Source organism: Mobilicoccus caccae (assembly GCF_030161635.1).
Lineage (GTDB): Bacteria > Actinomycetota > Actinomycetes > Actinomycetales > Dermatophilaceae > Mobilicoccus > Mobilicoccus caccae.
On sequence record NZ_BSUO01000001.1, the window covers coordinates 3,254,230 to 3,369,069 of the forward strand.

Genomic DNA, 114,840 nt, shown 5'->3' on the forward strand with positions numbered 1-114,840 from the left:
GTGGCAAAGTGAGTTCCCAGACATCGCCCTTCACCGCGGCGTACTCATGCAAGGCAGCATCCGCATCAAGGTCGGTCAGGTACTCACACCAGTCGACATCATCCGGCCCGACTTGGCCGGGCCGGTGCACCACGCCGACGTCAGGGCCGGCATGCGGGGGCACGGTGTCATGCCAGAACGTCGGATCCACACGTTGCAAAGGCACGCCGGATGTGACCACATGTCCACTCACGAGAGGGTGAGTGGCGTCCACCACGATGACGGCACCCGGGCGGACATCCTCGGTTCCGCTGATCGGACTGACATCGGCGCCCTCGACGAGAAACGCGCGACTGGCCTCGTGCTCGTCGCCGCTCAGGAGACGCTCCACCAGAGCGCGCCCCTCCCTCACGCTCGCCGGGAAGACCTCTAGCGGCACCACCGGAGTAACCGAGAGAAGCGACTGCGCCACCTCGTCGGCGAGGCCGTGCAACGCGCGGGGAACGACGAAGACGGGATCAGCTTCCGAACGCAGGTCGTCGCGTAGCCACAACGACAACTCGGGATCGACGAACGCCGCATCGCTCGTCATGGCCAACTTCTCGGAATCGCCACGTTCCAGACGTTCGTAGACGGGCCGGGCCCGGCGCGCATCGGGCGGCGGATCCGCCACGACCGCATACGGCGCCAGTCCCTCGGGGGTCTGTTCACGCCCGAGTAGCCATCGGCGCGCCGATTCCAGCTCCTCGTGGTGATAGGGCGGGCAGTCTCGAGCGATGTCGTGCTCCCGCCCCGGACCCATCACATGTATCGGCGCAGTCGAACGGCGACCCAAGCGGTTGATCCGCCCCGCACGTTGCGCGATAGCGCTGCCCGAGGCCAGCTCAGTCACCAGTCCGGCGAGGTCGATATCCACCCCGACCTCGACCGTCTGCGTCGCAACCAGCACATCGACCGACGTGTCCCCCTCGGTGCTGAAGAGTCCTGGACGCTCTTTTCGCAGTTTGAGCAGGTCGTAGGGCCGCATACGCCCAACCCACACCTCGACCCGCAGACCGCGGCGCCGCAAGCCATCGGCAACGTGGACGGCGGTGTCGACCCGGTTGACGAAGCATCCGACAGTGGAGGCAGAGCCCTCGGTGAAATCGCAGTGATTCCGTACCGTCTGCGTCTCCTTGACAAGCGCCTCGATATGCGCGGCGGACGGACGTCCGACGGCCGGCCAAGATGGCGACTCGACGTAGCGAACAGGCTTGGGGGTGGTCAAGCGCGCCTCGAGGACCGGGTCCACGTCGAGATCCGAAGGCTCGACCCGCACCACGGTCTCCGGTGCGATGTCGGCGTCGACAGGTGGGGTCGCGCTCAACTCCACCACTTGCAGACGGGGCACACCGATCACCGATGCGTACGGCGCCTCCAACTGCCGCACCCGGCGAGCGGTCAACGCGATCTGCCGGTTGAGGTGTGTCTCGTCCAAGGCCATCACCGCGTCGTAGGCCAGCAGACCGGCCTCGCGCGGGCGGGCAAACCGGCCCGAGCCGTAACCACGGAAGAGGACCCGACTCCCCCACATGTCCGGGGTCGCCGAGATCACCGAGCAGACCTCGGGATCGTCGACCCAGCCACGACGCGGAGGGATACCGCCGCGCAGCTCGACAACGGCGAGAGGAGGTGCATCCGGGCGAGGTGACAATGTCCTCAACCTCTCCCGCACCCTCCACAGGAGTGAACCCGCGGGCGCCTCGACCAGGGCAGCAGCGATGTCCTCCGCGCGCTGATGAAGTGAGTCCACAAGACCCCGCCGATTGACGACGGTCACCAACCTGCGCGGGACTCGCAGCCCCGAGCCGGCGCTCATCGCGTTCAGGAACACGTGATGAGTCGCCAACGCACCCTTGCCGGCACCGGTCGGCGCCGCCACCAGGTCCGGCCACTCCCCGGTCTCATGCACGGCGTCCAGCAGCCGCGTCTGCCAGGCGAACGGCCGAGCTCCGCCATGCACGGAGGCGAAGAAGGCGGGGAAGTCGTCCCAATTCAAAGGCTCCATGAGTGACCGCCCATCCACTCGTCGACCACATCGGTCGGAACGTCGAATGGACGCAGTAGGCCGCCGCCCAGGTGCCTGCTCTGTCCGATCGCCGAGAGCGCCGCTTCCGCCACCAGCGACCCTGTCGACAGGGTCGCCCTATACGGTTGCGCGACGACACCCCGCGGCAACTTGTGCACGTAGCGATCGACATCGACGCGTACCGGTGTGGCATCGAGCACTCGCACGCCGCGCTCCAGAACTGCGTCACGCAGCGCCGTGTACCCCTCTCGCCCCTTGCGAGGTTCGACACCCAGGAGGTCGCGGTGGACGAACCCCAGGGAGAGCGCTGCCGAGTCGGCGAGCGACCAACCCCTACCGTGGCGATCGCGTTGAGGGCGAGTCTCGGGCACCACGGCGGGTGAAGTGCGCCAGAGCCGTGATGTCCCCGGGGGAGGGGCAGGCCAGAACGCCGTCGCGTCGACGACGCGGCCCGGCAGCAGGCGCAACTCCCCGAGGGTCCCCGCATAGACGCGCCGAAGACTGCTCAGTGCGGCAGCGATCATCTGCTTCTCGTCTGCCGTCACGTTCGGAGGGATCAATACGGCGAGACAGGCTCGAGGATCGTCGGGGAAGCCGACCGCATGACCTCGACGCCCAGGGGGTGGATCGCCACGCGGTTCACGTGACGCTCTCGAACGCGAGCGGGGTATCGCCCCGTCACCACTGGAGAGGCTGTGTATGCCAGCGCCGGCTGAGCGACCAGCGCTCGGTGAGTCGCCACAGACCAGCGGACACGATCACGACCTGCGAACTCCGGCGACTCCCCGTCCCTGGTCACCACGGGTATCAAGAACACCTCTGACCACGGCGCCGGCGGCGGCGACATGCGGACCCGCGCGTACGCGAGTTCCTCGGAGCGCTCCACCGGCACCCGAGCGCTCGTCGGAAGCTGGGACCACGAGAACGCGTCATGCCCCACACCAGGACGCTTCGAGGGGTACCGGGCCTCGTAGGCCACCTCCAGCGCGGCAAAGCGGCCCGTGACGGGAGCCCGCACCACTCTGCCGTCCAGGGGCACCAGAGGACTGGCCTCGGGTTCACAACGGTGGGTGGACCGCAGAGTCCCGATCTCCAGGACCACCGGAGACTCGGCCTCTCCCAGGTAGGCGACGTCACCGATCAACGACGCGAGTGTGTCCTTCACCGCTGGGGGCGGGTCGTCGTCCCACATCCATCCGATCGGACCCGCCAGAGCTGAAGCGCCCACCGCCCGCTGCGTCTTACGGTCAGAGGCCTGCCCCTTACGCCCGTCGAAAACGCCCTCCGCACGGTAGGCCGTGACCGGAGCCGTCGACATCTGGGTCCATGGGAGGTGCAGGGCCGACGGCGGGTGCGCCTCCAGCCATTCGAGAGCGACTCGCGAGGCTGCAGAGGGTCGCAGGTCCCCATCTCGCTCCTCCGCCAAAGAGCCGGTCCCAGCCGCATGGGTCAGCGCATCGAACAGGCGCGTGATGTCGGGGAGGGCCTCACTTCGACCGTCCCGATGCCCCTGATACGTCCCCAGTGGAAACCGGGCCGTGATGCCGAAGGAGGACATGTCATTCCTGCTCGTCGGTATCCGCCAAGGCGCCACCCATGATGCTCGGGTTGCCGGTCACCTCGAAGACCTGCCCACTCCAATCCACCCCGAACTGCTCCGCCGCGGCCAGCGAATCAGCCAGGAGGGCGTCGGCCGTCGGGATGTCCAGCGGTGCCAGCGACAATGTCGACCCGTATCGCTGGTCGAGGAGGACCGTGGAGGGTGCCACCTCGATGAGGTCGCAGTTTGCCCGCAGGTGCAGTTCAGCATCCGCTCGGGCCATGCCGTTCAGTGCCAGGGCAGCGAGGAGGGCGCGGCAGGCGGCGTTGCCTTCTGCTGACGAATCGAATCGGAGCTGGCGCAAGGTCGCGAACGACAACACGTGCGATCGGATGATCCGGCGACAAGAGACGAGGCCGAGGGTCTCCAGGCTCGGAGGAATCGCACCCAGGCCGAGTGGAGAGCCCGAGAGCCTTTCCCCCTTCTTCGCCTTCTTGATGTTCTTCTCGATCTCTTCGACCAACCTAGGGCTGAGCTCATCCTTTTGAGCATCGAGGAGGGTCTGCAGGTCCCCCGGCTCGAGTTTGACGCTCGGCGTCAGGTCGTCCTTGCGCGCGCCACCTCGCTTGGGCTCCGGCGCATGCGGGTCCTGGTCGGCGAGGACGCCGATGATCTCGCCACGGATCGTGCTGGGGAACCGCACCTGGTGACTGCGGCGCGTCGAGTCCCACACCCCGAACACCACCGACGTCGGGCTCGTGGAGAGCAAAGCGCGGGCATTCGCCGGCGTGCAGTCCCGCAACGCCCGGTAGGCGGAGGTCTGGGTCACCGGCACCCCGCCGACCGAACCGGCGCGAACGTGTCCATCGAACACACGATGAGGGAGTTCCAGGTCGGTGATGCTCTGATCACCGTAGGTCACACGGACGTGTGGCAGCCGAGCGAGCGTCTCGTGCCCCTCCTCGACTGCGACTCGGAGCGGGACCTCCATCCGGTTGAGCGTGGAAGCCTTGCCGTCGACGATCACGACCCGCTGGGCTTGACCGTCGATGTACCTCGACTCGTAGGCGTATGCCCCCTGTTTGCCGATCGAGTATCTGGCCGGAGCGATCGCGGCGTGCTCGCCTGCGGCCGGAGCCAGCTCGGTGACCGAGGTCAGCACACTGGCGCCCCCGGCATGCATGCCTGCAGCAGAGTCGAGTGATCGAGCTGGACCGTCATCATGGGCTCCCTTGCCTCGCAGACCGATTCAGTCCAGGCTTCACCCCACGAGCGACCTTGTCAAGAGTCCGATATCAAGCACTACACTTCAGTACCCGCCTTCGTTGAGGGTGAAGAGTAGTCAGAATCCGGCTTGAGTTGCAGCGACAACGCCTGACGGCGTTCCTTCGGGGTGTGGGCGCACACAGCGCCCACACCTACCCCACGGAGAGCCGACCGGTCAGGCGGTCGCGGCAGCGATCCCCTGCCAGTCGAGGTCGTCGGGCGCCGTGGCGAGAACGCTGGCGAGCAGGCCGAGGCGTGCGGCCTTGACGTCCTCCTCCTTGGCCATGACGAGGATGTCCTCGAAGAACTGCGCGATCGGCTTGACCAGGGAGGCGCCGTCCTTCGCGAACGCCGGCAGACCGGTGGGCACCGGCATCGCCTCGACGGCCTCGCGCAGCGACACCTCGGCGGGCTCGGTGAGCAGGGCCGCGTCGTAGGTCGCGGGAGTGCCCGCCGGAACGAGGCGGCGGATGCGCACGATCTGCTCGACGAGCTCGTGGAACCCGGCGTCGGAGCTCAGCGCCTCGAGGCCCTTGGCGTGGGCGTCGGCGACTCCCGGACGACCGGCCGCCGGCAGCACGGCGGTGACGACATCGGCGGGGCGCCCCTCGTCGCGCAGCAGTTGGGCGTACCGGCCGAGGGTGAACTCCTCTGCGGCGTCGAGGGATTCCGGCGGACACACGATGCCCTGCTCGGCCAGGCGAGCGGCGGCGGCCTCGAGCCCGTCACGCACCGTGAGGGCCGACAACTCGCCCCGCTCGCGCAGGATGCGGATGACGCCGAGCGCGGCGCGACGCAACCCGAACGGGTCGGAGGAACCGCTCGGCTTGGCGCCGAGCCCGAACATCGCCGCCAACAGGTCGAACCGGTCACCCAGGGCCAGCAGTGCGCCGGGCACCGAGGCCGGCACGGCGTCGGCGCTGGTGTGCGGCTGCTCCATCTCGAACAAGGCGTCGGCCACGTCGACCGGCTCGCCCTTGCGCAGGGCGTACTCGCGGGCGACGAACCCGGCCAGGCTGCTCATCTCGACGACGAGCTGGGTGGACAGGTCGAACTTGGCGAGCTGCCCCGCACGGGTGAGCGTCATCTGCTGCGCCTCGTCCAGACCGACCGTCGACCCCAAGGAGGCGGCGACATCGGCGATGCGCCGGGCCCGCTGCCCGACCGACCCCAGCCGGTTCTCGAAGGTCAGCTTGTCCAGCCCGGGCACGAACTCATCGACGCTCGCGGCCTGCAGGTCGGCGTTCCAGAAGAACAGCGCGTCCTCGTACCGAGCGCGCAGCACCGACTCGTTGCCGGCGCGCACGACGCCGTCGTCGCAGAGCCCGTTGGCCATCGTGACGAACGCGTTCATGAGCGCGCCGTCGGCGTCGAGCACCGGCAGGTAGCGCTGGTGCTTGGCCATGACCGAGGTGAGGATGCGGTCGGGCAGCTCGAGGTAACGCTCGTCGAAGTGACCGAGGACGCCCTGGGGATCCTCCACGAGGTTCGTGATCTCGTCGATGAGGGCCGCCTGCGCCTCGACGTCGATGCGGCCACCGGCGCCGGCGGCCAGGGCGGTCGCCTGGGCGACGACGTCCTCGCGGCGGGCAGCGGTGTTCCACTCGATGCCGCCGCGGGAGATCGCGGAGACGAGGTCGTCCGCCGAGGTCACCTGGAGGAACCCGAGCGGCACCCCGTCGGACCGGGTGCCGCTGCGGCCGTCGTCGCCTCGGGTCGCGGCGGTGGTGCGCTGGAGGTAGGTCGTGCGCCCGGCGCGCACCCCGGAGATCTGCGCCGGCACGAGGGTGTCGCCCCAGAACGCGACGAGCCAGCGGACGGCGCGCGAGAAGCTCAGCTGCGGGTCGTTCCACCGCATGTTCTTCTCGGCGCGCAGGCCGGCGACGGTCTGCTCGACGAGCCCCGTCAGCACGCGTACCGCGTCGCGGCCGGGTGCGTCGATCTGCACGCAGGCGTGCTCGTTGCCCCCCACCTCGGCCTTGACGATCTGGTCGAGGTCGACGCCCTGACCACGCATGAAGCCCTGCAGCGGCTTGGTGGGGTTGCCGTCGGCGTCGAAGGCCGCCTGCCACTTCGGACCCTTGCGGAGCTGGGTCGCGTCGGGTTCACGCGCGGCGACGTCCTCGACGACCGCGACGACACGGCGCGGCGTGCCGTCGACGGTGATCCGGCCGTGCTCGAGCCGCGTGGCGCCGAGCCCGCTGGTCAGGGCCTCGCGAACGGCCTCCACGGTCTGCGGGAGCACGTGCGGCGGCAGCTCCTCGACCCCGATCTCGAGGGCGAAGGTCTGCGGCGGGGCGGCGTCCGAGGCGAGGTCGGCGAGCGCGGCCCCGGCGAGCGCGGCCGCGCCCTGCGGGTCGACCTCAGGCTCCTGTGACTCCTCCGCCGACTCCTTCTTGAGCAGGGGGAAGCCGAGCTCCTCGCGGCGCTCGACCCAGAGCGCCGCGGTGTCGCGCATGAGGCGACGCATCGTCGCGAAGGCCTGCGCGCGCTCGGTGGTGCTGATCGCGCCGCGGGCGTCGAGGACGTTGAACGCGTGGCTGGACTTGAGGACGTACTGGTGCGCCGGCACCGGCAGGCGGGCCTCGACCATGCGCGTGGCCTCGGCGACGTAGCTCTCGTAGAGCCGCTGGTTGGTCTCGACGGACGCGTCGTCGAGGTAGTAGCGGCTCATCTCGTACTCCTGCTGGCCGAAGGCCTCGCCGTACGTGATGATCTCGCCGTCGGGCTTGCGCGAGTAGGCGATGTCCTTGAAGTGGGTCACCCCCTGCTGCGCCATGAGGATGCGCTCCATGCCGTAGGTGAGCTCGACGGGGATCGGGTCGAGATCCTGGCCACCCACCTGCTGGAAGTACGTGAACTGGGTGATCTCCATGCCGTCGAGCCAGACCTCCCAGCCCAGCCCCCACGCACCGATGGCGGGCTGCTGCCAGTTGTCCTCGACGAACCGCACGTCGTGGGCGTCCAGGTCGATGCCGAGCGCCTCGAGGCTGCCGAGGTACAGCTCCTGCGGGTCACCGGGTTCGGGTTTGAGGATCACCTGGAACTGGGTGTGCGTCTGCAGACGGTTGGGGTTCTCGCCGTAGCGGGAGTCATCCGGACGCACCGACGGCTCGACGTAGGCGACGTCCCACGGCTCCGGACCCAGCACACGCAGGACCGTCGCCGGGTTCATGGTTCCGGCTCCGACCTCGGTGTTGAACGGCTGCCACGTCAGGCAACCGCGCGAGGTCCAGTAGTCGGAGAGGATGCGGAGGGCGTCTTGCATGGTCAGCACCAGGCCAGGCTACTCGGGCGAGGTCCGCGCGGAGGTCAGGCGTCACCGGCCACCACCCGGCCTCCCGCCCGACCGCTGTGATCAGGTCTCCAGGCCGCGGACGAAGTCCTCGATGCGTTTGAGGGTGCGGGTGAGGGACTTGAGGGTGGCGCGGACCGAGCCCGGGATCTCCAGGGAGGAGTCGGCGTCGTCGACCTCGTGCACCTGCAGGCGCGTCGTCCTCGCGAAGCCCCCGTCCCACTCCACGTCGCCGGTTCCGCCGACGAGCAGGCCGGGTTCGAGGGTGGCGGCCAGGGCCGCCTTGATGCGGTCGTCGCGCAGCAGTGGACGGATCCACAGGGCCGGCAGGTGCCGGTCGACGACGGCCGGCGCGGCGGCCGAACCGAGGGAGAACCCCACGGCCAGATGCACTCCGGCCTCGACGGCGTCGAGCTCCCGCGCGGCGTGCGCCTCCGCCTCGTCCACGGAGGGGGAATCGCTCGACCACCGCACCAGCCGCACCGTCCACCCGTTCTCGATGAGCGTGCCGATCGTCAGGTGCAGGATCGGCCGCTCGACCGACATCACCGCGTCGGGCAGGACCGTCGCGACCCGTTGCGGGTCCCCCTCATGCAGCAGCATGTGCCCACCCTATTCACGCCCGAGGTGCGGAACGCCTGTGACGCACCGAGACTGGTGACCGAGCGGCGCTGCCCGACGCGCCGCCCTCGACGAGCGAAGGAGCTGCGACATGGCCGGCAGGAACGACGACGACACGGTGGGTCAGGTCTCCGAGACGAGCGCGATGACGCCCGAGGGCGACGCCGGGGCTCCGGGTACCGAGGACGCCACCCCGCCCGCGGCGGACACCCAGCACGCCCCGCACGAGGGCCCCAAGGACTACACCAAGCACCCTGACGCAGCCGACGACGGGGACGACCGCGCGCGCTGACCGGTCGCCGCGGTCAGAAAACCGCGTCTGATCAGGGAACAAAGGCCCATTGACCCCGGGGCTGCGTGGGAGGATCGTCGTATTCACCTGCGCAGCACAAGGAGTCGACATGCTCGGTGGCGGTATCCCCTTCCTCGCTCCACTCGTGGCGCTCCCGGCGCTCGTCGTCGTGATCGTGACCGTGCTCCCACGACGCCGGAGGAACGCCGCCGACGAGCGACGCCACCCGGTCCTCACCGGGGTGCGGCTGGCCTCCACCGTGGTGACCCTCGTGGGAATCCTCCTGGGCCTCATCGCCTCCATCGTGCTGGCGGTCTCCGAGCCCGCCTGGAACGGGCTGGGACGCGGCGTGATCCTCGCGCCGCTGCTCTTCGGGGCGGTCGTGCTGGCCGTCATCGTGGCCGGCAACATCGTGGTGCGGTGGCTCGTCTCGCGGCGGGCCGAGCGCCCCGTCGCCGCCGGATCCAGGCGCCGTCCGGGGTTCGGCGCCCTGATCCCCCGCACTCTCGCAGCGGTCGTCGCGGGCCTGACGCTCACGACCTTCGTCATGGTGGCCATCGCCTGGATGACCGGTGCGGACGACGATCGCGGCCGCCCCGGACGCAGCTTCACCACCCTCTCCCCCGACCAGATGCACGGCACCAGCAGCGGCCCGTGGCCCGGTGAGTTCTACGGCATCTTCGCGATCCTGGGCATGGTCGTGCTCCTCGCGGTGCTGGCCTTCGCGCTGCTGGTCGTCCGGTTCCGCGCCCCCGCCGGCAGCGATCTGGAGTCGCCGCAGGTCGACGCCATGGGTCGTCGTCGTGAGGCGGAGGCGCTGTTCGGCGCGACGGGTCTCTCGATCGCGATGCTGGTCTTCGGCATCGCCGGATCGATGGCCGCGATCCTGCTGCGCGTCCGCCCGGACGCCCGGATCTCCGGGTACGAACTCGGCCTCGGCTACGACCTCGCAGGCGCCGCAGCCCTGTTCGTCGCGTTCGTGGCCGTCGGGGTCGGCGTGTGGTGTGCTGTCTCGATGTTCCTGCCCACCCCGGCACCCGCCGGCGCCGTCGGCGACGACCGTCGCCGTGAGGCGCCCGAGGAGCTGGAAGCCGGCGTATGAGCGTCGCGGTCAGCATCGATCCGGACGACTCGACGCCGCCGTACGAGCAACTGCGTCGGCAGCTCGCGGCCCACATCACCTCCGGAGCCCTCGAGCCGGGCACCCGCCTCTCCCCCGTGCGGCAGCTCGCGGCAGCACTCGACCTCGCCAACGGCACCGTGGCCCGCGCCTACCGCGAACTCGAATCGGCCGGACTCGTCCACACCCGCCGTGGCGGGGGCACGACGGTGCTGGAACAGAGCGACGCCGCCACCGAAGCCGCACGGCGTGACCGGCTGGCGACCATCGCCACCAGGTTCGTCGCCGAGTCCCGCGGGCTGAGGCTGGGTGACGACGCGGCACTCGCCGCCATCCGACGCGCTCTGGGCGAGGACACGCCCTCCGCCTGAGAGCGTTTTCCTGCGCCGCGCATCGTGCGGGATCATGGATCGCATGTCTGCATTCGGTGGCCTCGGATCGTTCACGCGTCGCGCCAAGGAGCCCGGTCCCGGCTCCGTGGATCGTCGACCGCGTCGCGACGGTGTCCCCGTCGACCGGCTGCCCGCGATCCTGCCCGAGGTCAAGCGTGGTCGGCGTCGCCGCATCACGGTCATCGGTGAAGAGGTCCTGCACACCCCTACCCGGCTGGTCGAGGAGTTCGGCACGACGGAGCTGCGCGAGCTCGTCAACGACATGTTCGCCACCAACGCCGTCGCGAGCGGCGCCGGGCTCGCCGCCACACAGATCGGCGTCGACCTGCGCGTGTTCGTCTACGACTGCCACGACGCCTACGACGTGCGACACGTCGGGCACATCGTCAACCCCGTCGTCGAGTCGCTGCCCGACGACGTCGCCGGCCGCCAGACCGGCTGGGAGGGCTGCCTGTCGGTCCCCGGCGGAGGGTATGAACTCTCCCGCGCCAACTACGCCGTGGTGCGCGGCGTCGACCAGCGGGGCAACCCGCTGCGGATCGAGGGGACCGGCCTGTTGGCGCGGTGCCTCCTGCACGAGACCGACCACCTCGACGGCATGCTCTACGTCGACCGGCTCAGCGAGAAGGGACGCAAGGTCGCCCTCGCCGAGATGGAGGAGCACAAGCAGGAGATCTGGGACGAATGGGACGAGCGGGCTCGCGAACTCGGAAAGTGAGGCCCGAGCCGCCGAGGTCGGACACGCGGCGAAACCCCTGAACGGCCGCCCACCCGGTCAGGGCGGGCGTTAGCCTCGCAGCGTGAGCGCACCCACCTTCCCGACGTACTCCGCCGAGCATCTGCACACCGTGACGATGCGGATCTGGCAGGGCCTCGGAGGCCCGCCCGAGGAGGCCCGGCTGCTCGCCGACCACCTCGTCGCCGCGAACCTCGCCGGCCACGACAGCCACGGCGTCGGCCTGCTGCAGGACTACGCCACCGGCGTGCGCGAGGGAGGCATCGCCCTGGGGCGCCGCCCCGAGATCGTCGCCGACACCGGCGTCGTCGTCACCTTCGACGCCGGATCAGGGCTGGGTCAGGTGGCCGCGCACGACGCGATGGCCGTGGGCATCGAGCGGGCCCGACAGCACGGCGCCGCCGTCGTGGCATTGCGCCGCAGCCACCACGTCGGTCGCATCGGCCACTGGGCCGAGCAGTGCGCCGCAGCGGGATTCTCCTCACTGCACCTGGTCAGCGTTCCCGGTGACCGCCTCGTCGCCCCCTTCGGCGGCACCGACGCCCGGTTCGGCACCAACCCCTTCTGCGCCGCGTTCCCCAGGCCGGGCGCCGACCCGATCCTCGCCGACTTCGCCACGAGCCGGCTCGCTCTGGGCAAGATGCGCGTCGCGCACAACTCCGGGGTGCAGGCGCCGGCCGGCACGCTGCTCGACGCACAGGGTCGCCCGACGACCGACCCCGGCGCGATGTTCGAGGACCCGCGCGGCGCACTGCTGACCACGGGCGAGCACAAGGGCTCGGCGATGGCCGTCCTGTTCGAGTTGTTCGCCGGGGCGATGGCCGGCGGCGGCATCACCGACCAGGAGTCCTCGACCTCGACGCTCGGCATCATGAACGCGATGTTCTCGCTGGTCGTCGACCCGGCCGCGTTCGGGACGACCGACGCGCAGGAGCAGGCCGAGGTGTTCCTGCGGTGGGTCACCGACTCCCCGCCCGCCGAGGGTGTCGAGCAGGTGCTGCTGCCCGGCGAGCCCGAACGCCGCAGCCGCGAGCGCCGCACCGCCGAGGGCATCCCGATCGATCCGAACACCTGGCAGCAGATCCTCGACGCCGGGGCGTCGGCCGGCCTCGACCCCGCCGACCTCGTGCCCTGAGACGCCTCAGGAGGCGAAGACCCCCAGCACCGGGTTCCACTCGGTGATCTCGGCGCCGGCGATGAAGTCGACCTTCTTGAACGGGTCGTCGGCGAGCGTCTCCTCGACCTGCGCGGCGGACTCGGCCTCGAAGATGAGGACCGCCGCGGGCGGAGTGACGTCGACGAGCGGGCCGGAGGCGCGCAGCATCCCCGTCTCGACCAGGGAGCCGAGGAAGCGCCGGTGATCGGGGCGCACCGAGTCCAGATCGGCGTCGGCGCGGTAGGTGTAGTTGACGACGTAGAAGGCCATGCCTGCACGGTACGACGCCCGGTCTGGGCCTGGGCGTGAGATGGCGACTCAGCCCTGGAGGTTCTTCTCGAAGAACGTCAGAACCTTCGGCCAACTGTCCTGCCGCGCAGCCTGATTGCCTTCGATCGTGCCGCCGAGGTCGGCCAGGTGCTGGTAGTGCTCGCTCGCGGGATCGGCGGGTGGGCCCTGGGCGAAGTGGCCGGCGTCCGGGTAGGCGAGCACCTGCACCGGCGGGCCGTCGTGGATCTCGGCCCGCGTCTGCACCTTGCGCGCCATCTCACACGAGGGCCACAACGTGTCGTTCTCGCCGCAGACGAGCAGCATCGGCGCCTCCGACGTCTCGACCGGGATGGTCGCCGCGGCCTCGGCATCAGGTTGCGTGGACAGCGAGGTGCGGTAGAGCTCGACGGTCTCCTGCTGCGAACCCGACTGGGCGTAGGGCACGTACGGCACGGGGTGACCGCCGAGACTCCACGTGGACCCGATGTTCACCATCCGCCAGATCTCGGCCAGGTCGATCCCCGCCCACACGACGTGCGAGGGCACGTTGGCGACGACGGCCTTGACGTCCGGCGAGCGCGTAGCCACCAGCAGCGCCGCCTCGGCCCCCTTGGACCCGCCGAGGATCCCGATCCGGTCCGGATCCACACGCTCCTGACGTCCGAGCCACGCGAGCGCCGTGTCGAACGTCTCCAGCGGCAGTTCCTCCATGCGCGGCACCTGGCCGGGCGCACCCCAGTACGACAGGGCCAGCGTCGAATAGCCCTCCGCGGCCAGCGCTCGGGCCATCCCGTCGGATCTCCGCGACAGGCCACCCTCGGAGCCGCCGAGAACGAGGATCGCCGGCGCGCGTCCCGACCCCGGCGCGGGGTAGAAGTTGCCGATCAGCCCGTCCTCGGTGACCCGCTGACCGCCGGCGGCCGGCTCCACGACCTCGATCTCCGGCGCCCACGGCTTCCAGATCGCCAGCACGACCGCGACGATCAGCAGCACGCCCAGCAGGCCTGCGCAGCCGATGCCGCACCCCTTGACCACCCGACGTCCTGCCACGGCACTCCCCGCCTTCGTTGCGTGTCCTGTCCACAGTAGGACGCCCGCCGCGGGGAGACGGCGATACGGGGGAGGTGTCCCGGCCGTCCGCTCGCCTGTGGCCTCGGGCGAACCGCGCCGGCGAGCGCCGCTCAGGCGCGCTTGCTCAACGTCCCCAGCTTCTCGACCACCTGATCACCACTCCAGTCCGACACGGCCAGGCTCCGCCGCAGCGTCATCAACGGACGCTCGCGGTCCAGCGGCTTCTCCTCCAACTGGAACGCCGTGGTGAACCCGGCCTTCTCCAGGTGCGGCAGGGCGGCCGGGTTCCAGGCGCCGTACGGAAAGGCGAAGGTCTCGACCGGCTGACCGGAGTGGTCCTGCAACGTCTTTCGCGCGTCGACGAACTGGGTGCGGAAGTCCTTGGCGGTGTACTTGCGCACGTCGTGGTGGTCGTAGGTGTGGCAGCCGATGGTGATGCCCGCGTCGGCCATCTCCTTGATCTGCGCCTTCGTCGTCCATCCGGAGTTGCCGATGACGACCGACATGATGAACCAGGTGCCCGTCATCCCCCGCTCGACGAGAGCCGGCAGAGCCCGCGAGACCTGGTTGTCCTTGCCGTCGTCGAACGACAGGATCACGGGCCGCTCCGGCAGCGCCGCCCCGGTCGTGAGGTGCGCCTGGTACTGATCCGGGCTGATCGTCGTGTACCCGGCCCCCTTGATCGCGTCGAGTTGCCGCCCGAACGCGGCGGGTTCGACGACGAGCAGCTGCTTGGTGTAGGACGTGTCGCCGCCTTCGTACGGGCGCACCTGGTGATAGCAGAGGACGGGGACGACGGCCCGCGCGGCGATGTCGGCCGGACTCGCCGGTGCCGCAGGGGTCGTCGTGCTCGTCGGACTCGTCGCGGGACTCGTGGCGGAGCCGGGTGGCGCCGCGGACGGGGCCTGCGACCCGTCGGGTGCGGCCTGTCCCCCGTTCTCCTGACCGCAGCCGGCCACCAGTCCGACCGCTCCCACCATCGCCGCACCGAGGATCCCTCGGCGTGAGATGGGCAGCTCGGACATCCCCATGCGGACTCGTCCTACGTCGTGAACACGGCGTCACGAACCTCTCGTGACGGACAGCTCGGCGCGGACGCCTCGTCGCGCTCACGTCGTCACGGACTCCCCCGATCGGGGCCCCCACCTGCTTACCGCTGCAGGTACCCCCGGCGCCACCAGGCTTCGTCCTCGCCTTGGTCAGGATTTCCCAAGGGATACGTCGCGATCAGCTCGTGCGGGACGGGCCCGCTGCCCAGGTGGGAGGCCACGAGGTCGACGCCCTCGGCCTGCCAGGGCGGGCCGTCGTACAGGTCGAGGACGCCCAGAAGGTGTCGCAGGTCACGGGGCCTCGGAGATCGGGCGATCGTGACATGCGGGACGAATGCCCCGCCCTCGACGCGGGTGCCGGCAGCGACGGCGGCATGTCGCGCTCCGACGCCGAGGCGTTCGAGCTCCGCCCGGTCCTCCTCGGACGTCGCCACGTCGGCCCACAGGACCCGCGCCGCGAGTGCTCCGCCGAAGACGCCGCCGCCGCGCAGACGCAGGGTCAGAGGGCGACGCCGGGCGCAGGCGTTCTCGAGGCGCTCACACAGGTCGTCGAGATCGACGTCGTCGACGTCCGGCAGAAAGGCGAGTGTGATGTGCCACCGGTCGGGATCGCTCCACCGCAGCGCCGGCTCGGCCACGCGGCGGGGGTCGAGAAAGTGGTCCAGGTCCTCCCGCGCCCGCTCGGGCACCGGCAGACTCACGAAGTACCTCACAGCCCGCTCACCCCTCACCCGCTCATTCCCACCTCGAACAGCACCTCCGGTCCGACACAGCACCGCATGCGCGGCTGTTTCGCCCTCACCTACTGTCCCAGGAGAGAGTGCGGTGAGCGCTCATGTGGCGGGTGCGCGCCGATCTCCGCGGCACCGAACGGGATTCGCCGGCGCCTGACGCTCAGGCAGCATTCAGCTTTCGCTACCCCTGCGGTCACGTCGATGTCACCCGGACCTCGGCAGGATGACCAGGCCACGGGGACCACGGCCCTCGGCGCGCTCGAGACGACGGTCATGCACCCGACTCTCCCCGTGCACCGGCATCGCCCTGGTCCACCCCCTTTCACGAGTGGAGACGTCTACATGCCCTCACGCCCTCTGCGCGCCGTCGTCGCGCCCGCCCTCGTCACCGTCGTCGGTGCCGCAAGCGCCCTGTCGACCGTGATCAGCCCCGCCACCCCCACCGCAGCCGCCCCGGCGAGCGCCCCGACGGCCACCTCCGCCGCAGCGGACCTCTACGTCGGTGAGGTCGAGGTCGTCCGCGGCCCGGCCGGCACCAAGGCCGCCGCCGCGAAGAAGACCGTGACCGGGCGGGTCTTCGACGACCAGAACAAGAACTCCCGCTACGACGGCCGGGAGAAGGGCGTCGCGGGTGTCGTCGTCTCCAACGGACGCGACGTGACCACGACCGGCAAGGACGGCGTCTACACGCTGCCGGTGTACGACAACATGACGATCACCGCCTCCCAGCCCGCGGGCTACCAGGTGCCGGTCGACGAGCACAACATCGCCCAGTTCTCCTACAACCACCTGCCCGCCGGAACCCCCGGCAAGCTCCGCTTCGGTGGCATCGCCCCCACCGGCCCGGTGCCCTCGGCGGTCAACTTCCCGATGGTGAAGTCGAAGGCGTCGGCGGCCACCAAGCAGAGCTGCATCACCGCCGGTGACCTGCAGACCTACTCCGGTCGCGAGATCGCCTACGCCACCCTCGGCGGGCTCAAGGACATGTCCGACCGCGGCAAGCTCGACGCCTGCGGTGTCCTCTTCCTCGGCGACGTCGCCGGCGACGACCTCGGTCTCTACCCGCAGATGAAGCAGGCGATGAAGCTGATCGACGGCCCCATCCGCTTCCTGCCGGGCAACCACGACCTCGACTTCGACGCGACCGACCCCGACCACAGCCACGACACGTTCCGCGCGCAGATGGGCCCGGAGTACTTCTCCTACAACGTGGGTGACACCCACGTCATCGCCCTCAACGACGTGAAGTACCCCTGCGACACCAAGGTCGACAACGTCGGCGGCCGCCTGGGCAAGCAGTGCACCGACCCGAAGAACCCGCAGTACAACGGGCGCCTGGACGACAACCAGCTCACGTGGCTCAAGGCGGACATCGCGGCCACCCCCAAGGACAAGCTCATCGTCATCGCGAGCCACATCCCGTTCCTCACCTACGCCGACATGACCTCCCCGGTCCACCAGCTCGACCAGGTCAAGGAGGTCTACTCCTGGCTCGAGGGCCGCAAGGTCGTGCACACCTCGGGGCACACGCACTCCATCGAGAACCTCAAGAAGGGCGACTCCTACGGGCCGTGGAAGAAGGTCATGGGCGTCGACGCACTGCCGTTCCCGCACATCGTCGCGGGCGCGATCTCGGGCGACTGGTACTCCGGCGACCTCAACGAGGAGGGCGTCCCGATGGCATTCCAGCGTGACGGCGGCCGCCCCGGCCTGCTCACGCTCGACATCGACGGCACCGAGTTCAAGGAGCGCTTCACGGTCCGCGGCGCGAAGGAGGGCGAGAAGCAGATGAACGTCGGCCTCAACACGCCGACCTACCGCAACTGGTTCACCACCCTGGACACCTGGCGCGCCAAGAACCCGAACAACGAGAAGGGCGCCGTGCCCCCGCTGAACTACAACGACCTCGGCGACCCGAACATGGTCACCGTCGACGAGCTCGGCAAGGGCGCGTGGATCACGACGAACTTCTTCATGGGCGCCACGGACTCCACCGTCGAGGTCACCGTCAACGGCAAGACCCACAAGGCCACCCGCACGCAGGCCGCCAAGGGTGAGGACACCCTCAGCGGCGCGGAGTACTCCGACCCGGTCGCCGCGATCCGGCAGCTCTCGGTCGGCCGCACCGCCCAACAGTCCCACTCCGGCGACGAGCAGGCCCAGGGTTACCGCCTCTACCGCGGCAGCCAGTACGGCCCCGGCGCCGCCCGCCCGGGCAACAACCTCGCCGACCGCATGCACCACCTGTGGAAGCTCGACCTGCCCAAGGACCTCTCCGAGGGCGTGCACCGCGCGCAGGTGAAGGCGACCGACTCCTACGGTCGCACCTTCACCCAGTCCTACGCGTTCACGGTGGTCAAGGAGCGTCCGCAGATGGAGTTCCGCAAGCAGCTCTTCCCGACCCCGCAGAACTGACGACCGACGGAGGCACCTCGCCTCCAGGGGTGAGTCCAAAGGTGAGAGGCCGCGTCCGGCATGTCCGGGCGCGGCCTCTCGCGTCCCGCTGCAGCAGTCGGGCGACAGCGACCCTTGCACAGCCTGTAGTAGACGTACTACATTCAGTTCCATGAAGACGATAGGTGAACCGGTGATCGAGCTCGCCGGGCTCGAGGTGTCGTACGGGAGCAACCACGTGCTGCGCGGCATCGATCTGCGGATCGGGCACGGCGAGGTGGTCGCCCTCCTCGGCCCCAACGGCGCGGGCAAGACCACGACGATCGAGATCCTCGAGGGATTTCGGGGGCCGTCGGCCGGCACCGTGCAGGTGCTCGGCGAGAACCCCCTCACCGCCGATGAGGCCTGGCGCGCCCGCGTCGGCGTCGTCCTGCAGTCCTGACGCGACCACCCCAAGTGGCGGGTCCGGGAGTTCCTCGCCCACCTCGGCGAGTTCTACCGCCCCTACTCCACGGACGACCGGCCGCGCCCCTGGGACATCGACGATCTCCTCGCGCGCGTCGGCCTCACCGATCTCGCGCACCGCCAGATCGTCAAGCTCTCCGGAGGTCAGCGGCGACGCCTCGACGTGGCGGTGGGCATCGTGGGTCGCCCGGAGGTCCTCTTCCTCGACGAGCCCACGGCCGGCTTCGACCCGGCCGCGCGGCGCGACTTCCACGACCTCATCCATTCCCTCTCCGACTCCGACGTGACGATCCTGCTCACCACGCACGACCTGGCGGAGGCCGAGAAGTTGTCCGACAGAGTCGTCGTCCTCGCCGGTGGGGTGATCGTCGCCGACGACTCCCCCGACGCCCTGCGGCTCGCGGTGTCCCGTACCTCCGAGGTGCGCTACCGCCGCGACGGCGTGATGGAGGTCCATGCGTGCAGCGACCCGGCCGATCACCTGCGCGGCGTCCTGACGGCCCCGGGCGGACCGGTCACCGACCTGGAGGTCCGCCGCGCCACCCTCGAGGACGCCTACCTCGACCTCGTCCTGCGGGTCGAGAACGGCGATCCCCCGCCACGCGACCTCGCCCTCGCTCCCGGGCGCCCCGGCCCCGCCCACCCTCCGACCGACACCAGTGAGGTGGCGTGATGAACCCCGTGATCGCCGGCGCCCTGCGCCAGGTCCGCATCGAGACCCGTATCCAACTGCTGTCGCTGACGGGACTCAGTTGGCTCCTCTGGCCCGCCATCGGCCTGGGCGTGCTCTTCTTCCTGCGCGACACCTCCGTCATGCAGACCTCGGTGAGCCTCGCGCAGCTCGGCACCCCGGGCGTCATCGCCATGTACATCGTCACCGGCGGGCTGCTGGGGATCGCCGGCGCCCTGAGCGCCGAACGCGAGGACGGGACGCTCCTGCGGGCCAAGGCCGTGCCGGGCGGGATCGCCGCGCACCTGCTCGGCAACGTCGTCACCTACGGCCTGGTGGCGTTGCTGCCGGTCTCCGTGATCCTCGTCGGCGCCGCCCTGACGGTGGACGGCGTCCTGCCCACCACCGCCGACCGGTGGCTCCTGCTCTTCGGGGTGAGCCTCCTCGCCCTCGTCTCGACGATGCCGGCCGGAGCCGTGATCGGTGCCGTCGTGCGCGGCCCGCTGGCGATGGGCATCATCGGCATGCTCATCACGGCCAGCCTGGCGATCAGCGGCATCTTCTACCCACTCGCGGCGCTCCCGACGTGGCTGCAGTGGGTGGGACAGGCGCTGCCCACGTACTGGGTGGGGGTCGGCCTGCGCGCCGCGATCCTGCCGGCCGAGGCCTCGGTGCTGGAACTGCACGGCTCCTGGCAGTTGGGCACCATGCTCGTCATGCTCCTCACCTGGGCGGTCGTCGGCGCGATCGCTGCTCCGATCGCGTTGCGGCGCATGGCTCGGCGCCAGTCCGGGTCCGCGGTGAGCGCCGCCCGCGAGCGCGTCCTGACCAAGGGATACTGAGGCCCATGTCCGAGGAGGCACAGGGCCGGGAACAGGTCCACAACCGGATCGCGATGCTGCGCGCCGAACGCGGCGTCTCCCGGCGTCGGTTGGCCGAGGCGCTCGGCGTGCATTACCAGACGATCGGCTACCTCGAACGGGGCGAGTACTCGCCGAGCCTGTTCGTCGCGCTCCGCATCGCGGAGTACTTCGACGTGCCGGTCGAGGTCGTCTTCTCCCTCACGGAGTTCCCCCGCCTGGGCGCCGGCGAACGCTCGGCCTGACCCGCAGCCTTCCGTCTACCGTACGCCCCACCGTACGATCGAGGCATGTCGATCTCCGTCACGGATTCCCTCGCGCACCTGGAGGCGGCCGTGGCGAACGGGCGCCTGGGTCGCGCGTGCGAGGAGTACGGCGTGGAACTGGTGACCCTGTTCGGCAGCGCCCACCACGGCACCGATCCGCACGACGTCGACATGGCCGTCGGGTTCCGACACGGCATCGAGCGAGACCTCCTCGGCGTAGTCGGGGCACTCGCCGAGTTCGTCCCCGGCGACCACCTCGACGTGATGGACCTGGATCGCGCCGGGCCCGTGGCTCGCGTCGAAGCACTCGTCGCCGCCCGCGTTCTGTACGAGGCGGACGCCGAAGTGTTCAACCGCCGCGAGATGCAGGCCCTCGGGGAGTACCTCGACACCGCCTACCTCCGCGAGAGCCTGATCCGGGAGCTGGCCCGATGAGAACTCCCGACGTCGGTGTCGTGTCGACGCGCCTCGCGGTCATGCATGACCTTCTCGGATACCTCGCCGGGCTCGAGGCGCTCGGCGGTGATGAACTACGTGCCGATCTCGGATTGCGGCTGGCCGTGGAGCGAGCCCTGTGTCAGCTCGTCGATCAGGCGGTCGACATCAACGCGCACATCGCTGCCCGAGTCATCGGACGGGCACCGACCACCCAGCGCGAATCCTTCGACCTCGCCGCTCGGGCGGGATACCTGAGCACGGACCTGGCCTCGGCACTGACACCGTCGATCGGGCTCCGGAACGTCCTCGTCCACGACTACGTCTCCGCCGATCTCGACCTCGTCGCCGCGGCCGTCCCACTCGCGCTGCGGGAGTACCGCGCCTTCGTCACCGCGATGGCCCGAGCGTTCGCGCCTCCGCCGGACTGACGGGTTCCGTCGCCCCCGGAGCTCCCCCGTCGGTATCCACCTCGGTGAACACTCCCGGGTGAGCACGGGGAATCCGGCGGATCGACGTGATGTTGACTCCGGCGCCCGGTCCCACGAGCCCGGACCCCCGCGGCGGGTCGCCGGTCCACTCTCACACCTGCCGACGCAGGCGGGTCCACCGATCGGAGTCACATGGGTGCCGAAGTGCTGGCCTGGTCGTTCACGTCCGGATGGGCGAGCGGGATCAACGCCTACGCCGTCGTCCTCGTCATGGGACTGATGGATCGGTTCTGGCAGATCGGGGAGATCCCCGAGGTCCTGGCCCGACCGGACGTCCTCATCGTCGCCGGCGTGTTGTTCCTGCTCGAGTCGGTGGCCGACAAGATCCCGTATCTCGACTCGGCCTGGGACGCGATCCATCTCGGTGTGCGGCCTGTCGTCGGCGCGGCTCTCGGCTACCTCATCGGTCACGAGCAGTCGACGTCACTCGCGGCGGCGCTCGCCGCGACCGGCGGCGTCACCGCACTGCTGGCCCACCTGACGAAGTCGGGAGTACGAGCGGGGGTCAACCTCTCCCCCGAACCGGTCAGCAACACCGTCGTCAGCGGCGCGGAGGACGTCACCGTCGTCGCCGTGCTCGGCCTGGCGGCGGCCTTCCCGCTGGTCGCCGCCGGGATCGCCGGCCTGCTGCTGCTGGCGGGCATCATCGTCGGTCTCATGGTCATGCGCGCCGCCGCCCGGCTCCGCCGTCGTCACGCCCCGGGGCGGGTGCGCGTGGAGCAGGAGAGATCCGGGTAGTGGTCCCGACATGACCGACTTCACCGCACACCTGGGCATCCAGGCCGCCTCCCCCGACGACACCGACCGACCGGGACGGGACGCCGGCAAGGCCCTCACCGTCACCGGCGAGCACCTCAACCGCAACGGCACCCTCCACGGCGGCGTCATGGCCACGATGCTCGACACCGTGATGGGCGACGCCGTCCGCAGCGCCCTCGAGGAGGGGCAGGACACGGCGACCGTCTCGATGACCGTCACCTACCTCGGGCCGGCGAAAGAGGGGGACGAGTTGCGTGCCAGCGCGGAGATCCGCAAGCGCGGGTCCTCCCTGGTCCTCACCGAGGCCGACCTCGTCAGGCCCGAGGACGACACGGCGATCGCGCATGCCGTGGGCACCTTCACGGTCCTCTCCTCGGACTGAACCGGAGCCCCCGACCGGGCGCCGCCGGGGAACGAACCCGGGCCTTCAGGCGTTGGAACGGGCGAGATGAACGTGTATCCCCCGCCCATCGCCGCCCGAGGAGGCTCGATGACATCCACCCACACCGGCCGCCCGGTCCTCATCGACGCCGCGCCCCGCAAGTCCCTGGTGCTCTCCCTCGTCCTGACCTTCTTCCTCGGTCCGTTCGGGATGTTCTACACGACGATCTTCGGCGCCCTGGTCATGCTGGCCGTGAGCGTTCCGCTGCTCATCCTCACCCTAGGCGCGGCCTGGGCCGGCATCGTTCCGGCCTGCATGATCTGGGGCGCGTGGTCCGGCCACCGCCACAACGAACGCCAGCGGCGCATCTACGCCGCCCGAGGTGGCTGGTGATGACCCCACCGTCCACGTACGCCTCACCGATCCCGCCGCTGGCCGAGCCCGCCCGCACGGCGCGCACGGGCGGGTACGACCGCTTCGGCAACCCGCAGGACACGGTGCACGACCTGCAGGCCGCACCTGTGGTCGCGGCGCGGCCGATGCCGTATCCCCGAAGGATCGCCCGACCCCGGTCGGTGCTGCTCGCCGTGTTTCTGGCGGCGCTGCTGGGCCCGATCGGGTTGCTGTACTCCAGCCGGGTGGGGGCGCTCGTGACCTCCACGTTCTTCCTGCTCATCGCGCTTCCCGTCGTGCCGTTCTGGCCGGAGTGGGTCTTCGTCGCCGCCGTTCCCGTGTACGTCCTCAGCGTCATGTGGGCGTTCTTCGCGACACTCGGCCGCAACGCCACCATCGCCTTCCAGCACCGCTGGACGGTCCACTCCGTGACCCGGCCCACGGGTCGTCGGTGACCCGCGGCCCACGCACCACCCCACGCCTGGCTTCCGGCAGGCACCGCGGGCGTTCATCGCTCCGCGGATCCCGACCGACGACCAGGAGCGTGTCGACATGTCGGTGACCGTCATCATCCTGTGCGGAGGCACCTCGGCACGCATGGGCGGGGTGGACAAGACCGCGATGGACCTCGACGGCCGGAGCGTGCTGGACCGCATCGTGGTCGACCTGCCTGACGACTGGCCCATCGTGTGCGTCGGTGAGCCCCGCCCCCTCTCGCGCGACGTGACCTGGACGCGGGAGGACCCGCCGCTCGGCGGACCCGTCGCAGGCCTGGCCGCCGGACTCGCCGCAGGGCCCGACTCCGACGTGATCGTCACCCTGGCGGGTGACCAACCCTTCGCCGGACCCACGGCGGTGGCCTGCGCGGAGTCGCTGCGCGGCGCCCAGCTCGGCCCCGACATCGACGGTGTCGCCGCACGTCAGGACGACGGGCACCCTCAAGCGCTCCTGGCCGCCTACCGGCGGGAGCCGTTCGCGCGCGCCGTGTCGGCCGCGGACCCGGGCAGCGGCGTCTACCGCACGCTCTCCCGTCTCGAGGTCCTCACCCTCGACTCCGACACCCGCGCGACGCTCGACGTCGACACCCCCGCCGACCTCGACGACGCCCGGTCGACGATCCGCGACGCCGACGCCTCCGGGTGAGGCGCCCGACGACGACCGCGCCGATCAGCACGACGCCGATCGGCCCTACACGGCGTCACCGGCGATGTTGATGTGCCAGGAGATGCCGAAGCGGTCGGTGAGGAGGCCGTACACGTCTCCCCACATCTGCTTCTCCAGGGGCATGACCACCTCGCCGGCTTCGGTGAGGCGCATCCAGTAGCCCTCCATCGCCGACGCGTCGTCGCCGGAGATGGAGATCTGGATGTTGTTGCCCGGCACGAGATCCGGGCCCATCCCCGGGAGTTGGTCGCTGGCGTAGAGGTGGAAACCGCTCGGGGTCTCCAGGGCGGCGTGCATGACACCGTCCTCCTCCATCCCGGCATCCTTGAAGGTCATCACCTGCACCGTGCCCCCGAGGACGTCGGCGTAGAACTCCATGGCCTCACCCGCGTTTCCGGGGAAGGACAGATAGGGATTGAGCTGCATCGTCATGGCGTGTTCCTCATCGTGGATCCCGACGTCGACCCGTGTGATCGGCCGACACCGCCGAGGCTAGCTGTTGCTGGCCAGGAGGTTGTTGACGGCGGTGCTGCCTCGTACCCAGTGGTGATCTTCAGGTTGACTCTGCCCTTGGGGGAAGGCGTGTGCTCTTGTGTAGCCCATCGGACAGTCCGGTGGGCGACCGAAAGGATCACGATGACTGATTTCGTTGTGGAAGAGCGCCCTGAACGTCCCTGGGTCGGAGTGTCGATCACCGGGGAACTCGCCCACTGGGGTCGGGTGAACGCGCATGTGCCGCAGATTTACGCTGCTCTGGCAGCAGCCGGAGGGATCCCTCTCGGTGGGCCGGTCTACCAGTACCACCGTATGAAGACCGCCGCCGATCCGATGGATATCACCGTCTCGGTTCCGGTGGCCGTGTGCATCGAGCTCGGTGAGGGCTACGAGACTGGCGTCCTTCCCGCCGGCCGGTATCTCGTGGCACGACCGGAAGGGGGCCCGGATGTTCTGGATCGCGTGCACGGGGAGATGTGGCAGTGGGCGAGTGTGCAGGGACTCGATCTGGCAATCGAGGAGCGAGCCGACGGCATCCACTGGCAGGCGCGTACCGAGCAGTTCCTCACGGACCCTGAGACCGAGCCCGACCGCAGCAAATGGGCGGTCGAGGTCGCATACTTACTCTCGTGAGCGGGAACGCCAGGCTATCGATCGGGGAATTCAGCCGCCTCACCTGGCTGTCACCAAAGGCACTACGCCTTTACGAGCGGAAGGGTCTGCTGCTGCCGGATCTCGTCGACGAGTACACGGGCTACCGCTACTATCGGCGATCCCAGGCCGAGCGGGCACGCATGATCGCGCTGCTGCGCCGCGTCGGGATGCCGCTGGAGCGGGTCAGTGCTGTGCTCGACGCTGAGGAGGGCCGCCGACGCGATCTGATCGAGGCGTATCGCGTGGAGACCACGCGCGCGCACGAACGCGCCGTCGCCCTGCTTGATGGCCTGGCGGACGGTCCCCGCGAGGACCCGGCCGAGTGCGCGCCGAAAGTGCAGAGCCGCGTGGCGAAGCCGTGGGCGTTTGTTTCGCGCACGCTCCGCACGACCGCGGCCGACCTGCCGTCTCATATCGAACGAACCGCCTCCGCCCTGGCACAACGCGCCGGAACCGACATCGACCGGGGCGCACCGCTCGTGGTCGTGTACCACGGCGAGGTGAGTTGGGAGTCGGACGGACCGATCGAGATCCGTGTACCCGTTCGGGACGATGATGCGGCTGACGGCAGAGAACCTGAGGGCAACGAGTTCTTCGTCGACGTTCCGTTCGGCGAGGTCCAGTTCCCCACGATCTTGCGTTCCTTTGACGCGGTGCGCGAAGCTGCCGCGAGCGGCGGTTACCGCCCGTCGGGATCACCGCGCGAGATCTATCTCGATGGCGACCCGTTTCGATGCCAAGTCGCACATCGCTACGTCGCGTCCACGCTTGCAGGTGGTGGGAGCTCGTGACGACGCACCATCGCAACGCGCCCCTCACTCTGGAGGGAAGGAAACGGCTCGTCGAACGATGTCACACCCGCCCGATCGCGCATGTGGCCGCCGACATGGGCATCTCGCGTGCCACAGCATCGAAGTGGGTCAATCGCCACAAGCAGCACGGCGAACTCGGATTGATCGATCGCTCAGACTCCAGCACGACAACCGACTGCAACGCCGGGCCAGCTCGTAAAGCGGATTGCGACGATGCGACGCGAGAACAAGTGGCCCGCCTCACGGATCGCCTTCGAGCTCCACAAGGACAAGACACCTGTCGTCCGCCGCACGATCACACGGCTGCTCGCCCAGCTCGGGCTGAACCACCGGAAGTTCATCGACCCGAACGGCGAGAACAACCGGGAGCCGCAGAAGATCAACGCCGAACGGCCCGGACATATGGTGCACATCGACGTGAAGAAAGCCGGCCGCATTCCCGAAGGCGGCGGTTGGCGAGTGCACGGCAAGGGCAGCGCCGAGGACAAAGCGGTGGCACGAACGAAAACTCGGGGCGCAAAGACCGGCTATGTGTTCCTCCACTCCGCGATCGACGGCTACTCCCGACTCGCCTACACCGAAGCTCTGCCTGACGAGAAGGCCGTGACCGCCATCGCGTTCCTAGACCGGGCGAGAACATGGTTCGCCGCTCACGGCATCACCCAGATCGAGCGCATCGTCACCGACAACGGATCCTGCTACCGCGCACATGCCTTCGCTGACGCGATTGGTGGGAGCCGACATCAGCGGATCACGCCCTACACGCCGCGCCACAATGGGAAGGTCGAGCGGTACAACCGCATTCTCGCCGAAGAGTTTCTCTATGCTCGCATCTGGCACTCAGAAGCCGAACGGGTCGACGCCCTCGAGGCCTGGAATCTGTGCAACAACTACCACCGGCCGCACAGCGCGCACAGCGGACAGCCTCCGGCATCGGCGACACCGTCACGCGTCAACAACGTCCTGGCCTCCTACAGCTAGCCACCACCACCGACAAGGGGGTGCCACTCGGCCGACTCGGCGGGCGGGCCAGCGCCTAGGGTTGAGCGCATGAAGGCTGTGACCATCCCCGAACCCGGAGACATCGACGCCCTCGTCCTCGCCGACGTGGACGACCCCACCCCCGGCCCCGGCGAGGTACTCCTCGACGTGGCGGCCGCCGGCGTCAACCGCGCCGACCTCATGCAGCGCATGGGCCACTACCCGCCTCCGCCCGGGGCGTCCGAGTACCCCGGTCTCGAGGTGAGCGGCACGATCGCCGCCCTCGGTGACGACGTCGAGGGGTTCGAGGTCGGTCAGGAGGTGTGCGCGCTCCTCTCCGGCGGCGGTTACGCCGAGAAGGTCGCGGTGCCCGCGGGTCAGCTCCTGCCGGTGCCCTCGGGGGTGTCCCTCCTCGACGCGGCGGCGCTGGCCGAGGTCGTCTCCACCGTCTGGTCCAACGTGTTCATGACGGCCAACCTGCAGCCGGGCCAGACCCTGCTCGCCCACGGCGGCGGCAGCGGCATCGGCACCATGGCGATCCAGCTCGCCAAGCAGATCGGCGCGCGCGTGGCCGTCACGGCAGGTTCGACCGAGAAGCTGGACTTCTGCCGCGAGCTCGGTGCCGACATCCTCATCAACTACCGCGAGCAGGACTTCGTGGAGGAGCTGAAGGAGGCCACCGACGGCCACGGTGCCGACGTCATCCTCGACAACATCGGCGCCAAGTACCTCGGTCGCAACGTCGACGCCCTCGCCACGAGCGGCCGACTCGTCGTCATCGGGATGCAGGGCGGCCGCAAGGGCGAGCTCGACCTCGGCAAGCTGCTCGCCAAGCGCGGCGCGGTCATCGCGACCTCGTTGCGCGCCCGGCCCGCGGAGGAGAAGGCGACGATCGTCGCGTCGGTCCGTGAGCACGTGTGGCCGCTCATCGAGAAGGGTGCCGTCCGCCCGATCATCCACACCACGCTCCCCCTCGACCAGGTGCGCGAGGCCCACCGCATCCTCGAGGAGTCCTCACACATCGGCAAGGTGCTCCTCACCATCTGAGCCCACACCTTCAGGCGACACGGCGATCCGCCCGGCGGGCTACCCCCGCGCGGGCGGTTCGTAGTGGTGCCGGAAGGTCCACGACGTCAGCGCGGTGGCGACCATGGCGATGAGGACCCCGAGAAAGATGTGCAGGCCGATGAGGTCCATCTCGCCGAGCGCGTACTGCGCCACCGAGAGCGCCGCCAGCAGCAGCGCGAGCACCGTGGACACCGTGCCCGCGAACCGGCGCAGAACGACGTAGAGCACCGCCGTCACCACCAGGACGGCGACGGTGACCCCCGCGCCGACCTCGTGGAACGCCCGGTACTTCCCCTCACCGCCGAGGAACGCCGCCGCCCACCCGGCCTGCGCGATGCAGGCCGAGAGGGCGAGCGTGGCGAGCGTCCGCAGGGCGATGAGCGCCGGGTGCGGCAGCCTCACCGGCAGGCGCCGTCCTCGATCGCGGCGAGCCGGACCGCCTCGGCCACCGCCGGGGCGACGCGAGGATCGAACGCCGTGGGCACGATGAACTGCTGGTGCAGGTCCTCCCCGACGACGTCGGCGATCGCCCGGGCCGCGGCCAGCTTCATGTTCTCGGTGATCTTGGTGGCCTTGGCGTCGAGCGCCCCGCGGAAGATGCCGGGGAAGGCCAGCACGTTGTTGATCTGGTTGGGGAAGTCGCTGCGGCCGGTGGCGATGACCGCCGCGATGTCCTTGATGAGTTCGGGGCGGATCTCGGGGTCGGGGTTGGCCATCGCGAAGACGATCGGGTCCGACGCCATGCTCTGGACGTCCTCGACGGTGAGCAGGTCGGGCCCGGCGAGTCCGAGGAACACGTCGGCGCCGGCGATGACCTCGGTGATCGTGCCTGCCAGCAGCTCCGGGTTGGTGTTCTCGGCGAACCAGCGCTTGCTGGAGTTGAGGTCCTCGCGGCCGGTGTGCACCGCGCCGTGGCGGTCGACGCCGATGAGGTTCTTGACGCCCGCGTTGAGGAGCATCTTGGAAACCGCGACACCCGCAGCGCCCACACCCGCCACGACGACCCGCAGGTCGCCGTACCCCTTGCCGACGATCTTCAGCGCGTTCTCGAGTCCGGCGACCGTGACGATGGCCGTGCCGTGCTGGTCGTCGTGGAACACCGGGATGTCGAGGGCCGCGGACAGGCGCTCCTCGATCTCGAACGCGCGGGGGCCGAGATGTCCTCGAGGTTGACGCCGCCGAACGTCGGGGCCAGGGCAGTGACGATCTCGACGATCTTGTCGGGGTCCTTGGTGTCGAGGCAGATCGGAAACGCGTCGACCCCACCGAACTGCTTGAACAGTTGCGCCTTGCCCTCCATGACGGGCATCGCCGCGTGGGGTCCGATGTCGCCGAGGCCGAGCACCGCAGTGCCGTCGGACACCACGGCGACGGTGTTCTTGCGGATCGTGTAGTCGAAGGACAGCGCCGGGTCCTTCGCGATCGTCGTGCACACCCGCGCCACACCGGGCGAGTAGGCCATCGCGAGCTTGTTCATCGAGTCGACCTCGACCCGCGAGACCACCTCGATCTTGCCGCCCTCGTGCAGGGCGTGCGTGCGGTCCTCCCACTCGAGGATCTCGCAGTCGTCCAGCGCCTCGACCGCCCGCCGGATCTCCTCCTGGTGCTCGACGCTCGAGCAGTAGACGATCACGTCCTCCTCGAGGTAGGCGGTGCGCACGGTGAACCCCTCGAGCGCGTTGATGTTCCCGCCGGCCTCGCCGATGGCGACGGCGAGGTTTCCGAGGGAGCCGGGACGGTCGGCGAGGCGGACACGGATGCGGACGGAGTAGGCGGGACTCGTCATCTTGGGCGACATGAGCCCGAGATTAACCGTGGACCGTGGGTGTTCGCAGGCGTGACTCAGGGACGTACGTCACGTCCGGATGACGGACCTGTGTCCCGATACGTGATACACACCGGTGCCGAGCCCTCCGCCGGGCGCGATCATGGCGGACGGAGACCGAGTGCGGGCGCGCCGACGCCCACGTCACCCCGATCACCGACGACGAACCCACGCGAACGACTGGAGGGCCCTCATGCCGACGCTTCGATCCGCCACCAGCACCTCGGGCCGCACCATGGCCGGAGCGCGGGCGCTCTGGCGAGCGACGGGCATGACCGACTCCGACTTCGGCAAACCCATCATCGCCGTCGCCAACAGCTTCACGCAGTTCGTCCCCGGTCACGTGCACCTGCGCGACGTCGGCCGGATCGTCGCCGAACAGATCGAGGCCTCCGGCGGAGTCGCCAAGGAGTTCAACACGATCGCCGTCGACGACGGGATCGCGATGGGCCACGACGGGATGCTCTACTCCCTGCCCAGCCGCGACCTCATCGCCGACTCCGTGGAGTACATGGTCAACGCGCACACCGCCGACGCGCTCGTGTGCATCAGCAACTGCGACAAGATCACCCCCGGCATGCTCATGGCCGCGCTGCGCCTGGACATCCCCACGGTGTTCGTCTCCGGCGGGCCGATGGAGGCCGGCAAGATCACGGCCCCGAGCGGCTCGCGCTCCCTCGACCTCGTCGACGCGATGGTCGCCGGCGCCGACGACTCGGTCAGCGACGAGGAGGTCTCCCGGCTCGAGGCCTCCGCCTGCCCGACGTGCGGCTCGTGTTCGGGCATGTTCACGGCGAATTCGATGAACTGCCTGACCGAGGCCCTCGGGCTGTCGCTGCCGGGCAACGGCTCGCTGCTCGCCACGCACTCCGACCGCCGCCGGCTGTTCGAGCGCGCCGGGGAGCGCATCGTCGACCTGGCCAAGGCCTACTACGAGAACGACGACGTCTCCGCCACGCCCCGCGGCATCGCGACGACGACGGCGTTCCAGAACGCCATGGCCCTCGACATCGCGATGGGCGGCTCCTCGAACACCGTGCTGCACCTGCTGGCCGCCGCGCAGGAGGCCGAGGTCGACTTCACGATGGCCGACATCGACCGCCTCTCGCGGCACGTGCCGCACCTGTGCAAGGTCGCCCCTTCCACGCCCGACTACCACATGGAGGACGTGCACCGCGCCGGCGGCGTGCTCGGCATCATGGCCGAACTCCTGCGCGGCGGGCTGCTCGACGGCGACACCCCCACGGTCAGCGGCATGACCCTCGGAGAGGTCATCCAGGCCCACGACCTCACCGAGCACGGCAGCGCCGACGAGGCCGTGCGGACCATGTACAGCGCCGCACCCGGCGGTGTGCGCACGACCGTGCCGTTCTCGCAGTCGGCGCGCTGGAAGGACCTCGACGTCGACCGTGAGAACGGGTGCATCCGCACGGTGGAGAAGGCGTTCTCGGCCGACGGCGGCATCGCCGTGCTGTACGGCAACATCGCCGAGGCCGGATGCATCGTCAAGACGGCGGGGGTCGACGAGTCCATCCTCACCTTCACCGGCGAGGCGATCGTGTTCGAGAGCCAGGACGACGCTGTGCAGGGCATCCTCGGCGGCGACGTCCGCGAGGGACACGTCGTGATCATCCGGTACGAGGGGCCCAAGGGCGGGCCCGGCATGCAGGAGATGCTGTACCCGACGACGTTCCTCAAGTCCAAGAAGCTCGGCAAGGCGTGCGCGCTGCTCACCGACGGGCGGTTCTCCGGCGGCACGAGCGGCCTGTCGATCGGGCACGCCTCCCCGAGGCCGCCTCGGGCGGCACGATCGGGCTGGTCGAGAACGGCGACCGCATCGAGATCGACATCCCGGGCCGGAGCATCCACCTCGCGGTCGACGACGCCGAACTGGCGCACCGGCGGGAGGCCGAAGAGGCCCGCGGGGCTGCGGCCTGGACGCCGCACACCGACCGCCCCCGCCGCGTCACCACGGCCCTCAAGGCCTACGCCCTGCTGGCCACCAGCGCCGACAAGGGCGCAGTCAGGGACGTCTCCAAACTCTGACCTCGACCCGCCTCCACGGGTGGGCCGTCCCGCCTCCACCACCTCGAACCGCCTCCGCTCGGAGGCGGTTCGAGTGGCTTCACAGAAGGCGTCGATCAGCTCACGTACTTGGCGAACTCCGTGATCGCGAGCACGACGAAAGCGAGCGCCACCAGGCCCATGAGGATGTTGGAGATCGGCCCGTTGCGCCACTCGCGGGGCACCCGGTCGGTGTTGAGGATCCAGAGCAGGGTGATCGCGAGGAAGGGCATGAAGAACGCGCCGAGGACGCCGTAGAGGAGGATGAGTTCACCCGGCTTCTCGCCGAACATCACGAGCATCGGGGGGAACGTCAGCCAGAGGATGTAGCCCTTGTAGAACTTTCCCCGGCGAGGCGGTCGGGGTGGTCGGCGGGGCGACGGAACAGGGTCCCGGCGAAGTCGGCGAACATCATCGACACGCCGTTCCACACGCCGACGAGCGAACTCATCGCCGCGGCCCAGAACCCGACGAGGAACAGCTTGCCGGCCCACTCGCCGTAGCGGTCGGCGAGCACACCGGAAAGGTCGACCAGCCCCTTGTCATCCGTGCTCACGGCCAGGCCGGCGGAGTAGAGCAGCTCGGCGCCGACGATGAGGGTGGCCAGCACGAAGATGCCGGTGACGACGTAGGCGGTCGTGTTGTCCAGGCGCATGACCCGCATGTGACCGGGGGTGTTCCAGCCCTTCTCACGCAACCAGTAGCCGTACGCGGCCAAGGTGATCGTGCCGCCGACACCCCCCGAGAGCGCGAGGACGTTGATCAGGCCACCCTCGGGGATCCGCGGGACGAGACCGACGATGAGCTCCGGGATGTTCGGGACGGCCAGGAGGGCGGCTCCGACCATGGTGACGAACATGATGCCCACCAGCGCGGCGCACACCTTCTCGAAGATGGAATAGCGCCCCCACCACACGAACGCGAGGCCGATGAGTCCGGAGAGGATGCCCCACCAGGTGACGCTGATCTGCGGGAAGAGGGAGTGCAGCGGCAGGCCGGTGCCGGCCATGGCGGCAGCGCCGTACACGAACCCCCAGATGACGATGTACGGCCCGAAGTACAGGTAGGGCCACCAACCGAGGCTGGACCAGCCCTGGAAGATCGTCTTGCCCGTGGCGAGGCTGAATCGCCCCGCCCCCTCGACGAGGACGATCTTCATGATGCAGCCGACGACGACGCACCACAGCAGGGCGTAGCCGAACTTGCTACCGGCGATGAGGGTGGCGACCAGGTCGGCCGCGCCGACACCCGTCGCTGCGACGACGAGACCGGGGCCGATGATCTTCCACCCACCCCGCTGCTCCGGGACGGTGGTGTCGGCAGACGCTGAAGTCATGCGGCAGTGAACCACACCACGCCTTCGACCGACGGCGTTCGTGGGAACACACGCCGCGCCGACGATGCCGGACCCGCAAGAACAACACGGACGACATCGACCGGCTCACCTCGAACAGCGCGGGCCTCCGACCTGCATGGACTCCGACACCGCCGATGCCGATGTTGTCGGTGTTGTTCTTCACTCGACGACCCCGACCCCGACCCCGAGAACTGAGACAGCACCCCAGGTCGAGACAGCCGCGCGTGCGCTGCTGTCTCAGACCTGGGGTGCTGTCTCAGGTGGGACTGTCAGCGGAAGTCGCTGCCCTCCTCGCTGCTCGCGGCGCGGCCGGCCTCGAGGCGGGCGACCGGGACACGGAACGGGGAGCACGAGACGTAGTCCAGGCCCAGGGAGTGGAAGAAGTGCACCGAGGCGGGGTCGCCACCGTGCTCACCACACACGCCGAGGTGCATGTCGGGACGGGTCTCACGACCCGCCTTGGCCGCGATCTCGACCATGGCGCCGACGCCGGCGATGTCGAGGGTCTCGAACGGCGACACCCCGAAGATGCCCTTGTCGATGTACCGGGAGAAGAACGCGCCCTCGACGTCGTCGCGGCTGAAGCCCCACGTGGTCTGGGTGAGGTCGTTGGTGCCGAAGGAGAAGAACTCCGCGGACTCCGCGATCTGCTTGGCCGTGACCACCGCGCGCGGCAGCTCGATCATCGTGCCGATCGGGACGTCGGTGAGGTCGACACCGGTCTCGTCGCTGACCGCCACGGCCACCTCCTTGATGGCCTCCTTCATGATCTCCAGCTCCTGCACGGCGGCCACGAGCGGGATCATGATCTCCGGCCGCGGGTCGCCACCGGCCTTCTTGCGCTCGGCGGCCGCCTCGAGGATCGCCTTGGCCTGCATCTCGAACAGACCGGGGATCACGAGCCCGAGGCGGACGCCGCGCAGACCCAGCATCGGGTTCTGCTCCGACATACGCTCGACCGCGGCCATGATCTTCTTCTGGTCCGCGTCCATCGTCGTGCCCCGCTCCTTGAGCACGGCGGCCTGAGCGGCGAGCTCGATGTGCGAGGGCAGGAACTCGTGCAGCGGCGGGTCGAGCAGACGCACGGTGACGGGCAGGCCGTCCATCGCCTCGAAGATCTCGACGAAGTCACCCTTCTGCATCGGGGCCAGCCCGTCGAGTGCGGCGTGCTTCTCCTCCTCGGTCTCGGCGAGGATGAGCTTCTCCACGAGCGGACGACGGTCGCCGAGGAACATGTGCTCCGTGCGGCACAGGCCGATGCCCTCGGCGCCGAAGAGGCGGGCACGCGTGGCGTCCTCACCGGTGTCGGCGTTGGCGCGCACCTTGAGCGCACGCTGCCGGTCGGCCACGCTCATGATGCGGTGCACCGCGCGGACCAACTCGTCGTCGGCGATCTCGGCCTCCGACAGCTTGCCCTCGAAGTACTTGACGACCGGCGGGTCGACGACGGGCACCTCGCCCTTGAACACCTCGCCGGTGGTGCCGTTGATCGACACGACGTCGCCGGCCTTCATGACCGTTCCGTCCTTCAACGTCATCGTCTCGGCGCCCACGTCGATGCCGAGTTCCTCGGCGCCGCAGACACAGGTCTTGCCCATGCCGCGGGCGACGACCGCGGCGTGGGAGGTCTTGCCGCCGCGGCTGGTGAGGATGCCCTGGGCGGCGATCATGCCGACGAGGTCGTCGGGGTTGGTCTCGCGGCGGGCGAGGATCACCTTGCGCCCCTCGGCGGCCAGCTCGGCGGCCTTGGGCGAGCTGAAGCACAGCTCACCGACCGCGGCACCCGGCGAGGCGTTCATGCCGCTGCCGATCAGCTCCTTCTCGGCGGACTCGTCGAACCGCGGGAACATCAGCTGCACGAGCTGGTCGCCGTTGACGCGCTGCAGCGCCTCCTCCTCGGAGATGAGGCCCTCGTCGACGAGCTGGCAGGCGACGGTGAACGCCGCACCGGCCGTGCGCTTGCCCACCCGGGTCTGCAGCATCCACAGCTTCTTGTCCTGCACGGTGAACTCGATGTCGCACAGGTCGCGGTAGTGCTTCTCGAGCGTGCTCATGATCTCCATGAGCTCGTCGTAGGCCGGCTTGTCGATGTCCTCGAGGTCGCTGAGGGGGACGGTGTTGCGGATGCCGGCCACGACGTCCTCACCCTGCGCGTTCTGCAGGTAGTCGCCGTAGATGCCCTGGCTGCCGCTGGCCGGGTCGCGCGTGAAGGCGACGCCGGTGCCCGAGGTCTCGCCCAGGTTGCCGAACACCATCGTGCACACGTTGACCGCGGTCCCGAGGTCGGCGGGGATGCGCTCCTGGCGCCGGTAGAGCACCGCACGCTCGGAGTTCCACGAGCGGAACACGGCGCGCACGGCCTCGAGCAGCTGCTCCTTGGGGTCCTGCGGGAACGGCTTACCCGTCTCGTCGGCGATGATCGCCTTGAACCGCTCGGCGATCTTCTCGAAGTCGGCCGCGTCGAGGTCGAGGTCGTTCGTGGTGCCCTTGGCGTCCTTGGCCTCGTCGAGTACGTCCTCGAACTTCTCGCCCTCGATGTCGAGCACCGTCTTGCCGAACATCTGCAGCAGACGCCGGTAGGAGTCGTAGGCGAAGCGGGGGTTGTCCGCGACCTTGGCCAGCCCCTTGACGCTCTCGTCGTTGAGGCCGATGTTGAGGACCGTCTCCATCATGCCGGGCATGGAGAACTTGGCACCCGAGCGCACGGAGACGAGCAGCGGGTTGTCGGGGTCGCCGAGCTTCTTGCCGATCTCGCTCTCGATACGGGCGATGTGCTCGTCGATCTGCTCCGCCATCTCGGCCGGTTCGCTGCCCTGCTTCAGGTACTCCTTGCAGGCCTCGGTGGTGATGGTGAAGCTGGGCGGGACGGGCAGGCCCATGTTGTGCATCTCGGCCAGGTTCGCCCCCTTGCCGCCGAGCAGATCCTTCTGATCCCGGTCACCTTCCGAGAGGGCGTAGACGAACTTGGTCATGGGCTCAGGGCCTCCCCGCTTCTTTACGGACGTCGATGTCGCGACCACCGTAGTCCGTGACGGGCCGCCTCACCGGGCCTTTTGTCACGGAATCGATCGGCGTCACACTTTCGCCGAATCGCCCTCACCGGCCTCGACGGAGGTGCATGACGACGGAACGTGACGACGACGCATGACATTCGTCATGCCCCCGCACCACAGGTCTCAGACGCATCGATGACCGGAGGCACCGGCGTCACGGCCGGAGTGCCGTGAGAGTGGAGACATGGACACGACGAAGCGTCAGTCACAGCCCGAGCAGCCGACGTGGCGCGACCTGGCCCCCTGGGAGGGCACGCCGAGCCGCGGGGACAAGCTGCTGCTCGCGATGATCTTCATCGTTCCCGCCTTCTACCTGCTGACCTACCCGGTGCGTCCCTTCCTCGTCGCCGAGCAGCCGGTGCTGCTGCAGCTGCTGGTGGGGTCGAAGGCCGCCACCGGCGCGGCGGCGGCGTACGCCGGGATCGGGCAGCTGCCGCTGTGGCTCGTCGTCGTCGCGGGCATCGTCGGCATGGCGAAGTTCGACTGGCTGTTCTGGCTGGCCGGCCGCAAGTGGGGCCTGCGGATGGTGGAGCTGATGACCGGCGGCCCGAGTGGCCGACGCAAGTGGGCCGACCGCCTGCAGAACCTGCCCGGCTGGCTCATGCCGGTCCTCGTCGTCGCGAGCCGGTTGCCCGGCATGCCCGGTCCGATCATCTGGATCATCGCCGGCATGAACGGCATGCGCCTGACGGTGTTCCTCGTGGCGGACCTGCTCGCCTCCGCGCTCGTGACCGCCGCGGTGGTCGCCGCCGGGTACAGCGCCGGTGAGCACGGGGTCGCCCTGATACAGGTCATCGACTCCTACGCCCTGTGGATCAGCCTCGGCCTGGTGTTCGCCATCGTCGGATGGCAGAGCTGGAAGCAGTCGACGCAGGCGAAGAAGGACCAGCAGGACCAGAGCACGAAGAACGCGCAGGACTCGACGGATTCCGAGACCTCCGGCACGTGATCGCCCACGCGCCGAACCCCGTACGCGCCGAGACCGCCGGAAATAACCGGCGGTCTCGGCGTTTCACCTCAGTGTCGGGAGGGTGCCAGGGTCGCGGTGAGCGCGGCGACGTACATGCCGGGGTCGCGCGCGCCGGTGAGTTCGCGCGCGGAGTGCATCGAGAGCATCGGGGAGCCGACGTCGACGGTGGTCGCGCCGGTCAGAGCCGCGGACATCGGGCCGATCGTCGAGCCGCACGGCATGTCACCGCGGCTGCGGAACACCTGCATCGGCACTCCCGCCTGCTCGCACGCGAGCGCGAAGGCCGCCGATCCGGGTGCCTCCGAGGCGTAGCGGCCCTTGGTGTTGACCTTGAGCACCGGCCCGCCGTTGATCGCGATGCGGTGGCCGGGTTCGTGCTTCTCGACGTAGTTGGGGTGCGTGGCGTGAGCCATGTCCGCCGAGATCACGAGGGTGTCGGCGAGTGCGCGGTGGTAGTCCTGCCGGTCTCCACCGCGCGTGGCCACGACGCGCTCGAGCACCGAGGGCAAGAACGTCGAGTCACCGCCGCTGGAGGTCGTCGAGCCGATCTCCTCGTGGTCGAACAGCACCAGCAGGGGGATGTGGGTCGGATCGGCGTCCTCGACCGCGGCCAGGAGGGCCGTGGTGCCGGCGAAGGCCGTCCCGAGGTTGTCCAGACGCGGCGCGGCGAGCAGATCCGACTCGCGTCCCAGCGGTCCTGACGGCGTCAGGTCGTGGGTCATGACGTCCCAGGCGAGGACGTCGCGCTCCGCGGTCCCGAGCAGACCCGCGAGGTAGGCGGCGAACGAGGGCGCCGCACCGGTGGCTCCCCAGATCGGGGTGAGGTGGGTCTGGGGATTCAGCGCGAGGCCCGAGTTGGCGTCACGGTCGAGGTGGATGGCGAGCTGCGGCACGCGCAGCACGGCCTCGTCGACGCGCACCAACCGCTCCGCCACGCCACCGGGAGAATCCGTGTCGCGCACGGCGACCCGTCCCGAGATCCCGAGGTCTCGGTCGAGCCAGGAGTTGAGCAGCGGACCGCCGTACACCTCGACGACGAGCTGGTCCCAGCCGTGCGAGGCGCGATCGGGCAGCGGTGAGATGCGCAGGTTCGGCGAGTCGGTGTGACCGCCGACGACCCGGAACGGCGTCGCAGGGTCGGCGACGGCATGTTCGGTCGACCACGCGGCCACCGACCCTCCCCGGCGGACCACGTAGCGGCCAGGCTCACCCGGCCACGCGTCGCGCTCCTCGATCGGGTTGAACCCGGCGGCCACCAACCGCCGCGTGACCTCGGCGACCGCGTGGTACGGCGAGGGCGAGGCGTCGATGAACGTGCACAGATCTCGGGCGTGAGCGTCGATGTCGGCAGCCATCCCTCCACCATAGGAGCGCCCGCCGGCGCTGGAGCCCCGATCCGGCTACGCCCGGCTGCTCCCGCCGTGGACGTCCCCACCGGGAACGTCCCCACCGGGACGGGCCCGGTCGCCCGCGCGCTCCGGCCACACCCCGTCCACGATGCCCTTGGGGCGTTCGGGGAGTTCGTCCAGGGAATACACGGCGTCGGGGGCGTCCTTGCCGAACCGTTCGAGGTGGCGCAACGCGTTGAAGGCGTGCTTGCCCAGCAGCAGGATCGCGATGAGGTTGATGATCGCCATGAGCGACATGGCGAGGTCCGCGAGGTCCCACACGAATCCGAGCTTGGCCACGGCACCGATGCCGACGGCCGCGACCACCAGCAGGCGGATGGCGTACTCACCGATGCGCTTGCCGCCGAGGAAGTCCATGTTCACCTCTGCGTAGGTCGAATTGCCGAGGACCGAGCTGAACGCGAACACGAAGATGAGGACGGACATCACCGGCAGGGTCCACTCCCCGAGTTCGGAGGCGAGGGCGGTCTGGGTGAGCGACGCACCGGCCTCCTCTCGGGTCGTCACGCCGGGGGTGTACACCGCGGGCCCGGCCAGCAGGATCATCACGGCGGTGGCGGTGCAGACGACGATGGTGTCGACGAACACGCCCGCCGACTGCAGCAGACCCTGGTGGGCCGGGTGGCTGACCGTGGCGGTGGCCGCGGCGTTCGGCGCCGAACCCATGCCCGCCTCGTTGCTGAACATGCCGCGCTTCACGCCGTTCATGAGGGCCGCGATCATGCCGCCGGCCGTCCCGGCGAGGGCCTGGTCGAGGCCGAAGGCGCCGCGGAAGATGTCGGCGAGGACGCCGGGGACCTCGGGGGCGCGGACGACGATGACGGTGACGGCCAGCAGGACGTAGATCACCGCCATGATCGGCGCCAGGTACTCGGTGACCCGGGCGACCGAGCGGATGCCGCCCAGCACGATGACGGCGGTGAGGACGACGAGGACTGCGGCGGTCCACCCGGTCGGGATGCCGTGGGTGGACAGCACGTCGGCGATGGTGTTGGCCTGCACCATGTTGAACGCAAGGCCGAAGGCGAAGATGAGGAAGATGGCGAACGCGATACCCATCGGCCGCGAGCCGAGTCCCCGCTGCATGTAGAACGCCGGGCCGCCACGGAACGACTTGTCCTCGTGCGGCTGCTTGTAGATCTGCGCCAGGGTGGCCTCGACGAACGCCGTGCCCATGCCGAGCAGCGCCATGATCCACATCCAGAAGATGGCACCCGGCCCGCCCAGGGCCAGCGCGATCGCGACGCCGGCGATGTTGCCGGTGCCGACACGGCTGGCCAGGCTGATGCAGAACGCCTGGAAGGAGCTGATGCCCTCGCCGTGGCCCGAACGCGAGCCGCGGATGATCTTGAGCATGAGTCCCGCGGTGCGGAACTGCTGGCCGCGCCCCATGACGAGGAAGACGACACCCGCGATCGCCAGCAGAGGCACCAGGCCGAGTTCGGTGACCCATCCACCGATCTTCAGCACGAGGTCGTGCAGTTGAGTCATCTCAGTCCTCCTGGGTGTGCGGCCGGCCAATGAGGGAGGGGCGTGGCCCTCGATCCGGCCAGAGAACTGTAAGCGCTGATCCGGCATGTTTGCGGACATCCCGCGTGCGGTACTCGGCACACGCTCGGGGGTGGCGGGCCGCCCGGGGACGGCCCCGGAGCCTCCGACGCATCCGGCTCTGCGCATGAAACGGGCGGCGGCGGGGTATCGCGCCTCCATGAAGCACACGGCCGTCTCGGGTGCACCGCGGCGTACGAGCGACCCGCGCGGTCGCACCGTACGCCCGCTGTGGGTGCTGCACGGCGGCCCTCAGGCCGATCCCCTGCGGCGCCTGCTCAACCACGACGCCCAGGCGCCCTACATCGCGGTGAGCACCCGATCGGTCGACCGGATGACCTCGGACGATGTGGTCCCGATGATGCGGCTGGTCAACCAGGCCGACGCCTTCATCACCGAACGCCTTCCTTCGGGATACCGCGGACTGCCCGTGGGCGTCGACGACCTCCTCCCCCACCTGCGGCCAGGCATCCCGGTCTTCACGTTTCCGCGCATCGACTACTCCGGGTTGCATCCCTACCAGGTCGGACGCGACCCGCTCGCCGGTCTGGCCGACCCGCCTCTCGTGCCGTACCACGACCTCCGGTCGGTCGCCGTCGCGGCGGGCACCGGACCCTCGAGCAGGCCTGGAACGTCCTGCCCTCCGCCCGGTTCGTCCGCGAGTTCGCCGCCTGGCAACTGCTGCGTCTGCGCCGGGTGGAGGCACGCACCGACGTCGGTGTCGCGGGCGCGGTGCGCGCCGCCGGCATGGGGGCCGTACACACCGTCGACCGGCCCGGAGACGCTCTCCTCGTCGAGATCGCCAAGGGCATCCAGAGCTGCCTCCGTGTCGAACCCACCGCCGACGACCACGGGATCGGACTCCTCGGGCAGTGCCGCGGCCCCGTCGAGCCCAACATCGCCGAGGCACTGGGCCTGCCCGTTCCCGAGACCGACGCCTGGTCGATGTACGGGCGCCAGTTGACCAGCACCGACATCCACGTCGCCCAGGTCGAGTGGTATCGGCAGCATCCCGACGTGCTCAAGGCGATCATGGCGGCCCACGCCTCCCGGATGGATCTGCTCGGGTTGCTCTGAGGTGCCCTGAGTTGCAGTCGGTCGCCCGGATCCGGTCCAGGCGCCGGCTCACTCGTAAAGCACGTAATCCGGGGTCGGCGTGAGGGCCATCACCTGGTCAGGGGTCATGAGCTTCCAGCCGGGGTTGGCCGTGTCCTCCTGGTAGAAGAGCTTGAACCCGGGGTGCACGTGCGCCGGTTTGACGCCCATGAGGGTCTTCCAGGTCCCCTCCTTGAGCTCCTGGTCACCGATGCCGTCGACGCTGAGGATCTGCACGACGCCCTTGCGGTCCTTGAGGTCCTCGTGGTTGCGGACCCAGTTGACCCGGATCATGTGGTAGAGCATGACCTTCTCGGGCAGGTCGTTGTCGGCCACGAGTTTCTGGAGGTAGTCCCCGACCTGGTTGAGCTCCTTGGCGTCGGTGCTGCCGAAGGTCCGCATCGGCTCCTGGTTGGGGCCCATGCGCCATTCGGGGTCCATGGCGATGCCGACGTCGGGCTCCTTGAGGTACTTCTCGTACCGCTTGACCTCGGAGAGGAAGTCCGAGCGCCCCGGTTGGATCGCGAGCAGCAGGATGCCGTCGACCTTGCGGACCGCCGCGAGGTGCTCCTCGACCTTCTCGTCGGAGGACACGGTGCGGCACTTCGGCGCGTTCTTGCAGGGGTGGACCATCGTCGCGATGTACTCCAGCACCGGCATGATCTTGCGGCCGTCCTTGGCGTACGGCTTGCCGCGCTCGGCGATCTCCTTCATGCGGTCGTCGATGTCGCCGACGCCGGCGCGCCCGAGGCCCGGGCCGCTGCCGGCGATGCCGGAGTAGCCGACGAGACGGTAGGCGGGGAAGATCTCGCGCCCGCCCATCGGGAGTTCCTTGGGGGTGGGGGTCGGAGTCGGTGTCTGCGTCGGTTCGGCCGCCGCGCCCTGCTGTGGGTTCTGCGTGGCCGACGGCTCCGGCGGGATGCCGCCCGCGCATCCGGCCAGGGTCACCGCGGCGGCGAGGGGGACGAGGGCAACACGGATCCGACGCACGAGGGGCCTTTCACGCTTCGACGACCACGCCGGCTCCGGCGCTCTCACACATGGTAGGAGCGGATCGCCGCAACGCGCGTCAGGACCTGCCGACGGCGCACCCCAACCCGCCTCGCGCAGAACGCGTCTCCCACGAAGCCGAATCCGGCGTGCCGGCGCGGGGGCCGCCTGCCCGCTCGGACGCGCGCCGTCACCTCGCTCGTCGCCTAGAAACCGGACGTTTCCGTGCTAACGGGATTACGATGTTCAGGTGTCCAGGGAGCACACCGAGGGATTCGGTCCGCGGCCGGCCGGTCCACGTCAGGACCCGGCCACTCAGATGTCCAGGGCGAGGGCGGCGGTCCTCGAGCAACTGGGCCGTCACCCCGTGCCCACCACCGTCGGAGTGCTCGCCGCGGAGTGCGGTCAACACACCAACACCGTGCGGGAACACCTCGACGCGCTGTCCTCGGCGGGGCTGGTGGTGCGCACCACCGGACCGGCCAAGGGCCGAGGTCGCCCCGCGATCCGGTACGCCGCCGTCCCTCCCGAGGCAGTACGACCCCAGATGCGGCAGTACGTCAACCTCGTCGGCGCCCTGTCGGAGCAGATCGGCCGGGCGGTGCCCGACCCACGCGCCTTCGCGGTCGAGGCGGGTCGGCTCGTGCAGGAACAGGACGACACCCCCGAGGTCCCGGGCATCAACGCCGCCGATTCCTCGCTCAAGCTCCTCACCGACCTGGGCTTCGATCCGCACGTGGACGATCCCGCCGTCGAGGGTGACGCGCCGCACGGCGACGAGACGGGAGTGGGCGAACCCGAGGGCGAGTCCGCGCCCGACGTGGAGCTACCGCAGGCCCCCGACACCCACGCCGTCGACCACGACGAGCACGGCCGCCCGATCCTCAAGGTGCGACTGAGGGAGTGCCCGCTGCTCGAAGCGGCGCGGCGCAACCCCGACGTCGTGTGCTCGGTGCATCTGGGCGCGATCCTCGCCGCCTACGAGTCCCGCGGTGAGCCGACCGAAGGCATCGACGTCGTTCCCTTCGCCGAGCCCGGCGCCTGCCTCGCCTACCTCCCGGTGTCGGGTCAGCACCCCGACACCGCCACCGATCCCGGAGCCCCGACCGCCGATTCGTGAGACGGCGGGTGGTCGGTGATCGCCCCATCCCACGCCACCCGACAACCGCACTCACACACCTCGACGACGCCTCGTCCGGGCAACTTGTCTCGTGATGGGGTGCGTCGTGGTCGAGCGACCCGGAACGGTCTCCCCTACACCGCAGGACTCAGGTCCTCCACCAGGTCAGCGCGTCACCTGATATTTTTACCCAGTAAGTCCGTGTTTATCTCTCAGGGTTGTCAGGGGTCCCCGTGTCACAGTCCGTCCGTCCACCGCGCGCCTGGGCCTGGCGCCACGCCCCGACCTTCGCCTGGCTCGCCATCTCGTTGGTCTTCACGGTCATCCACCCGTTCGTCGAGCGCGGCACCTGGCTGATCGTCCACGGCCTGCTGCTCGGCGCCCTCGGTCACGCGATCCTCGTCTGGTCGACCCACTTCACCCAGGCGCTGCTCAAGACGCCGGAACACCTCGATCCGCGCGCCCGTCAGACCGAGCGACTCATCGCCTACCACCTCGGCGTGGCCCTCGTCCTCACGGGCGTGGGCATCGGCCTGCCCGTCCTGACCGTCCCCGGAGCCGTGCTCGTCGGCGGCGCCGTGGCCTGGCACCTCATCGCCCTCATCACGCGGTTGCGCAAGGCCCTGCCCGGCCGCTTCACCGGCTCGGTCCACTACTACGTCGTCGCCGCCGCGATGCTGCCGATCGGGGCGACGTTCGGGGCCCTCCTCGCGCTCACGCCCGCCGGCCCCGCGCACAACCGCCTGCTGGCGGCCCACATGGCGCTCAACGTGCTCGGCTGGATCGGGCTCACGCTCACCGGCACCCTCGTGACGTTCTGGCCCACCCTGCTGCGCGCCCGGATGCACGAGCGCGCCCAGCGTCGCGCGAACCGCGCTCTGCCCGTGCTGGTCTCGGGAATCGTGCTCGTGACCGCCGGAGCACTGCTGGGACGACACGAGCCCGTCATCGCCGGTCTGGCCGTCTACCTGCTCGGACTCACCTGGTGGGGTAGCGCGCTGGCGGCTCCGTGGCGCGCCCGCCCGCCGCGGGAGTTCGCCCCGTGGTCGGTCGCCGCCGCTCTGATGTGGCTCGTGGGTGGGCTGATCTGGCTCACCGCGTCGGTCTCGACGGAGGGCGGTCGCGCGTCGTTGGCGGCCGGCTACAACCCGTTGCTGTCGATCCTCGTCGCCGGGGTCGCGGCGCAGGTCCTCATCGGCGCCCTCTCCTTCCTGCTGCCGGCGATCGGCGGTGGCGGCCCGGCCGTCGTCCGCGCGGCCGCCGCTCCCCTCGAGCGGTTCGCCACGACGCGGATCGTGCTGCTCAACGTCGGCCTCTTCCTCTGCCTGTTGCCGCTGCCGAGCGTCGCGCGCGTCGTCGTGTCGCTCATCGCCTGGGTAGCGTGGACCGCGTTCCTGCCCCTGGCCTGGCTCAGCCGGCGCGAGGCGGCACGCGTGCGCGCGCTGCCCGTGGCCGAGCGGAGCCCCGCTGCGAAGAGCACCGAAACGCCCGAGGCGGCGGTGGGTACGGCCCACCGCCCCGGGTGGTCGGCGCCGCAGTTCGCCGGGAGTCTCGCCGCGCTCGCCCTCGCGATCGCGACGGTCCTCGCGGCGGGTCAGGTCTCACCGGTCGCCTCCCCTTCCGCGAACGGTAGCGCCGCCACCGCCACCGCCTCGGGTGAAACGACGCGTGTCACCGTCGAGATGACCGCCGACATGCGGTTCGTCCCCGACTCCGTGGAGGTCCCGGCCGGCAACACGCTGGTCATCGAGCTGGTCAACACCGACACCACCACCCAGCATGACCTCGTGCTCGACACCGGCACCCGCAGCGAGCGGGTCGCTCCGGGCGGACGTTCGACGTTCGAGGCCGGCGTCATCACCGGCGACGTCACGGGGTGGTGCGACCTCATCGGGCACCGCCAGGCCGGGATGACGTTCGCCATCAAGACCACCGGTGGTGCCTCGAGCACGAACCCGGAGGGCACGGTCGGCGCGACGCAGGCCGAACCGGCTCCGGGTGGTCACGCCGGGCACTCGGCCGCGGCGTCCGCCGGACCCACCGGCGCCGCCGCCGACCTCGACTTCGCCCGCAAGCCCGCCGCCGACTTCACGGCCCGCGACGCGGCGTTGCCGCCCCTGCCGAAGAGCAACGGACCCACCACCCACACGCTGACCATGCGGATGCAGGAGGTCGAACTCGAGGTCGCCCCCGGTGTCAGGCAGACCATGTGGACCTTCAACGGCACGGCCCCCGGCCCCACGCTGCACGGCCGGATCGGCGACGTCTTCGAGATCACGCTGATCAACGAGGGCACGATGGGCCACTCCGTCGACTTCCACGCCGGCGACGTCGCCCCCGACGCGCCGATGCGCACGATCCCGCCGGGTGAGTCCCTCGTGTACCGGTTCACCGCCAAGCGGGCGGGAATCTGGATGTACCACTGCGGAACCGCGCCGATGACCGCGCACATCGCCGCCGGGATGGCGGGCGCGGTCGTCATCGAACCCGAGGACCTGCCGGCCGTCGACCGTTCCTACGTCCTCACGCAGGCCGAGCTGTACCTGGGCGCCCAGGGCGGCGCGGTCGACACCGACAAGCTGGCCGCCGAGAAGCCGGACGCGGTCGCGTTCAACGGGTACGCCAACCAGTACGTGCACCGCCCGCTGCCGGCGAAGGTCGGCGAGACGGTCCGGTTCTGGGTGCTCGACATCGGCCCCAACCGCGCGACCTCGTTCCACGTCGTCGGCGGGCAGTTCGACACCGTCTGGCACGAGGGCGCCTACCTGCTGCGCGACGGCAAGGGCGCACTGAGCGACAGCAGCACCAACGGCAGTCAGGCCCTCGGGCTGCAGGCCGCCCAGGGCGGATTCGTCGAGATGACCCCCGTCGAGGCGGGCCACTACGCCTTCGTCTCCCACGCGATGATCGACGCCGAACGCGGCGCGAAGGGCATCCTGCAGGTCACCGACTGAGGATCGAACTCGGTCGCCCTCGCGAGGGTCGGTGAGCGTCGCTAGGCGGAGGCTCTCCGGGCCTCGAGGGCGGCCAGGACGAGGTCGAGGCCGAAGACGAACTCCTCCGGCGGGCCTTGACCGGCAGCGATGAGCGCCGCGGCGGATTCGTTGAGGTAGGGAAACTCCTCGGGCGGAAGCTGGGGCAGGAACACGTCCTCGGCCATGGCCGCGAGTTCCTCGGCGGTGTCGAACGGCAGCCCGGCCTCCTGAAGGGCGAAACCGTAGACATAGCTGTCTAGCACCCAGTTGGCGTGCGTCGCCATCAGGACCGGGAAGCCGGCCTTGCGCAGGCACGCCAGGACCGCTTCGTGGTGGCGGAGGTTGGCCGGCCCCGGCGACGTCCGCGACTCCATCAGGCCCAGCGCCCAGGGGTGTCGCGCGAGAACCTGGCGCGCCGAGACCGCCCGCTGTCGCATCGCCGACTGCCAGTCGGTGTCATCGGGCGGGAGCTCGATCTCCTCGAACACGACGTCGATCATGGCGTCCAGCAGCTCGTCCTTGTTCGCCACGTAGTGGTAGAGCGACATCGCCCCCGCGCCGAGCTCGCCGGCCAGCCGGCGCATGCTCAGCCCGTCGACCCCCTCACGGTCGGCGAGCCGGATCGCCTCGGCCACCACCCGCTCCTTGCTCAGCCCCGCGTCCGACGCGGTCTGGCGTGGGTTGCTCACAGGCACCGTCCTCCTTGCTCACGCGAACGTGGTTGACACTCGTACGGCGTACGGCCATAGTACGACGTACGACCGCAATCGTACGCCGTACGAGCCAGCGAGTCCGTCGAGGACGTGAGGAGGCTTCCTGTGGAAGCCGAACAGCGATCGAATCCCGGAGCACGCCTGGTGCCGGGGGCGAGTCCCGCCCGGTCGGCGACGATGCGGGCCGCCGTCCATCAGCGCTACGGCCCGCCGTCCGTGCTGGAGTCGTCCCGGATCGGGATACCGCAGCCGGGGCCCGGGGACGTGCTCGTCCAGGTGGGCGCGGCGGCGGTCCACATCGGCGACTACTTCGTCCTCACCGGTGAGCCGTACGTACTGCGCCTGGCCTTCGGGCTCCGCCGGCCACGCCACGGCATCCCCGGCCGCGACCTCGCCGGCGTGGTCGCGGCGGTCGGCAAGGACGTCACCACATGCCGCCCCGGCGACGAGGTGTTCGGCTGGAGCACGACCGGAACGCTCACGGAGTACGCCTGCGTCCCGGCCGACCACCTCGTACCGGTGCCGGCCGACCTGTCGGTCGTGAGCGCGGCCGCGGTGGCCACGTCGGGCCTGACGGCGTTGCAGGCCCTGCGCGATATCGCCGGCGTCCGACCGGGTCAGAGCGTGCTGATCACGGGCGCGTCGGGCGGCGTGGGCTCCTTCGCCGTCCAGATCGCCACGGCGTTCGGCGCCGAGGTGACGGGGGTGTGCAGCACGCGCAACGTCGACCTGGTCCGCTCCCTCGGTGCCGACCACGTCGTCGACTACACGCAGACCGACTTCACCTGCAGCGACACGCGCTACGACGTCATCCTCGACAACGTCGAGGCCCGGCCCTTGGCGGCGACCCGCCGAGCGCTGACGCCCACCGGCACCCTCATCCCCAACAGCGGGCGCGGTGGCCGCGTGCTCGGCCCCCTCGGTCGGATCGTCACGGCACGAGTGCTGTCGGTGTTCACCCGTCAGCGGCTGAAGCCCCTCCTGTCGGTCGAGAAACGCCAGGACCTGCTCACGTTGGCCGACCTGATCGCGACCGGGCAGGTCACACCGCTCATCGACCGCACCTATCCCCTCGACGAAGCCGCCGACGCCCTCCGCTACGTCGGGGCCGGACACACCCGAGGAAAAGTCGTCGTCACCCTCTGACGACGGCACCGACCAGAACGACCCGGGCCGTGCCTGTGTACGCCCGGACCTCCCGCCATTCGACCGGAGGGACAGCCACTCTCGAAAGAAGACCGATGCCCAGCCGACCGACCACCCCGAACCTGCTCGACGACCCGCCGATCCCCGTGCAGGCCAAGCTCGCCGCCGCATGGACCAGCTTCTTGTTCCTGTACGTCTACGTGGACATCCTCGCCTTCTACAAGCCCGGCACCGTCAGCGACATCCTCGTCGGCGTCGTCTGGGAGTTCGACATCACCCAGACCTGGGCGCTCACCGCGCTGACCCTCCTGGCGATCCCCATCGTCATGGTCATGCTGTCGATGGCGCTGCCCGCCCGGGCCAACCGCATCACGAACCTCGTCGTGGCCTCGATCCAGGTCCCCTTCGCGGCCTTCAACGCGGTGGGCCAGGTGGGCGAGTCCTGGATGTACTTCTACGTCATCGGCGTCGCGCTCGAACTGATCATTCTCGCCTTCATCCTGCGGACCGCGTGGACCTGGCCCCGCACCGCACCGTCGGCGACCATGCCGACCAGCCGGGCGGCCGATCGCGCCCAGCAGCGAGCATGAACACCCACGGACAGTCCCCGATCGGAGGGACAGCCACACTCGACAGAACACCGCTCACCCCCACCGGGAACGGATCGTCGGCGCGACGGCGATCACGCTGGCAGCGTCCTTGCTGATCCAGAACGCGGTGGTGATCTGGGTCGGAGCACCCGCCTTCGGGGACCCGATCGATGACGTCCTCGCCTTCCATGCCGAGCACCGGGTCGCGGTCTCGATCGCGGTCGGCCTCGAGACCCTCAACCTGCCACTGCTGCTCGGGTTCGTCACCGGCCTCCACGGACTGGTCGGGCGTCGTGGGGGTGCGGGCGCGGACTCCTCACGCCTCGCGGTGGCCGCGGCCGCGACTCTCTCGGCGGCCTACGCGCTCTACGCCGTCCTGTGGATCGGAGTCGTGCTGTCCGCCGCCGACCTCACCGAGCCGAGCCCGGCGTTCGAGCTCACCTGGCAGCTGCATGCAGCGGCGTTCGCGCTGACGTTGCCGGCGCTCGGCGCCACCTTCATCGGCGCTGCGCTGGCGGCGAGTGCGAGCGCGCTGACGCCCCCGTGGCAGCGTCTGCTCGGCCTGGTCGGCGGCGGCCTGCTGATCGCCGCCGGAGCAGCCGCCGTCGCCATCGCGGACGGTTCGCCGCTCCTGTTCGTGGGGATGCCCGGCGTCGCCGCCTGGCTCGTGTGGCTGTTCGCGATCGGCGTCCGGCTGGTGCGCGCTCGCACGGGCGACCGCCTCGAGAACGCCTCGACCTGACCGCCGCGGGTCAGGCGGGCTGTGCACTGCCCGGTCTGCCCTGCCCGCACCTAGACTCGCCCGCATGGGCACTTCCTCCACTCCCGACATCAAGCCCCGCTCCCGGCAGGTCACCGACGGGCTCGAAGCGACGGCCGCCCGCGGCATGCTGCGGGCGGTCGGCCTCGGGGACGAGGACTTCGCCAAACCCCAGATCGGCGTCGCGAGCTCGTGGAACGAGATCACCCCCTGCAACCTCTCGCTCGACCGCCTCGCCAAGAAGGCGAAGGAGGGCGTGCACGCCGCCGGCGGCTACCCGCTGGAGTTCGGCACGATCTCCGTCTCCGACGGCATCTCCATGGGTCATGAGGGGATGCACTACTCGCTCGTCAGCCGCGACGTCATCGCCGACTCCGTCGAGACCGTCATGATGGCCGAACGCCTCGACGGATCGGTGCTGCTCGCCGGTTGCGACAAGTCCGAGCCCGGCATGCTCATGGCCGCCGCGCGCCTGAACCTGGCCAGCGTCTACGTCTACGCGGGCTCGATCATGCCCGGCCGTGCCCGCCTGTCCACCGGTGAGGACCGCGAGGTGACGATCATCGACGCCTACGAGGCCGTCGGTGCCTGCGCCAGCGGACTCATGTCCCGCGACGACGTCACCGCCATCGAGAAGGCGATCTGCCCGGGTGAGGGCGCGTGCGGCGGTTTCTACACCGCGAACACCATGGCGTCCGTCGCCGAGGCCATGGGCATGTCGCTGCCGGGGTCCGCCGCGCCGCCCGCCGTCGACCGCCGGCGCGACGCCGCCGCGTTCGCCGCCGGTGAGGCCGTGGTCGAACTCCTGCGCCAGGGCATCACCGCGCGGGACATCATGACCAGGGAGGCGTTCGAGAACGCGATCGCCGTGGTCATGGCGTTCGGCGGCTCCACCAACGCGGTGCTCCACCTGCTGGCGATGGCTCACGAGGCCGACGTCGACCTCGAACTCGCCGACTTCGAGCGGTTGAGCCGCACGGTGCCGCACCTCGCGGACGTCAAGCCCTTCGGCCGTTACGTGATGACCGACATCGACCGGGTGGGCGGCGTGCCCGTCGTCATGAAGGAGCTCGACGAGGCGGGCCTGCTGCACCGCGACTGCATGACCGTCACCGGCCGCACCGTCGCCGAGAACCTCGAGGCGCTCGGCCCCCGCGACCCGGACGGCGCGGTAATCCACCCCATCTCCACCCCGATCTCCCCGCGCGGCGGCATCACGATCCTGCACGGCTCGCTGGCCCCCGAGGGGTCGGTGGTGAAGTCGGCCGGCTTCGAGTCCGACGTGTTCGAGGGCACCGCCCGCGTGTTCGAGCGCGAACGCGGCGCGCTGGACGCCCTCGAGGACGGCACGATCACCGACGGCGACGTGGTGGTCATCCGCTACGAGGGGCCCAAGGGCGGCCCCGGCATGCGGGAGATGCTCGCGATCACCGGCGCCATCAAGGGGGCGGGTCTCGGCAAGACGGTCCTGCTGCTCACGGACGGCCGGTTCTCCGGCGGCACCACGGGCCTGTGCGTGGGGCACGTGGCCCCCGAGGCCTCCGACGGCGGCCCCATCGCCCTCGTCCGCGACGGCGACCGCATCCGCCTCGACGTCGCCTCCGGCACCCTCGACCTGCTGGTCGACGGTGAGGAACTCTCGGAGCGGCGCGCGCAGTGGACGCCGATCGCGCCGCGGTTCACCACGGGCGTGCTGGGCAAGTACCAGAAGCTCGTCCAGTCCGCCTCGCGCGGAGCGATCCTGGAGTAGATCACGGCCTTGCCCGGCGCCGCCCGCAGGTGACAGAGTCGGTGAATGCAGGAGAGCACGATCACCGTGACCAGCCGAGACGGCATCGATCTTCACGTGTATCGGTGGGCGCCCGAGGGCGAACCCCGCGCCGTCGTCCAGATCCAGCACGGGCTGGCCGAACACGCTGCCCGTTACCGCCGTTTCGCCGAGGCGCTGACGGCAGCCGGCTACCTGGTCTACGCACCGGACGCGCGTGGTTCGGGCCTGACCGCTGCCGGTGACTACGGCGCCTGGGGCGCCGACGGCTGGGCGGGGTGGGTCGACGATGTCGACGCACTGCATCGACGTCTTCGCGAGGACGATCCCGGCCTGGACGTCGCACTGTTCGGGCACTCGATGGGCTCGTTCGCCTCGCAGCAGTACCTGCTCGATCACGCCGACGACGTGCAGGCCGTGATCCTGTCGGGTACCGGTGATCCGGAGGTCATCGCCGCCATGCTCGGCTCCGACGCCCCGGCCGACCTCAGCGTCTTCAACGCGCCCTTCGAGCACCGCACCGGATTCGAGTGGCTCTCCCGCGACGAGGCCGAGGTCGACGCCTACGTGGCCGACCCGATGTGCGGATGGGCCGCGCCGTCACCGGCCGGGATGGGCTCACTCGCGCGTGCCGCCGGCACCGAGGCGCTCGCCGCGATCCGGCCGGATCTCCCCGTGCTGTTGATCTCCGGACACGACGACCCGGTCGGCGGTGAGAAGGGCGACGGCGTGGAGACGGTCGCGAAGCGCTACTCCGACGCCGGGCTTCGCGATGTCGAGGTGCACCTCTACCCCGGGGCGCGGCACGAGGTGCTCAACGAGACGAACCGCGACGAGGTCACCGCCGACGTCCTGGCCTTCCTCGACCGGACCGTGGGGGCAGGCCGCCCGGCGTGAGCACGAGAGACCGACACTCACGACCGGTGAGCCGAGGCGGCTGAGACGGGTCGGCTCTCAGTCGCGGGTCACAAGGGGGACGAAGCGGTAGAAGCCGTGCTCGGTGCGGGTCGGCGGGCCGCCGTCCGCCGGGCGCTCGACGCGGATCATCCGGCCGTCGACGGGCACGACCATGACTCCGCCGGGGGCGAGCTGGTCGACGAGGTAAAGGGGCAGGGTCGTCGCCATCGCCGAGACGAGGATCCGGTCGTAGGGAGCCTCCGCGGCGCGTCCCACCTCGTCGGCGTCGGCAACCTCCAACCGGGCCCAGGACTGCTGCGACGCCTCGACATTGGCCGCGCCCCACCTGGCCAGATCGGGCACGATCTCCAGGCCCAGCACCGACCCGGTGGACCCGACCAGGTGCGCGAGCAGCGCCGTCGTCCACCCGGACCCGGCCCCGACGTCGAGGACCTTCGCGCCGGTGGGCACCGCCAGCAGCTCGAGCATGTTCGACACGGTCGTGGGCTGGGAGTTCGTCTGCCCGTCCCACAACGGCAGCGGCGCGTCCCTTCCGGCGTTGCCACGTTGCTCCTCGGTCAGGAACCCCTCGCGACGCACGGCCTTCATGGCGTCGGCGACGCGTCGAGAGCTGTCCGGTGTGCTGCTCGCAGAGCTCATGGTCCAAGCCTAGGAGGCGGCGGCCGCTCGCACCCGTCGACGGATTCGGCCGCCCCCACCGGCCCCCGGTAGCCTCGGGTAGGTGCCCGAGCCGACCCCGCAGCCCAGCCCCTCGACCCCGCGAACCGACGACGCCGACGCCCGGACCGCCGAGCAGCGCCGTCCCGCGCCCGAGTTCTCCACCTCGCCGCGGTCGATCCCGGCCCAGCTCGCGCGTGGGTTCGCGATGGGGTCCGCCGACGTCGTCCCCGGCGTGTCCGGCGGCACGGTGGCCCTGGTCCTCGGCATCTACCGGCACCTCATCGCCGCCCTGGGACGCTGCGTCGACGTGGCGACCACCGCGCTGAGGTTCGACGGCAAGGGTATCGTCGGGGCTCTCAAGAACGTCCCCTGGATCTGGATCGTCAGCCTCATCGGCGGCATCCTGCTGGCCGTCTTCCTGCTGGCCGCCCCGCTGGAGCGGGCACTGGCCACCTACCCCGAGCAGATGGCCGGCCTCTTCACCGGTTTCATCGTCGGGGCGTGCCTGCTGTGCTGGAGACAACTGCAGCGTTCCGACGTGCGCCACATCGCCCTCGCCGCGGTCTGGGCGGTGGCGTTCTTCTTCCTCCTCGGCATCTCCCCCGCAGCACAGACCGGTGGCCAGGCGCCCGAGCTGTGGGTCTACTTCGTCACCGGCGCGATCGCCATCTGCGCGATGATCCTGCCCGGGATCAGCGGCTCGTTCCTGCTCGTCCTCATGGGCGTGTACGCCCACGTGATCGGCGCCGTGAGTCAGCGGGACTTCCTCGTCCTCGGGGTGTTCGCGCTCGGTTGCGTCGTCGGCCTCTCGCTGGCGGCCAAGGGCCTGTCGTGGCTGCTCACCCACCACCATGACGCCGTCGTGGCGTCGATGATCGGCCTCATGATCGGCTCGATCCGCATCCTGTGGCCGTGGCCGCACGGCCTGGAGAGCACCGAGATGGCTCTGCCCGCCGCCGACACCTGGCTCATGCCCACCCTGCTCGCCGTGCTCGGCCTCGTCCTCGTCCTCGGGATCGACGCGGTGGCCCGCCGCGTCGGCGACGACCACTGAGCCACCCGGGCGATCGCGCCGCCCGCGCTCGTCAGGGCCGAGCGGGGTCGTCGAACGTCGGGGTGTGCGAGATGAGGGTGCGCGTGTACTCCTCCTGGGGCGCGTCCAACACCTGCGCGGTGAGCCCCTGCTCGACGACCCGGCCGCCGCTCAGCACGAGGATGCGGTCGGCGATGGTGCGCACGAGCGGCAGGTCGTGGGTGACGAACACCATCGAGATCCCGCGCACGTGCTTGATCCCCAGCAGCAGGTCGACGATGGACGCCTGGATCGACACGTCCAGCGCCGAGGTGATCTCGTCGCAGACCAGCACCGCGGGCTCGGCGGCGAGGGCCCGCGCGATCGCGACCCGTTGACGCTCGCCACCCGACAGGCGGTTGGCGCGTAGCCCCAGCACCCGTGACCCGAGTTGCACGTCGTCCAGCAGCGTCGCCGCCCGGTCGCGGGCGTCCTTGCGCGAGGAGGCGATTCCGAAGATCCGTAGTGGCCGGGTGAGGATCTGCTCGATGGTGCGGCGCGGGTTCAACGACTGGTAGGGGTTCTGAAAGACGTACTGCACCTGACGTCGCTGTTCGGTCGTGCGTCGCCGTGACGACGTCGCCAGGGCCGCGCCCTCGAACTCGACGACGCCGCTCCACTGGTCGTGCAGTCCGCCGATGCAGCGGGAGATCGTCGTCTTGCCCGAGCCCGATTCGCCCACCAGCGCGACGATCTCGCGCTGGGCGAGGTCGAACGTCACCCCGTGCACCACGGTCGACCGGCCGTAGGAGACGTCGAGGTCGTGCACCGAGAGCACCACGTCGCGCCGGGCCTGGGGATCGGTGTCGGCGAGGATGCGGTCGCTCGCGTCCCACGGCGGCAGCTCCGCCAGGCGGATGCACCGGGCGGCGTGGTCCGCCGACACGTCGACGAGTTGCGGGTCGGTCGTGGCGCATTCGGCCACCGCGAACTCGCACCGATCGTGGAACCGGCAGCCGCTCGGCCGGTGTCCCGGCGGCGGCGTCGCGCCGGGGATGCCGGTCAGCTTGAACGGCTGGTGCAGCAGCGGGATCGCCCCGAGCAGCGCGCGGGTGTACGGGTGCGCGGGTTCGGCGAAGATCCTTGCGGTCGGCCCGATCTCGACGACGAGCCCCGCGTACAGCACCGCCACCCGGTCGGAGATCTGCGAGACCACCGCGAGGTCGTGCGTCACGTACAGGGCGGCGACGTCGTACCGCTCACACAGGTTGGCGAGTGTGCTCAGCACCATCCCCTGCGTGGTCACGTCGAGTCCGGTGGTGGGTTCGTCGAGGACGAGCACCTTGGGCCGCGGCAGGAACACCATGGCGAGCGCGACCCGCTGCACCTGGCCGCCGGAGAGCTGGTGGGGGTAGCGCCGCAGGAACTCGTCGTCGTTCGGCAGCCCCACCTCCGGCAGGATCGCCCGGATCGCCGCGTCCCGCTCGCCCGCCGGGCCGACGTCGTGCAGGTCGAGCAGCTCGCGCAACTGGGCGCCGATGCGATGGGAGGGGTTGAGCGCCGAACTCGGGTCCTGCGGCACGTAGGCCACGTCGACCCCGCGGATGCGGCGGATCTCGTCGTCGCTCATCGAACGAAGGTCGTGGCCGGCCACCGTGATCGTGCCGTCGTCGATCCGGGCGCCGCGTCGGGCGTACCCGAGCAGGGCGGTGCCGGCCGTCGTCTTGCCCGAACCGGATTCGCCGACGAGGCCCACGATCTCCCCGGGTGAGATGGCGAGGTCGAACCCCTCGACGACGTCGGTGGCGGTGCCGGTGAGCCGGACCCGCAGCCCGGCGACCGTGCAGACCGGGCCCTCCACGGGCTGCTCTGCGGGGCGGTCGGTGACGGTCATGAGGTCCCCCTGGCGGCGCGCGCACCGAAGCCGTCGGCGATGAGGTTGGTGCCGATGGTCAGCAGGGCGATGAGCAGCACCGGGGCGATGACACCCCACGGCTGCACGAGGAGGGCGAGACGGTTCTCACTCGTCATCTGACCCCAGTCGGCGGCACCGGGATCGGTGGCGAACCCGAGGAACCCGATGCCGGCCACCATGCCGATCGAGTACGTGAACCGTAGACCCGTCTCGGCCAGCAGCGGGACGACGAGGTTGGGCCCGAGCTCGGAGACGACGATGCGCCACCGCGATTCGCCCATGGCCTCGGCCGAGGCGATGAAGTCCTGAGCCACGTACGTGGAGGCGACGCCGCGTGCCACCCGCGCGACGCGTGGCGCGTGGGCCAGCGCCACGAGCAGCACGATCATCCACCACGTCGGTTCGTCGACGGCGCTGAGCACGGCGAGCGCGAGGAGGATCTGCGGGAACGCGAGCAGCACGTCGCCCAACCGCATGACGACCTCGTCCAGCCACCCTCCGGCGTAGGCCGCGACGACCCCCGCGGCCACTCCGACGCCGACGCCGAGCAGCGTCGCGAGCACCGACATGAGCAGCACGGAGCTCCCACCGTGCAGGACCCGCGAGAGCACGTCCTGCCCGAGGTGGTCGGTGCCGAGGAACGAGCCCTGGGTCGAGAACGGGTCGCCGACGATGTCGTACTCCCCGTAGGGCGCCATGAACGGTCCGAGCACCGCGAGCCCGACGACGAGCAGCGTGATGACGGTGCCGATGAGGATCTTGGGGTCACGCGCCATCGAGGCGATCCCCGAGCCGCGGCGGGAGCGAGGTGTCGGTGTGCCGCTCATCGCCGCGGCGCCGTCGACGCCGGAGGTGCTGTTCTCGCTCATCACACCATCCCCGTCCGTGCCCGCGGCGTCGACAGGATCGACAGGACGTCGGCGACGAGATTCACCAGGACGTAGGCGCCCGCGATGATCATCGTCAGCGCCTGGACCACGGGGAAGTCGGAGTTGCGCACGGCGTCCACGAGCATCGCCCCGATCCCCGGGTAGTTGAAGAGGTACTCCACGAGCACGACGCCGCCGACCAGCCACCCGAGCTGCAACGCCGTCACCTGGATCGCCGGCACCACCGTGTTCGGCAGGGCGTGCCGCATGAGCACCCGCGTCTCCGGCACGCCCTTGAGCCGGGCGAGTTCGACGTAGTCCGAGTCCAGCGCCTCGACGAGCGTCGAGCGCAGGATGCGCGTGAGGTAGGGGACGATCGCGACGACGAGCGTGGCCACGGGCAGGATCATCGACGCCGGCACGTGCCAGGGCCGCGCGCCGATGGGCAGCGCGGTCACCGCCGGCAGCAGGTGCAGGACCGTCGTGGAGAACAGGGCCACGAGCAGGATCCCGGAGACGAACTCCGGCACCCCGGCGAGTCCGAGCGTGATCACCTGGATCGCGTCGTCGAGGCGGGTGCCGCGGAACCGGGCGCACAGCAGCGCCAGACCGAGGGCGACGGGGATCATCACGAGCGCAACGAGCGCCACGAGGAAGAGGCTGTTGACCACGCGGTCGCCGATGAGTTCGGAGACGGGGATGCCGGCGGCCACCGACGACCCGAGGTCACCTCGGAGCAGACCGCCGAGCCAGGACAGGTAGCGCTCGGGCAGGGAGCGGTCGAGCTCGAGTTCGGCGCGGATCGCCGCGACCCGCTCCGGGCTGACCTCGAAGTCGCGGCCGAGGATGGCGCGGACGGGATCGCCGAGGGCCGAGGTCGCGAGGAACACGATGACCGACACGAGCCAGAGGGTGAGCACGGCCAACCCCACACGGCGCGCGATCCACCGCGCCCAGGCGCGCTGCGGTGACCGCCGCGACTCGGAGGCTCCCTGCGTGGGGGTCGGCGTCGCGGTGCTCATGACGTCCCCGCCGGGCGGAAGAGGTTGAATCGGTAGGAGCTGACAGGCTGTTCGACAGCGGGCTGGACCTCGGCGAGCGAGGTGCTGTACGCGTCGACCTGGTTCTGGAAGGCCCAGATGAGGAACCCGCCCTCCTCGTACTCGATGCGCTGCGCGTCCTGAACCAGTCGGCGGCGGCGCTCCTCGTCGGTCTCCCGGAACGCCGAGCGGATCAGCTCGGTGAACCGCGGATGGTCGAAGTGGGTCTCGTTGTACGGCGAGCCCTTCAGCGAGGACTGCGCGACCTGTGGCAGGTAGAGGCGGGTGTTCCAGAAGTCCTGCGCGAACACCCACGAGAGGTACTGGTCGCCGTAGAAGACGCTGGAGTCGACCTGGTTGAGCCGCACCGACACTCCGGCGCGTCGGGCCTGTTGGGCGAACAGGCTCGCGGCCTCGACGGCGCCGGCGCCCACACCGGCGGAGGTGACGAGTTCGACCTGCAGGTCCGCGTGTCCGGCCTGGCGGAGTAGCGCCCGGGCCTGGTCGATGTCCTGGTGCCGTTGCGGGAGTTCGTTGCCGATGTAGTCGGGGTCGAACGGGGCGTAGAGGTCGTTGCCGAGGCGTCCGTACCCGCTGTAGGCCTGGTCGATCATCTGCTGCCGGTCGGCGATGAGGCGGATGGCCTGCCGGACGCGCACGTCGGAGAACGGCGCCGCGTCGACGCGCATGGTGAAGGGGACCCAGCCACCCGTCTCGGAGACCAGCGCCCTCGCCCCCTGCGCGCCGATGGCGTCGACGAGGTAGGCGGGCAGGTTGTCGATGGACTGCACCTGGCCGGCGAGAAGGGCGTTGACCTTGGCCGCGTCGTCGGTGAAGTTGGCGATGACCAGCTCGTCGAAGGAGGCGGGCACGTCCCAGTAGTCGGCGTATCGGCGGAAGCTGCTGCGTTGTCCCGGAACGAACTGCCCGTAGGAGAACGGGCCGGTGCCGATCGGGTTCTCCGGGTCGAAGTCGGCCGGGACCATGCCGGTGGAATAGCCCGCGAGCATCCGATCGAGGATGACGTAGGGCTCTGTGAGGTGCACGCGGTAGGTGCGGGCATCGAGCACCCGGCTGCTCTGCAGGTCGGCGATCGGGGCGATGTCGGACATGAACGGCGAGGGGTTCTCGGGGTTCAGCATCCGGGCGAGGCTGGCCTCGACGTCGCGCGAGGTGACGGGACGGCCGTCGTGGAAGGTGACGCCGGGTCGCAGCCGGATGGTCCACTGGGTGGCGTCGGCGTTGGGCGTGATCTCCTCGGCCAGCGCGGGTTCGATGCGGTAGTCGGGGGTGAAGCGGTACAGCGATTCGTAGAGCTGCCGCACCCGGGCGATGTCGGGGATCGTCACCGGAAAGTGCGGATCGAGGGAGTCCTTGAGCCCGCCACCGGTCGCGCCGTGGACGAGCTGGGAGGTGACGGCGTCGGAAGAGGGTGCGGTGCAGGCCGCAAGACCCGGCATCGCGACCCCGGCCAGCGCGAGCGCACCGAACCGCATGAAGCTACGGCGACCCAGCTCGGACTCGCGCGACATGGCATCTCTCCTCACCGGATGCCCCGACCCTAGCCCGATCCCCGCGCCCCGACCCTCCGAGCACCCGCCGGATCACCGCGGCACCCGCTCGCCGAGACGTGGCGTTCCACGTGTTCGAGAACTATCTCGGGCTCGAGTGTCGATCCGCGTCGGCGCCGTTCGAGGTAGGGGTGACGCTGCCGTTCCGGGCGGCCCTCGAAGCTGGGAGAGACACCATGTCGACCACAACGACCCACGTCATGCCGGGCACATCGATCACGTCGTCCGATCCGCAAGGGTGGGGCGCTAGCCTTCCGGCATGCCTGCCCCGGAGGGATTCGCGTACGTCGTGCGTGGTGCGGACGTCGTCATCAGCCACCACGGCCGGCCGGTGACGACCCTGCGGGGGCGTCGCGCGGCGGCCTTCCTCGACGACGTCGAGCGGGAGGACCCTCAAGAGCTCATGGCCAGGCTGACCGGCAACTATCGCCGGGGCAACGAACGTCAGGCGCGGAACCACCCGCGCAACCGCGGACGCTGACCGCCACCACACGTGGCATCGCACCTGTTCGAGCGGGTCGGTTCACGGTTCGTAGATCACGGTGGCGCGGCCGGCCAGCTGGTCCTGGAGCCGTTTCGTCAGCCCGCGTCCGCGTGCCTGCCACTCCTGATGCGCGGTCTCGTCGACGATCGAGTACCGGCTCACGGCGACGCCGAGCAGGTCCTCCCACTCCTGGCGCCACGTCCGCAGGTCGATGCGGAGGCCGTTCGAGATGGGCAGGTGACCGGTGTCGACCATGGCCCCCTCCTCGTTCCAGACGGGGTCGGCCATGTAGTCGGGGAACACCCGGAGCACCGGCAGCGTCGAATCGCGATCCTGCATCGATCCAGTATGTCGGGCGACGGCCGACGCGTGCGGTGCGCTTTCTGCTACAGGTGTCTCAGACTCCGATGACCGGGACCACGGACTCGAGACCCGCGAAGTCGTCCGGGTTCCGCGTGTACAACGTCGCGCCGTGCGCGTGGGCGGTGGCCGCGATCAGGAGATCCATGGTGCGTCGTCGAGGTTGCCGTCCGGTGGCGACCACCGCGGAGGCGAGTCGGCCGTAGCTCGCGGCGACGGCGTCGTCGATCGGCAGGGCGTCGAAGCGGCGCTGCAGCACGCTGAGACGCCGCAGACGTTCGGCGCGCGTGGCGTCGTCCTTCGCGACCAGGACGCCGAAGTGCAACTCGGCCAGGCTCGCGGCGCTGATCGCCACGATGCCGGGCACAGGGGTGACGGCGGGTCCGATCAGCACGCTGGTGTCGAGGATCGCCCGCTCGACGGGCGGCTCGGTCACGGCCGCCCCCACGGGTCACGCAGCTCGTCGTCGACCAGATCACGATCCTGCGCCCACGCAGAGTCCGCAGGCCCCCGGAACAGCTCCTCCAGGTCGGACCAACGGCCCCACTGGGACGGCCTGGCCGGCACGAGGCGCGCGCTCGCTCGCCCGGCCACCGTGACGACGAACTCTTCGCCCATCTCGACCCGGCGCACGAGCTCGGAGGCGTCCTGCCGAAGCTCTCTCAGTCCTACGGTCCTGCTCATGAACCCCACCATACGGCCCGCGTAGCACAAGTGCTATACCCCGTCCCGGGATCATCGTCGGACGAGTCGGGGGTGACCTCGCGTATCCCCCGACGCCCCCCATGAACGCCGAGACCGCCGCCTATAGGCGGCGGTCTCGGCGTTCGTGGGGGTGAGTTCGTGAATTTCGGCTCAGCGTCGGGAGGCGCTGTGCGAGCCGGCCGCGTGGTCGGCGGCGGACCGCTTGAGTTCGCTGCGCTCCCAGCCCCGGCGGGACTCACTCGCACCGAGGCGTGAGCCCAGACGCGAGCGGTACACGACGTAGGGGCGCCACATGTAGCTCAGCGGCGCGCTGAACACGTGCACCAGGCGGGTGAACGGCCACAGCGCGAACAGGAGGAACACGAGCAGCGTGTGCATCTGGAACGTCAGCGGCGCCGCCGTCATGTGGTCGGGGTTGGGGCTCAGGTAGAACAACTCCCGGAACCAGATCGAGACGCCCTCGCGGTAGTCGTAGTGCGACACGACGTTGCCCAGCACCGTGTTGGCCAGACCCGTGAGGATCGCCGCGGCGAGGAAGACGTACATGATCTTGTCGTTGGCGGTCGTCGCCGAGAACACGGCCGGGGTCATGCGGCGGCGGTAGATCAGGATGATCATGCCGACGATGGTGCAGAACCCTGCGATGGCGCCCAGCGCCACCGCCATGACGTGGTACATCTCCTGGGTGATGCCGACGGCCTCGGTCCACCGCTTGGGGATGACCAGGCCCATCACGTGCCCGGCGAGCACCACGAGGATGCCGAAGTGGAAGAGCGGGCTGCCGATCTGCAGCAGCTTGCTCTCGTACATCTGCGAGCTGCGGGTGGTCCACCCGAACTTGTCGTACTTGTAGCGCCACCAGTGGCCCACGACGAACGTCGCGATACACACGTACGGCAGCACCTGCCACAACAGGACATCCATGATCAGACCCTCGCTCCACTCGCGGCGTGACTACCAGAGACGAACGCCTCCATCCCGACCTGCTCGTCGGGGGGCCCGGAGGCGATGAGAGAACGCACCGTGTCGCGGTCCTGCCCGGCCAACGCCGGCAGGGTGCAGGTCACGGCCTCGATGGCGTGCGCGTACGGCGACTGCCGGTCGGTCAGGGAGATCCGCAGCAACTCCAGACCCGGCCGGTGGTCGAGCAGGAGGGTGCGGCCGACGGCACCGTCGACACTGGCCGCGAAGTCGAGCGCGACGCACAGGTGGTCGGGCAGCTCGTCCTCGGCGAGGGTCGCACCGCAGCGCTGATAGGCCTGCTTGATGTCGAGCAGGGCCATGCCGCGACGCCGCGTGTCGCCGTAGGCGTAGTAGGTCAGGTGGAGGCAGCAGCGACGGCGCAGGTCGAACGTCTCGACGTAGGAGAACTGCGCCGCCTGCAGTGGTACCTGCTCGAGGTACTCGACGACGGCGAGCAGATGCCGCGCCGCCGGACCCGACGCACCCTCCTCGATGGCGGCCCGGATCACCGGGAGGTCCGCGAGGAGTTGGTCGTCGGGGTAGTCCAGCAGCAGCGAGGCCGCCTGGTAGATCACGCGATCCGCCTCGGTGACCCGCACACCCCGGGAACGTTCGAGCACCGTCGCGCTGCGGGGCACAGCGGTGTCGGGCATGTGCCCCGACAGACCGGCGGGCACCGACGGCTCCCACGGCGTGCCCGTCTCGGGGTCGCGCTCCTCCGGGTGGGTCGGCGCCGCGATGGCCGGGGCGGGCTTGCGGCGCAACAGGGGCAGGGAGAGCTTCACTGCGTCAGCCCCTCCGAACGGTCCGAAGGATCGCCCATGCGATCGGCAGACATCCGCTTGGCGATCTCGTTGCGGCTTTGGATGGCCACCGGCACCGGACCACCCCGACCGGAGTCGGCCCCGAACGGGGAGTCTCCCCCGCCGTACTCGGAGACCGCGCAGTCGGTGGCGAGCTCCTCGAGGCGGTGGGCGTCCTCGACGTGGGCGCTCGGGATGACGTAGCGCTCGTCGTACTTCGCGATCGCGAGCAGGCGGTACATGTCGTACATCGCCTCCTCGGTCATGCCCACCGACGCCGGGATCTCGGCCTTCGGGTCGCGGCCCAGGTTGATGTCGCGCATGTACGAGCGCATCGCCGCGAGCTTCTTGAGCACGTTCTCGACGATGGTGACGTCGCCCGCGGTGAACAGCTCCGCCAGGTACGCACTCGGGATGCGCAGCGTGTCGATGGCGCTGAACAGGACGTCGTGCGACTCCACGTCGGTGGCCGGGCCCGCGCTGCGGGTGACCTCGTCGACGATCGGCGACAGCGGCGGGATGTACCAGACCATCGGCATGGTGCGGTACTCCGGGTGCAGCGGCAGCGCGACCTCGTAGTCGTGGATGAGGCGCCACACCGGGGACTTCTGCGCGCCCGCGATCCAGTCCTCCGCGATGCCGGCGCGACGCGCCTCCTCGATGACGACGGGGTCGTGCGGGTCGAGGAAGCACTCACGCTGCGCCTGGTAGAGCCGCTTCTCGTCGGGCTCGGTGGCGGCCTCCAGCACCTTGTCGGCGTCGTAGAGCACCAGGCCGATGTAGCGCAGCCGGCCCACGCACGTCTCCGAGCACACGGTCGGGATGCCGACCTCGATGCGCGGGAAGCAGAACGTGCACTTCTCGGCCTTGCCGGTGCGGTGGTTGAAGTAGACCTTCTTGTACGGGCAGCCGGTGATGCACTGCCGCCAGCCGCGGCACGCGTCCTGGTCGACGAGGACGATGCCGTCCTCCTCGCGCTTGTAGATCGCACCGCTCGGGCAGGAGGCCGCGCAGCTCGGGTTGAGGCAGTGTTCGCAGATGCGCGGCACGTAGAACATGTACGTGCGCTCGAACTCCATCTTGACGTCCTCCTGCACCTTGCGCAGGATCACGTCGCGCTCGAGCAGTTCGGAGTTGCCGCCGAGGTTGTCGTCCCAGTTGGCCGACCACTCGATGTTCATGGGTTTGCCCGTGATGAGCGAGTACGGGCGGGCGACCGGCGTGTGCTCCTGCAGGGGGCGCTGATGAGCGTGTCGTAGTCGTACGTCCACGGCTCGTAGTAGTCGTCCATGCCCGGCAGGATCGGGTTGGCGAAGATCTGCAGCAGCTTCTTCACGCGGCCACCGGCGCGCAGCTTGAGCCGGCCGCTCTTGGTGAGGACCCAGCCACCCTTCCAGCGCTCCTGGTCCTCGTACGTGCGGGGGTACCCGAGGCCGGGGCGGGTCTCGACGTTGTTCCACCAGATGTACTCGGTGCCGGAACGGTTGGTCCATGCCTGCTTGCACGTGACCGAACAGGTGTGACACCCGATGCACTTGTCGAGGTTCATCACCATCGCCATCTGGGCCATGACGCGCATCAGATCGCTCCTTGCTGGGCGCGGGTCGGGCGGCTCGGGGTCGCGGCGGGGGACGCCGCGGGCATGGATGCCATCAGTAGGTGACCTCCTGGCTGCGGCGGCGGATGACGGTGACCTCGTCGCGCTGGTTACCCGTCGGGCCGTAGGTGTTGAACGCCCACGAGATCTGTCCGTACCCACCGGCGACGTGGCTGGGCTTGAACAGGATTCGCGTGGCCGAGTTGTGGATGCCGCCGCGCTTGCCGCTCGCCTCGGCGATCGGCACGTTGATCGTGCGGTCCTGGGCGTGGTGCATGTAGACCGTGCCCTGCGGCATGCGCGTGGAGACGATGGCCCGCGCCGCGATGACACCGTTGCGGTTGACGGCCTCGATCCAGTCGTTGTCCTTGATGCCGAGCTTGTCGGCGTCGACCGTGCTCATCCAGATGGCCTGCCCGCCGCGGGCCAGGCTGAGCATGAGCAGGTTGTCCTGGTACTCGGAGTGGATCGACCACTTGTTGTGCGGGGTGAGGTAGCGGACCGTGAGGCCCAGCCCCTCGGCGTCGGGCTGCCCGAGTTCGGGCTCGCCGTAGAGCAGGTGCATGTTGAGCGGCGGCCGGAACACCGGCAGCGCCTCCCCGGACTCGCTCAACCAGTCGTGGTCGATGTAGAACTGCTGCCGGCCGGTGACCGTGTGCCACGGCTTGAGCCGCTCGACGTTGACGACGAACGGGCTGTACCGGCGGCCACCGTGCTCGCTGCCCGACCATTCGGGTGAGGTGATGACCGACTGCGGCGCCACCTGCGTGTCGGTGAACGTGATGCGCTTGCCGGCCTCGTCGGCGGAGAGGTCGGCCAGCTTCATGCCGGTGCGCTCCTCGTACTGCTTCCACCCCTCGGTGGCGAGGCGGCCGTTGGTCGTGCCGGAGAACGCGAGGATGGCCTCGCACATGTGCCGGTCCTCGGTCAGGGCCGGCTGGCCGTCGGCGATGCCGCCCCGGACCTTGCCGTTGCGGCCGCGCAGCATCTCGACCTCGGGCGTCGGGTCGTAGGTGACGCCCTTGGTGACCATGCCGAGCTTGCTCGCGAGCGGTCCGATGGCGCCCCACTTCTGGGCCACCGTCGTGTAGTCGCGTTCGACCTCGACCATCTTGGGCATCGTCTTGCCCGGGACGGGGTCGCACTCCCCGGCACGCCAGTCCTTGGCCACGCCGCGCGGGTAGGCCATGGCGTCGGGTGTGTCGTGCTGCAGCGGCGCGAGCACCAGGTCGGTGCGGGTGCCCAGGTGCGTCGCGGCGAGCTCGCTCACCTTCTCGGCCATGAGCTTGAACGTCACGTAGTCGCTCTTGGCCTGCCACGGCGGGTTGATCGCCGGGTTGAAGGAGTGCACGTAGGGGTGCATGTCGGTGCTGGACAGGTCGTACTTCTCGTACCAGGTCGCGGCCGGGAAGACGAGGTCGGAGAACAGCGTCGTGCTCGTCATCCGGAAGTCCAGGCACATGAGCAGGTCGAGCTTGCCCTCGGGCAGGTCCGGGTTCCAGGTGACCTCGCTGCCGCGGTGCCCCTCCCCGGCCGGCTCGGCCCGCAGTGAGTGGTCGGTGCCCAGCAGGATCTTGTTGAAGTACTCGTTGCCCTTGGAGCTCGAGCCCATGAGGTTGGAGCGCCACACCGTGAGCACCTTGGGGTGGTTGTGCTCGCCGTCGGGGTCCTCCGCGACGAACTTGAGTCGCCCGCTGGTGAGTTCGCGGACGATGTAGTCCTTGGGCGCCATCCCCTCGGCCTTGGCGGCGTCGCAGTGGTCGAGGATGTTGCCGGCGAGGGTGGGGAAGCTCGGCATCCACCCCATGCGGGCGGAGGCGGCGAGCAGGTCGGCGGGCGACTTGCCCTTCCACATCCCGGTGCCGGTCGCGGCGGCGATGGCGTCGGCGCCGTGGGAGTCGTAGCGCCACTGGCCGGTGTGCAGGTAGAAGAACGCCGCCGAGATGTTCTGGCGCGGCGGGCGCTGCCAGTCCAGGGCGAACGCCATCTGGCTGAAGCCGGTGTGCGGACGCACCTTCTCCTGACCGACGTAGTGGGCCCAGCCGCCACCGTTCTTGCCCTGGCACCCGGTGAGGGTCGTGAGGGTGAGGAACGTGCGGTAGATGGTGTCGGAGTGGAACCAGTGGTTGGTGCCCGCGCCCATGATGATCATGCAGCGTCCGCCGGAATCCCGTGCGGTGCCGGCGAACTCGCGAGCGATGCGGATGCACTGCGCGGCCGGGACACCGGTGAAGGTCTCCTGCCACTCCGGCGTGCCGACACCGTCGGGGTCCTCGTAGCCGGCCGGCCACTGACCCGGCAGTCCCTCGCGGGCGACGCCGTACTGGGCCAGCAGCAGGTCGAAGACGGTGCAGACCAACTGGCCCTCGATCTCGCGCGTGGGCACGCCACGGATCATCGTGGCGGCGGTGCCGTCGAGGGTGTCGAACCGCGGCAGCGCGACCTCCGTGCCGCCGGCGCCGTCTCCGGCGGTGGTCAGCAGCGGACGGATGTCACCGAGGTCGAGGTTCCACTTGCCCTTGCCCTCCTCGCCGAACCGGTGACCGAGCGAGCCGCCCGGCACGACCGGCACGCCGTTGGGGTCGTCGGCCCCGTCGAGCAGCATCGGCTTGAAGTCGGCGTTCTCGCTGGTGTCACCGAGGTCGGAGGCCATGAGGAACTTGCCCGGGACGAGCACCTCGCGCCCGTCGATCTCACGCGTCTCGAGGCGCACGAGGAACGGCAGGTCGGTGTAGGTGGCGACGTAGGAGGAGAACTCCGGGGTGTTCTTCTCGACGAAGAACTCCTTGAGGATGACGTGGCCCATGGCGATGGCCAGCGCCGCGTCGGTGCCCGGCGCCGCGGGGACCCACTCGTCGGCGAACTTGACGTTGTCCGCATAGTCGGGGGCGACGGCGACGACCTTGGTGCCGCGGTAGCGGACCTCGGTCATGAAGTGCGCGTCCGGAGTACGGGTGACGGGGACGTTGGAGCCCCACATCATCAGGTACGCGGCGTCCCACCAGTCGGCGGATTCGGGCACGTCGGTCTGGTCGCCGAACATCTGGGGGAGGCCGGCGGGAGGTCGGCGTACCAGTCGTAGAAGCTCAGCATGGTGCCGCCGAGCAGGGAGTAGAACCGGGCACCGGCCGCATAGGAGGCCATCGACATGGCCGGGATGACCGAGAAGCCCGCGAGACGGTCGGGACCGTACGCCTTGATCGTGTGCACGTGGGCGGCCGAGGCGATCTCGACGGCCTCCTCCCACGTCACGCGCACGAGGCCACCCTTGCCGCGGGCCTGCTTGTACCGGCGCGCCTTCTCGGGGTCCTCCACGATCGAGGCCCACGCCCGCACCGGGTCGTCGTCGAACTGCGCCTTGGCCTCGCGGAACATCTCGACCAGCACGCCTCGCGCGTACGGGTAGCGCACGCGCGTGGGGCTGTAGGTGTACCAGGAGAAGGCGGCGCCGCGGGGGCAGCCGCGGGGCTCGTACTCGGGGCGGTCCGGACCGACGGTCGGGTAGTCGGTCTGCTGGGCCTCCCACGTGATGATGCCGTCCTTGACGTACACCTTCCACGAGCAGGAGCCCGTGCAGTTGACGCCGTGGGTGGAGCGCACCACCTTGTCGTGGCTCCAGCGGTCACGGTAGAAGGTGTCGGCGTCGCGACCACCCTCGATGGTGACCGTGCGGAGGTCGTCCGCGACGTTGGTGGACTTCTTGGTGAAGCGCCGTCCCATCCTCAGGAGGGCGTCGGTGGCCGAGCCGTCCATTCCGGCGGTCGGGCGGGTTCCGGAGGTGGTGCTCAACGGCTGACTCCTTCATCCAGGGGGCGTCGTGTCATTTATACCGGAGATCCCCCGCCAAATGCTGGTGGGTGGGCGATCCCGTCGGGCGATCATTTTTCGCTGAGCACCATGTGGCAGCTCGACTGCGTGGCCCACGGCTCGAGCCGCGCGGTGGCTCGGCCCCGGGAGGTCGTCTCGACGACGCGGGCCGCCATCCCCCGGTGCACCTCGCACATCAATCCGTCGACCTGCCCGGCGCGCATGAACGGACACGCCCGGCACTCGATCTCCCGCCGGTCCTCCGACACCGCGGCGCCGAAGCCGAGGGCGGAGAAGAAGAAGGCGATCTTGTCCATGTGATCGGCGAGCCGCAGGTGCGCGTACGCGCGCGCCGAGTGGACCCGGTGGTCCGGGATCGCCTCACCCACCATGCGATCCGCCCACGCGACCCCGATCTGACGGGCCGCGGCGGCCGGGGTCGGGTGGGTGTCCCGCAGGACCGAGACCGTGGCACCGAGGACGTCGAGGAACATCCGCAGCGGACCCTCGACGTCGGTGGGAACGACGGAGGAGTACCCGAACGAGGGACGTCCGGGGCCCGAGACGGGCAGGCGCTCCCGACGCACGAGCCCCGCCGCCAGCAGAGCGTCGAGGGTCTCACGGATGGAGCTGGACCTGATGCCCGCGTCCCCGGCGAGCTGCGCCGCGGTCACCGGCTCACCGGCCGACCCGAGACGGGTGAGGACCGAGCGCTGCGCGGGAGTCAACCCGGCGACGCGGCGCAACGACTCCGCGACCGACATCGCCGGCGGGTCAGGGGAGATCGTCGAGGCGTGAGAGGACCCGACATCCGGCCGTCCGACCGTCCCGTCGCCACCGCTGTAGCCGTTCACCGCCGCGATCCTCATTGCGGGCCTCCCTCCACGAACCGTCGATCCGGTTCTTATACACCGGGTTTCCGCCTCGAAACCCTTTACCCTCTGCTGAAGAGGGGGCACGGGCATCATGCCCCCACCGCCCCGACATCACCGGTGGCCACCTGCGCGAGGAAGGACCTTGTTCCCTACGGAGAAGACCGGCGCGACCGACTAGATTTCACAGGAGAGTCTCTGACATAAACTCTCCGATCGAGAGTTTGCCTGCTCAGACCCGTGCTCACCAGCAGAGGACCCGATGACGACCAGCCCACCGGATTCCACCCGCCCACCCGTGGAAACGACCGCAACCGCTCCCGCCCAGGCACCCGGCGCCCACCGGGTGATGTGGATGTCGACGATCGGCTTCACCGCGATGTTCGCGGTGTGGATGATGTTCGGCATCCTGCAGAAGCCGATCCGCACCGAGCTGAACCTCACTGAGGCTCAGTACAGCTGGATCCTCGCGGCCGCGATCCTCAACGGGTCGATGTGGAGGTTGCCGGCCGGCATCATCACCGACCGCATCGGTGGCCGCAAGGTCATGACCTTCCTGCTGCTCGCCAGCGCGGTCCCGGCGTTCCTCGTCTCCCAGGCACAGAGCTACGCGATGCTCCTGTTCCTCGCCTTCCTCGTCGGCTTCGCCGGCAACTCGTTCACCGTTGGAACGGCCTGGAACTCCGCCTGGTTCACCCGCAACCGTCAGGGCTTCGCCCTCGGCGTCTTCGGAGCGGGCAACGTCGGCGCGTCCGTCACCAAGCTCATCGGCCCGGCGTTCATCGCCGCCACCACAGGCGCCACATACTTCGGCATCGTCCAGGGCGGATGGCGCCTCATCCCCGTCCTCTACGCGTTCCTGCTCATCGCGCTCGCGCTCGCCACGTGGTTCGTCGTCCCCCACCAGGACCGCACGCCGGGCCACGGCAAGCCGCTGCGCGAGATGCTCGTCCCGCTGCGCGAGGCGCGGGTCTGGCGCTTCAGCCTCTACTACGTGGCCGTGTTCGGCGCCTACGTCGCCCTCTCCTCCACGCTGCCCGGGTACTACGCCGACAACTTCGGTGTCGACCTCGCCGCTGCCGGTCTGCTCACGGCCACGTTCATCTTCCCGGCCTCGCTCCTTCGCCCGGTCGGCGGCTGGATGTCGGACCGCTGGGGTGCTCGCAGGATCATGTACCTCACGTTCGGGCTCATGCTCGTCTCGACCGGCATCCTCATGATGCCCAACGGGCACATCGTCATCGCCCACGCCGACGGCAGCCAGACCCAGCACCTCGGGTACTCGATCGGCCTCGTGCCCGTCGTCATCCTCATCTTCATCCTGGGTTGCGCCATGGGCATCGGCAAGGCCGCGGTCTACAAGCACATCCCCGAGTACTACCCCGACAACGTCGGCTCGGTCGGCGGTCTGGTCGGGATGCTCGGCGGGCTCGGCGGGTTCTTCCTGCCGCCGATGTTCGCCTACAGCAAGGCATGGTCCGGATTCCCGACGAGCACGTTCTTCGTGCTCTTCATCCTCGTCGCGATCTGCGCGGTCTGGATGCACGTGACGATCCTTCGCATGCACGAAAAGCAGTCTCCCGAAATGGCTCGTGACATCGACGACAGCACCCTCTACACGACTGGAGCACCGGCATGAGCACCGCCCCGCCCCCTCCGAGGGCACCACGCGTTCATCGGAATGGTTGACGTCCTGGGATCCCGAGAACGCCGAGACCTGGGACTCCAAGCTGGCCTGGCGCACCCTGTGGGTGACGACCTTCTGTCTGACCCTGGCGTTCATCGCCTGGTTCCTTCCCAGCGCGATCATCCCCAAGCTCAACGCGCTCGGCTATTCCTTCACCAAGGATCAGCTCTATTGGATGGCGGCCATGCCCGGTCTCGCCGCCGGTCTGCTGCGGATCATCTGGATGGTCCTGCCGCCCATGATGGGCACGCGCAAGATGGTCACGCTCACCACGTTGCTGCTCATCGCCTCCACCCTCGGCTGGGGTGTGCGGGTGCAGTCGCCGACGGCCCCGTACTGGGAGCTCATGGTGCTGGCCTTCCTCGCCGGTATCGGTGGTGGCGCCTTCTCGGGATTCATGCCGAGCACCTCGTACTTCTTCCCCAAGAGCAAGCAGGGCACCGCCCTCGGCCTGCAGGCGGGCATCGGTAACCTCGGCGTCTCACTCGTGCAGTTGCTCACGCCGTACTTCATCGCGATGGGCGCCCTGGCGGTGTTCGGCGGTAGCCAGCAGATGACGATGCCGGGCCAGCAGCCCACCACGGTCTGGTACCAGAACGCGGCCTTCGTCTGGATCCCGCTCATGCTCATCGGAGCGGTCCTGGCGTGGACGACGTTGAAGTCGGTGCCGATCAAGGCCAACGTCAGGCAGCAGTTCGACATCTTCGGCAACATCGACACCTGGTACATGACGCTGCTGTACATCATGACCTTCGGTACGTTCTCCGGTCTGTCGGCGCAGTTCGGTCTGCTCATGGCCAACCTGTACGGCATCGGCAACCCCGAGATCGTCCAGGGCGCCGGCTCCGGGGCGCAGATGCTCGTGCAGGGCTACCAGGTGCCGGACGTCGTCCAGTTCGTCTTCCTCGGCCCGCTCGTCGGTGCCGTCGCGCGGTTCGCCTTCTCTCCGCTGACCGACCGGATGGGTGGTGCGATCTGGACCCTCATCTCCGGTATCGGCCTCGTGTTCTCGATCGCGTACACGATTCCGGCGCTCACCCCGGACACGAGTTCCGCGGCGGCTCTCGACGCGGGCTTCAACCAGTTCCTCTGGGGCATGCTCGCGATCTTCCTGTTCTCCGGGATCGGCAACGCGAGCACGTTCAAGCAGATGCCGATGATCTTCGAGAAGCGTCAGGCCGGTGGCGTCATCGGGTGGACGGCGGCCATCGCCGCGTTCGGTCCGTTCTTCTTCGGTATCGGCGTGACGACCTTCGGTCCGGTGATCTTCTACGCCATCGGTATCGTCTTCGCGCTCATGTGCATCGTCATCACGTGGATGAGGTACGCCCGGAAGGGTGCTCCGAAGCCGAGCTGACGACAGGGCGAGGACACGAGCGCCAGCGAGGCCCGGAGCCCCGAGGAAGCCGGCGCTACCAACACGCCGAGCTGACGACAGGGCGAGGACACGAGCGCCAGCGAGGCCCGGAGCCCCGAGGAAGCCGGCGCTACCAACACGCCGAGCTGACGACAGGGCGAGAAGACCAGCGCCAACGAGCGCCGGGGTGGGAGATGCGGTCTCCCACCCCGGCGTTCGGCGTTTCCGGAGGCGGTGGATGAGGTGGAGGCGCGACGACCGGGTCGGGGCGGAGCGCCTGCGCCAACCGGTTTCGGGCACAAAAAGAGGGACGCTGCCGGGCGTGACCCCTGATTTCACGCCCGGCGCGTTCCCCCGTCGACAACCGGCTGAGACCCGAGCTGTCTTTGGTGCGGCCTGCCACCGCACTCACGACATTAGGGGCCGGGGCCCAGGCGGCACATCACACCTGGGGATGAAGCCGCACCATCCGAAGTCGTACATGGCGCTCGACCATAGGAGGGGTCACGCGAAAGGTGATAGATCACGCACGCGCGAACAGCACGCGGTACTCGTCCTCGGAGACCTCGTCGACCTCGGCCGAGTACTCACCGGGCAGCCGCTGCTCGAGCAACTGCGCGATGCCGGAGGGGTCGGTGTTGACGACCACGCGCACGGACCCTTCCGACGGGAGCCCCATGAGGACTCCGAAGATGGCCGACTGACGGATCATCGGGTCCAGCTCGCGGGCGTCGAGCTCGGGGACGTATGGCCCTCCGCAGCCGCCGCCGCACCCTCCACCGCCGCAGCCGCCGCCCTGTTCACCCGTGCCACATGCCCCGCTCATGACCTGCTGCTCCTTCGGTTCTCGGGCCCGGACGGCCGCACCTCGCCGCCGCCTCGGGCGCCGCGTTCACCTCGCATCGGTGACGCGATCCTGCGCCTCAGCCTATCGGGCGGGGTCGGGATGAAAGACTGACGTCACCGGGTCCGGCGCCCCGCCGAAGGCGCAGGCCCACGACCGTCCAGCCTTGAGGAGTCCCCATGCTCGTGCGCGAGATCATGACCGCCCCCGCCGTCAGCATCCACGCCGACGCCGCCCTCGACGACGCGATCGAGCTGCTGGCCGGCAGGCGCATCACTCTTCTGCCGGTCGTGGACGACGCCGAGCACCTCGTCGGCGTGATCAGCGAGATCGACGTGCTGCGTCGCGCCGTCCAGCCCGACGGTCGCGCCCGCGTGATGCCGCTGCCCGAGAGCGAGCCCATCCCGCCGCACATCACCGACATCATGACCAAGGAGCCGCACACGACGACCGAGGGCGCCGATGTCGCCGACCTCGTCGACGTGTTCGTCTCCACCTCCATCAAGAGCCTCCCCGTCGTGCGCGGCGAGAAGCTCATCGGCATCGTCAGCCGCAGCGACATCATCCGTGCCTTCTGGCGCAGCGACGACGACCTGCGCGACGACCTCGTCGCCGCGTTCGCCGACTACGGCCAGCAGGCGTGGAGCATCCGCGTCACGCACGGCGTCGTCACCATCGGCGGCACCGGGTCGGCCCGTGAGCGGGACGTCGCCGTCGCGATCGCCCGCTCCGTGCTCGGCGTGCGCCGGGTGCAGGTGGAAGAGGCTGCGTGACCCACGCGAGCGACCCGAACGAACCAGACAGCGCCGACACCACCCCCGAGGTGCGGACAGGGACTGGCGCCGCCCGCGCCCGCTCACGCGCCCCGATCGTCACCGGCGTCGTCATCGCGCTCGTCGCGGCCGGTGCGTTGAGCTTCGCGGCGCTGCGTGCCGGGCCCGACACCTCCGCGCCCACGACGGGCACGACCGGCGCGGCCACCCCAACCGCCTCCCCGTCCGGCCCCGCGCCCACCTCGGCGCCGTCGACGGGGCAGTCGGACGAGGCGGCGGCCGCCATCGCCGCGGTCCAACGACGCGAGAAGGACGACCCGTTCGCCCTCGGACGCCCCGACGCCAAGGTCGTCCTCGTCGAGTTCTCCGACTGGCGGTGCCCGTTCTGCGGGCTGTGGGCGAGGAGCACCAAGCCCGAGCTGCAGCGGTTCATCGACGACGGCACGCTGCGCATCGAGTACCGCGACCTGCCGATCTTCGGTGAGGAGTCGCACCTCGCGGCCAAGGCCGGGCGTGCCGCCGGTGAGCAGGGCCGGTTCTGGCAGTTCTACGACGCCGTGTTCGCGGCGGCCCCCGAACGCGGCCACCCGACTCTCGACGCGGCCAAGCTGCGCGAGTTCGCGCAGAAGGCCGGGGTGCCCGATCTGGAGAAGTTCGACGCCGACATGTCCGGAACGGCCGTCGAGGAGCAGATCCGTCGCGACGTCGCCGACGCCCAGCGGCTCGGCGCTCCCAACAGCGTGCCGTTGTTCCTCATCGGTGAGGAGGCGTTGAGCGGCGCCCAACCCACGGAGGTCTTCGTGGAGGCGGTCGAGCGCCAGGCAGCCCGGGCCTCGTGACCGAGATCGGTTACGCCGCTGCGTTGTTCGGCGGGATCGCCACCGTGCTCAGCCCGTGTGCGGCCATGCTGCTGCCCGCGTTCTTCGCGTACGCCTTCACGTCCGCGACGACGATGATCGGCCGCACGCTGATCTTCTTCTGCGGCCTGCTGACGACCCTGGTCCCCATCGGTGCACTCGCGGGCGGTCTCGGCGCGCTGCTCGTGGCCGAGCGAACGGCCCTCGTGACGATCGCGGCCGTCGTCGTCATCGTGCTCGGCGTGCTGCAGGCCCTCGCGATCCCGCTGCCCGGGCTCGCGCGGCGCTCACGTGGCGCCGACGCCGCGAGCCCGATCGCCGTGTTCACCCTCGGCCTCGCCTACGGCGTCGCGGGGGTGTGCTCGGGGCCGATCCTCGGCTCGGTGCTCACCGTGGCGGCCCTCGGCGGCGATCCGTTCTACGGGGCGATGCTCCTCGTCGTGTACGCCGCGGGGATGGTGGCACCCGTCCTCGTGCTCGCGCTGCTGTGGACCCGCCTCGACCTCGGCTCCCGGTCGTGGCTGCGGCCGCGGCCCGTGCAGGTGGGCCCGGTGTCGACGACGGTGGGCAACCTCGTCTCCGGCGGCCTGTTCGTGGCGGTGGGCCTGCTCCTGCTCCTCACCGAGGGGACGGCTGCGGTCCAGGGCGTCCTCGGCGTGCCGGCGCAGCAGCGCGTCGAGCAGTGGATGCTCACCGTCGGGCGGGCCGTCCCCGATCTCGCGATCGTCGCGGTGATCCTCGTGGTGGCGGGAGTGTCGGCGGCGGTCGCACTCCGGCGTCGATCTGGGGCTTCTTCCCCGACGCCGCGGTAGGGGGCCGTCTCAGGCGATCTGCCGCACCTCGACCAGGTCGGGGTACGCGGCGCGCAACGCCGTCTCCACGCGGTGGTGCAGTGTGGCCGATGCCGCGGGGCAGTGGCCACAGGCGCCGGTCAGCCGCACGTCGACGCAGCCGTCACCGACGCCCACGAGCTCGATGCGCCCGCCGTGGGAGCGCACGTAGTCACCGGCCTCACCGGCGATGACGGACTCGGTCGCCTCCGCGAGCGCGGCGTCCGGCCCGTGGATCGGGGCACGCTCTCCGCTGCTGCGCCAGGCCGCCGGTTCACGCAGGGCCAGGCCGAGCGCCGTACGGACGCGCGGCCCGATCGACGCCCACGTCGGCGCGTCATCGGCAGACGGCACCAGCCGCACCAGCAGAGCCCCCGCCTCAGCGACCGCCGTGAGGACGCCGCCCGCGACCAGATCACCGAACTCCCCCGGCGCAGCGACGATCTCACCGCGCACCGCGAGCGTCCCGGGAGGGATGACCCACCGCAACGCTGCCGGGTCACCGTCGACCGCCTCGGGGTGGAGGGGGACGGGCTGCGCCTCACTCACAGCGCCATCTCCACGACGTGCCTCGCCAGGAACGCCATCGACCACGCCAGGACGAACATGTACGTGAAGGCGATGGCCGGCCACTTCCACGTGCCCGTCTCGCGGCGCAGCACACCCACGGTCGACATGCACTGCAGGGCGTAGAGGAAGAAGACGAGCAGCGCGGCGATCGTCGGTGGGGTGAACAGGGGCTCGCCGGCCCGCTCGCCCTCGAGCACGGTCATGGTCGACAGGGCCGCCGTCGGTTCTTCCGGGTCGGTGGCCGCGGCGACCTGACCGAGGGTCGCGACGAAGACCTCCCGCGCCGACAGGGAGGCGATCACGCCGACGTTGATGCGCCAGTCGAACCCGAGCGGCTCGAAGACGGGACCGACCGCGCGGCCGAGGTCGGCGGCGTAGGAGTTGTCGATGACGTAGGTGCTCACGGCGATGTCGTCGCCGACGTCCACCCCGGCGGCGGCGAGGTCCGCGTCCCCGCGCAGAGGCAGGTTGAGCAGCAGCCACAGGATGATCGTCGTGACGAGGATGATCGTCGTCACCTTGCGCAGGAACGCCTTGCACGCGTCCCACACCGCGAGCGCCACCGACCGCCAGCTCGGCCAGCGGTAGCTCGGCATCTCCATGTAGAACGGCAGGATCGGGCCGCGACGGTCGCCGAGGCGTTTGAACACCCACGCCATCGTCATGGCCGAGACGGCGCCGGCGATGTAGAGCGCGAACATCACGGTGCCCTGGGCGCCGAACGGGCCGACGCGGGCATCGCGGTCGACGAGCATGCCGATGAGCAGCACGTACACGGGCAGCCGGGCCGAACAGGTCATGAGCGGCGCGGCCATCATCGTCGCGAGACGGTCGCGGGCCGAGGGCAGCGTCCGCGTCGCCATGATGCCGGGGATCGCGCAGGCGACACTCGAGAGCAGCGCGACGAACGCGCGCCCCTCGAGCCCGGCCCCGGCCATGAGTCGGTCCATGAGGAACGCCGCGCGCGACATGTACCCGACGGACTCCATGAGCGAGACCAGCAGGAACAGCAACGCGATCTGGGGCAGGAAGACGATCACGCCACCGAGGCCACCGATGAGCGCGTCACCGAGGAACGAGGCCAGCCACGGGTTGGAGACCCGCTCGGCGACGAGCGCGCCGAGGGCCGCGAATCCCTGTTCGACGAGGTCCTGCATCGGTGCGGCGACCGTGAAGATCGTCTGGAAGAACGTGAACATCACGGCGAAGAACAGCAGCGTGCCGAGCACGGGGTGCAGCAGCACGGCGTCGATGCGCCGGGTGCGTTCGTCGACCCGGGGGTCGTGTACCGCACCGTGCGCAGCACCGACTCGATCCAGGCCGTCCGCTCCGCGGCCTCGGTCGGCGGCGGGAACGGAGGCGACGTCCACGACCGGGCCTGCGGCAGGGCCGCCTTGAGCTCGCCGACGCCCTCGACGCCCCCGACGACCACGTGGACGTCGATCCCGAGGGCGCGCTGCAGGGCCTCGACGTCGAGCGAGCCTCCGCGGCGCCGGAGTTCGTCGGTGAACGACAGGACGACAGCGGTGGGCAGACCGCGCTGCATCACCTGCGCCAACAGGCCGAGCGAACGGCGCAGCGAGGTCGCGTCGAGGAGGACCAGCAGCGCGTCGGGGGTGTCGCTGTGGTGCGCCGGGTCGAGGACGTCGGTGACGACGTGCTCGTCGGGGCTGATCGGGTCGAGGCTGTAGGTGCCCGGCAGGTCTTCGACGACGAGGTCGCGACCCTCCACGCGGCACAGGCCCTCGTACTTGGCCACCGTGACGCCCGGGTAGTTGCCTGTCTTGGCGCGGAGGCCGGTCAGGGAGTTGAACAGCGTCGTCTTGCCGGCGTTGGGGCTGCCGACGAGGGCGACGCGCAGGTCTCCGGAGAGCGCAGCGGCGCCTCCGTGGTGGTGGGCGCCCATCAGGTGGCCGGGATGCCCGCTCGGACGTCGACCCGGATCGCCGCGGCATGGCGTCGACGCAGGGCGATCTCGGTGTCGGCGACGCGGAAGATCGTCGGGTCGCCCAGTGGGGCACGGCGCAGCACCTCGACGGAGGCGCCGGGCGCGAAGCCCAGATCGACGAGACGCCGGGCCGCGGCGGGCTCGAGGTCACCACCCACACCGGTGACGACGACGCGGGATCCGGCCGGCACCGCCGCCAGGGTCCCCTCCACGCTCGCCCGTCGTCGGCGCATGCGGCGACCCACGCGCGCCGACGCACCGGGAACGAGCGTGACGTGCAGGGGGCCGGGACGTGACCCTGCGGGGATCTCTGCACCCGCGAGCACCGATGCGGACTCGGACATGAGCGACTTCTCTCCACCGGCCGACACCGTCGCGAGAGGCGGGGTCGATCGTCGCGATAGGGAACCTCTTGGTGAGGCCAGGCTAACCTGGGGCCGCGGCGCTGTCTGCGTGTGATACCTCACTCCGGCCCACCGACCGTCGATCGCCCGGCCCGCACCCCTCGCCCCGAGCGAGGCTCTGCGCTATACAGGCGGCATGACCGACGCACCTGCCTCGCTGTCCTGGATCACCCGACTCATGGAGTTCGACACGACGAGCCGCGGGGCCAACCGGCCGCTCATCGACGACGTCGCCGGCGCCCTCGCCGAACTCGGGCTCGAGCCGCACATCCGTCCCTCGGATCAGGAGGGCAAGGCCAACCTGGTCGTCACCATCCCCGACCGCGACGGCGGGAAGGACGGCGGCGTCGTCCTGTCCGGACACACCGACGTCGTTCCCGTGGACGGGCAGGAGTGGACGAGCGAGCCGTTCTCCCCGAGGTGCGCGACGGCCGCCTGTACGGGCGCGGGTCCTGCGACATGAAGGGTTTCATCGGCGCGGCGCTCACCGCGATCCCGGAGTTCCAGGCCGCCCGGTTGTCGGAGCCGATCCACCTCGTCCTGTCCTACGACGAGGAGGTCGGGTGCCACGGCGGGCGTCAGCTCGTCGACGACCTCGCCGAGCTCGGCCTGACCCCCGCGTGTGCATCGTCGGCGAACCCACCAGCATGCGGATGATCGCCGCGCACAAGGCGATGACCGTGATGACCGCGTCGTTCACCGGTGTCGCGGCGCACTCCTCGCTCACGCCCTCGGGCGTCAACGCGATCGAGTACGCCTCCCGCTTCGTCGTGTACGCGCGCAATCTCGCCGACAGCATGCGCGATTCCGGCCCGTTCGACGAGGCCTACGACGTGCCCCACACGACGATGTCGGTCAACGAGATCTCCGGCGGCATCGCGCAGAACACCGTGCCCGACCGGTGCGACGTCACGGTCGAGTTCCGTGCCATCGCCGAGAACGATCCCGAGGAGATCGTCGGCCATCTGCGTGAATGCATCGACGACCTCGACACCCGCATGCGCGAGGAGAACCCCGACGCGGGCGCCACCCTGACCGTGCTCTCCGCCGTCGTCGGGCTCGACACGGCACCCGACTCCGAGGGCGCGCGGTTCGTCGCCGACCTCGTCTCGCGCACCGAGGGCCTCACCGACACCGAGCCCGTCAAGGTCACCTACGGCACGGAGGCCGGCCTGTTCTCCAAGGCGGGCATCGACACCCTCGTCCTCGGCCCCGGCGACATCGCCCAGGCCCACGCCGCCGACGAGTTCGTCGAGCTCGACCAGATCCGCGCCTGCGAGCGGTTCTTCTCCGCACTGGCGGCACGCCTGTCGGAGTGAGTCGCCATCGCGCGTGAGTCGTCATCCGCGCGGGGGTCGCGGGTGGGTCCGGGTGGCCTCCCGTGAGAGGCCGCCCGGACTCCCGCGTTCTGCACTTCCGGTCAATTCGCCTGCCGGGAGACACAATTCGTCGAATCTTCCTCAGGTCCTCTCTCGAGGCGCCGATGTGAGCCACGACGAGGTGTGCCCCGGCCCCGGAAGGGTGCGGAGAGGAGGACGGCGTGGCGTCCACCTACGCGCGAGCCGCGCTGGCCGGCGCCGCCGCCGCGGCCCTGCTCACCACGTCCACCTCCGGATACGCCGCCTGGCAGAGCGCCCACCGCGCCGCACCGGCGGGACCGTCGCTGGAGGCGGGGGCCGTCGAGGTCCACCTCACCTCACCCGGCGGCGAGCCGCGCACGGTCGATGCGCAGGCCGGTGTGCGGGCCGTGGTCGGCGACACCGTCAGCGTCCGGATGCCCGTGACGATCCGGACCGGTGAGCAGCCGTCGGCGGTGCTCGACGTCGAGGTTCCCGCAGCCGCCGGGGACGCGCCGCTGGCCACGGAGTTCGCCGCCGTCCCGACATCCGCGCAGGTCACGGCGGTCGACGGCGGCCCGGTCCTCGAACCGGCACCCGGCGAGGAAGGCGCGCACCTGGTCACCCCCGCCTCCGACGGGTACACGTACCTGCTCGAGTGGCGCACGTCCACACGCGCCACCCGCGACGGCCGCGCGCCCGGAGCCGGCAACGGCTGGGGCAGCGGACCCGAGTCACTGCAGGGCCTGGAGGTCGGGACCCGCCCGCTGACGGTGTCGTTGACCCCGGCCGGCGACGCTGCCGGCTCGACCACGGCCCGGGCCGTCGTCCCACCGATCCGCATGGACACCACGGCTCTTCGCGTCAGCACCGCCCCCGGCGGCTCGGAGCTGACGCCCCTGGGCGGCATCCCCGTCTCCGTCTCCCCCGCCGCGGTGACGCTGAGCCCGCGTGCCCCGCTCACCGACGCCGGGCTCACCGAGATGCTCGAGGAGGGCAAGGCCGGTGTCGACATCCTCTGGGGTGCGGAGGGCTGCGACGCGGTGCGGTGGTCGGTGCCGGGCGGGGGGTTCGACGGGGGCACGGGCCGCCCCACCGCCACCGGGGAGGCGACCGAGTCCCTCACGCGCGACACGGGCGGCCGTCTGTGCACGCGTCTGAACTCCGCCCTGCCGGACGACGATTTCGTGCAGCGCTTCGCCGGCCGCACCGCGCTGGCGCGGACGCAGTGGGAGTCCCGCACCACGCCGCCCGCGACGTGGGTGTCCACGGCCTCGACGAACGCCCTGCTCACCGTGCCGCTGCCCCCGGCAGAGGCGGCTCGGCAGGCATGCTCGGTGGGTCGCTCGGGCGCGGCGATCCGGTGGACCTGGCCGTCGGCGACCTCACGGCCGATCGAGGACGCCGAGGGCATCGCGCGCTGGACGGTCAACGCCCGCCCGAAGGGGGCGGCGCGTGGACGCGGGTCGCGGTCGCCGGCCGCGACGGGGCGAGCCGCGCCCACACCGTGACCGCCAGGGCGATGCGGGCCGCGGGACTCGCCCCCGGTGACTACGAGGTGATGGTGCGCGGGTACCCGTTCGAGGGCGTCGAGGACGCCTACGTGGACAGCGCTCAGGTGTGGGCGGTGAGCCTGCAGGGGTCGCGGCTGCGCTGCGGTGCGACGGCGCAGAACGCCGCGGCACAGACGCAGCTCGGAGGCGGGCGATGACGGCGACGGCACTGCGCGTGGCGCGTCTCGCCGGGGCGGTGCTCGCGGTCGTGTTCGTGCTGGTCCTGGGCCTGCCGGCGTTGCTCGGGTGGGTGCCGCTGCCGATCGTCGACGACGACTCCACGATTCCGCGGGGCACGTTGATGGTGGCCGAACCGGTCGATCCGACGCACGACGTGGGCAGCGGTGACGTCGTCACGATCCTCACCGACTCCGGGCGCCTCGTGACGAGGGACGTCGCGAGTGTCGAGGGATCGACGCTGACGCTCTCGGCCGGGGGCGAGTCGACCGTGCAGGTCGAACGGGAGCGTCTACGGGCGACCGAGCGGTACGGCATCCCGCTGCTGGGGTACGTGGCCGAAGCGGTCCCCGCGGCGCATCGCCCCTGGTGGGGACGGGGTCTGGGTGTGCTGTTCCTCGCGTGGGCGGCCGCCGAGGTGTGGAGTGCCCTGCGTGCTCGACGGAGCGGCGCAGAAGGCCCTGCCGCCATCGCCGCACCCTCCCGCCGACTCGAGATCACGCGCGGACCGACCCGAGCCGGTGGGGCGCGCTCGACGGCACGGGCCGGCCGTGTGCGCGCCGCCTACGCGGCGAGCGACCTCACCGACGACGATGATTCGGCGACCGAGGGTCCGCAGGATGCGATGCCAGGGGTAGCGGACGGCGTCGCGCCTGCCGGCGCGGCCTTCGAGGACGCGGGGTCGGAGATCTCGGGCGGCGTCCCGGGAGAGGCCCTGCCCACCCGGCGGTCCCGGGCGCGGGCTCGGCAGCGGACGCCGTGGGACCGGGTCGTGGAGGTGGCGGCGTCGGCCGTGGGCGCGGTCGTCCTCGCGGCTCGTTCCGTCGACCGGCGACACGAGGACCCCGTCGAGGACGCCGAGGCCGACAGCGGCGGACGTCACCGCAGCGCTGCACCGGCGACATCGGTGGAACCCCGGCGCAGATCCACCCGACGACGGAGGGCGGCTCTTGCGACGGGCGCCACGTCTCGGCCGGAGAAGGCATCCGAGCGGGCCGCGGTCCCACCGGAATCCGTCGAGGCCCCGCCCTTTGAGGCGCGACCCGCAGGGTCCCCGGCGGAGGCGTCCCGCACCGGCAGCACCGCGACGTCCTCAGGAAGACACTTCTGGGCTCAGCGGGCGAGCAAGGAGGAGGTCGCGAGGGCGGTCCGTGTGCAGGAGTTCGAGGCGAAGCGGGCAGCAGCCGAGACGGCGATGAAGCTGGAGACCGACGACGCCGACCTCTCCCCCATCGACCGTCTCATCGCCGAACGCGAGGCCGGCTCGGGCGGCAAGAGGCCCTCACGGGACGAGTAGCGAGGTTCCCTTCTCGCCGGACGTAGTGCAGTTTCGACGTACTCGCGAAGGCGCCGAACCCCCACAACCATTGACAGCCGATTCACCAAGTGATTTAGTCACTTTGTGACTTCATCCCCCTCATTGTCCGAACGGCTCGCACAGGACATCGCCGACATGATCCATCGCGACCACCTGCGCCCCGGGGACAGCCTCCAGCCGGCGCGGGCTCTGGCCGCGCACTTCGACGTCACGACGCCCACCATCCGGGAGGCCTTGCGTCGCCTGGAGGCCGCGTCGATCGTCGAGCTGCGGCACGGCTCGGGCACCTACGTGGGCAAGGGGGTCGACCGGGCGGTCATGGCCAATCCCCATCAGGCGCCCATCACCCGGGAGGCGGTCCTCGAACTGGCGGAGGCGAGGCTGACCCTGGAGCCGCGCATCGCCGCCGCCGCGGCGACCAACCGCACCCCGGATGCCCTCGAGCGTCTCGAACTCGCGACCTGCAACGCGCTGACGGACCCCCGTCACGGGGTGCGCCCGGCACTGCACTTCCACGTCGAGCTGGCCGGATGTACCGGCAACTCCCTGATCCAGCAGACGATCGACGCGCTGCTGGAGGTGCGTTCCTCCGAGCAGGTCGAGATCCGTTTCGCCTACGGCGATCGGGAACGCGACCATGCCGAGCACCTCGAGATCCTCGCGGCCGTGCGCGAGCAGCGCAGCGAGGACGCCGAGGCCCTCACCCGGGTCCACCTCGCTCACATCCGGGACGCGATCCTCACCTCGGATCACTGGGCCGGGAGCGGATCGTGACGCAGCGCCCACCTGCGCTCTCGCATCTGACCAGCGCAGAAGCGGCCGAGAGCGCCTCACGCGGCGACGTCGTGCTGATCCCGTTGGGGGCCCTCGAACAACACGGTCCGGCCATGCCGCTCGGCACCGACACCATCCGCGCCGAAGACATCTGCGCCCGGGTGGCCGCCCGGCTGAGCGGCGGAGTCGTCATCGCCCCGACGCTGCCGATCGGCGTGTCCCCCCACCACCTGGCCTTCCCCGGGACGGTCACTCTGACCACCACGACGTTCGCCGCGGTGGTGCGGGAAGTGGTCCTCGGGCTGCACCGGCAGGGGTGGACGCGGATCCTCGCGGTCACCGGCCACGGCGGCAACAACGCGACACTCACCACCGTCGCTCAGGACCTGCTCGGCAGCCATCCGGCCCTCCGATTCGCCTGGACGCCACTCACCGCGGTCGTCCCCGACGTCGTCGCGCGCGCCGGGGTCAGCAAGGTGCACGGTCACTGCGGGGAGGCCGAGACCTCGCAGATGCTCTTCGTCGCGCCGCACCTCGTGCGCGAGGACCTCGCCGAACCCGGCACCACCCGGCCGGACGAGCTGAGCGACCTCGCCCGGCTCGCGCGTTCCACGACCTACCCCGCCCTCTCCCTGCGCTACGACGAGCTGAGCGCCAACGGCGTGCTCGGTGATCCCACGGCGGCGAGCGCCGATCTCGGCGCCCAGATCGTCACCACCGCGACCGACAGGATCTGCGACTTCATCACCCGCTGGTCGGCGATCTAGCGCCGCCCTCTCCGGGCCCCACCCGACTCCACCGACCCCACACCCTGGCGGGCACCGCCACGGGTCGATCCCGCCACGCCCTCGAAAGGTCGTCAACGATGACACCACCGATGCATACCGTCGTCGCCGCAGCTGTGGCCGCCGGCGCCGCGCTCCTCGGCGCCGCCCCGAGCGCCACTGCTTCGTCCGTGATTCCCGCGCCGTCGACGAGTGTCGCCGGCGCCGGCTCGACCGCCTCCGCGGGCTGCGGCACCACCCCCGGCCAGGCGCCCGGCTCCAGCACCACCCGCACCCTGCTCAGCGGTGGCCTCGAACGTTCCTACGTCGTCCACCTGCCCCAGGGCTACGACCCTCACCGACGCAGTCCCGTCGTGCTCACGTATCACGGGCGCGGCAACACCGGCGCCGACACCCAGGCCTTCGCGGGACTGGACTCGTTACCGGCGATCGTCGTCTACCCCGACGGCGTCGTCGGCACCGGTTCCGGTCAGCGACAGGCGTGGGAGGGCGCCCCTACTCCGCCCCCGGGGTCGACGACGTCCAGTTCACCAGCGACCTCCTCGACAGGCTGGAGGCCGACCTGTGCGTCGACCCGCGCCGGGTCTACGCCACCGGAAAGTCCAACGGCGGTGGGCTCGTCGGCCTCCTCGGTTGCGAGCTCAGCGACCGGATCGCCGCTATCGCCCCCGTGGCTGCCGCCCACTACGCGGTCGGTCACCCGGCGTGCGACCCGGTCCGCCCCGTCCCGGTGCTCGCCTTCCACGGCACCGGCGACACGACCATCCCGTACGCCGGCGACGCCGACCGCGGCCTTCCCTCCATCACGGACTGGACCCGCTCCTGGGCCGACCGCAACGGGTGCCGGGGAACGACCACGACGCGTCCACTGACCACCGACGTCGAGGTGACCCGATGGCGCGGGTGCCGCCGTGGCGCGGACACCGCTCTCGTCTCCGTCCTGGGCGGCGGCCACACCTGGCCGGGCGCCGACAGCTACTCCGGCGGCGGCTACACCACTCCCACCGAGGCCGCCGAGCTGATGTGGGCCTTCTTCCGGCATCACCGGCTCCCCAAGAACTGAGGCCCTGACATGTCGACCGCAACTCATGTGAGCAAGACCGACAATCCCGACGAGCTGCCTCGGGTACTCCGGGCGCTGGCCGTCGTCGAGCGGGTGGGCAACGCGCTGCCGCACCCGTTCTGGCTCTTCTGGATCCTCTCCGGGATCCTCGGCGTGGTCAGCGCGATCTTGGCCTCGAACGGCGTGAGCGTCGTCTCGCCCGCCGACGACAAGGAGGTGGTGGTCCAGAACCTGCTCAGCGGCGAGGGCCTGGCGGTGGCCATGGAGAACGCCATCGACAACTTCGCCACCTTCGGCCCGATGGGCACCATCGTCGTCGTGATGATGGGCGTCGCCATCGCGGAGAAGACGGGCTTCCTGTCCTCACTGATGAAGGTGACGATCTCCGGAGTCCCGACGAGCTGGGTCATCTTCGCCGTCGCCTTCGCGGGCACGATGTCGCACGTCGCGAGCGCGGCGGCGTACGTCATCCTCGTCCCGCTCGGCGGGCTGGCGTTCCATGCCGTGGGCAAGTCGCCGATCCTCGGCGTGGTCGTCGCCTACACCTCGATCGCCTCGGGGTACGACGCGAGTCCGATCCCGACGCCCAACGACGCGATCTTCGCGGGCATCACCACCGAAGCCGCCCAGATCATCGACCCGTCGGCCTACGTCTCACCGGTCAGCAACTGGTACATCAACATCGCGTCGTCCTTGCTGTTGGCCATCGTCATCACCGTGGTCACGAAGCTCGTGCTGGCCAAGCGGCCCGATCTGGATCCCGATCCCGACGTCGCCTACGACGGGCGCGGGTTGGTCATGAGTGGGCGTGAGCGACACGCTCTCTGGACGACCCTGGGCGTACTGGCACTCATGGGCATCCTGACCGTGGCCGTGATGTGGCCGGCCTCCTCTCCGCTGCGTGGCGAGGGCGGCAGCCTGACCGATTCACCGTTCCTGCAGGGCATGGCCGCCTACGTGGGGGTCCTCTTCGCCCTCGCGGGCATCGTCTACGGCTGGCGTTGTGGTGCGATCACCGCACCGGCCGACGTGCCCAAGCTCATGGCGGAGGGTGTCAAGCAGATCGCCCCGGTCCTCGTGCTCTTCTTCGCCATCGCCCAGTTCCTCGCCTATTTCGAGTGGACCCACATCGGTGACGTCGTCGCCGTCCAGTCCGCCGAGATGCTCAAGACGACCGGCGTGCCGATCCCGGTGGTGTTCCTCTTCGTGCTGGCGCTGTTGTCGGTCGTCAACGTGCTCGTCACCAGCGGATCCGCGATGTGGTCGATCGCCGCTCCGGTTCTCGTACCGGCGCTGATGCTCGTCGCCGTCCCGGCCGAGACCACGCAGGCGCTGTTCCGCATCGCCGACTCCGGCTCGACGTCGATCACCCCGATGAGTCCGTACTTCATCCTGGCGCTGGGTTTCCTGCAGCAGTACCGCAAGTCCGCCGGCATCGGCACGCTCGCGTCGTACACGCTCCCGCTGGCCGTGTGCATGACGCTGTCGTGGACCGTGCTCTTCTTCCTCTGGTGGACACTCGGAATCCCGCTGGGTCCGGGTGCTCCGGTCCGCTGACAACGGCATCGGTCGACGCGAGACGTCCCGTCCCTGGGCTGTTCAGGGGCGGGACGTCCGCGTGGAGGTCCGCTTCCGACGCCGGCTCGCTGATCGCGGCACCATTCCTGACTGCGCCTCATGAACGCTAGCGTCGATGCATGAGGACGACGATCACCGTGGCCGACGACGTCGCAGCCGAGATGGAGCGTCTTCGTCGGGAGCACGGGCTCGGCCCGAGTGAGGCGTTGAACCTGCTCGCTCGACGAGGGATGGCCGGTGGGAAGACCCGGCACGAGCCGTACCGACACCGCACGGCCGACGTGGGGGTGCGGATCGGCGTGAGCAACATCGGTGAGGTCCTGGACCAGCTCGACGACGAGCCGAACGGCATCGTCGACGGCGATGTGCGTGACCAGTAGGGCTCGCCGTCCGGATGACACTGTGGGCAGCAGCATCGATCCGCGAATATGCATTTATGCGCACCACCGTCGATCTCCGTGATCCGCTCATGCGGGCAGCCAAGGCCCGTGCTGCCGAGGCCGGGGAGTCGCTCAAGACTCTCTTCGAACGGGCCGTCATCCGCGATTTGGGTGCGGCACCTGGCGAGACGGGCAAGGGCGAGGTCGACTACCCGCTGATCCGGTCGCGCCGGGTGGGGGTCGACTTCACGAACGAGCAGGTGGAGGAGATGCTCGCCGACGACGAGGTCGAGCGCTACACCTCATGACGGGGAACGATGGCGAACCGGGGTCGTCGGGGGTGTGCCGATCCGGCGGTACATCCTCCTACGTCTCAGGACAGGTCGGGGCCGAGGAGTGCCAGTTCGCGGCCGGCGAGGTAGGCCAAGGAGAGGTCGAGGACGTCGCCGCACACCGGGGTGCCGAAGGGGCTCTCCTCGTAGGCGGTGTACACGTCCTCCAGGTAGGCGATGGGCACGTCGTCGCCGTCCCGCAGGCATCCCACCAGGCGGTCGGTGGCGATCTGCAGCGCGAAGAAGCTCACGGGCATGTCCCCGCAGATCAGCGCCGGGATGTGCTCCCCCGTCGCGACGCGGATCAGGTCCCGGTCGGAGGCCGTCAGCCCACCCAGCTCGGCCTGTCCCAGGCACACCCATCGGACGTCGCCGGTCACCGGGGCCTGCAGGTCGTCGGCGGCGGCCTGGACCAACGCCGACAGGTCGAATCCGTCGAACCCGTTCATCGTCGTCCCTCCCTCCTCGGGGCCTTCTACTCGGGCGTGTGCGCCACCTATCGGCACCCAAGATGCATGCCTGAGGACAGAATCCCCACCTTCGGCGAATTAGTGTTCTTGCCGCGCAAGGGATTTGGTCAAGTTCTGGTCATGCCTCGGTATTCGCGGCCGTCAACCTCCCCGTGTGCGAGCAACCTCTCTCGACAACCTGGGCCCCTCCTGGAGACGCTCCGTACGGCGCCTGACCGCAGATCAGACGCGGCGCAGTGTGACACGAGTGGTCTCGACCTGGACCGGGGTGTCGGACGCCGGCAGATGCCCCGCCCGGTCCATCGACCGCAGGTACTGCTCGAGCTTCGGGTCGAGGTCGCCGCGGCGACGTGCCTCGTCGATGCGATCGAGTTCGTGCACGTAGGCGCCGATGTCATGGGCCTCACCGGTCTGCGTGAGTCCGCGCTCCGGGCCCGTCGTCACGGTCATCTGGTTGGGGCCGGGGCGGTTGGGGGCGCCCTCGGCCTCGGGCACGACGTCTCCCCGGTTGGCCAGGTGCAGGTACTTCACCGACGGCACCGCCGGCGCCCGCCCCACCGGCGACCCGGCCGTGACCACATGCATCCGGTATCGCCGCATCGCGGGCAACGCCGCAGCCGTCATCGCGGTCATCCCGCCCTGGCTGTGCCCGACGAGCACGACCTCCGCGCCGTCCGGCACACCCGCCGCACGGAGCACCTCCGGCAGCAGGCGCGCCTCCGCGGACGGGTGTCCGGCCGCGCCCTCGAGGTTGGGCCGCATCGACCGCACACGGTGCGGATCGCGCCGGAGGTCTGCGGGGTCCCAGCTCGAGGTACCCGGCAGCGCGATGACGTAGCTCGCCCGCTGACCACCGTCCTGGCCCGACAGGATGCGCCGGTGGACGTCGATCGCGTCGGCCTCGTGCATGCCGTCGGGCGTGCGGGCCGCATACCCGTCGTGGGTCGTCTGCAACAGACCCGCGAGCCCCGGACGCACCTGCGTGGGCACGACGGTGACCGCGTCGATCTTGAGGTCCTGGGCACCGTAGAGCCCTTCGGCATGAAACTCCGGCAGCACCGTGTCGGAACAGGTCGGGGCGTACCACCGCGCGACATCGGGATCCCGCGGGCTCGTGGAGCAGAGTCCCTCATCTGCGGGCCCCCACATCCGGGACATCGGGATCGCGTCCTCACCGGTCAACACCCGACGCATGGCCACCGCGTTCGTGTGGTCGACCTCCCCGTAGAGGATCGCCGCCGTGCGGGTGCGTTCGGTCAGGTCGCGGCGATCCTCGAGGTGGTCCCGGAGCCGTGAGACGAGCCGGACCAGGCCGAACGCCTCGACCGGGCGGGCGACGACACTCACCGGGTCGGCGATCCGACCCGCCATGGACACCTCCGTCGCGATCATCGTGAGCTTCACGCCCTGCAGCGCCATGTCCTCGGCCCGGGCCAGGTATCTGAGGGCCCCGTGATGCACCGCGTCGATGTCGACGACGTGCCTGCTCACCGGATCCGTCGGGCCGCCGTGGATCTCCAGGTGGAGCGGGTCGGGCCCGAACGGGGATGTGGTCACGGGCGAGCACCGTCCTCGACCACCCGGCGCAGCTCCTGCGCGCGCTCCCGGATCTCCGCGACCAGGAGCGCCAACTGGGCCTCCTGGAGGTCGAGACGATCGTCGACCGCCTGGCGGGCCTCACCCGTCCAGAGGACCTGCGCGTAGGAGAAGCGGGCCATCCTGCCCGCCATGGTCAGCTCGTGGGCGATGAGGTCCAGCCGATGGGCGAGGGCGGTGAGATCGACGGCCGGGGCCGTGAGATGCGTAGGCATGTCCGACACCGTAGGGACTTGCCCGGACCCCGACTCCGGGTCTTCCACAGGTGACCCCCGAACCTGTGTGGGAACGTTGGACGTGGTCGTGGCCGTTGGGTTGGAATGGGCACGACGTCCGATCCCGCCGAAGGAGTAGCGCATGACCGAGCCACTGCAGCCCCCGGCAGGTGTGGCCGAGGCGGCGCCGTTGACCCTCGAAGCGTCCGCTCCCACGCAGAGCGTCCCCGCCACCAGCGCGCCCAAGATGGCGCCGCAGGTCTCACCCGAGGCCATGCCCGCCCTCGACCAGAAGGTCGAGTCCTACCTGTCCGGACTCACCGAGGTCGCCGCCAAGAGCCCCGACTTCGAACGACGCGCGGCCGACGTGCGCACCATGGGCGACTCCGACATCCGCGCTGCCGCCGAGACGAGCAACCGGCTGCTCAAGTCGCCGGTCAAGGCCCTGCAGTCCGGTGCGGTCTCCAAGGAGTCGAAGGTCGGCGCGACCCTGCTCGACCTGCGCCGCACGGTGGAGGACCTCGACCCCAGCCAGGCCAAGGGCGTCAAGAAGCGGGTCCTCGGGTTCGTGCCCTTCGGCGACAAGCTCACCGACTACTTCCGTAAGTACGAGTCGGCGCAGAAGCACCTCGACGGCATCCTGCACTCCCTCAAGAGCGGACAGGACGAGTTGCAGCGCGACAACGCGGCGCTCAACCTCGAGAAACAGCAGCTGTGGTCCTCGATGGCCCGGCTCAACCAGTACGTGTACATCGCCGAGCGGCTCGACGCGAAGCTCACCGCCGAGATCGCCGACCTCGACGCGACCGACCCCGAGCGGGCCAAGGCGATGCGCGAGGACGTGCTGTTCTACGTGCGTCAGAAGCACCAGGACCTGCTCACCCAGCTCGCGGTGTCGATCCAGAACTACCTGGCCATCGACATCGTCATCAAGAACAACATCGAGCTCATCAAGGGTGTCGACCGGGCGACGACGACGACGATCTCGGCGCTGCGGACCGCGGTCATCGTGGCGCAGGCCCTGAACAACCAGCAGCTCGTGCTCGAGCAGATCACCGCACTCAACGTCACCACCAGCAACCTCATCGAGCGCACCAGCGTCATGTTGCGCGACAACTCGGCGGCCATCCAGGAGCAGGCGGCGAGTGCCACCATCGGCCTGCCGCAACTGCAGGCCGCGTTCCAGAACATCTACGCCACGATGGACTCCATCGACGAGTTCAAGGTGCGCGCACTGGACTCCATGGCGCAGACCATCGGGGTGCTCGAGTCCGAGGTGACCAAGTCGCAGTCCTACCTCGAGCGTGCCCGGGCGAGCGAGGAACGACGCAAGGCGGGCGCGTTCGATCTGGGCGGCGACGCGAAGTTCTGAGTTTCGAGTTCCGAGTTCGAGCACGACCGAACGCGGCGAGGACGAGAGGACACGCATGTCGATCGGGGACTTCTTCTCCCGGCTGGGCGGCCGGGCCGAGCCCGAACCTGCCGCCACCACCCCCTCGGCTCCGACCGCCGACGACCTGCGGGTGGCGCTCGACCGGGCCGACATGCTCGTCGACGGCGGGGCCGCCCCGTCGGTGGTCGCCGCCCGCGTGCGGCGCGTGACGGCCACGGTGCGCGACACGATCCCGCGGTTGGAGGTCGTGGGCCTGGGCAGCGACCAGGGGTACTCGGTCATGGCCACGGCCACCGACTACCTCCCCGAGGCCGTCAACGGATATCTGCGGCTGCCACGGCGATTCGCCGACACCCGGCCCGTGGACGGCGACCGCACCTCGCTCATGGTGCTCGTCGACCAGCTCGACCTGCTCGGCGCGACGATGGACCGCGTGTTCGACGCCGTCTGCCGCGACGACGCGACCGCCCTCGTGGCGCACGCGCGGTTCCTCGACGACAAGTTCGGCCACGCGAGCCGGGGTGGAGGGCTGGAGCTCGCCGCCGACACCCCCGTGCCCGAGATGCCGGAGACCGCCGCGGCGAGCGACGAGCCGCGTCCGTTGGCGCCCCCGGCCTCGTGAGCGAACCCGCCTCGCCCAGCGACCGTTCCACCCACCCGTGCAGAGACGAGAGACGAGAGACGCGATGACCGACACACCGCGGGCCCTGCCCGCCGCCATCGACGCCCTGGTCGAGGCCGGCGTCCGGGCCGGTGTCGACGCGCAGGCCGCTCGGGACGAGGGCGTGCGGGTCGCGGCGGGGTCGTCGGCACCTCGGGCCCCTCCACGGTGCACGTCGGGTGGCGCGAGGTGATGGGCGGGACCACCCAGGACTTCTTCGACGCCGCCTCCCGCGGACGCCGGTTCGCCTCCGGGCCGACGCCGCTGCTGGCCGGTCTCGCCGCCGAATCACCCGAGCACGCGCGCGCCTACGCCTCGGCGTTGGTCGAGGTCGCCACGGCCGCCTGCACCGTTCCGGGCGCGGGCAGCGAGGCCGTCGGCAAGGCCACGACCACCGGGCAGGCGCAGCTCGCCGCGGTCGGAGCCCGCGTGAGCCACTCCTCCCTACCGGGCCCCGCGCCCGACCCCTCCGCCGGGGCGCCGGTCGCGTTCCCGAACCTGCCCACCGACCCGGCATCGACGATCCCCGGCGGCTCCGCGATCCCCGACGCCCGGTTCGCCTCCAGCTCGGTCATGCAGCAGCTGGAGGCGCTGACGCGCGCGACCCGCGAGCTCTGGGGTGGCGCCGACGGCACGCCGGAGGGCGGCACGACGGGCGCATCCCCGGCGGCCACGCTCCCGGGCGCGGCGCCGACGGGCCTGTCGGGCGAAGCGGCCACGGGCCACCACACCGCCGCAGCGGCGCCGCAGGTGAGTGGCGATCCCGCGGCACAGGAGCCGGCCGAACCGGAGAAGCCCGAGAAGTCGGTCGAGGAGCTGCTCGCCGAACTCGACGACCTCATCGGGCTCGCGCGGGTCAAGCGTGAGGTGCACCAGCAGGTCGCGCTGCTCAAGGTCGACGCCATGCGGCGAAAGGCCGGTCTGCGCAGCGCCACCCTGACCCGCCACCTCGTGTTCGTCGGCAACCCCGGCACCGGCAAGACCACGGTCGCGCGGCTCGTCGGCGGCATCTACCACGCGCTCGGCCTGCTCACCAAGGGTCAGCTCGTCGAGGTCGACCGCTCCGAACTCGTCGCCGGGTACCTCGGTCAGACCGCGACGAAGACCGCCGAGATCGCGAAATCCGCCTATGGCGGCGTGCTGTTCATCGACGAGGCCTACAGCCTGGCCGGCGACCAGTACGGCCAGGAGGCCATCGACACCCTGGTCAAGGAGATGGAGGACCACCGCGACGAACTCGTCGTCATCGTCGCCGGCTACCCCGAACCCATGGCGGAGTTCATCGACACCAATCCCGGTCTGGCGAGCCGGTTTCGCACGACCATCACCTTCGACGACTACACCGACGAGGAGATCACCGACATCCTCGAGGCCGTCGCCGAGAAGTCGGACTACGTCGTCTCCCCCGACGGCCTCGCCCGGTTCCGCGAGATCCTCGCCGCGACCCCGCGCACCGAGTCCTTCGGCAACGGCCGGTTCGCCCGCAACACCCTCGAGGCGGCCATCGGCCGGCACGCCTGGCGCCTGCAGGACATGACCGAGCCCAGCCTCGATGACCTGCGCACCCTCGAGCGCGTCGACTTCGACGATCGCTTCGAGGCGATCGACCCGCTGCCCTCCGCGACCGATGAGGAGAACAGCGACGAGGAGAACACGGCGGTCGACCCAGGTACGACGACAACGGCATTCGGCAACGTCGAGTCCTCGGAGGGCCGGTCGTGAACGCCTCCTCCGCGGCGGGTGCGACCGCCCCGCAGCCGGCTTCCGCGACAAGCGGTACACCCGAACCGCAGCACGAGCAGGAGGCGGGCGCCGTCGAGCCGGCCGCGACGTCGGCGTCCACGCCTGCCAAGCCGGGGCAGCAACGGCGCACACCCGCCAGATCGACGGTCTCCACGCTCGGGCGTCTCACCGCCGCAACGGTCATCGCGTGCTCGCTCAACGGGGCGGCCGCCTACGTGTTCGTCCAGAGCGACGCCATGGAGGTGCGTTCCACCGCCACGGAGCAGCAGGCCTCACTCGACAGGATCTCGCGGACCGTGAGCGCGATGCCGACGACAGCGCGGCGCCTGGGCACCGACCGCGGCGCGCAGAACGCCCACCTCGACGACGCGGGGAGAGCATCCAGCGAGATCACGGCCGCCGCGTCCCGTGCCGCGGCAGGACCGGCCCAGTTCAACGGCGACATCGGCCGGCTCTCGGCACTGTCGGCCTCCTACACCCGGTACGTCTCGACCGTCGAACGCGCCCGCGTCGCCACGGGCGCCGCCGCGACGACGCTCTACACCGAGGCGGACAGGCTGCGCACCACGGAGATCGAGCCCGTCCTGGGCGACCTGAGCTCCGCGAACGCCGCTCGCAGTGACGGCGCCGAGGTCAACGTCGCGCTGACCATCGGGTTCCTCGGGCTGACGACCGTGGCGAGCCTCGCGGCATCGATCGGCGGCGCCTGGTGGCTGGCCCGCCGCACCAAGCGGATGGTCAACCCGGGCCTGTTCGCGGCCACCGCGCTCACCGCGGTGACGTCCGGGTACGCCGTCGCCGCCATGACCTCCCCGGACCAGACCGTGAACGGCCCGTTCAGCGGCCCGGCCGTGCTGCTCGGCGGCCTGACGGCGGCCGGCCTGGCCTGGTACGGCTACGAACAGCGACGCAAGGAGTACCGATGAGCACGCCGTTCGCCGTCGCGCCGCGGGCTCCGGGCTCGATGGGTCGCGACGTTCCCGCCGAGGATCTGCTCGCCTACCTCGAGGCGCTGACCACCTGGCGTGAGCGTCGGCGGCTCGAACTCGACCAGCTCGACGAGGCTGCGATGCGCTCCCCCGATCGGGCGCAGCTCACCGGCGACGTCATGCTGTCGATGACGCTGTGGAAGGCCGTCGCCGACCGGCACGACCTGCTCGTGGCCGCCTGGGACTCCGGCCGGGTGATCGCCCAGGACCGCATCCGGTTGACCACGCTGATCTGGGGCCGGCTGGATCAGAACGCCGTGGAGGGGACGACGCTCGCCGTGTCGTTGCCCGAGGCGTGCCGGCTGTCGGACTCCCTGGCCTCCTCGCTGCGCCGCGCGCTCGGCCTCGACGGCACCGAGCCGGGCACCGAGCACCGGGTCAAGGAGCTGCGCGCCTCGATCGAGCGGATCCGCGATCTCGTTGCCGGAGTACCTGCCTCCCGGGCCGCCTCCGCGCAGGAGGCCTTGGTGGACCTCGACCGCCGGCTGGTCGACCTCCGCGACCGGGTGCGCCGTGGCGCCGACGTGGGTGGGCTCGTCGGGCCGCTGGAGATCATGGCCGCGACCACCGAACGCGATCTCATCGTCGCCGCGGCCAACCGCACCCGGGCCCGCGACCGCGTGGAGGACGTCAAGGCCACGGTCGCCGACCTCACCGCCCGCGGCGAGGCGGTTCGCGGCCTGGCGGCCACCTGTGTCGCCAAGGTCGCCGACGCCCCGACCCTCGCGGTGCCCGACGTCACGGCCCTCGGCGAACCACCTACGGACCCCGACGAACTCGACGCCTACGCGACCCGCCTCGACCGGGTGGGACGCGCCCTGGAGATGGCCCGCGGCGCCTACGCCGGAGCCCTCGAACGACGCAGCGACCTCGCCGAGCAGGTGGACCGCGACGAGCGGCGCGTGCCCGACCTCCCCGGCCATCTGCGCGGCGACGCCGAGGCCCTGGTGCGACGCAGCCGGGAGATCCTCGCGATCACCCCCACCGACCTCGGCCATCTCGGCGCGCTCACCGCCGCGCTGGCCGCCTACCTGGGAGCCCGCCGATGACCGCGTGCCGCGAGACCGGCTGCCCCGGGCACTACCTCGACGGGTACTGCGACTGGTGCGGGATGCCGCAGACCCCGAGTTCGGCCGCGCCGACCTCCACCTCCGCGACGTCGACCTCCGCCGACGTGTCCACCACCGCAGACCCGGCGTCGGCGACCGCTGCCGGCTCGACCGGGTCGACCGCGGCCCCCTCGCCGGGCTCGTCGGGCTTCTCGACGTCGTCGAGGTCGTCGACCCGGTCGACCGACGAAGCCCTGGCGGAGTCGCCGATCGACCTGGATGCCCGGGCGAGCGCGGTCGCCGTCACGGCGATCGGGTCGGCGCGCGGCTCCGGCCTGCGCCGACGCGTCCGGTCCTCGCGACGCGCCCGCCGGTCGCGGCTCGGCGCCGGCCTGACGCACGTGGCCCCCGTCGCCGAGACCGACCCCCGCGACGCCATCCTGCGCGACCCCGTCGTCCCCGAGCAGCGCCGCATCTGCCCCTCCTGCGGTGCGCCGGTCGGCCGGTCCCACGACGGCGGGCCCGGCCGCACCCAGGGGTACTGCCCGAAGTGCCGCAACCCCTTCTCGTTCACGCCCAAACTCGTGCCGGGCGACCTCGTCGCCGGTCAGTACGAGGTCGCCGGGGCCCTCGCCCACGGCGGCCTGGGCTGGATCTACCTCGCGCGCGACCGCAACGTCTCGGGCCGCTGGGTCGTGCTCAAGGGCCTGCTCAACGCGGGTGACACCGATGCCGTCGCGGCGGCCGTCGCCGAACAGCAGTTCCTCGCCCAGGTCGAGCACCCGCAGATCGTCGAGGTGTACAACGTCGTCGAACACGACGGGTTGGCGTACACAGTCATGGAGTACGTCGGCGGGGTCTCGCTCAAGCAGATCCTCAAGGATCGGCTCATGGCCAAGGGGCACTACGACCCGCTGCCCGTCGAGCAGGCCCTCGCCTACGTGCTGGAGATCCTGCCCGCGTTCTCCTACCTGCACGAACACGGGCTGCTGTACTGCGATTTCAAGCCGGACAACCTCATCCACGTGGGCGACGGGGTCAAGCTCATCGACCTCGGCGGCATGCGCGAGATCGACGATCTCGACTCCCCCATCTACGGCACGGTCGGCTATCAGGCGCCCGAGGTGGCCGAGGTCGGGCCGTCGGTGGCCAGCGACATCTACACGATCGGACGCACGCTCGTCGTCCTCACCACCGAGTTCCGCGGCTACCAGAGCCGCTACGTCGACTCCCTGCCGCCGTACTCGCAGACGCCGGTGTTCCACGAGAACGACCCGTTCTTCCGCCTCGTGGCCAAGTGCTGCGCGCCCGACCCGGCCGACCGCTTCGGCTCGGTGGACGAACTGCGCGGGCAGATGCTCGGCGTGCTGCGTCAGGTCGTCGCCGACCGCCCCGGCGTGGGCGCGGCGAGCCAGTCGCCCGCCTCGGCGCACTTCGAGGTCCCCGTGGCGACCAGCGAGAACCTCGACTGGTGGGAGCTGCCCGGTCTGCGGCCCGACGAGCAGGACCCCATGAACACGTGGCTGCGGGGCCTGCAGGAGGCCGACCCCACCGCCCGCCTGCGCACCCTGCGCGACGCGCCGGAGACGACGGCCGAGGTCGTCCTCGAGATGGGACGCACGGCACTGCGCGCCGGGCGCAGCGACCTCGTCACGCAGGCCGCGGACTCCCTTCTCGCGCACGACCCGTGGGACTGGCGGGCGGTGTGGCTGCTCGGCATCGACGCGGTGATGCGCCGCGACGTCGCCACGGCGCTCGAGTCGTTCCGGGCCGTGTACGCGCAGGTGCCGGGCGAGCTCGCGCCCCGCCTCGCGCTCGCCCTGTCGGAGGAACTCGCCGGGGACGCCGCGTCGATGGAGGCCGCCGAGCGCTCCTACCTCACGTGCCTGCGCACCGACGCCGGATACACGGTGGCGGCGGCGTTCGGCATCGCCCGCACCCGCGCCCGGCGCGGCGACCACGCGGGGGCCGTCGACGCCGTCGAGGACGTCCCCGCCACCTCGGGCGCCTACTCGCGGGCCCAGTGGATGCGCGCCGACCTCATGACACGGACGGGTGGCGGCATCGCGCCCCTGCTGGAGGCACTGCGCAGCTCACGCGGCATCACTCTCGAACCCCGGGTGCGGGCGGCGTTCACCGCGCGGGTGCTCGAGAAGGCGCTCGCCGCCAGGATCGGCGGCGACGAGACCCCCGGCCTCACCCCCGACGGCAAGCCCGCCGACGAGGACAACCTGCGACGCTCGCTGGAGACCGCCTACCGCGAGCAGGCAGCACTCACCACCGACCCCGGCGAGCGTCATCGACTCGTCGACGAGGCCAACCGCATCCGACCCTGGAGCTGGCTATGACTCACCCCGACGGCACCGATCCCCGCCCACCGGCCGAAGGGGCCGACGCGCCCCTGGTCTCGGACGAGGCGGACCCGTTGACCTCCGACGAAGCGACCGAAGAACTGCGCGCCTGCCCCGCGTGCGGCAACACGACCGGCGCCGGCCAGTTCTGCGAGGCGTGTGGCACGCAGGTCGATCGCGAGCCGGAGGTCTCGGAGCGCTCCGGCGGCATGCTCGTGCTCGGGACGCCGGAGGCGGCGGAGTCCAGCCCCGACGCTGCCGGCCCCGACGCCGACGCGCAGACGTGCGAGGAGTGCGGAGGCGGGTTCCTCGACGGGTACTGCGAACAATGCGGATCCCCGCGTCCCGACCCTCGCGACCACACCGAGGACCCGGCGGCCGACTGGGTCGCCGGCGTGTGCGACGTGGGCATCCAGCACCGGTTCAACCAGGACGCCATGGCGTTGGCTGTGGCGGAGGATCGGGCCGCGCTCGTCGTGTGCGACGGCGTCTCCTCCGCGCTGCGGTCGGAGGACGCGAGCCAGGCCGCCGCCGACGCCGCGGTCGCGGTGCTGAGCAGGGCGACCTCGACCGGTGTGGGAGTGCCGTCCGCGCTGGTGCCGGCCCTGTCTTCCCGTCTCGACTCGGCCGCCGATGCCGCCGCCGACGCGGTCGCCGACGTCACCGACGAGGTGCATCGCGACCTCGAGGCCGCGGGCACCGACGTCGCCGCCCACAGCAATCCCTCGTGCACCTTCGTCGCGGCCGCGATCGAGGGCGCGCACGTCGTCGTCGGATCGGTCGGCGACTCACGTGCCTACTGGTTCCCCGACGCCGGGGAGGCGGTCCGGCTGACCCGTGACGACTCCGTGGCCGAGGAGCGCGTCGACCTGGGCGTCCCCCGCGCCGAGGCCGAGACCGGTCCCGGTTCCCACACCATCACCCGCTGGATGGGTGTCGACTCCCCCGACCACACCCCGCGCAAGGCCCCGCTGGACGTGGAGACGCCCGGGTGGCTGCTGCTGTGCTCCGACGGGCTCTGGAACTACGCCAGCGAACCCGCCGACCTCGCAGCCGTGCTCGCCGACGTCGCCCTCGCCGGCACGGATGAGACCGAGGAGGCCGACACCCACGCACTGACGCGCATCGCGCCGCTCACCCTCGCGCGCGGGCTGGTCACGTGGGCGAAGGCCAAGGGCGGTCATGACAACATCACGGTGATCGCGGCACGACTGCAGGACGAGCGAAAGGCAGCGAGCGATGGCTGAGTTCTCGGCGACGGTCCACCAGAACGAGTTCCTCGGGGCCGGCGCCACCGACGTGCACGCGATCGTCTCGATCACCTGCACCGGCGCCGGGCACGCGGGCCAGACGACGGGCGGGGACGCGGGCGAGATCATCGTCATCGACACCTCGGGGTCGATGGAGGCCGCGGTGTCCGCGCGGCGCAGGAGGCCGCCGCGGCGGCGTTGGACCAGATCCTCGACGGCGTGTGGTTCGCGGTCGTCGCGGGCAACCACCAGGCGCGGCTGTGCTATCCCGACGGGTACACGGCGGCCATGGTGCAGATGTCCTCGGAGACGCGGGTCCAGGCCAAGCGCTCGCTCGGTCGGCTGTACGCCGACGGCGGGACGGCGATGGGCACGTGGCTGCTCGCCGCGGCGCAGTTGTTCGACACCGTGCCCTCGCTCACGCAGAAGCACGCCATCCTCCTGACCGACGGCGAGAACCAGCACGAGACGCCGGAACAACTGACGCTGGCCATCGAGACGGTCCGCGGGCGCTTCCAGGCCGACTGCCGCGGTCTCGGCGCCGCGTGGCAGGTCGAGGAGGTGCGGCGCATCAGCCAGGCGTTGCTCGGGAGCGTCGACATCATCCCGCGGCGCGAGGACATGGCGGCGGAGTTCGAGCGGCTCATGCGCGCCTCGATGTCGCGCGGTGTCGCCGAGGCGATGCTGCGGGTGTGGGCGCCGCAGGGCTCGGAGGTGCTGTTCGTGCGTCAGGTCGCCCCCAACGTGGAGGACATCACCGGCCGTCGCACGACGATCAACCCCCTGACCGGCGGCTATCCGACCGGATCGTGGGGCGATGAGACCCGCGACTTCCACGTCGCCGTGCGTCTGCCCGCCAAGGCCGTCGGCGCTGAACAGTTGGCCGCGCGGGTGCAGTTGGCCGTCGACGGCGAGATCGTCACCCAGGGCCTCGTCAAGGCCAAGTGGTCGGCCGACGACAGCCTGACCGCGCGCATCAGCCCCGAGGTCGCCCACTACACGGGTCAGACCGAGCTGGCCCGCGCGATCCAGGAGGGTCTCGCGGCCAAGACCATCGGCGACGACGTCACCGCCACCACCCGCCTCGGTCGGGCCGTGCAGCTCGCCGCCGAGACGGGCAACGACGACGCCACCGACCGGCTCTCCCGCGTGGTCGACATCGACGACGCCGGCACCGGCCGTGTCCGCCTCAAGCGCGGCATCGACAAGCTCGACGAGATGGCCCTCGACACCGCCTCGACCAAGACGACCCGGGTCAAGCGATGACGCGGTGCCCCGCCGGTCACGAGAGCGCCACCGCCGACTACTGCGACGTCTGCGGCATGCCGATGTCGGGTGGGTCCGGCGGGGCCGGTGTGTCGCCGGCGGCATCACCGGCCGTCCCGGTGTCGACGCCACCGTCGGGGGCCCCGAAGACCACCACGGGCGACGCCCCGGCCGCGACGCAGGTCTGCGAGCACTGTTCGGCCGTGAACGCCGAGGACAACCTGTTCTGTGAGGTCTGCGGATTCGACTTCACGACCGGGGTCATGCCGCGCGTCGAGGGCGGTGAGCCGTCGTTCCTGCCGCCGGTCGTCCCCGCCCATCAGACGGTCGACGACACCGGGCCCGAGGAGCAGACCGACTCCGCAGGTCCGGACGATGCTGCAGGGCAGGACGATGCGGGGGAGCCGGCGGCGATCGACCAGGTCGGCGCCGGGCTCGAGATCGACGTCGCCGATCCCGACGTCGCAGATGCCGATGTCGCCGAAGCGGACGTCGCCGAAGCGGACGTCGCCGCTGCCGACACGGATCTCCCGGCGCCCGAGGGCGAACCCGCCGACGCCGAACCTGCCGAGGACCCCGGGGCCGTCGAACCTGCGGCGCCTGCCCCCGTGCCCGACCCGGTACACGCAGCACCGAAGCCGGTCAACCGGCCGCCGTCGCGGGAGGTCGCGGGGGATTGGGTGGTCGAGGTGTGGATCGACCCCGACTGGTACGGGGTGCAGGACACCGACGAGCCGTGCCCGTCGCCCGCGCCGCCGGAGATCGTGCGCATCACCGGTTCGGACGCCCTGATCGGACGCCGGAGCCGCTCCTCGGTTCCCGACGTCGACTGCGGCGTCGATTCGGCGGTGAGCCGCAAGCAGGCCCTGCTCACCAGCGACGGGCGTCGGTGGTGGATCGAGGATCTCGACTCCTCCAACGGCACGTGGGTCGGTCCGGCGATCGGGCCGCTGCCGTCGGCCCCGGTGACGGGCCGCACGGAGATCGACGCCGACGACCGGATCTACGTCGGCGCCTGGACCCGCCTGGTGCTGCGCCCGGCGACCCCCTCCGAGGTCGAGGCGGACTCGTACTGAGCGGGATCGCCCACCGACGCGACCGTGCTCGACGCCGGCACCTCGTGCCCGGCGCTGGTACACGGTGATCGGCGATTTCGGGCGGCACGCCGGACGCGAGAGGATCGAACGCGTGAGTTCGCGACGTCTCGACGCCTGGTGCACCGGCCTGACCGTTCTCGGTGGCACCCTGGCCGCGCTCTCGCTCGTCGACGGCGGCAACCTCATCGCCCAGATCCAGGCGGGCGCACCGGTGCTCGCGATGCTCGGGCTCGTCCTGACGGGCGCGCTGCTCCTTCGCCGACGGTGGATCCGGGCAGGTGTCGCGCTCGTGTCGAGCCTCGTGCTCCTCGTGCCCGCGATCACCCTGCCCGGCGACCCGCCCGCGCCCGGCGGGGACACCCTCTCGGTCCTCGCGTTCAACACCTATGTCGGGCAGGGCGATCCGGACGCCCTCATGGCGGAGGTCCGGGCCCGCGAGGTCGACGTGCTCGTCCTTCCGGAGATGACGGCGGCGTACTGGCAGTCGCTCGTGGATCGCGGCATCCGTGATCTCCTGCCGCATGCCACGGGACGCACCGGCGGCGGCCGGGGGATGGTCGTCGCGACGCGCGAGGAGTCGACGTGTGTCGCCCTCCCCACCGGCATGACCTGCGGCGAGGTGGTCATCGACGAGAGCTCGGAGCCGTACGTCCTCAACCGTGCCGGCGACCCGACCTTCGATCAGGTCGTGGTCCGGCTGCCCGACGGGACCCTCGTCAAGGGGGTGCACCTGTGGTCGCCGCGCCTCTCACCGGGTGTTCGCTGGCGTGAGCAGCAGGCCGAGATGGCGCAGTGGATCGCCGACCAGCAGGGCGAAGAGCTCCTCGTCCTCGCGGGAGACTTCAACGCCGGCCGCTCCCACCCCGCGTTCCGCGAGTACTCGGCGGGCTTCGACGACAGCCCACGCGGCGCCTTCCCCTGGACACGGACGTGGCCCAAGTGGGGGCCGATCGGCCCCCTCACCCAGATCGACCACGTCCTCGCCCGAGGCCGGCGAGCCGCCGAGTCGACGACCCTGCGCATCCCCGGCTCCGACCACGACGCCGTCTGGTCCCTCCTCACCCGCTGACCCGCTCGCCTGGTGAGAGTGGTTCGAGCCCGATCAGCCGAAGGTGACCTCGCCCTTGTGGATGTCGCGGCCCTTGAGACGCACGAGCAGGTCCCAGGCGATGACCGGGCCGTCGTCGGTCTCGATCTCTCGTGCGACGCGGCCGGAGCGCTCGATGACGAGGGAGCCGGAGGTGAGGTAGTCCTGCAGGTCTTCCTCGACGTCGGCGGCAGAGTAGAGGACCTCCGCGTCCTGGGGTCCGCCGTAGCCGTCGGTGAGGTTGCTCGTGTCGTGTGCGACGACGAGCAGCACCCCGCCGGGGGCGAGCGCACGGGCGGCCGTGCGCATGGCGCCGCGACGCTCGTAGGCGGGCAGTTGCAGGTAGCTGACGAGCACGGCGTCGTAGGCCGACTGCGTGACCTCGGCGGTCGTCACGTCCTCCACCCGCCAGGTGATGTCGAGGTCGCGGCCGCTGCGCTTCGCCACCTCGTCCGCGAGACCCCGGGCGCGGTCCACGGCGACGGCGGAGAAGTCGATGGCGGTCACCGACCAGCCCTCGGAGGCCAGCCAGATGGCGTTGCGACCCTCCCCGGAGGCCAGGTCGAGAGCGGTGCTCGGAGTGAGCGCGGCCAACTCGGCCACCACCCACCGGTTCGGGTCGCTCCCCCACACGAGTTGCTCGTCCGTGTAGCGCTCGTCCCAGGCTGCCGCGTCCATGACCTACTCCTTCGGCGTCGCGTGTGCACGGCCCGCGGGGACCGTCACCGCAGTCTCGCGCATTCCTCACGCTCCGGCCACCGAGGGCGGTCCAGAGCGAATTTCGTTGCGGCTCAATGATATTGATTTTGCCCGGTAATTCCCTTTGCGATAAGCCACCTCACCTGAGGACCTAAGTCCCTGGGGAATGCCCGCATATCGGCCGATTCTGTCGTCGACGGGTGGCATCTGCCGCGCGTCGGGCACGTCTGGGGAGGGACGGGCCGCAGGGGAATCCAACTCCACGCGCGTCGCCTGCCCACCCCGATTCGGAGGATGTGGGAATGGACGCACTTGAACTCGCACGATGGCAGTTCGGTATCACCACGGTGTACCACTTCCTCTTCGTGCCGATCACGATCGGGCTCTCGGCGATCGTCGCCGGCTTCCACACCTCGTGGGTGCGCACCCATAACCCCCAGATGTACAAGCTGACCAGGTTCTTCGGCAAGCTTTTCGTCATCAACTTCGCGCTCGGTCTGGTCACCGGAATCGTGCAGGAGTTCCAGTTCGGAATGAACTGGTCCGACTACAGCCGCATGGTCGGCGACATCTTCGGAGCGCCGCTGGCGCTCGAAGCGCTGTTGACGTTCTTCCTCGAATCGGTGTTCATCGGTCTGTGGATCTTCGGCTGGGGCCGCATTCCCGAGAAGTTGCACGCGGCCACGATGTGGCTCGTCCACATCGGCACGGTGATGTCGGCGTTCTTCATCCTCGCCGCCAATTCCTGGATGCAGAACCCCGTCGGTTACCACATCAACCCCGCCAACGGCCGAGCGGAACTGACCGACTTCGTCGCCGTGATGATGAACAAGGTCCAGTGGGTGACGTTCCCGCACGTCGTCACCGCGGCCTACATGACGGCCGGCGCGCTCGTCATGGCCGTCGCGCTCTGGCACCTGCGCCGCGGCGCGCTCGGTCGGGCCGAAAACCGCGAGTACCGCGAGCTGTACCGCAAGGCCGCCCGCGTGGGCGCCGTCGTCACCCTCATCGCGTCACTGGGCGTCGTCATCACCGGTGACCTGCAGGGCAAGGTCATGACCGAGGTCCAGCCCATGAAGATGGCGGCGGCCGAGGGCATTTACCACAACGAGAAGGCCGCACCCTTCTCCGTCTTCGCCACCGGCAACCTCGAAGGCACCGAGGCCACGCACTGGATCCAGATCCCCGGCCTGCTCAGCTACCTCGGCAAGGGCGACTTCGGCGCCGAGATCCGCGGCATCAACGACATCCAGAACGACTACGCGGCCAAGTACTCGGGCAACGCTCTGACCAACGATCAGGCGACGAACTACACCCCGTACGTGCCGGTCGCCTATTGGACGTTCCGTTTCATGATGGGCTTCGGGTTCGTCTCGATGGGCGTCGCCGCCCTCGCGCTGTGGGCCACCCGCAAGTCCGCCGGCGAGGGATCGCTCAAGCCGGCGTGGTGGCACTGGGCCATCATCGGCGCGCCGCTGTTCCCGCTGCTGGCCAACTCCTTCGGGTGGATCTTCACCGAGATGGGCCGCCAGCCGTGGGTCGTCATGGGCGTCATGCTCACCGAGTTCGGTGTCTCCCCGCGCACGTCCGCCGGTGAGGTGCTCACCTCACTCATCGTCTTCACGCTGCTCTACGGCGTCCTCGCGGTCGTCGAGGTCAAGCTACTGCTCAAGTACATCCGTCTCGGCGCCGAGGACATCGGCGAGCCCACCGAGGCCATCACCCAGGGCGTGGGCGAGGACGAACCCCTCGTCTACACCTACTGACAAGGGGCCCCGACATGGATCTCGCAGTCGTCTGGTTCATCCTCATCGCCGTCCTCTGGATCGGCTACTTCTGCCTCGAAGGATTCGACTTCGGCGTCGGCATGCTCCTGCCGATCCTCGGCAAGGGCAAGGACGCCCAGGACACCGAGCGCCGCAAGCGCGTCATGCTCGGCACCATCGGCCCGCACTGGGACGGCAACGAGGTCTGGCTCCTCACCGCCGGCGGTGCGACGTTCGCGGCGTTCCGCGAGTGGTACGCCACCCTCTTCGACGGGTTCTACCTGGCGCTGCTGCTCATCCTCGTCGCGCTCATCGTGCGCGCGCTGGGGTTCGAGTACCGCGGCAAGGGCGAGACCACCGGGTGGCGCGCCAACTGGGACAAGATGATCGTCTTCGGCTCGTTCCTCCCCGCGCTGCTGTGGGGTGTCGCGTTCGCCAACATCGTGCGCGGCACGCCGTTGCGGATCCGCGAGAACGAGCTCGGCCAGGGCGTGGAGTTCGCGGGCAACCTGCTCACGCTGCTCAACCCGCATGCTCTCCTCGGTGGCCTCACCACCCTGTTCCTGTTCCTCACCCACGGCGCGATCTTCGTGGCGCTGAAGACCGACGGTGACATCCGGCACGACGCCCGCGCCCTCGCCGGCAAGCTCGGCCTGGTCTCGGCCGCGCTCGCCGTGGCGTTCCTCGCGTGGACGAACATCGAGACCGGCAACAAGATCGCCGCCTGGGTCTTCACGATCCTCGCCGCGATCGCCCTGGTCGCCGGACTGCTCGCCAACAAGGCCGGGCGAGAGGGCTTCGCCTTCCTCGGCACCTTCCTCGCCACGCTGTTCGCCGTCGGGTCGCTGTTCCTCATGCTGTTCCCCGACGTGATGCCCTCGACCCTCGACCCGGCCGCCTCCCTGACGACCGTGCGCGACGGCGTCGGCTTTTACGCCGCGAACAGCGACATGACGCTGCAGATCATGACGGTCGTCGCCGTCATCTTCACGCCCGTCGTCATCGGCTACCAGGCGTGGACGTACTGGGTGTTCCGTCGCCGGCTCACCACGAGCCACATCCCCGACGTCGGCCCGACCCGCGAGCGCGTGCAGGCCTGATCTCCTCGCCGGGCTCCGCACCCTGCGGCCGTGCTCCTCCGATCGGGGGAGCACGGCCGCAGGTGTGTTCGCGAAAGGCCCGTGACCCGGGGAGCGCGAAGTGACAGCCTGAGGGCATGACGGATGTCGCCGGACCCGCCTCGGGTGTTCCCCACGCCGCCCACTGGGGCACGTACACCGCACGCACCGACCGCGAGGGCCGCGACGTCGCGGACGTCACGCCGTGGTCCGGTGACGCCGCGCCCTCCCCGCTGCTCGGCAACATCCCCGGCTCGGTGACGCACCGCAGCCGCGTGGCCCGTCCCGCCGTCCGGCGCGGGTGGTGGGAGGACGGTCCCGGCCCCTCCTCCCGGCGAGGTCGGGACTCCTTCGTCCAGCCGCCGTGGGACGAGGTACTCGACGTCCTGGCCGGCGAATACGCGCGGGTCGTGCGCGAGTTCGGCAACTCCGCGATCTACGGAGGCTCCTACGGGTGGGCCAGCGCCGGCCGGTTCCACCACGCGCAGAGCCAGGTCCACCGCTTCCTCAACCGACTCGGTGGCTACACCGGCTCGGTCAACAGCTACTCCACCGGCGCCAGCGAGGTCATCCTCCCGCACGTCATCGCGCCCGAATCCGTGCTCACCCAGCTCGCGACCACGTGGGACGTCCTCGCGCGGGAGTGCGAGGTGTTCGTGTGCTTCGGCGGGGTGCCGCTGAAGAACACCGGCACCGACAGCGGCGGGTCCGGCCCTCACCCCACCCCCGCCGGGTTGGCGGCGCTGCAGGACGCCGGAGCCCGCATCGTGGCGATCACCCCGATCGCCGACGACCTCGGCGGAGCCCGGGAGGTCGGCGACGACTGGTTCGCGGGCACGGGTCGACTCGACAGGGCCGCGGACGCGGGCGCGGCATGGATCCCGATCCGCCCGGGCACCGACGTCGCGCTCATGCTCGCCCTCGTCCACGTCCTCGACGCCGAGGGGCTGGCCGACGAGGCGTTCCTGCAGCGGTACTGCGTCGGGGCCGAGGCGTTCCGCGCCTACGTCCGCGGTGAGAGCGACGGGGTGGCCAAGACCCCCGAGTGGGCCGCTCGCCTCTGCGAGGTGCCCGCCTCCCGCATCGTGGCGCTGGCGCGGCTCATGGCCGCCCACCGCACGACCGTCACGGTCACCTGGTCGCTTCAGCGCACCGAGCACGGCGAGCAGCCGTTGTGGGCGGCGCTCGCGCTGGCCGCGTTCCTCGGGCAGATCGGCCTGCCCGGCGGCGGGTACGCCAACGGGTACGGCTCGATGAACAAGCCCGGCCTGCATCCGACGGCGTTCCGGCTGCCCTCCCTGCCGCAGGGCGCGAACCCGGTGACCGACTTCATCCCCGTCGCCCGGGTCACCGACATGCTCGAACGCCCCGGCGGCACGTTCACCTACGACGGCGGCACATACACCTACCCCGACATCCGTCTGATGGTGTGGGCGGGCGGCAACCCCTTCCACCACCATCAGGACCTCGGACGCCTGCGGCGCGCGCTGGGCGGGCTCGACACGCTCGTCGTCCACGACCCGTACTGGACCCCGCTGGCCCGGCACGCCGACGTCGTCCTGCCCTCGACGACCTCGCTCGAGCGCGACGACCTCGCCGGCACACGCGCCTCCGGACGTCTCGGCGTCATGGCCGCGGCCGTCCCCCGTCACGAGCAGGCACGCGACGACTACGACATCCTGGCGGCCCTCGCCGAGCGGCTGGGATTCGGCGAGGCCTTCACCGAGGGCCGCGACGCCCGGCAGTGGATCGAGCACCTCTACGACACGTGGCGCGAGGACCTGACCCGCCGTCGCATCGTGCCTCCGGGCGCGGAGGCGCCGACCCTGCCCGACCTGGCGCAGGTGTGGGAGGCCGGCGGTGTCGAGCTGCCGACGATGGGCCCGATCGTCGCGTTCGCGGACTTCCGGCGCGACCCGTCGGCGCACCCGCTGCCCACCCCCTCGGGGCGGATCGAGCTGTTCAGCGACGTCATCAAGGGCTACGACCTCCCGGACTGCCCGCCCCACCCCACCTGGCTCGAACCAACCGAGTGGCTGGGTGGTGAGGGCGCGCGCCGATGGCCGCTGCACCTCGTGGCCAACCAGCCGCGGACCCGCCTGCATTCGCAGCTCGACCACGGAGCGACCTCGCAGGCCTCCAAGGTGGCCGGGCGCGAACCGATCCGGCTGCACCCCGTCGACGCGGCGGCGCGCGGGATCGGCTGCGGCGACGTCGTGCGCGTGTTCACCGACCGGGGCGCGTGCCTGGCCGGTGCCGTGCTGTCCGACGCACTACGGCCGGGAGTCGTGCAGCTCTCGACAGGCGCCTGGTTCGACCCCTACGACCCCGCCCGGCACGGCCCCGAGGCGGGCGCGGCCGGGCTCGCCGAAGGGACCTGCGTCCACGGCAACCCCAACGTCCTCACGGCCGACCGGGGCACCTCCGGGCTCGCGCAGGCCTGCACCGGGCAGCACGTCCTCGTCGAGATCGAACGCTGGGACGGGCCCGTTCCACCCGTCCTCGCCTTCGACCCGCCGGTGTGACCCACCGTGTCCTTCGTCCGTGGGTCCCATGCCCGCATCGCGACCGAAACTCCTGATCGTCTTCCGCAGCGCGACGATCCGGGGTAGGACAGGACACGCTCACCCTTTCGTTCCCGACAGGAGCACCCCATGCGGACATCCCCGGCCGCGCGGCACACCCTGCGCGCCACCGTCGCCGCCCTCGCGGCGTTCGGCCTCGTCGGTTCGGCCACCTCGAGCCTCGCCGTCGCCTCCGAGGCGGCCCCGAGTCCCGGCGCACCCGGCATCGGCGACCCGTACTACTCCGACTACGGCAACGGTGGCTACGACGTCCAGCACTACGACATCAAGGTCGGCTACACCCCCAAGACGGGGCTGTTGACCGGCAAGACCACCGTCACCGCCAAGGCCACCAGGACCTCAACCGCTTCAACCTCGACCTCGTCCTCCCCGCCGGCTCGGTCACCGTCAACGGCAAGCCGGCCAAGTTCTCGCGCAAGGGCGACCAGGAGCTCGTCATCCGACCCTCGGTGGTGAAGAAGGGGTCGACGATGAAGGTCGTCGTCACCTACGCCGGGGTGCCCGCCAAGACCAAGGTCGACGACTACACGCCGTGGGTGACCAGCACGAACGGCGCCATCGCCCTGGGTGAGCCCGAGATCGCCGCCTGGTGGTTCCCCAGCAACGACCACCCCCGCGACAAAGCCACCTACAGCATGGACATCACGGTGCCCAAGGGCCTCGAGGCCATCAGCAACGGCACCCTGCGCCGCACGACCTACGGCAAGAAGACCGACACGTGGTCCTGGCGCACCACCAAGCCCATGACCACCTACCTCGCGTTCATGGCCATCGGCGACATGAAGATCACCAAGGGCGTCTCGGCCAAGGGCATCCCGTGGCTCAACGCCGTCACCGTCGAGAAGAACCCGACGACCCGGCGTGCCGCGGCCGACCTGGCCCGCACACCCGAGGTCACCGACTGGCTCGCCACCCAGTTCGGGCCCTACCCGTTCGAGGCCACCGGCGGCGTCGTCCCGGCCGGCAAGCCCGGCTTCGCCCTCGAGAACCAGACCCGACCGGTGTACCCCCAGGAGTACTGGACCAAGGGCCCCAACATCGGCATCGTCGTCCACGAGCTCGCGCACCAGTGGTTCGGCAACTCCGTCAGCGTCAAGAACTGGAAGGACATCTGGCTCAACGAGGGCTTCGCCTCGTGGGCCGAATGGCGCTGGGAGGAGACCCACGGCGGCCCGTCGGCGAACGCGGCGTTCAAGGAGATGTACGACGCCCGCCCGGCGAGCGACACCAAGTTCTGGAACGTCATCCTCACCGACCCAGGCCCCGGCGACGAGTTCGCCGGCGCCGTCTACGACCGCGGCGCCATGACCTTGCAGGCGCTGCGCAACAGGGTCGGCGACCCGGCCTACCACTCGATCATCCGCGGATGGGCCAAGAAGCACCGCTACGGCAACGCGACGGTCGAGGAGTTCATCGCCTACGCGAGCAAGCAGTCGGATGAGGACCTCCGGCCCTTCTTCCGCGCGTGGCTCTCGACCGCCGGCAAGCCCAAGCCGTCGGCAGAGCTCGGCTTTCCCGCCGAAATGATCCCCAAGTCCTGACCGGTCACGCCTCCTGATCGCCGAGACCGCCGCCTATAGGCGGCGGTCTCGGCGTCGTGGTGTGGGGTGTCGGAACGACGGGCCTCGCGAGGGACGCATGGCGTGCCCGGGGAATCGGTGTGGTCGTGCTGAACTGGAGACATGAAGCCGTTCGACCCCCGACTGCTGCGCCTCGCCCCGGGAGCGAGGTCGGGAATCGTGGGTCTCGGCGTCCTCGGAACGATCTCGGGCCTGACGGCCATCGCCCAGGCGTTCGCCGTCGCCCACCTCGTGTTCGTCGTCGTGCGATCCGAGCCGTACACCGCCGCACTGGTCGCCGTCCTCGGCACGTTCGCGCTGCGGGGACTCTCGCACGCCGGGACCGAGATCCTCGCCGCCAGAACGGGCGCCGCGGTCTCCGGCGAACTGCGCACGCGCCTGGCCGAACGGGTCCTCCACGGTGGCCTGGACGGTGACCACGCGCCGATCGGGGGTCCGCCGTCGACGGTGACGCCACCGCTGCCACCACCCCCGCCACCACTGTCACCGAGGCGGGCACGGGCCGGGGCGTCCCCGCTGCGGGCTCCACCCTCACCCTGCTCACCCAGGGCACCACGAGCGTCGAGCCGTACGTCGCCCGGTATCTGCCCTCACTCATCGCGGCGGCGGTCATCCCGCTCGCCGCGGTCGTGGCGATGCTCGCGCTGCACCCCTGGACCGCGCTCATCCCCGTGTTCACGCTGCCGCTCCTGCCCCTGTTCGCGGCGCTCATCGGTCACGCGACCCGCGACGCGACCGACCGGCGCTGGGCGGCGTTGTCCCAGCTCTCGGGCCATTTCCTCGACGTGATGAAGGGCCTGCCGACCCTGGTGGGCTACTCCCGGGCCCACCGGCAGTCGGCCACGATCCGCGCTGTCAGCGAGGACCACCGCAAGGCCACCGTCGAGACGCTGCGCATCGCGTTCCTCAGCTCGGCCGCGCTGGAGTTCCTCGCGACGATCTCGGTCGCCATCGTGGCCGTGATCACCGGCCTGTTGTTGGCCACCGGTCGCATGGACCTCGAGGTCGCCCTCGCGTTGATCCTGCTGGCGCCCGAGGCGTTCTGGCCGATCCGGCGCGTCGGCGCGGAGTTCCACAACGCCGCCGACGGCGCCGCGGCCCTGGACGAGATCGCGACGGTCCTCGACCGGCCACAACGCACCCAGCAGCGGGGCGGCGAGCGCGTCATCGCCCGTGACCTGGGCTTTCGCTACGCACCTGACCTCCCCGAGGTGCTGTCGGGCATCGACCTCGACCTCACGAGCGGACTCACGGTGCTCATCGGGCCCTCGGGCGCCGGCAAGACCACGCTGCTCGAGATCGTCGCCGGGCTCCGGCGGCCCACCTCCGGTGAGATCGACGCCCCGCCCGCGCATCTGGTGACCCAGCGCCCCTTCCTCGCGCCGGCATCCATGCGCGACAACCTGCTGCTCGGGGTCGGGGACGGCGCCGACCTCGACGACCACCACCTGGCCGCGGTGCTGGAGGAGGTCGGGCTCACCGAGGTGCTCGCGTCGCTGCCCGAGGGCCTCGACACGCCTCTGGGCGACGACGGATTCGGTCTCTCGGCCGGGCAACGGGCCCGGTTCGCCCTCGCCCGGGCGTTGTTGTCCCCGGCCCCGCTGATCCTGCTCGACGAGCCGACGGCGCACCTCGATGCGCAGACCGAGGCGCTCGTCGTCGACGTCATCCGGCGCGCGGCGCAGGAGCGGATCGTCCTGGCCGTCTCCCACCGGCCGCACCTGGTCGAGGTGGCCGACGCGCGCATCGAGATCGCCTCGACCGTGGGCGGAGGTGCGCGATGACCCGGCCCACACCGGAGACGACCCGAACGCCGTTCCGTGTGCCGCGGCTCGTGCCCGGCATCATGCCCGCCGCGATCATCGGCGGCCTGGCCCTCACCTCGGGCGTCGCGCTGACGGCCACGTCGGGGTGGCTCATCGTGGCCGCCTCGTTCGGTCCGCCCATCCTCACGCTCCTGGCCGTGATCGTCTCGGTGCGGGCGTTCGGCCTGGCCCGGCCGGTGCTGCGGTACGTCGAGCGCGTGAAGTCCCACGACGCCGCCCTCGCCGCCCTCGCCGGGGAGCGGGCACGCGTGTACGACCGGCTCATCCCGCTCACACCGGCACGCCTCGGACGCCGTGGCCGCGGTGACGTGCTGTCGGGGGTCGTCGACGACCTCGACGACGTCGCGTACGCGCAGGTGAGGGTCGTCGTCCCCCTGGTCGCGCTCGTCATCGCAGGACTCGCCGCCGCGCTCATCGACGCGTTCTTCCTCGTCCACGCCGTGCCGGTGATCGTCTCGGTCGTGCTCGTCACGCTGATCGTCGGAGCCCTCGACTGGTGGATCGAGCGACGCACCCAGGCCGAGGTCGTCGCCGCGCGCGCCCGTGTGGCCGACCTCGCGGCGATGGTGACCCGCGACGGCGCCGAGCTGGCCGCCATCGGGGCTGAGGATCGGGCGCTGGCCTGGTTGGACGAGGCGCAGACGCGGCTGACCCGGGCCGTCCGCGCCGAGTCGTGGGGTCGCGCGATCGGTGTCGGGCTCGTTCCGCTCGTCGCCGCCGGTCACGCCGTGTGGATGGTGTTCGTGGTGATGCCGTGGATCGAGGTCGGCCTGCCGGTCGCGCTGGCCGCACTGCTCGTGCTCACGCCCATCGCGCTCGGCGAGGTCGTCGGCGCGATCCCCGACGCGGTTGGTGCACTGGCCCGCGCGCAGGGCGCCTCGGAGCGTCTGTCGGCGCTGCTCGATCAGGAACCCGCGGCGGCGCACTCCGACGTCCCTGCGGATCCGGAGGGTCCGAGCGCGGGCGCGCGGCCGGCCGTCGAGGTCCGCGCTCTGTCCGCGACCTGGGACGGCGGCCGCCCGGCGGTGACCGACGCCGATCTCGACGTCGCCCCCGGGGAGTTCGTCGGGGTCGTCGGCCCGAACGGGTCGGGCAAGTCGACCTTGCTCGCAGCGTTGGCCCGCCACCTCGACCCCACCTCCGGCAGCTACCGACTCGGCGACCTCGACGCCCTCGCGCAGCCTCCGGCCCAGGTGCGCACGAGCCTGGCGATCGTCGACGACGAGGTGCACGTCTTCGCCTCCACCGTGCGCGAGAACCTGCGCCTGGCCAGGCCGGAGGCGAGCGACGAGGAGATCGTGCGAGCGCTGCGGTTGGCCGGTCTCGGCCCCCTGCTCGAGGCGTTCCCGAACGGTCTGGACGAGCGGCTCGGCACCGGCGGGCGCGGCGTCTCCGGAGGGGAGCGCGCACGCATCGGCATCGCCCGGGCGATCCTGTCGGCCCGTCCGGTCATGCTGCTCGACGAGCCCGTCGCCCACCTCGACCACCCCACCGCGGTCGCCGTCATGTCCGACCTGCTCGAGGCGGCTCACGGACGCAGCATCGTGCTCGTCACCCACCGCCCCGAGGGCCTGGACGACGCCACCCGCGTCGTCTCTCTCCACCTCGAACAGTAGGAGAAGGGTGAAACAGGAGCGCCTGAGCGGCTGTTTCAGCGTCACGTACTGTCTCAAGTGGATTTCGCGGGGGTCCCGCTTGATGCCGGGCCATCGTGGCCAAGCCGCTCACGCCGACGTCTCGGGCTGGCGGGGTGCTTCTCCCGCGCCCTACGGTGAGGCATGCCGTCGTACGTGCATCCGATGCCGCAGCCCCTACAGCCGTACGTGCAGTCGTGCGTGGGGTACGACTACTTCCTCGCGCCCGAGGCCACCCATCACGGCCTGCCCTCGACCGCTCTGACCGTGATCATCGCGTTCGACGAGCCGATCGACTGCGGATGGCTCGACGGAGGACCGCCCAGCCTGTTCCCCACGCTCCTCGGCGGACTGCACACCCGGCCGACCCTGATCCACACCCACGGCCGCCAGTGCGGGATCCAACTCTCCGTGACCCCTGCCGGGTCACGGGCGCTGTTCGGTACTCCCGCAGGGGTTTTCGCCGGGGAGATCCTGGACGAGACGCACGGCCTGCCCGCCGCGGTCCAACGGCGACTGCAGGACGCGTCGTGGTCCGAGCGGTTCCGACTCCTCGACGACGCCCTCCTGGCGCGCCTCGCCCGCCTCGACGCGCACCCGATGCGTCGAGAGGTCGCCCACGCGTGGGCGCGGGTGCACGAGAGCGCCGGTCGGGTCAGGGTCGAGGAACTCGCCGACGAGGTCGGGCTCTCGCGCCGCCGGTTGCTCACGGAGTTCCGCACCGAGATCGGCCTCACACCCTCCCAGGCCCGCCGCGTCGCACGGTTCGATCGAGCCCGTGACCTGCTGAAGGCCGGCCACTCCCCGGCCGACTCCGCGGCACTGGCCGGGTACGCCGACCAGCCGCACCTCAACCGTGACTGGCGAGCCCTGGCCGACATGACCCCGCTCGAGACCCTCGCGGACTTCGCCGTCATCGAGGGTCCCGAGGACGACCCATTCGTCCAAGACGCGATCCTCTGATCCGGACGAGGGTGGAGACATGAACACACCACAGCTGCACCACTGCCTCCGCTACTCCGACGCCGACCGCGCCCTGACCTTCCTCGCCGCACTGGGAT

General features: G+C 70.4%; 103 protein-coding genes and 9 pseudogenes (2 of these 112 cut by a window edge). 70 read left to right on the forward strand and 42 right to left on the reverse strand.

The annotated features are described in order from the left end of the window. The 6 genes from cas3g to QQK49_RS16000 all read right to left on the reverse strand — a co-directional run. Positions 1-2,026 carry the 5' portion of a type I-G CRISPR-associated helicase/endonuclease Cas3g gene (cas3g, locus tag QQK49_RS15975; RefSeq protein WP_284304789.1) on the reverse strand. Its footprint begins 662 nt before the window's first position, so 2,026 of the gene's 2,688 nt are visible here — the first part of the coding sequence; the start codon lies at positions 2,024-2,026; its stop codon lies beyond the left edge, outside the window. Next, positions 2,014-2,592, reverse strand: a complete 579-nt coding sequence (csb2, locus tag QQK49_RS15980) for a type I-G CRISPR-associated protein Csb2 (RefSeq protein ID WP_284304790.1) — start codon at positions 2,590-2,592, stop codon at positions 2,014-2,016. The genes cas3g and csb2 (QQK49_RS15980) overlap by 13 nt, the downstream gene beginning before the upstream one ends. 11 nt (positions 2,593-2,603) lie before the next feature. After that, entirely contained in the window at positions 2,604-3,605 is a 1,002-nt protein-coding gene (gene csb2 / locus QQK49_RS15985) for a type I-G CRISPR-associated protein Csb2 (RefSeq protein WP_284304791.1), read from the reverse strand. A gap of 1 nt (position 3,606) precedes the next feature. Then, positions 3,607-4,770: a type I-G CRISPR-associated RAMP protein Csb1/Cas7g gene (gene cas7g / locus QQK49_RS15990; protein WP_284304792.1), complete on the reverse strand. Its 1,164-nt coding sequence runs from the start codon at positions 4,768-4,770 to the stop codon at positions 3,607-3,609. A gap of 258 nt (positions 4,771-5,028) precedes the next feature. After that, a complete protein-coding gene (locus QQK49_RS15995; RefSeq protein ID WP_284305935.1) occupies positions 5,029-8,121 on the reverse strand; it encodes a glycine--tRNA ligase in 3,093 nt (1,030 codons plus the stop codon). Between the two features lie 90 nt (positions 8,122-8,211). Continuing rightward, complete coding sequence (locus QQK49_RS16000) at positions 8,212-8,751, reverse strand: hypothetical protein (protein ID WP_284304793.1); 540 nt, start codon at positions 8,749-8,751, stop codon at positions 8,212-8,214. A gap of 109 nt (positions 8,752-8,860) precedes the next feature. Between QQK49_RS16000 and QQK49_RS16005 the strand changes: the two genes are divergently transcribed. The 5 genes from QQK49_RS16005 (at position 8,861) to QQK49_RS16025 (ending at position 12,444) form a co-directional block, all read left to right on the forward strand. Continuing rightward, entirely contained in the window at positions 8,861-9,061 is a 201-nt protein-coding gene (locus tag QQK49_RS16005; protein ID WP_284304794.1) for a hypothetical protein, read from the forward strand. A 109-nt stretch (positions 9,062-9,170) separates the two neighbouring features. Continuing rightward, a complete protein-coding gene (locus QQK49_RS16010) occupies positions 9,171-10,163 on the forward strand; it encodes a hypothetical protein (protein ID WP_284304795.1) in 993 nt (330 codons plus the stop codon). Then, positions 10,160-10,552 carry a GntR family transcriptional regulator gene (locus QQK49_RS16015; protein ID WP_284304796.1) on the forward strand — a complete coding sequence of 131 codons (393 nt, stop codon included), beginning with the start codon at positions 10,160-10,162 and terminating at the stop codon, positions 10,550-10,552. The genes QQK49_RS16010 and QQK49_RS16015 overlap by 4 nt, the downstream gene beginning before the upstream one ends. 43 nt (positions 10,553-10,595) lie before the next feature. After that, entirely contained in the window at positions 10,596-11,291 is a 696-nt protein-coding gene (gene def / locus QQK49_RS16020) for a peptide deformylase (RefSeq protein ID WP_284304797.1), read from the forward strand. An 82-nt stretch (positions 11,292-11,373) separates the two neighbouring features. Continuing rightward, complete coding sequence (locus QQK49_RS16025; protein ID WP_284304798.1) at positions 11,374-12,444, forward strand: malate/lactate/ureidoglycolate dehydrogenase; 1,071 nt, start codon at positions 11,374-11,376, stop codon at positions 12,442-12,444. A 6-nt stretch (positions 12,445-12,450) separates the two neighbouring features. Here the strand turns inward: QQK49_RS16025 and QQK49_RS16030 are convergent, their stop codons facing one another. The 4 genes from QQK49_RS16030 to thpR all read right to left on the reverse strand — a co-directional run bounded on the left by QQK49_RS16030 (position 12,451) and on the right by thpR (position 15,568). Next, entirely contained in the window at positions 12,451-12,735 is a 285-nt protein-coding gene (locus QQK49_RS16030) for a YciI family protein (protein ID WP_284304799.1), read from the reverse strand. A gap of 48 nt (positions 12,736-12,783) precedes the next feature. Next, a complete protein-coding gene (locus tag QQK49_RS16035; protein ID WP_284304800.1) occupies positions 12,784-13,785 on the reverse strand; it encodes an acyl-CoA thioester hydrolase/BAAT C-terminal domain-containing protein in 1,002 nt (333 codons plus the stop codon). A 131-nt stretch (positions 13,786-13,916) separates the two neighbouring features. After that, complete coding sequence (locus QQK49_RS16040) at positions 13,917-14,837, reverse strand: polysaccharide deacetylase family protein (protein WP_284304801.1); 921 nt, start codon at positions 14,835-14,837, stop codon at positions 13,917-13,919. Between the two features lie 119 nt (positions 14,838-14,956). Further along, on the reverse strand, positions 14,957-15,568 hold the full coding sequence (thpR, locus tag QQK49_RS16045) for an RNA 2',3'-cyclic phosphodiesterase (RefSeq protein ID WP_284304802.1): 612 nt from the start codon (positions 15,566-15,568) through the stop codon (positions 14,957-14,959). A gap of 363 nt (positions 15,569-15,931) precedes the next feature. Between thpR and QQK49_RS16050 the strand changes: the two genes are divergently transcribed. From QQK49_RS16050 to mobA, 11 genes and pseudogenes are all read left to right on the forward strand, one after another. Continuing rightward, complete coding sequence (locus tag QQK49_RS16050; RefSeq protein ID WP_284304803.1) at positions 15,932-18,004, forward strand: calcineurin-like phosphoesterase C-terminal domain-containing protein; 2,073 nt, start codon at positions 15,932-15,934, stop codon at positions 18,002-18,004. Positions 18,005-18,155: 151 nt separating this feature from the next. Next, positions 18,156-19,121: pseudogene (locus QQK49_RS16055) on the forward strand (ABC transporter ATP-binding protein). Then, positions 19,121-19,960 carry an ABC transporter permease gene (locus QQK49_RS16060; protein ID WP_284304804.1) on the forward strand — a complete coding sequence of 280 codons (840 nt, stop codon included), beginning with the start codon at positions 19,121-19,123 and terminating at the stop codon, positions 19,958-19,960. The pseudogene QQK49_RS16055 and the gene QQK49_RS16060 overlap by 1 nt, the downstream one beginning before the upstream one ends. Positions 19,961-19,965: 5 nt before the next feature. Then, entirely contained in the window at positions 19,966-20,223 is a 258-nt protein-coding gene (locus tag QQK49_RS16065; protein WP_284304805.1) for a helix-turn-helix transcriptional regulator, read from the forward strand. A gap of 45 nt (positions 20,224-20,268) precedes the next feature. Then, the gene (locus tag QQK49_RS16070; RefSeq protein WP_284304806.1) at positions 20,269-20,679 is read left to right on the forward strand and encodes a hypothetical protein; all 411 of its coding nucleotides are present in this window, start codon (positions 20,269-20,271) and stop codon (positions 20,677-20,679) included. Continuing rightward, entirely contained in the window at positions 20,676-21,110 is a 435-nt protein-coding gene (hepT, locus tag QQK49_RS16075; protein WP_284304807.1) for a type VII toxin-antitoxin system HepT family RNase toxin, read from the forward strand. Before QQK49_RS16070 ends, hepT begins: the two co-directional genes overlap by 4 nt. A 192-nt stretch (positions 21,111-21,302) precedes the next feature. Next, positions 21,303-21,908: a DUF4126 domain-containing protein gene (locus QQK49_RS16080; RefSeq protein WP_284304808.1), complete on the forward strand. Its 606-nt coding sequence runs from the start codon at positions 21,303-21,305 to the stop codon at positions 21,906-21,908. 10 nt (positions 21,909-21,918) lie between these two features. Further along, the gene (locus QQK49_RS16085; protein ID WP_284304809.1) at positions 21,919-22,311 is read left to right on the forward strand and encodes a PaaI family thioesterase; all 393 of its coding nucleotides are present in this window, start codon (positions 21,919-21,921) and stop codon (positions 22,309-22,311) included. Positions 22,312-22,419: 108 nt separating this feature from the next. Next, a complete protein-coding gene (locus QQK49_RS16090; RefSeq protein ID WP_284304810.1) occupies positions 22,420-22,704 on the forward strand; it encodes a hypothetical protein in 285 nt (94 codons plus the stop codon). After that, positions 22,704-23,159, forward strand: coding sequence for a hypothetical protein (locus QQK49_RS16095; protein WP_284304811.1), 456 nt, complete (start codon positions 22,704-22,706; stop codon positions 23,157-23,159). The genes QQK49_RS16090 and QQK49_RS16095 overlap by 1 nt, the downstream gene beginning before the upstream one ends. Positions 23,160-23,256: 97 nt before the next feature. Beyond that, a complete protein-coding gene (gene mobA / locus QQK49_RS16100; RefSeq protein WP_284304812.1) occupies positions 23,257-23,847 on the forward strand; it encodes a molybdenum cofactor guanylyltransferase in 591 nt (196 codons plus the stop codon). Between the two features lie 45 nt (positions 23,848-23,892). Here mobA and QQK49_RS16105 read toward each other — a convergent pair whose 3' ends face one another. Beyond that, the gene (locus QQK49_RS16105; protein WP_284304813.1) at positions 23,893-24,300 is read right to left on the reverse strand and encodes a VOC family protein; all 408 of its coding nucleotides are present in this window, start codon (positions 24,298-24,300) and stop codon (positions 23,893-23,895) included. Between the two features lie 3 nt (positions 24,301-24,303). Here QQK49_RS16105 and QQK49_RS16110 point away from each other — a divergent pair, with 3 nt between their 5' ends. From QQK49_RS16110 to QQK49_RS16125, 4 genes and pseudogenes are all read left to right on the forward strand, one after another. Then, complete coding sequence (locus QQK49_RS16110; protein ID WP_284304814.1) at positions 24,304-24,996, forward strand: GyrI-like domain-containing protein; 693 nt, start codon at positions 24,304-24,306, stop codon at positions 24,994-24,996. Then, entirely contained in the window at positions 24,993-25,808 is an 816-nt protein-coding gene (locus tag QQK49_RS16115) for a MerR family transcriptional regulator (protein ID WP_284304815.1), read from the forward strand. Before QQK49_RS16110 ends, QQK49_RS16115 begins: the two co-directional genes overlap by 4 nt. Further along, a pseudogene (locus tag QQK49_RS16120) lies at positions 25,751-26,810 on the forward strand (IS481 family transposase). The gene QQK49_RS16115 and the pseudogene QQK49_RS16120 overlap by 58 nt, the downstream one beginning before the upstream one ends. 69 nt (positions 26,811-26,879) lie before the next feature. Then, the gene (locus QQK49_RS16125; RefSeq protein ID WP_284304816.1) at positions 26,880-27,857 is read left to right on the forward strand and encodes an NAD(P)H-quinone oxidoreductase; all 978 of its coding nucleotides are present in this window, start codon (positions 26,880-26,882) and stop codon (positions 27,855-27,857) included. 39 nt (positions 27,858-27,896) lie between these two features. Here the strand turns inward: QQK49_RS16125 and QQK49_RS16130 are convergent, their stop codons facing one another. Genes QQK49_RS16130 through QQK49_RS16140 form a run of 3 tightly spaced genes read right to left on the reverse strand, consistent with a single transcriptional unit; the run spans position 27,897 to position 29,676 of the window. Then, positions 27,897-28,280 carry a hypothetical protein gene (locus QQK49_RS16130; protein WP_284304817.1) on the reverse strand — a complete coding sequence of 128 codons (384 nt, stop codon included), beginning with the start codon at positions 28,278-28,280 and terminating at the stop codon, positions 27,897-27,899. Beyond that, entirely contained in the window at positions 28,277-28,978 is a 702-nt protein-coding gene (locus QQK49_RS16135) for an NAD(P)-dependent malic enzyme (protein WP_284304818.1), read from the reverse strand. Before QQK49_RS16135 ends, QQK49_RS16130 begins: the two co-directional genes overlap by 4 nt. Next, a complete protein-coding gene (locus QQK49_RS16140; protein ID WP_284304819.1) occupies positions 28,915-29,676 on the reverse strand; it encodes an ACT domain-containing protein in 762 nt (253 codons plus the stop codon). The genes QQK49_RS16135 and QQK49_RS16140 overlap by 64 nt, the downstream gene beginning before the upstream one ends. Positions 29,677-29,896: 220 nt before the next feature. On the opposite strand from QQK49_RS16140, the pseudogene ilvD (QQK49_RS16145) reads away from it, so the two are divergent. Then, positions 29,897-31,749: pseudogene (ilvD, locus tag QQK49_RS16145) on the forward strand (dihydroxy-acid dehydratase). Positions 31,750-31,844: 95 nt separating this feature from the next. On the opposite strand, the pseudogene QQK49_RS16150 reads toward ilvD (QQK49_RS16145), so the two are convergent. Together QQK49_RS16150 and ppdK are read right to left on the reverse strand one after the other, a co-directional pair. Beyond that, positions 31,845-33,103, reverse strand: a pseudogene (locus QQK49_RS16150) (Nramp family divalent metal transporter). 290 nt (positions 33,104-33,393) lie between these two features. After that, positions 33,394-36,096 (reverse strand): pyruvate, phosphate dikinase, encoded by a 2,703-nt coding sequence (ppdK, locus tag QQK49_RS16155; RefSeq protein WP_284304820.1) that lies wholly within the window; start codon positions 36,094-36,096, stop codon positions 33,394-33,396. 265 nt (positions 36,097-36,361) lie between these two features. Here ppdK and QQK49_RS16160 point away from each other — a divergent pair, with 265 nt between their 5' ends. After that, the gene (locus tag QQK49_RS16160) at positions 36,362-37,126 is read left to right on the forward strand and encodes a DedA family protein (protein WP_284304821.1); all 765 of its coding nucleotides are present in this window, start codon (positions 36,362-36,364) and stop codon (positions 37,124-37,126) included. A 68-nt stretch (positions 37,127-37,194) separates the two neighbouring features. Here QQK49_RS16160 and QQK49_RS16165 read toward each other — a convergent pair whose 3' ends face one another. Next, the gene (locus QQK49_RS16165) at positions 37,195-38,502 is read right to left on the reverse strand and encodes a M18 family aminopeptidase (protein WP_284304822.1); all 1,308 of its coding nucleotides are present in this window, start codon (positions 38,500-38,502) and stop codon (positions 37,195-37,197) included. A 45-nt stretch (positions 38,503-38,547) separates the two neighbouring features. Further along, complete coding sequence (locus QQK49_RS16170; RefSeq protein ID WP_284304823.1) at positions 38,548-40,047, reverse strand: alanine/glycine:cation symporter family protein; 1,500 nt, start codon at positions 40,045-40,047, stop codon at positions 38,548-38,550. A 217-nt stretch (positions 40,048-40,264) separates the two neighbouring features. Between QQK49_RS16170 and QQK49_RS23365 the strand changes: the two are divergent. Beyond that, positions 40,265-40,702 (forward strand): annotated as a pseudogene (locus QQK49_RS23365) (WcbI family polysaccharide biosynthesis putative acetyltransferase); the annotation flags it as partial. Between the two features lie 32 nt (positions 40,703-40,734). Continuing rightward, positions 40,735-41,181: pseudogene (locus QQK49_RS23370) on the forward strand (WcbI family polysaccharide biosynthesis putative acetyltransferase); the annotation flags it as partial. Between the two features lie 48 nt (positions 41,182-41,229). On the opposite strand, the gene QQK49_RS16180 reads toward QQK49_RS23370, so the two are convergent. Further along, on the reverse strand, positions 41,230-42,189 hold the full coding sequence (locus QQK49_RS16180; RefSeq protein ID WP_284304825.1) for an LptM family lipoprotein: 960 nt from the start codon (positions 42,187-42,189) through the stop codon (positions 41,230-41,232). 319 nt (positions 42,190-42,508) lie between these two features. Here QQK49_RS16180 and QQK49_RS16185 point away from each other — a divergent pair, with 319 nt between their 5' ends. Further along, positions 42,509-43,309: a helix-turn-helix domain-containing protein gene (locus QQK49_RS16185; RefSeq protein WP_284304826.1), complete on the forward strand. Its 801-nt coding sequence runs from the start codon at positions 42,509-42,511 to the stop codon at positions 43,307-43,309. 233 nt (positions 43,310-43,542) lie between these two features. Further along, positions 43,543-46,263 (forward strand): multicopper oxidase domain-containing protein, encoded by a 2,721-nt coding sequence (locus QQK49_RS16190; RefSeq protein ID WP_284304827.1) that lies wholly within the window; start codon positions 43,543-43,545, stop codon positions 46,261-46,263. A 41-nt stretch (positions 46,264-46,304) separates the two neighbouring features. Here QQK49_RS16190 and QQK49_RS16195 read toward each other — a convergent pair whose 3' ends face one another. Further along, entirely contained in the window at positions 46,305-46,922 is a 618-nt protein-coding gene (locus QQK49_RS16195; protein WP_431310594.1) for a TetR/AcrR family transcriptional regulator, read from the reverse strand. Between the two features lie 180 nt (positions 46,923-47,102). On the opposite strand from QQK49_RS16195, the gene QQK49_RS16200 reads away from it, so the two are divergent. The 5 genes from QQK49_RS16200 (at position 47,103) to QQK49_RS16220 (ending at position 52,158) form a co-directional block, all read left to right on the forward strand. Further along, positions 47,103-48,143, forward strand: coding sequence for an NAD(P)-dependent alcohol dehydrogenase (locus QQK49_RS16200; protein WP_284304829.1), 1,041 nt, complete (start codon positions 47,103-47,105; stop codon positions 48,141-48,143). Between the two features lie 95 nt (positions 48,144-48,238). Beyond that, complete coding sequence (locus tag QQK49_RS16205) at positions 48,239-48,733, forward strand: DUF6326 family protein (RefSeq protein ID WP_284304830.1); 495 nt, start codon at positions 48,239-48,241, stop codon at positions 48,731-48,733. Between the two features lie 109 nt (positions 48,734-48,842). Continuing rightward, on the forward strand, positions 48,843-49,475 hold the full coding sequence (locus tag QQK49_RS16210; protein WP_284304831.1) for a hypothetical protein: 633 nt from the start codon (positions 48,843-48,845) through the stop codon (positions 49,473-49,475). A 64-nt stretch (positions 49,476-49,539) separates the two neighbouring features. Beyond that, positions 49,540-51,243: a dihydroxy-acid dehydratase gene (gene ilvD, locus QQK49_RS16215; RefSeq protein WP_284304832.1), complete on the forward strand. Its 1,704-nt coding sequence runs from the start codon at positions 49,540-49,542 to the stop codon at positions 51,241-51,243. Positions 51,244-51,288: 45 nt separating this feature from the next. Next, positions 51,289-52,158, forward strand: a complete 870-nt coding sequence (locus QQK49_RS16220; RefSeq protein ID WP_284304833.1) for an alpha/beta hydrolase — start codon at positions 51,289-51,291, stop codon at positions 52,156-52,158. A 57-nt stretch (positions 52,159-52,215) separates the two neighbouring features. On the opposite strand, the gene QQK49_RS16225 is transcribed toward QQK49_RS16220, so the two are convergent. Continuing rightward, a complete protein-coding gene (locus QQK49_RS16225) occupies positions 52,216-52,818 on the reverse strand; it encodes a protein-L-isoaspartate O-methyltransferase family protein (protein WP_284304834.1) in 603 nt (200 codons plus the stop codon). An 82-nt stretch (positions 52,819-52,900) separates the two neighbouring features. On the opposite strand from QQK49_RS16225, the gene QQK49_RS16230 reads away from it, so the two are divergent. Further along, positions 52,901-53,893 carry a DUF368 domain-containing protein gene (locus QQK49_RS16230; protein ID WP_284304835.1) on the forward strand — a complete coding sequence of 331 codons (993 nt, stop codon included), beginning with the start codon at positions 52,901-52,903 and terminating at the stop codon, positions 53,891-53,893. A gap of 31 nt (positions 53,894-53,924) precedes the next feature. Here the strand turns inward: QQK49_RS16230 and QQK49_RS16235 are convergent, their stop codons facing one another. Genes QQK49_RS16235 through QQK49_RS16250 form a run of 4 tightly spaced genes read right to left on the reverse strand, consistent with a single transcriptional unit; the run spans position 53,925 to position 59,207 of the window. Further along, positions 53,925-55,745 carry an ABC transporter ATP-binding protein gene (locus QQK49_RS16235; protein WP_284304836.1) on the reverse strand — a complete coding sequence of 607 codons (1,821 nt, stop codon included), beginning with the start codon at positions 55,743-55,745 and terminating at the stop codon, positions 53,925-53,927. After that, on the reverse strand, positions 55,742-56,635 hold the full coding sequence (locus tag QQK49_RS16240) for an ABC transporter permease (RefSeq protein WP_284304837.1): 894 nt from the start codon (positions 56,633-56,635) through the stop codon (positions 55,742-55,744). The genes QQK49_RS16235 and QQK49_RS16240 overlap by 4 nt, the downstream gene beginning before the upstream one ends. Then, on the reverse strand, positions 56,635-57,657 hold the full coding sequence (locus tag QQK49_RS16245) for an ABC transporter permease (protein WP_284304838.1): 1,023 nt from the start codon (positions 57,655-57,657) through the stop codon (positions 56,635-56,637). The genes QQK49_RS16240 and QQK49_RS16245 overlap by 1 nt, the downstream gene beginning before the upstream one ends. Continuing rightward, positions 57,654-59,207, reverse strand: coding sequence for an ABC transporter substrate-binding protein (locus tag QQK49_RS16250; RefSeq protein WP_284304839.1), 1,554 nt, complete (start codon positions 59,205-59,207; stop codon positions 57,654-57,656). The genes QQK49_RS16245 and QQK49_RS16250 overlap by 4 nt, the downstream gene beginning before the upstream one ends. A 298-nt stretch (positions 59,208-59,505) precedes the next feature. Here QQK49_RS16250 and QQK49_RS16255 point away from each other — a divergent pair, with 298 nt between their 5' ends. Next, positions 59,506-59,727: a hypothetical protein gene (locus QQK49_RS16255; protein WP_284304840.1), complete on the forward strand. Its 222-nt coding sequence runs from the start codon at positions 59,506-59,508 to the stop codon at positions 59,725-59,727. A gap of 42 nt (positions 59,728-59,769) precedes the next feature. Here the strand turns inward: QQK49_RS16255 and QQK49_RS16260 are convergent, their stop codons facing one another. The 8 genes and pseudogenes from QQK49_RS16260 to QQK49_RS16295 all read right to left on the reverse strand — a co-directional run bounded on the left by QQK49_RS16260 (position 59,770) and on the right by QQK49_RS16295 (position 68,819). Beyond that, positions 59,770-60,069 (reverse strand): hypothetical protein, encoded by a 300-nt coding sequence (locus tag QQK49_RS16260; RefSeq protein ID WP_284304841.1) that lies wholly within the window; start codon positions 60,067-60,069, stop codon positions 59,770-59,772. Positions 60,070-60,127: 58 nt separating this feature from the next. Further along, positions 60,128-60,526 carry a type II toxin-antitoxin system VapC family toxin gene (locus QQK49_RS16265; protein WP_284304842.1) on the reverse strand — a complete coding sequence of 133 codons (399 nt, stop codon included), beginning with the start codon at positions 60,524-60,526 and terminating at the stop codon, positions 60,128-60,130. Next, entirely contained in the window at positions 60,523-60,774 is a 252-nt protein-coding gene (locus tag QQK49_RS16270; RefSeq protein WP_284304843.1) for a type II toxin-antitoxin system Phd/YefM family antitoxin, read from the reverse strand. The genes QQK49_RS16265 and QQK49_RS16270 overlap by 4 nt, the downstream gene beginning before the upstream one ends. 171 nt (positions 60,775-60,945) lie before the next feature. Continuing rightward, on the reverse strand, positions 60,946-61,719 hold the full coding sequence (narI, locus tag QQK49_RS16275; protein ID WP_284304844.1) for a respiratory nitrate reductase subunit gamma: 774 nt from the start codon (positions 61,717-61,719) through the stop codon (positions 60,946-60,948). A 2-nt stretch (positions 61,720-61,721) separates the two neighbouring features. Next, positions 61,722-62,543, reverse strand: coding sequence for a nitrate reductase molybdenum cofactor assembly chaperone (gene narJ, locus QQK49_RS16280; protein ID WP_284304845.1), 822 nt, complete (start codon positions 62,541-62,543; stop codon positions 61,722-61,724). Continuing rightward, positions 62,540-64,140 (reverse strand): annotated as a pseudogene (narH, locus tag QQK49_RS16285) (nitrate reductase subunit beta). The gene narJ and the pseudogene narH overlap by 4 nt, the downstream one beginning before the upstream one ends. Positions 64,141-64,213: 73 nt before the next feature. Next, positions 64,214-67,911, reverse strand: a pseudogene (locus QQK49_RS16290) (nitrate reductase subunit alpha). A 125-nt stretch (positions 67,912-68,036) separates the two neighbouring features. Further along, positions 68,037-68,819 (reverse strand): helix-turn-helix transcriptional regulator, encoded by a 783-nt coding sequence (locus QQK49_RS16295; RefSeq protein ID WP_284304846.1) that lies wholly within the window; start codon positions 68,817-68,819, stop codon positions 68,037-68,039. Positions 68,820-69,135: 316 nt separating this feature from the next. Between QQK49_RS16295 and QQK49_RS16300 the strand changes: the two genes are divergently transcribed. Then, positions 69,136-70,476 (forward strand): MFS transporter, encoded by a 1,341-nt coding sequence (locus QQK49_RS16300; RefSeq protein ID WP_284304847.1) that lies wholly within the window; start codon positions 69,136-69,138, stop codon positions 70,474-70,476. Between the two features lie 46 nt (positions 70,477-70,522). After that, the gene (locus QQK49_RS16305) at positions 70,523-71,881 is read left to right on the forward strand and encodes an MFS transporter (RefSeq protein WP_284304848.1); all 1,359 of its coding nucleotides are present in this window, start codon (positions 70,523-70,525) and stop codon (positions 71,879-71,881) included. 523 nt (positions 71,882-72,404) lie between these two features. On the opposite strand, the gene QQK49_RS16310 is transcribed toward QQK49_RS16305, so the two are convergent. Continuing rightward, positions 72,405-72,707, reverse strand: coding sequence for a DUF2249 domain-containing protein (locus QQK49_RS16310; protein WP_284304849.1), 303 nt, complete (start codon positions 72,705-72,707; stop codon positions 72,405-72,407). 197 nt (positions 72,708-72,904) lie between these two features. Here QQK49_RS16310 and QQK49_RS16315 point away from each other — a divergent pair, with 197 nt between their 5' ends. From QQK49_RS16315 to QQK49_RS16325, 3 genes are read left to right on the forward strand one after another with little or no spacing between them, the layout of a single operon-like run. Further along, positions 72,905-73,498 (forward strand): CBS domain-containing protein, encoded by a 594-nt coding sequence (locus QQK49_RS16315; protein ID WP_284304850.1) that lies wholly within the window; start codon positions 72,905-72,907, stop codon positions 73,496-73,498. Continuing rightward, positions 73,495-74,337, forward strand: coding sequence for a DsbA family protein (locus QQK49_RS16320; protein ID WP_284304851.1), 843 nt, complete (start codon positions 73,495-73,497; stop codon positions 74,335-74,337). Before QQK49_RS16315 ends, QQK49_RS16320 begins: the two co-directional genes overlap by 4 nt. Next, positions 74,334-75,167: a cytochrome c biogenesis CcdA family protein gene (locus tag QQK49_RS16325; protein ID WP_284304852.1), complete on the forward strand. Its 834-nt coding sequence runs from the start codon at positions 74,334-74,336 to the stop codon at positions 75,165-75,167. Before QQK49_RS16320 ends, QQK49_RS16325 begins: the two co-directional genes overlap by 4 nt. Before the next feature lie 9 nt (positions 75,168-75,176). Here QQK49_RS16325 and QQK49_RS16330 read toward each other — a convergent pair whose 3' ends face one another. From QQK49_RS16330 to QQK49_RS16345, 4 genes are read right to left on the reverse strand one after another with little or no spacing between them, the layout of a single operon-like run. Then, positions 75,177-75,734 (reverse strand): NifU family protein, encoded by a 558-nt coding sequence (locus tag QQK49_RS16330; RefSeq protein ID WP_284304853.1) that lies wholly within the window; start codon positions 75,732-75,734, stop codon positions 75,177-75,179. Then, the gene (locus tag QQK49_RS16335; RefSeq protein WP_284304854.1) at positions 75,731-76,999 is read right to left on the reverse strand and encodes a ferrous iron transporter B; all 1,269 of its coding nucleotides are present in this window, start codon (positions 76,997-76,999) and stop codon (positions 75,731-75,733) included. Before QQK49_RS16335 ends, QQK49_RS16330 begins: the two co-directional genes overlap by 4 nt. Next, positions 76,954-77,661, reverse strand: coding sequence for a FeoB small GTPase domain-containing protein (locus QQK49_RS16340; RefSeq protein ID WP_284304855.1), 708 nt, complete (start codon positions 77,659-77,661; stop codon positions 76,954-76,956). The genes QQK49_RS16335 and QQK49_RS16340 overlap by 46 nt, the downstream gene beginning before the upstream one ends. Then, a complete protein-coding gene (locus QQK49_RS16345) occupies positions 77,661-78,047 on the reverse strand; it encodes a FeoA family protein (RefSeq protein WP_284304857.1) in 387 nt (128 codons plus the stop codon). The genes QQK49_RS16340 and QQK49_RS16345 overlap by 1 nt, the downstream gene beginning before the upstream one ends. A 196-nt stretch (positions 78,048-78,243) precedes the next feature. Between QQK49_RS16345 and QQK49_RS16350 the strand changes: the two genes are divergently transcribed. From QQK49_RS16350 to QQK49_RS16405, 12 genes are all read left to right on the forward strand, one after another. Continuing rightward, entirely contained in the window at positions 78,244-78,570 is a 327-nt protein-coding gene (locus QQK49_RS16350; RefSeq protein WP_284304858.1) for a hypothetical protein, read from the forward strand. Next, positions 78,567-78,764, forward strand: a complete 198-nt coding sequence (locus QQK49_RS16355; protein ID WP_284304859.1) for a M20/M25/M40 family metallo-hydrolase — start codon at positions 78,567-78,569, stop codon at positions 78,762-78,764. Before QQK49_RS16350 ends, QQK49_RS16355 begins: the two co-directional genes overlap by 4 nt. Then, the gene (locus tag QQK49_RS16360; RefSeq protein WP_284304860.1) at positions 78,755-79,426 is read left to right on the forward strand and encodes a M20/M25/M40 family metallo-hydrolase; all 672 of its coding nucleotides are present in this window, start codon (positions 78,755-78,757) and stop codon (positions 79,424-79,426) included. Before QQK49_RS16355 ends, QQK49_RS16360 begins: the two co-directional genes overlap by 10 nt. Before the next feature lie 221 nt (positions 79,427-79,647). Then, positions 79,648-80,955, forward strand: coding sequence for a hypothetical protein (locus QQK49_RS16365; protein WP_284304861.1), 1,308 nt, complete (start codon positions 79,648-79,650; stop codon positions 80,953-80,955). Positions 80,956-80,966: 11 nt separating this feature from the next. Further along, positions 80,967-81,155, forward strand: coding sequence for a hypothetical protein (locus tag QQK49_RS16370; protein WP_284304862.1), 189 nt, complete (start codon positions 80,967-80,969; stop codon positions 81,153-81,155). Then, the gene (locus tag QQK49_RS16375) at positions 81,152-82,471 is read left to right on the forward strand and encodes a hypothetical protein (protein WP_284304863.1); all 1,320 of its coding nucleotides are present in this window, start codon (positions 81,152-81,154) and stop codon (positions 82,469-82,471) included. Before QQK49_RS16370 ends, QQK49_RS16375 begins: the two co-directional genes overlap by 4 nt. Before the next feature lie 105 nt (positions 82,472-82,576). Further along, positions 82,577-83,266 (forward strand): FadR/GntR family transcriptional regulator, encoded by a 690-nt coding sequence (locus QQK49_RS16380; RefSeq protein WP_284304864.1) that lies wholly within the window; start codon positions 82,577-82,579, stop codon positions 83,264-83,266. Next, the gene (locus QQK49_RS16385) at positions 83,263-84,033 is read left to right on the forward strand and encodes a creatininase family protein (protein ID WP_284304865.1); all 771 of its coding nucleotides are present in this window, start codon (positions 83,263-83,265) and stop codon (positions 84,031-84,033) included. Before QQK49_RS16380 ends, QQK49_RS16385 begins: the two co-directional genes overlap by 4 nt. 499 nt (positions 84,034-84,532) lie before the next feature. Further along, the gene (locus tag QQK49_RS16390) at positions 84,533-85,114 is read left to right on the forward strand and encodes a CE1 family esterase (RefSeq protein WP_284304866.1); all 582 of its coding nucleotides are present in this window, start codon (positions 84,533-84,535) and stop codon (positions 85,112-85,114) included. Between the two features lie 9 nt (positions 85,115-85,123). After that, the gene (locus QQK49_RS16395) at positions 85,124-86,671 is read left to right on the forward strand and encodes an AbgT family transporter (RefSeq protein WP_284304867.1); all 1,548 of its coding nucleotides are present in this window, start codon (positions 85,124-85,126) and stop codon (positions 86,669-86,671) included. A 140-nt stretch (positions 86,672-86,811) separates the two neighbouring features. Beyond that, entirely contained in the window at positions 86,812-87,072 is a 261-nt protein-coding gene (locus QQK49_RS16400) for a CopG family transcriptional regulator (RefSeq protein WP_284304868.1), read from the forward strand. A 56-nt stretch (positions 87,073-87,128) separates the two neighbouring features. Next, complete coding sequence (locus QQK49_RS16405; RefSeq protein ID WP_284304869.1) at positions 87,129-87,380, forward strand: hypothetical protein; 252 nt, start codon at positions 87,129-87,131, stop codon at positions 87,378-87,380. Between the two features lie 65 nt (positions 87,381-87,445). Here QQK49_RS16405 and QQK49_RS16410 read toward each other — a convergent pair whose 3' ends face one another. The 3 genes from QQK49_RS16410 to QQK49_RS16420 all read right to left on the reverse strand — a co-directional run bounded on the left by QQK49_RS16410 (position 87,446) and on the right by QQK49_RS16420 (position 89,685). After that, positions 87,446-87,853: a hypothetical protein gene (locus QQK49_RS16410; protein ID WP_284304870.1), complete on the reverse strand. Its 408-nt coding sequence runs from the start codon at positions 87,851-87,853 to the stop codon at positions 87,446-87,448. A gap of 243 nt (positions 87,854-88,096) precedes the next feature. Beyond that, positions 88,097-89,431: an alpha/beta hydrolase family protein gene (locus QQK49_RS16415; RefSeq protein WP_284304871.1), complete on the reverse strand. Its 1,335-nt coding sequence runs from the start codon at positions 89,429-89,431 to the stop codon at positions 88,097-88,099. Next, on the reverse strand, positions 89,428-89,685 hold the full coding sequence (locus tag QQK49_RS16420; protein WP_284304872.1) for a hypothetical protein: 258 nt from the start codon (positions 89,683-89,685) through the stop codon (positions 89,428-89,430). Before QQK49_RS16420 ends, QQK49_RS16415 begins: the two co-directional genes overlap by 4 nt. A gap of 142 nt (positions 89,686-89,827) precedes the next feature. On the opposite strand from QQK49_RS16420, the gene QQK49_RS16425 reads away from it, so the two are divergent. The 11 genes and pseudogenes from QQK49_RS16425 to QQK49_RS16475 all read left to right on the forward strand — a co-directional run bounded on the left by QQK49_RS16425 (position 89,828) and on the right by QQK49_RS16475 (position 102,553). Continuing rightward, positions 89,828-91,057 (forward strand): toxic anion resistance protein, encoded by a 1,230-nt coding sequence (locus QQK49_RS16425; protein WP_284304873.1) that lies wholly within the window; start codon positions 89,828-89,830, stop codon positions 91,055-91,057. Positions 91,058-91,112: 55 nt separating this feature from the next. Beyond that, positions 91,113-91,700, forward strand: coding sequence for a hypothetical protein (locus QQK49_RS16430; RefSeq protein WP_284304874.1), 588 nt, complete (start codon positions 91,113-91,115; stop codon positions 91,698-91,700). Positions 91,701-91,764: 64 nt separating this feature from the next. Then, positions 91,765-91,932, forward strand: coding sequence for a hypothetical protein (locus tag QQK49_RS16435; protein ID WP_284304875.1), 168 nt, complete (start codon positions 91,765-91,767; stop codon positions 91,930-91,932). Then, positions 91,932-93,461 carry an AAA family ATPase gene (locus QQK49_RS16440; RefSeq protein WP_284304876.1) on the forward strand — a complete coding sequence of 510 codons (1,530 nt, stop codon included), beginning with the start codon at positions 91,932-91,934 and terminating at the stop codon, positions 93,459-93,461. Before QQK49_RS16435 ends, QQK49_RS16440 begins: the two co-directional genes overlap by 1 nt. Then, positions 93,458-94,408 (forward strand): hypothetical protein, encoded by a 951-nt coding sequence (locus tag QQK49_RS16445; protein WP_284304877.1) that lies wholly within the window; start codon positions 93,458-93,460, stop codon positions 94,406-94,408. Before QQK49_RS16440 ends, QQK49_RS16445 begins: the two co-directional genes overlap by 4 nt. Beyond that, positions 94,405-95,520 (forward strand): hypothetical protein, encoded by a 1,116-nt coding sequence (locus QQK49_RS16450; protein ID WP_284304878.1) that lies wholly within the window; start codon positions 94,405-94,407, stop codon positions 95,518-95,520. Before QQK49_RS16445 ends, QQK49_RS16450 begins: the two co-directional genes overlap by 4 nt. After that, the gene (locus tag QQK49_RS16455; protein ID WP_284304879.1) at positions 95,517-97,868 is read left to right on the forward strand and encodes a serine/threonine-protein kinase; all 2,352 of its coding nucleotides are present in this window, start codon (positions 95,517-95,519) and stop codon (positions 97,866-97,868) included. The genes QQK49_RS16450 and QQK49_RS16455 overlap by 4 nt, the downstream gene beginning before the upstream one ends. After that, a complete protein-coding gene (locus QQK49_RS16460; protein ID WP_284304880.1) occupies positions 97,865-99,118 on the forward strand; it encodes a PP2C family protein-serine/threonine phosphatase in 1,254 nt (417 codons plus the stop codon). The genes QQK49_RS16455 and QQK49_RS16460 overlap by 4 nt, the downstream gene beginning before the upstream one ends. Continuing rightward, a pseudogene (locus tag QQK49_RS16465) lies at positions 99,111-100,387 on the forward strand (vWA domain-containing protein). Before QQK49_RS16460 ends, QQK49_RS16465 begins: the two are co-directional and overlap by 8 nt. Beyond that, on the forward strand, positions 100,384-101,463 hold the full coding sequence (locus QQK49_RS16470; protein ID WP_284304881.1) for an FHA domain-containing protein: 1,080 nt from the start codon (positions 100,384-100,386) through the stop codon (positions 101,461-101,463). The pseudogene QQK49_RS16465 and the gene QQK49_RS16470 overlap by 4 nt, the downstream one beginning before the upstream one ends. A 112-nt stretch (positions 101,464-101,575) precedes the next feature. Continuing rightward, on the forward strand, positions 101,576-102,553 hold the full coding sequence (locus tag QQK49_RS16475) for an endonuclease/exonuclease/phosphatase family protein (RefSeq protein WP_284304882.1): 978 nt from the start codon (positions 101,576-101,578) through the stop codon (positions 102,551-102,553). Between the two features lie 33 nt (positions 102,554-102,586). On the opposite strand, the gene QQK49_RS16480 is transcribed toward QQK49_RS16475, so the two are convergent. Continuing rightward, positions 102,587-103,249, reverse strand: coding sequence for a class I SAM-dependent methyltransferase (locus QQK49_RS16480; protein WP_284304883.1), 663 nt, complete (start codon positions 103,247-103,249; stop codon positions 102,587-102,589). A 323-nt stretch (positions 103,250-103,572) separates the two neighbouring features. Between QQK49_RS16480 and QQK49_RS16485 the strand changes: the two genes are divergently transcribed. The 9 genes from QQK49_RS16485 to QQK49_RS16525 form a co-directional block, all read left to right on the forward strand. Next, the gene (locus QQK49_RS16485) at positions 103,573-105,036 is read left to right on the forward strand and encodes a cytochrome ubiquinol oxidase subunit I (RefSeq protein WP_284304884.1); all 1,464 of its coding nucleotides are present in this window, start codon (positions 103,573-103,575) and stop codon (positions 105,034-105,036) included. Between the two features lie 14 nt (positions 105,037-105,050). Continuing rightward, positions 105,051-106,136, forward strand: a complete 1,086-nt coding sequence (gene cydB / locus QQK49_RS16490) for a cytochrome d ubiquinol oxidase subunit II (RefSeq protein ID WP_284304885.1) — start codon at positions 105,051-105,053, stop codon at positions 106,134-106,136. 116 nt (positions 106,137-106,252) lie between these two features. After that, positions 106,253-108,679, forward strand: coding sequence for a molybdopterin-dependent oxidoreductase (locus tag QQK49_RS16495; protein ID WP_284304886.1), 2,427 nt, complete (start codon positions 106,253-106,255; stop codon positions 108,677-108,679). Positions 108,680-108,808: 129 nt separating this feature from the next. Continuing rightward, positions 108,809-109,195, forward strand: a complete 387-nt coding sequence (locus QQK49_RS16500; protein WP_284304887.1) for a hypothetical protein — start codon at positions 108,809-108,811, stop codon at positions 109,193-109,195. Positions 109,196-109,209: 14 nt separating this feature from the next. Next, positions 109,210-110,280, forward strand: coding sequence for a M1 family metallopeptidase (locus QQK49_RS16505; protein ID WP_348536220.1), 1,071 nt, complete (start codon positions 109,210-109,212; stop codon positions 110,278-110,280). A 575-nt stretch (positions 110,281-110,855) separates the two neighbouring features. After that, entirely contained in the window at positions 110,856-112,103 is a 1,248-nt protein-coding gene (locus QQK49_RS16510; RefSeq protein WP_284305937.1) for an ABC transporter ATP-binding protein/permease, read from the forward strand. After that, complete coding sequence (gene cydC / locus QQK49_RS16515; protein WP_284304888.1) at positions 112,100-113,761, forward strand: thiol reductant ABC exporter subunit CydC; 1,662 nt, start codon at positions 112,100-112,102, stop codon at positions 113,759-113,761. Before QQK49_RS16510 ends, cydC begins: the two co-directional genes overlap by 4 nt. A 183-nt stretch (positions 113,762-113,944) precedes the next feature. Next, positions 113,945-114,742, forward strand: coding sequence for an AraC family transcriptional regulator (locus QQK49_RS16520; RefSeq protein ID WP_284304889.1), 798 nt, complete (start codon positions 113,945-113,947; stop codon positions 114,740-114,742). 19 nt (positions 114,743-114,761) lie between these two features. Continuing rightward, on the forward strand, positions 114,762-114,840 hold the beginning of the coding sequence (locus QQK49_RS16525; protein ID WP_284304890.1) for a VOC family protein. The gene runs 320 nt beyond the window's last position; the window shows 79 of its 399 coding nt (coding positions 1-79); it begins with the start codon at positions 114,762-114,764; its stop codon lies beyond the right edge, outside the window.

Bases quoted from the DNA above. Each gene is read 5' to 3' on its own strand.
- csb2 (WP_284304791.1), bottom strand. From the start codon at position 3,605: ATGTCCTCCTTCGGCATCACGGCCCGGTTTCCACTGGGGACGTATCAG.
- cas7g (WP_284304792.1), bottom strand. From the start codon at position 4,770: ATGCATGCCGGGGGCGCCAGTGTGCTGACCTCGGTCACCGAGCTGGCT.
- QQK49_RS15995 (WP_284305935.1), bottom strand. From the start codon at position 8,121: ATGCAAGACGCCCTCCGCATCCTCTCCGACTACTGGACCTCGCGCGGT.
- QQK49_RS16000 (WP_284304793.1), bottom strand. From the start codon at position 8,751: ATGCTGCTGCATGAGGGGGACCCGCAACGGGTCGCGACGGTCCTGCCC.
- QQK49_RS16005 (WP_284304794.1), top strand. From the start codon at position 8,861: ATGGCCGGCAGGAACGACGACGACACGGTGGGTCAGGTCTCCGAGACG.
- QQK49_RS16010 (WP_284304795.1), top strand. From the start codon at position 9,171: ATGCTCGGTGGCGGTATCCCCTTCCTCGCTCCACTCGTGGCGCTCCCG.
- QQK49_RS16015 (WP_284304796.1), top strand. From the start codon at position 10,160: ATGAGCGTCGCGGTCAGCATCGATCCGGACGACTCGACGCCGCCGTAC.
- def (WP_284304797.1), top strand. From the start codon at position 10,596: ATGTCTGCATTCGGTGGCCTCGGATCGTTCACGCGTCGCGCCAAGGAG.
- QQK49_RS16030 (WP_284304799.1), bottom strand. From the start codon at position 12,735: ATGGCCTTCTACGTCGTCAACTACACCTACCGCGCCGACGCCGATCTG.
- QQK49_RS16040 (WP_284304801.1), bottom strand. From the start codon at position 14,837: ATGGGGATGTCCGAGCTGCCCATCTCACGCCGAGGGATCCTCGGTGCG.
- QQK49_RS16050 (WP_284304803.1), top strand. From the start codon at position 15,932: ATGCCCTCACGCCCTCTGCGCGCCGTCGTCGCGCCCGCCCTCGTCACC.
- QQK49_RS16060 (WP_284304804.1), top strand. From the start codon at position 19,121: ATGAACCCCGTGATCGCCGGCGCCCTGCGCCAGGTCCGCATCGAGACC.
- QQK49_RS16065 (WP_284304805.1), top strand. From the start codon at position 19,966: ATGTCCGAGGAGGCACAGGGCCGGGAACAGGTCCACAACCGGATCGCG.
- QQK49_RS16070 (WP_284304806.1), top strand. From the start codon at position 20,269: ATGTCGATCTCCGTCACGGATTCCCTCGCGCACCTGGAGGCGGCCGTG.
- hepT (WP_284304807.1), top strand. From the start codon at position 20,676: ATGAGAACTCCCGACGTCGGTGTCGTGTCGACGCGCCTCGCGGTCATG.
- QQK49_RS16080 (WP_284304808.1), top strand. From the start codon at position 21,303: ATGGGTGCCGAAGTGCTGGCCTGGTCGTTCACGTCCGGATGGGCGAGC.
- QQK49_RS16085 (WP_284304809.1), top strand. From the start codon at position 21,919: ATGACCGACTTCACCGCACACCTGGGCATCCAGGCCGCCTCCCCCGAC.
- QQK49_RS16090 (WP_284304810.1), top strand. From the start codon at position 22,420: ATGACATCCACCCACACCGGCCGCCCGGTCCTCATCGACGCCGCGCCC.
- QQK49_RS16095 (WP_284304811.1), top strand. From the start codon at position 22,704: ATGACCCCACCGTCCACGTACGCCTCACCGATCCCGCCGCTGGCCGAG.
- mobA (WP_284304812.1), top strand. From the start codon at position 23,257: ATGTCGGTGACCGTCATCATCCTGTGCGGAGGCACCTCGGCACGCATG.
- QQK49_RS16105 (WP_284304813.1), bottom strand. From the start codon at position 24,300: ATGACGATGCAGCTCAATCCCTATCTGTCCTTCCCCGGAAACGCGGGT.
- QQK49_RS16125 (WP_284304816.1), top strand. From the start codon at position 26,880: ATGAAGGCTGTGACCATCCCCGAACCCGGAGACATCGACGCCCTCGTC.
- QQK49_RS16140 (WP_284304819.1), bottom strand. From the start codon at position 29,676: ATGTCGCCCAAGATGACGAGTCCCGCCTACTCCGTCCGCATCCGTGTC.
- ppdK (WP_284304820.1), bottom strand. From the start codon at position 36,096: ATGACCAAGTTCGTCTACGCCCTCTCGGAAGGTGACCGGGATCAGAAG.
- QQK49_RS16160 (WP_284304821.1), top strand. From the start codon at position 36,362: ATGGACACGACGAAGCGTCAGTCACAGCCCGAGCAGCCGACGTGGCGC.
- QQK49_RS16165 (WP_284304822.1), bottom strand. From the start codon at position 38,502: ATGGCTGCCGACATCGACGCTCACGCCCGAGATCTGTGCACGTTCATC.
- QQK49_RS16170 (WP_284304823.1), bottom strand. From the start codon at position 40,047: ATGACTCAACTGCACGACCTCGTGCTGAAGATCGGTGGATGGGTCACC.
- QQK49_RS16185 (WP_284304826.1), top strand. From the start codon at position 42,509: ATGTCCAGGGCGAGGGCGGCGGTCCTCGAGCAACTGGGCCGTCACCCC.
- QQK49_RS16205 (WP_284304830.1), top strand. From the start codon at position 48,239: ATGCCCAGCCGACCGACCACCCCGAACCTGCTCGACGACCCGCCGATC.
- ilvD (WP_284304832.1), top strand. From the start codon at position 49,540: ATGGGCACTTCCTCCACTCCCGACATCAAGCCCCGCTCCCGGCAGGTC.
- QQK49_RS16220 (WP_284304833.1), top strand. From the start codon at position 51,289: ATGCAGGAGAGCACGATCACCGTGACCAGCCGAGACGGCATCGATCTT.
- QQK49_RS16225 (WP_284304834.1), bottom strand. From the start codon at position 52,818: ATGAGCTCTGCGAGCAGCACACCGGACAGCTCTCGACGCGTCGCCGAC.
- QQK49_RS16235 (WP_284304836.1), bottom strand. From the start codon at position 55,745: ATGACCGTCACCGACCGCCCCGCAGAGCAGCCCGTGGAGGGCCCGGTC.
- QQK49_RS16240 (WP_284304837.1), bottom strand. From the start codon at position 56,635: ATGAGCGAGAACAGCACCTCCGGCGTCGACGGCGCCGCGGCGATGAGC.
- QQK49_RS16245 (WP_284304838.1), bottom strand. From the start codon at position 57,657: ATGAGCACCGCGACGCCGACCCCCACGCAGGGAGCCTCCGAGTCGCGG.
- QQK49_RS16250 (WP_284304839.1), bottom strand. From the start codon at position 59,207: ATGTCGCGCGAGTCCGAGCTGGGTCGCCGTAGCTTCATGCGGTTCGGT.
- QQK49_RS16255 (WP_284304840.1), top strand. From the start codon at position 59,506: ATGCCTGCCCCGGAGGGATTCGCGTACGTCGTGCGTGGTGCGGACGTC.
- QQK49_RS16260 (WP_284304841.1), bottom strand. From the start codon at position 60,069: ATGCAGGATCGCGATTCGACGCTGCCGGTGCTCCGGGTGTTCCCCGAC.
- QQK49_RS16270 (WP_284304843.1), bottom strand. From the start codon at position 60,774: ATGAGCAGGACCGTAGGACTGAGAGAGCTTCGGCAGGACGCCTCCGAG.
- narI (WP_284304844.1), bottom strand. From the start codon at position 61,719: ATGGATGTCCTGTTGTGGCAGGTGCTGCCGTACGTGTGTATCGCGACG.
- QQK49_RS16310 (WP_284304849.1), bottom strand. From the start codon at position 72,707: ATGAGCGGGGCATGTGGCACGGGTGAACAGGGCGGCGGCTGCGGCGGT.
- QQK49_RS16315 (WP_284304850.1), top strand. From the start codon at position 72,905: ATGCTCGTGCGCGAGATCATGACCGCCCCCGCCGTCAGCATCCACGCC.
- QQK49_RS16340 (WP_284304855.1), bottom strand. From the start codon at position 77,661: ATGGGCGCCCACCACCACGGAGGCGCCGCTGCGCTCTCCGGAGACCTG.
- QQK49_RS16345 (WP_284304857.1), bottom strand. From the start codon at position 78,047: ATGTCCGAGTCCGCATCGGTGCTCGCGGGTGCAGAGATCCCCGCAGGG.
- QQK49_RS16350 (WP_284304858.1), top strand. From the start codon at position 78,244: ATGACCGACGCACCTGCCTCGCTGTCCTGGATCACCCGACTCATGGAG.
- QQK49_RS16355 (WP_284304859.1), top strand. From the start codon at position 78,567: ATGAAGGGTTTCATCGGCGCGGCGCTCACCGCGATCCCGGAGTTCCAG.
- QQK49_RS16360 (WP_284304860.1), top strand. From the start codon at position 78,755: ATGCGGATGATCGCCGCGCACAAGGCGATGACCGTGATGACCGCGTCG.
- QQK49_RS16370 (WP_284304862.1), top strand. From the start codon at position 80,967: ATGCGGGCCGCGGGACTCGCCCCCGGTGACTACGAGGTGATGGTGCGC.
- QQK49_RS16375 (WP_284304863.1), top strand. From the start codon at position 81,152: ATGACGGCGACGGCACTGCGCGTGGCGCGTCTCGCCGGGGCGGTGCTC.
- QQK49_RS16395 (WP_284304867.1), top strand. From the start codon at position 85,124: ATGTCGACCGCAACTCATGTGAGCAAGACCGACAATCCCGACGAGCTG.
- QQK49_RS16400 (WP_284304868.1), top strand. From the start codon at position 86,812: ATGAGGACGACGATCACCGTGGCCGACGACGTCGCAGCCGAGATGGAG.
- QQK49_RS16405 (WP_284304869.1), top strand. From the start codon at position 87,129: ATGCGCACCACCGTCGATCTCCGTGATCCGCTCATGCGGGCAGCCAAG.
- QQK49_RS16410 (WP_284304870.1), bottom strand. From the start codon at position 87,853: ATGAACGGGTTCGACGGATTCGACCTGTCGGCGTTGGTCCAGGCCGCC.
- QQK49_RS16420 (WP_284304872.1), bottom strand. From the start codon at position 89,685: ATGCCTACGCATCTCACGGCCCCGGCCGTCGATCTCACCGCCCTCGCC.
- QQK49_RS16425 (WP_284304873.1), top strand. From the start codon at position 89,828: ATGACCGAGCCACTGCAGCCCCCGGCAGGTGTGGCCGAGGCGGCGCCG.
- QQK49_RS16430 (WP_284304874.1), top strand. From the start codon at position 91,113: ATGTCGATCGGGGACTTCTTCTCCCGGCTGGGCGGCCGGGCCGAGCCC.
- QQK49_RS16435 (WP_284304875.1), top strand. From the start codon at position 91,765: ATGACCGACACACCGCGGGCCCTGCCCGCCGCCATCGACGCCCTGGTC.
- QQK49_RS16440 (WP_284304876.1), top strand. From the start codon at position 91,932: ATGGGCGGGACCACCCAGGACTTCTTCGACGCCGCCTCCCGCGGACGC.
- QQK49_RS16450 (WP_284304878.1), top strand. From the start codon at position 94,405: ATGAGCACGCCGTTCGCCGTCGCGCCGCGGGCTCCGGGCTCGATGGGT.
- QQK49_RS16455 (WP_284304879.1), top strand. From the start codon at position 95,517: ATGACCGCGTGCCGCGAGACCGGCTGCCCCGGGCACTACCTCGACGGG.
- QQK49_RS16460 (WP_284304880.1), top strand. From the start codon at position 97,865: ATGACTCACCCCGACGGCACCGATCCCCGCCCACCGGCCGAAGGGGCC.
- QQK49_RS16470 (WP_284304881.1), top strand. From the start codon at position 100,384: ATGACGCGGTGCCCCGCCGGTCACGAGAGCGCCACCGCCGACTACTGC.
- QQK49_RS16480 (WP_284304883.1), bottom strand. From the start codon at position 103,249: ATGGACGCGGCAGCCTGGGACGAGCGCTACACGGACGAGCAACTCGTG.
- QQK49_RS16485 (WP_284304884.1), top strand. From the start codon at position 103,573: ATGGACGCACTTGAACTCGCACGATGGCAGTTCGGTATCACCACGGTG.
- cydB (WP_284304885.1), top strand. From the start codon at position 105,051: ATGGATCTCGCAGTCGTCTGGTTCATCCTCATCGCCGTCCTCTGGATC.
- QQK49_RS16495 (WP_284304886.1), top strand. From the start codon at position 106,253: ATGACGGATGTCGCCGGACCCGCCTCGGGTGTTCCCCACGCCGCCCAC.
- QQK49_RS16500 (WP_284304887.1), top strand. From the start codon at position 108,809: ATGCGGACATCCCCGGCCGCGCGGCACACCCTGCGCGCCACCGTCGCC.
- QQK49_RS16505 (WP_348536220.1), top strand. From the start codon at position 109,210: ATGAAGGTCGTCGTCACCTACGCCGGGGTGCCCGCCAAGACCAAGGTC.
- cydC (WP_284304888.1), top strand. From the start codon at position 112,100: ATGACCCGGCCCACACCGGAGACGACCCGAACGCCGTTCCGTGTGCCG.
- QQK49_RS16520 (WP_284304889.1), top strand. From the start codon at position 113,945: ATGCCGCAGCCCCTACAGCCGTACGTGCAGTCGTGCGTGGGGTACGAC.